Here is an 84,304-nt window from a genome sequence, read left to right on the forward strand (position 1 = left end):
CCATCAGCGTGCGGCGGCCCGCCAGGCGATCACCGTTGACGAAGGTGCCGTTCCGAGAGAGGCCGTCGTCGACGATGGTCCAATGCGCGCCCAGATATTCGACGGCGGCGTGCAGCCGGGACACCTCGGCGTCCCAGGGCATGGACAGATCGGCATGCACGGAACGGCCGATCGTGATGCGCTGCTGTTCGGGCGCGAGGATGAACTCCTGCCACTGGCCCGTGTCGTCCATGAATCGGAGCAATGAGCCTACGAAAGAACCAGTCACTGCGCAGGTACCTCTTCTCTCCATACGATCAGTGACCACCACACAGTACCCATGGTGCCGCCTCCGGGGTACCGGGAGCAAGATCGGGCCGGACGGTCCGTGATCGCCATGCCCTCGGCCTATGAATACAACACTGCCGCCCGGGCGTCGCACGATTTGCCCAGGCGGCAGATGAAGAAAAAACTTCAGCCCTTCGCGGCCTTGTTGTACGCGTCGGTGATGTCGGCCGAGATGCGGCCGCGCGCGGACACCTTGTGGCCATTCCGGCGCGCCCACTCGCGAATTGCGGCGCTTTGTTCACGATCGATGGAAACCCGGCTCTTCGGGCTCGCGGCAGCTCCGGCGGCGGCCTTGACCCGGCGGCGGCCACTCACCCGGCGAGCGCTCGAAACCCACTGCTCCAACTCGTCGCGGAGCTTGGACGCATTCGCCGTCGACAGATCGATCTCGTACGACACTCCGTCGATCGCGAACTCGATGGTCTCGTCCGCGATGGACTCACCGTCGACATCGTCGATCAGGCTAACGGTGACCTTCTTTGCCATGAGATGAACGTCCTCTCGAAATCGTGCGACCTGCATACTAGGCCGATTACCCGAGGCAAGAATACCTCGAATTCGGAAAATTCCAAGACGGGATCCAAAATCTGAAACGCAGTGCTCAGCGGGTGACCGGACGCACAATTGGGAACAGTATCGTTTCGCGGATTCCCAATCCCGTCAGTGCCATCAACAAGCGATCGATTCCCATACCGGTTCCCGTCGTCGGAGGCATACCGTACTCCATCGCGGCAAGGAAGTCTTCGTCGAGCGCCATGGCCTCGTCATCGCCCTGTGCGGCCAGCCTGGCCTGGTCCACGAACCGCTCGCGCTGGATCACCGGGTCCACCAACTCCGAATAGCCGGTTGCCAACTCGAAGCCGCGGACATAGAGATCCCATTTCTCGGTAACTCCAGGTTTGCTGCGGTGCTGTCGCGTCAGCGGTGACGTCTCGACGGGGAAGTCGCGAACGAAAGTCGGCGCATACAGTTTGTCACCGTAGACGTGTTCCCACAGTTCCTCGACAAGTTTGCCGTGACCGTAGCCTTTGCCTTCCGGAATTTCCAAACCGACCTGATCGGCCAGCTTCAGCAATTCCTCGACAGTTGTTTCCGGAGTGACCGAAACGCCGATCGAGTCGGACAGCGACGGGTACATCTCGACGGTTGCCCACTCGCCGCTGAGATCGTATTCGGTGCCGTCGGCCAGCGTCAGGACCTGGGTCCCGAACGCCTCCTGCGCGACTTCCTGGACCAATTCCCGGATCATCCGCGCGGAGGTGTCGTAGGTGCCGTACGCCTCGTAGGTTTCCAGCATGGCGAACTCCGGCGAATGCGTGGAGTCCGCGCCCTCGTTACGGAAGTTCCGGTTGATCTCGAAGACCTTCTCCAGGCCGCCGACCACACAGCGCTTGAGGAACAGCTCCGGCGCGATACGGAGGAACAGATCCATATCCAGAGCATTGGAATGGGTGACGAACGGCCGCGCCGCCGCGCCGCCGTGCAGGGTCTGCAGCATCGGCGTCTCGACCTCGAGGAAACCGCGGCGCTCCAGCGCGGCACGCAGCGCCCGCACCACCGCCACCCTGGTCCGGGCCATTTCCCGGGCCTCCGGACGCACGATCAGGTCGACATAGCGCTGCCGGACCCTGGTCTCCTCGCTCAACTCCTTGTGCGCGACCGGCAGCGGCCGCAGCGACTTGGCCGACATCGACCAGGAATCGGCCATGACGCTCAATTCACCGGTCCGCGAGGAGATGACCTCGCCGTGCACGAACACGAAGTCACCGAGATCCACGTCGGCTTTCCAGGCCGCCAGCGCCGCTTCGCCGACACCGTTCAGGCTGATCATCGCCTGCAGCTTGGTGCCGTCGCCCTCTTGCAGCGTCGCGAAACACAGCTTGCCGGTATTGCGCACGAAAATGACGCGGCCGACGACGCCGACCTGCTCTCCGGTTTCCGCGCCCGGCTCCAGTTCCGGGTACGCGGCCCGGATTTCGGCGAGGGTGTGCGTGCGCGCGACCACCACCGGATAAGCCTCGGTGCCCGCGGCCAGGAGCCGCTCGCGCTTCTCCCGCCGAATCCGCATCTGCTCCGGAACATCGACGTCCGCGACGGGACGACTGGATTGCTCCGCAGGTCCCTTACCTGCGGAGCGACCGGACGAAGGCGGGTTCTCGGCGCTCACGTCCGATAACACTAGCGGGAGCCGTAAAAACGTTTTACGGGTGCCCGGGCAGTTGTGCGAAACGCGCGTTTGCCGGTCCGGTTCCGGCCGGTCCGGGTGGCCGCAATTTACGTGCTGTCGACGAAAACCGTTGCGCTGCCGCCGGATTACAACGAGGCCAGGGACTGGACCTCACGGGCGAAGTGCGGGGCGCGCACGGCGATGCCGAGCAGGCCGGCCGCTTTGAGCGCTTGATAGCCCCCGATGAGATCGGTGGCGCGGTGCAACCCGAGTTCTTGCAGGGCCGCCGCGGCGAGGCTGGAGGTATAGCCCTCCGAGCACACGATGATCCATTCCACGTCGTGGTCGGCCGCCAGCGCCAGGCGGGCGGAACTGGTGGGGTCGAGCCGCCATTCCAGGACATTGCGTTCGATCACCAGGGCGCCGGGCAGCGTGCCCTCCCGATCGCGCTGGGCCTGCGGCCGGATGTCCACCAGAATCGCGCCGTCGGCCAGGGCGCGCGGCATTTCGAACGCATAGCGCCGCCGCAGCTTGGCACGGGCGTTGTCGAGCATCTGATCAATGGTCAAATGACTCATCGGATATCACCTTCGGGCTGGTCGGTGAGGACGGTGTGGGTGCGCCGCAGAGTGCCCTGGCCGGTCACCTCGTAATAGGACATGGCGGTCAGCGGCGGGGAATAGGCGTGCACGGAGAGCGTGGGATCGCCCAGTCCGGCGGGTTGGGGTGCGTGTTCGACGTCGTGCACCCAGCCGATCGGGAAAGCGGCCTGATCGCCCGCGGCCAGGGTGCGCCGGCGCAATTGCGATCCGTCCCAGCGGAATTCGGTGAGCGCGCCGCTCAAAACGGTGAGCGCGCCGAGCGAACCGGCGTGGTCGTGCAATTCGGTGGACTTACCGGGAGTCCAGCTGATCAGCCAGATATCGACCTCGTCGTCGGAGACCAGGCGGGCGGCCCAGCGCTCCTCGGCCGGCCAGACGCCATCGGCGGGTAGCAGATGGTCGTATCTGCCCGCGAGCACCTCGTTGGCGCCCTCGTCGGTCAGACGCAGCAGGTCGGCCGGGCGCAGGCGGGTGGCCAGCGCGGGCGCCGGAGACGTTCTACCGGAGGCAGATGTGGAAAGAACAGAAGAACGCATGAGCGAATCTCCAGGAGTTTGATCGGCCGAGGGACTGGAAGTCAGCCTCGATCGATCGAGGCTGGATCAGCCTCGACAACACTCCTGGGTGCGCACGCGGGAAGACATGGCAGCGACTATATCAGTGCGGCCCGGGCCGCGACAGCGGCCCGGAGAGTGATCCACGCCATCAAATCTTGCGCCGCTGCTGATTGCGCTCGTAGACCAGGCGCAGACCGGTACTGGTCAGGTGCGGCTCGTGATGCTCGATGGTCTCCGATTCCGGCACGATCAGCGGCGCGCTGATGCCGGTGGCGACCACCGCGGCGTCGTCGCCGGCGAACGCGTCGAATTCGTCGCGGATCCGGTCGATCAGACCGTCCACCAAGCCGGCGAATCCGTAGATCGCGCCCGACTGGATGGCCTCGACGGTGTTCTTGCCGACCACCGACCGCGGCCGGGCCAATTCCACCCGGCGCAGCGCGGCGCGCTCGATCAACGCCTCGCTGGAGATTTCCACGCCGGGCGCGATCACCCCGCCCAGGAATTCCCCCTTGGCCGAAACCAGGTCCACCGTCGTCGCGGTGCCGAAATCGACGACAATCGCGGCCGAACCGAATTGATGATGTGCCGCAAGAGTATTCACGATGCGATCGGCGCCGATTTCCTTCGGATTGTCGACCAGCAGCGGAATTCCGGTCCGCACGCCGGGCTCCACCACGATGTTGGGCACGTGGTGCCAGTACCGCTCCAGCATCAGCCGGATCTCGCGCAGCACCGGCGGCACCGTGGACAGCGCGGCCACGCCCAGCACCTGCTCCACCTGATCGCCGACCAGGCCGCGCACCTGCATCGCGAACTCGTCGGCCGTCAGCAGCGGATTGGTGTGCAGCCGCCAGTGCCGCACCAGCTTGGCGTGATTACCCGAGCCCGTGAACAGTCCCAGTTCGACATGGGTGTTGCGGACATCGATGGTCAGCAGCATTGCTCACCTGTCTCGGCAGTAGTCGGTCAGTTGAAACTCAGCGCGCGGGGCGAGACGAGATCCGAGCCCTCCGGAGCGTGCGCGGGATCCGAACCGAGCTCGACCTGGCGGTTGCGATCGTCGACGAACACGACCCGGGGGCTGTACTCGCGCACCTCCTGCTCGTTCATCTGCGCGTAGGCGATCAGGATGACCAGGTCGCCGGGGTGCACGAGATGTGCTGCGGCGCCGTTGATCCCGATGACGCCGGAACCGCGCTCGCCGGCGATCACGTAGGTCTCGAGCCGGGCGCCGTTGGTGATGTCGACGATGGCGACCTGCTCGCCCTCGAGCAGGTCGGCGGCGTCGAGCAGATCCTGATCGACGGTGACCGAGCCGACGTAGTGCAGGTCGGCGTGGGTGACGGTGGCCCGGTGGATCTTGGACTTCATCATGGTGCGCAGCATGGGAATGGCCTTTCAGGACGCCTGGGCAGGCTGGGAATTCGAGTTCGGGTGACCGGCGGCGTTCGAGAGCGCGGCGCCGGTGGGTGAGAGCACGATCGGGACGTTGTCGATCAGCCGGGTGTTGCCGACCTCGGCCGCGACCAGCAGGCGGGCGTTGCCGGTGACCGGGGCCGGGCCGAGGGTGGTGGAGCGCAGCTCCAGGTAGTCGAGTTCGACGCCGGCGGCGGCATCGAGCACCTGGCGCGCGGCCGTCAGCACCCCGTCGGCGCCGAGGCCGCCGGCCAGCTTGCCCGCGAGCAGCGCGGCCGACAGCGCCAGCGCCGATTCCCGTTGCGCCGCATCGAGATAACGGTTGCGCGAGGACATCGCCAGCCCGTCGAACTCGCGCACGGTCGGCACCGGCACGATCGTGGCGTCGAAGTTCAGGTCGCGGACCATCTGCCGGATCAGGGTGAGCTGCTGGTAGTCCTTCTCGCCGAAGAAGGCCTCGGTCGGGCGGACGATCTGCAGCAGCTTGGCGACCACGGTCAGCATGCCCGCGAAATGCGTGGGCCGGCTCGCGCCCTCCAGTTCGGCGCCGATCGGGCCCGGCTGCACCGTGGTGCGCGGGCCGTCGGGGTACATGTCCAGCGCGCTCGGCGCGAACACCACGTCCACGCCCTCGGCGCGCAGGAGTTCGACATCGGCGTCCAGGGTGCGCGGGTACTTGTCCAGATCCTCGTTCGCGCCGAACTGCAGCGGATTGACGAAGACCGACACGATCACCACGCGGTTGCGGCGCTTGGCCTCGCGCACGATCGAGAGGTGCCCCTCGTGCAGTGCACCCATGGTGGGCACCAGGCCCACGGTCCGGCCGACGCCGCGCAGGGCCTTGCTGATCGCGGACACCACGGCGGGATCGTGGTGCACGGTCAGCTCGCCGGGACGGTAGGCGTCACGCAGCTTCGGGTCCATCAGGGGCGTCCTTCCAGCAATTCGATCAGGGCGGGATTGGTCTGCGCGCGTTCGGCGGTGCGCAGCGACAGCGCGCGATAACCCGCCGCCAGCCGCTGGTCGACCGACTCCAGCGCCCGCAGATGCGCGGCGACCGCGTCGGCGTCGCCGCGGGCGACCGGACCGGTGAGCGCGGCCTGACCGCGGCGCAGCGCGTTGTCCAGCGCGGCCGAGGCCAGCGGTGCGAGCAGCCGCTCGGCCAGGCCGTTGGGCTGCTCGTCGACGAGCTGCTGCCCCAGCAGGCCGGGCCCGGCCAGCGCCTGGCGCAGCGCCGCGACCGCGTCCACGATCACGGTGACCAGGTGATTGCTGCCGTGCGCGAGCGCGGCGTGATAGAGGGTGCGGTTCTCCTCGGCGACCCGGACCGGTTCGCCGCCCATCTCGATCACCAGCGACTGGGCGATGGCGTAGCCGATCTCGTCGGCGGCGGTGATGCCGAAGCAGGCGTTGCCGAGCCGGGACACGTCCTCGTCGTGGCCGGTGAAGGTCATCGCGGGGTGGATGGCCAGCGGCAGCGCGCCGTTCGCGGTCAGCGGGGCGAGCACGCCGACGCCGTTGGCGCCGGAGGTGTGCGCGACGATCGTGCCGGGCCGGACCACCCCGGCCGCGGCCATGCCGCGCACCAGGCCCGGCAGCTCCACGTCGGGCACCGCGAGCAGCAGCAGTTCGCTGCGGGCGGCCACGTCCTCGGCGGGCAGGATCTCGCTGTCGGGCAGGCGGGTACGCGCCCGGTGCACGGACGCGTCGGAGATGGCGCAGACGCCGAACACCACGTGCCCGGCGCGTTCCAGGGCGACGCCGAGCGCCGAACCGACGCGTCCCGCCGAGACGATTCCCACCGTCAAACGTGCGGGCGCGGGGTCGAGGTGTTCGGCGGCGCCACCGTCAGAAGTCATGCTTCTAGAGGTCAACGTTGTCCTCTCGAGAAATCGTTCCAGTCCCGCGAGCGGGTACCAGACGTTACGTCACGAGAATAGCTCCCCCGCCTCGCGGCGTCTCCAGCCCGGACCCGAGCGCGCGCTGCCCCGGCGTCGGCGACCGGCGTCCTCGAAACGGCTGTTTCAGCCCGTCCCGGGCGCGTAACCCGGGTTCTGGGGAAAACGGCCACCCGGCTCCGCTGTGGCAGAACTCACGGCGCGCTAGGCGCGGCCGTTCTCCTCGGACTGCAGGTTGGCCATGATCTCGGCGACCGAGAGCTTGCGTGCGCCCGGGCCGGACTCGGCGTCGGCGTCCACGCGGCGGCGGCGGCGCGAAGTCGGCGTGCCGACCCGCGGGCTGGGCGCGGCCGTGGTGGTGGGCCGGGGTCGCGGCGCGGCGGCCGGCTGCGGCTCCGGCGGCGCCAGGCGCCGGGGCGCCGGCTTCGGCTCGGCGGCGGGCTTGGACTCGGTGAAGGCGTCCGCCCAGGTCGCGCTGGAGGGGCCGAGATCGGGATAGCGCCGTTCGTCGGTGATCTCGGCGTCTTCGATGTCGTCGTACTCGCGCGGGACGGCCTGGGTTTCGGCGGTCACCGGCTCGTCGAACGGGCTCGCGAACTGCGGCGCCTCCGGGTGATCCGGGGAGAAGACCGGGGTCACACTGCTGCGCATCTGCTCCCCGGCCGGACCCGGCAGGCCCATCATCCACGGGTCGGCATTCGCGGAGCTATTGTTCGCCGGATTCGCGGGGCCACCGGGCAATTCCTGGATTCTGGTGGCGTCGGCGCGCAGCGCGGGCCGCTCCACGGGTAGCTCCCCGTCGAACAGGCGCTGCAGACTGTGCCGCAGCACGCTGAGTTCGGCTCGGAGAGCGGCCATTTCGGCCGCGTCGGCGCCGATCTCCTCCCGGACCCTGGCCTCGACGCCGAGCTCGTACTCCCGGCGCGCCGTCACCTCGCGTTCCAGCTGTAATTCGTAGACCTTCTGCAGGTCACCCACCTTGGCCTTGTCCACGGCGGCTTCCTTGCGGTAGCGGGTGGCGGCCAAAGCGCCGATCACGGCCGCCCAGAGCGCCGCGACCAAGCCGATTCTGACAAATTGCAAGCTGTTGCTGAAGACCAGGAAAACGCTGGCAACCAGACCGAGCAGAATCAGCGAACCGATGAAAACTTTTCCCGCTTGGTCCCGTCGTTGCCGGGAAGTGCTGGTACGGGAGGGTGAAACCATGCCCGCCAGGGTAGCTCGGATGACGCGGCAGGCACAGGGACAATCGGAACTATTCCGACCGCCCAGCTTGCTATGTGGTTGCGGCGTCGTCCGAGGGGTCGTCGGGCGCGCGACAGCAATACTCGAGCCACAGCGCGGCGGCGACCAGCGCCACACCCGCGAGCAGGCCCACGATGGCGCCCGGCGAATCCGCGGCGGCCGCGCGCAGGGTGCCGCGCTGCGGAAAGACCCAGCACAGGAAGCCGAGCCAGACGCCCGCCGCGATCGAGCCGACGTGCACCGAGGCCTTCGCCAATGCCACAGCACGGGCGGCGGTGATCGGGTGCAGGCGGTCGCGCCCGGCGCCGATCTCGTCGTTGCTGACCTTCGCGCGGATCAGGAACGCCAGCACCGCCTCGATCGCCGCCACCGGCAGCAACGAGGCTCCGGCGAACACCGAGATCGACGGGAAGTTGGCGTAGGCCATCCGGGTGGCTGCCCAGGCGACCACGGCCGCGACCAGGAAGTTGGCGAGTAGATCCAGAATTCTGGTCGGCTTCAGTTGGTGTTGCACGGCTCGTCCCCGCCGGTCGTGGTCAATGGGAAGTCGGTCCGGCGGACGCCCGCGCGCTCGGCCGGGTCCAGGCCGAGCAGCAGTTCGCGCACCGGACGCGCGACGCCGTCGACCTCGAGTTCGGCGGCCGGGTCCACGTCCAGCCACGGCACCAGCACGAACGCCCGATGACGCGCCTGCGGATGCGGCAGCGTCAACTCCGGGTCGGCGCTGCGCACCGGCTGCTCGCCCTCGGCACACCACACCACGTCGACATCGAGAGTGCGAGCACCCCAGCGCACCTCGCGCACCCGATCCGCGGCCTGCTCGAGGCGCTGGCCCGCGCGCAGCCAGTCGAGACAGGCGAAAGCCGGATCGTCTACCAGGACAACGGCATTGAGATAGTCGTCCTGCTCCACGCCGCCCCAGGGCGCGGTCGTGTACACCGGGGACACCGCGCGCACCCGCTCCCCCAACCCGGCCACGACGCTGCGCAGATGCGTCATCCGGTCGCCGAGATTCGAGCCGATCGACAGCACCGCCCGCGTCACGAGGCCACCTCGGCGGCGTCCGGCTCCGCAGCGCCGGGCGTCGCCCCGGGCGCGCTCACCCGGCTGTGCTCGGCCGCCCGGCTCCTGGTGGTGACCACGCGGACATCGGCGAACGCGTGCGGGATCGGCGCGGACGGTTTGTGCAGCACCACTTCGCACCGGGTCACGCGCGGATCGGTCATCACGTCGTCGGCGAGTTCGGTGACCACCGTCTCGATCAGGTTGCGCGGCGTGCCCTGCACGATCCGCACCGCGCGCTCGGCCAGTTCGCCGTAGTGCACGGTGTCGGCGATGTCGTCGGATTTCGCGGCGGCCGCGAAATCCGTCCACAGCGTGAGGTCGACGACGAACTCCTGGCCGTCCCGGCGCTCGAAATCGAAGACCCCGTGGTGCGCGAAAACGCGCAGTCCACGCAGTTCGATGCGGTCGGTGCTCATAGCCTGCTATCCCTCCGGGGCCGTCGCCGTGCCCGATTCACCGCGCTCCGCGCCGTCATGCCGCGCCACCCCGTCCGGGGGGCGCGCGCAGGCCGCCGAGCGCGGATTCCCGCTCCCGCCGGTGCTTGTCCCGGATCCGGGCGGCGGCCCGGGTGCAGGCGTCGGTGACCGCGATGGCGTCCAGCGAAGCGCGCACATCGTGCACACGGACACCCCATGCGCCGTGCTCGGCGGCCAGCGCGGAGAGGGTGGCGGTCGCGATCTCGCGGCCGTGCGGCGGGCGCGGGCCGTCGGCGTCGGCCAGCAGTGCGCCCAGGAAACGTTTGCGGGAGGCCCCGATCAGGATCGGCAGGCCCATGCCGGTCAGCTCCGCGCCGGCCGCCAGCGCGCCCAGCAGCTCCCAGTTGTGCTCGGCGTTCTTGGCGAAGCCGATGCCGGGATCGAGGACCAGGTTCTCGTAGGCGACGCCGCCGGCGACCGCCAGCTCGACCTGCTGGCGCAGTTCCCGCGACACCTCGGCGACCACGTCGTCGTAGTGCTCGGCCGGGCCGGTGTGCTCGTAGTTCGCCTCGGCCCGCCAGTGCATCAGGATCCACGGCACGCCGGCCGCGGCGACCACGCGCACCATGTCGGCGTCGGCGCGGCCACCGGAGACGTCGTTGACCATCGTCACGCCCGCGGTCACGGCGGCCTCGGCAACACTCGCGCGCATGGTGTCCACGCTGGTCGGCACGCCCGCGGCCGCGAGGCCGCGGATCACGGGCACCACGCGCGCGGCCTCGGTCTCGGGGTCCACCCGCGCCGCGCCGGGCCGAGTGGATTCGCCGCCGACGTCGATGATGTCGGCGCCCAGCTCGTACAGCGACATGCCGTGCGCCACGGCGACACCCGGGTCCAGGTAGCGGCCGCCGTCGGAGAACGAATCGCTGGTGACGTTCACGACGCCCATCACCACGCAGGAGCGGCCACCGCGCGGAACCACCAATCCGGCTCCCCGCGTACCGCTTTCGGTCATGAGGAGGGCGCTCACTTCCGGAGAATCAGGTCCAGCGCCTCGGCACGCGAGGCGGCGTTGGACTGCAGCGAGCCGCGCACCGCCGAGGTGGTGGTGCTCGCGCCGGGCTTGCGGATGCCGCGCATGGCCATGCACAGGTGCTCGGCCTCCACCACCACGATGGCGCCGCGCGGATCCAGCTTGCGCATGACGGCGTCGGCGACCTGGCTGGTCAGACGCTCCTGCACCTGCGGGCGCTTGGAGTACAGGTCGACCAGGCGGGCCAGCTTGGACAGGCCCGTCACCCGGCCGTGCGGGCCGGGGATGTAGCCGACGTGCGCGACACCGTGGAAGGAGACCAGGTGGTGCTCGCAGGTGGAGTACATCGGGATGTCGCGGACCAGCACCAGTTCCTGGTGGCCCTCGTCGAAGGTGGTGTTGAGCACCGCGTCCGGCTCGGTGTAGAGCCCGGCGAACATCTCCCGGTAGGCACGCGCCACCCGGGCCGGGGTGTCGAGCAGGCCGGGCCGGTCCGGATTCTCGCCGACCGCGAGCAGCAACTCGCGGATCGCGGCCTCGGCGCGGGGTTGATCGAAGGTGCTCCCGGTTTCCAGGGCGACCAGGTCGCGCGGCGCGCTCACGCCGTTGGCCCCGCTCCCGGGCACCTGATCGGCAGCACCGTTCGCGACGCGTAGCGAGCGGCCGTCACCGTTCTGGTTTGCCGACAATCGAGACACCTCCAAGCTCCGGGCGCCGGCAATCTCTCGGCACCCCACCGTACGAGCGTAAATGGCGCCCGATCCCGCTGATCACAACGGGGCCGGGCACCGCTTTAATCCGCTCAGTGCCGGCTGTTCGGGCCATCCCAATCGCGGTTCTCGTTCTCGCCGCCGGACGGCTCGTCGTAGCCGCCCCGGTCGTAGCCGCGATCCGTGCCCTGACCAGGCTGCTGCGGGTTCCGCCAGGGCTGGAAGGGCTGCCCGGACTGCTGCGACTGCTGCGGCTCCTCGCGCGGCGGCCAGCCCGGGGCGGACCAGCCGGCCGGGGCACCGTAATCCGGACGGGAACCGTGCGTGCCGCTGGCGGGCCGCGGGAAGCCCTGGGTGGGCTGCGGGCGGTACCCCGGATCGGCGGCCGGCGGGTAGTTGTACTGCGGCTGACCCGTGTACCCCTCCGGCGGGTAGCCGTTGGCCGGGGCGGGCTCGCGCTGCGGGACCGCCGGGGCGGGCAGCGACTCGGCGGGCGGCCACGGCTCGCCGCGCTCGGTGGCCAGCTCCTTGGGCGTCTTCACCGGCGGCTTGTCCGACGGCATGCGGTCGCCGAAATCGTTGAAAGCGGTGATGCGCGGACGCTTTTCGACCGAGGCGAGCAAATCCTCCAGCTCGCGCCGGTGCAGCGTCTCCTTTTCCAGCAGCGCGGTGGCCAGCACGTCCAGCACGTCGCGGTACTCGTTGAGGATGGCCCACGCCTCGGTGTGCGCGGCCTCGATCAGGTTGCGCACCTCCTCGTCGATGGCGCCGGCGACCTCGTGCGAGTAATCCGAGGACTGGCCCATGGACCGGCCGAGGAACGGGTCGCCGGCCTCCTGGCCGTAGCGGACCGCGCCCAGGCGCGCGCTCATGCCGTACTCGGTGACCATCGCGCGGGCGATCTTGGTGGCCTGATCGATGTCGGACGAAGCGCCGGTGGTCGGCTCGTGGAACACCAGCTCCTCGGCCGCGCGGCCGCCCATCGCCATGACCAGGCGGGCGATCATCTCCGAGCGGGTCATCAGGCCCTTGTCGTCCTCGGGCACCGTCATGGCGTGGCCGCCGGTGCGGCCGCGGGCCAGGATGGTGACCTTGTAGACGGGCTCGATATCGGGCATCGCCCAGGCCGCCAGGGTGTGGCCGCCCTCGTGGTAGGCGGTGATCTTCTTCTCGTGCTCGCTGATGATGCGGCTCTTGCGGCGCGGGCCGCCGATGACGCGGTCGACCGACTCCTCGAGGTTGGCGCCGGTGATCACCGAGCCGTTCTCGCGGGCGGTGAGCAGGGCGGCCTCGTTGATGACGTTGGCCAGATCGGCGCCGGACATGCCGACGGTGCGCTTGGCCAGACCCTCGAGATCGGCGTCGGGCGAGATCGGCTTGCCCGAGGAGTGCACCCGCAGGATGGCGCGGCGGCCGGCCAGGTCGGGGTTGCTGACCGGGATCTGGCGGTCGAAGCGGCCCGGGCGCAGCAGCGCCGGATCCAGGATGTCGGGGCGGTTGGTCGCCGCGATCAGGATGATGCCGGTGCGGTCGCCGAAGCCGTCCATCTCGACCAGCAGCTGGTTCAGCGTCTGCTCGCGCTCGTCGTGACCGCCGCCGAGGCCGGCGCCGCGCTGGCGGCCGACCGCGTCGATCTCGTCGACGAAGATGATGCAGGGGCTGTTCTGCTTGGCCTGATCGAACAGGTCGCGCACGCGGGAGGCGCCGACGCCGACGAACATCTCGACGAAGTCGGAACCGGAGATGGTGAAGAACGGGACGCCGGCCTCGCCGGCCACGGCGCGCGCCAGCAGTGTCTTACCGGTGCCGGGGGGACCGTAGAGCAGCACGCCCTTCGGGATCTTCGCGCCCAGCGCCTGGTAGCGCACCGGATTCTGCAGGAAGTCCTTGATTTCGTAGAGCTCTTCGACGGCCTCGTCGGCGCCGGCGACGTCCGCGAAGGTCGTCTTGGGCATGTCTTTGGACAGCTGCTTGGCCTTGGACTTGCCGAAGCCCATCATGCCGCCGCGGCCGCCGCCCTGCATGCGCCCCATGACGAAGACGAACAGGCCGAGCAAGATGATCATCGGCAGCACGAACAGCAGGATCTGGGTGAGCCAGCTCTCCTGCTTGACCACGGTGTTGTACTCCGCGCCCGTGTTCTTGACCGCGTCGAAGATCTGATTGGAGGTCTCGCTGCCGCTCGGATACTTCGCGATGATCTTGTTCGAGCCTTTGGTGGCGTCGTTGCCGTTGTTCAGCTCGATCCGCAGCTGCTGCTCGCGGTCATCGATCTGAACGTTCTTGACGTTGCCCTTGTCGTTCAGCTGGGCCAGCGCCACGGAGGTGTCGACGTTCTTCCACCCGCGCGTGTCGTTGCCGAAATAGCTGAACGCATAGACCACGAGCAGGATGCCCGCGATTATGGCCAGGGTGCGAAACACTGTCTTGCGGTTCATAGAGCGTCGGCCGGGCGGCCAGTCCTTTCCGGTGTCTCCGGTTCTGCCTAGCGAAAACGTCGGGCCCGCCGGTGTTCCGGCATGCCCAGCGGCGTAATCCCGTCCTCGCCCGGCCCTCGGATGAGGTTCGGATGCGGACATGCCACGTTACCGCGTACGGTTCTACTCGATACATCGCGCAGTTCGGCAGTTGGTGCAGTTCGTGAGGTAAACGGCCGGAGGACCTCGTCGGTTCCCGATCTCACCGGTCCGGGTTAACTCAAGTGCTCACAATCATGGCATGTTCGGCCTATCGTGGGCGACGACACATCAAGAGCACGAACCTGAGAGGCCGGCCCGGAGAAGGCAGCAGGTGTAACCGTGGAGGGCCCCGATCATGCCGAAACGAACGCAGGGGGTATGGACATAGTCGAGCTACGGACACCCACAGCGATTGTGCGCCACGGTCGCGGACGATTGATCGTCCTGCGGCCCGGTACCGATGGCGAGCGCGTCCTCGACGTTCCGGTCACCGACCTGCTCAAGGTCCGGCTGAATCGCCGCGCGGACGACGCGGTCGTCATCGAGATCTACCTGCGGTACCCCACCCCGGTGCTGACCGGCGTGCCCGCGGACCGCACACCCTTACCCGTCCTGATCGCCGAGCACGACGTGCCGCAGGCCAGCGAGATCGTGGACAAGATCAACGCCCAGATCCTGGCGACCCAGCGCATCGATGTCGCCGCCCCCGATCTGCACCCGCCGGACCCGACCTGGGACAAGAACGGCCCCGTCCGGGCCGACGTGGACCGGGCGGTGCACCGGATGGCGACCAAGCGGGAGGCGAAGTCGGCCGTGGCCGCGCTGCACCGCTTCGTCACGCCCGAGGAATACGTGCTGGAAACAGCGGTGGCCGTGGCCCACCCGCCGGCCGGTTCCGGGCCGGGCCTGCTGGCCGCCACCACCGAGCGGCTGCTGTTCATCGCCATCGGCGGCGGCGCGCGCTACGCGCACGAGCTGCCGATCGCGGCCGTGCTGTGGGCGCACAGCACCGACGGCGCCAAGGCCTCCCCCGGCGAGATCGGCACCACCCGGCACGAGCCCGGCCTGGAGGTGAACGACGGCAAGATGACGCTGCGTTTCACCGGCACCGATCGCGCCGACACCGAGCGAGTCAGCCTGGCCCTGAACTTCGCCGTCCGCCGCGCCGCCACCGACGGCGCCATGGGTCCGGCGGATCCCAGTGTGTCGCAGCTGTATTCGGAATGGGAACTGCTGGTCGAGCGGCATTCGCTGGGCATGGTGGACGACACCCAGTTCCAGCGCTACGGCCGCGGCATCCTGCGCTCCCTGCCGGACGGGCTCTAACCGATCCCACGACGAGAGCGCCGCGCGGTCCACACCGCGCGGCGCTTTCGCTGTGCGGCTCCGGTCAGGCCGGGTCGTTGAGCTGGATGCGCCGCCACGGGCTGGTCGGCCTGGTCCACAGGCGCAGCAGCTCCATCCGGCGGTCGACGCCGCCGTTCTTGAGTTCGGCCAGATCCTCGCAGGCCTGCCAGTAGGTCCAGCCGGTGAGGTAGGCGTCGCCGAATTGGCGCCAGTTCTTGTATTTGCGCTGGGCGATCGGCAGGGCGCGCATCAGGTAGGCCCAGGCCACGTCGGCTTCCAGATATCCGGCGGTGAAGGCCATGCGGGCCACCGCGACCACGCGGGCCAGATCCCAGGCGTGGATGTCGGTGGGCAGCGGCTTGGACAGGTGGTCGGTGAAGCCGATCTTGATGGCCTGGGACCAGATGTCGTAATCGCGCACCAGCGCCTCGGGATTGTCCATTCCCCGGAACGAGCCGACCTGGCGCAGGAACGCACGGTGCCGGTCGGCGCGCTCGCCGAAGCGGTCCCGTTCACTGGCGTTGATCGAGGCCATCACCAGCGGATGCACCAGCGCGTAGAGCGGGCCGTGCATGCCGTCGAGCAACTGTTCCATCGAGGCCTGCGCCTCGGTGCCGTCGGTGATGCCCCAGGCTCCGGTCAGGGTGTCGATGGCCAGTTCGCGGCGGTCGCCGAGCGGATGCTCACGCTCCGGGCCGAGCAGCAGCGCGTCGTGGAAGGCGTCCCACCGCGCCGAGTAGAAGCCGCCGAGCGCGAGGGCGCGCAGTTCGTCGTCCGACACTGCGGCCCCGGACCAGTGGTCTTCTTCCCGCTTGTCGAGCTCCTCGTAGGGGAAGGTTGTCAAGGTAGGTATCCCGCGGGCAGGCATACCGTCGATTCTTCCTGAAGAATCCCGGCGTAGCTCGTGTTACGGCGAATGGGTTCCGCGTGTTTGCCGGGCAGTCCCTGCCGGGGGCCCGCACCGGCCCGAGGATTTACCCCTCCTTTAATTCTCACCCTGCCGTATTCGGGTGTAGCGGACTAATCTGCACGCATGAGCAACATCACCCTCCTGCGTGGCCTGGAACCTGCCGCTACCGAGCAGGAAATCTATGCCGCCGCACTGCAGTACGTGCGCAAGGTCGGTGGCGTGTCCGGCTTGAGCACCACCACCAAGGCGGCCGTCGACAAGGCCGTCGCCGCCATCGCCGCGGCGACCACGCAATTGCTGGCCGACCTACCCGATACCCGGGTGGCGCCGACCACCGAACCGCCGTTACGCCGGGTCGCCGGGGACGCCTCGGCCTGAGTTCAGGGCAGCGCGTCGGCGCCGTAGGCGGCCACACAGGCCAGCGCGGTCGCCAGCGCGAGACTGCGCTGCTCGATCGGTTGCCCCAGCAGCTCCTCGATCCGCTGGATTCGGTAGCGGACCGTATTCTTGTGCACACCAAGCAGTTTCGCCGTAGCCTCCGGGCTGCGGTGGGACCGCAGATAGGCGTGCAGTGTTTCGCGCAGCCGCGCGGCGTTACCGTCGCGGGCGGCCAGCGCGCGCAGTTCCCGGGCGATCATGGCCCGCATGGCCGCGTCGTCCACGCCGGCCAGGTAGGCGATCTCCACGTCCCGATAGGCATGCGCCCGCGGTGCGCCCGGCCCCGCGCGCTCGGCGACATTGCGCGCCGCGACCGCTTCCCGGTGACTGGCCCGAAAGCCCGCGACATGCGTGGCGGGCACCCCGAAGGCGACCCGGACGGGCGGCTCGACCAGCTCGATCAGGTGTGAGAGTTCCCCGGGCATACCGAATTTCGCGGCTCGGCCCGCGTCGTCCAGGCCCGCCCAGGCCCACATGCCGCTGGCGCCGGAGGGCACCGTGAGCACCCCCGTGGCGCCGAGCGCGTCGGCCACCCGGGCGGCGGCCCGCTCCAGCAGCCCGATCGCCTCGCCCTCGCCGGGCAGCTCGCCGCCGGGTTCGTCGGTCCAGAGCACGAAGGCGAGATGCTGTCCGGCCAGGCGGTAACCCAGCCGGATCGAGGTCTGCTCGGCGTCCACCGCGCCGCCGCTGCCATCGATATCGGCCAGCAGCGCGTGCACGGTCTCGGTGCGCCGGTTCAGGGCGGCGCGCAGCGCGCTCTCCCGCTCGGCCATATAGGTGTCGGTCAGCAATTCCACCGAGGTGCTGACCCATTTCGTGGACCGTTCGAATACCCGCAGCAGCACCGCGCGTTCGATGTCGTAGGGCGCCGCGCGCTGATCGATGGCGTCGGTGATGTATTCGAGCACGGCCTCGTGGCCGACGTGATAGATCCGCAGCAGTAGGCGCAGCTCGAAACCACGCCGGGCGATGGTGCGCGCGAAGGCGTGCGCCTCCTCCGGAATGGTGAATTCGACGGTGTCGCTGGTCAATCCGGGCAGGACTGCGCGAATGTGCGCGCGGGTGCTGGCGGTGAGGTCGCGGCGCATGTCGCGATCGGTGAGCTCGGGGACACGCGCGATGACCGCGGCGTTGAGCCGTTCGGCCACCTGCTCCAGCGATCCGGTGCGCATCGTCTCGTAGACGTACTCGGTCAGCCAGTTCCGGACTTCCTCGCCGTCGGGGCTGGGCATGGTCACCGCCGTCTCTTTGTGCTTCGGATACAAACCGAGGCGGATCCGTTGACAAATCGAGCCAAGAACGCCCGGATCAATTGTGTCACGATCATAGAACAGTGAGTTGAAGCACAGTGTTCAGCGGTACCAGCACGACGCAGTGGGAGAACAGGTGACCAATACCGAATCAGCGGCCTCCGCGAAAAAGGCCCCGGCCCGTCGAGCGGCCGGCCCGAAGGCCGAGGCCCCGGCTCGCATCGAGGTGCGCAATCCGGGCACCGGCGCGGTGGTCGGCTCGGTGCCGAACCAGTCCGCCGACGAGGTCGCGGCCACGATCCGCGAGCTGCGGCTGTACCAGCCCGAGTGGGAGGCCATCGGGCCGGAGGGCCGCAAGGAATGGCTGCTGAAACTGCAGGACTGGCTGATCGACAACACCGAGCAGCTGGCCGACGTGCTGCAATCGGAAACCTCCAAGCCGCGCGCCGACGCCCTGATCGATCCGGCCTTCGGCTGTGACCTGATCGGCTACTACGCGCGCCGCGCCGCCGGGTTCCTCACCGACGATCACCCCTCGCCGCACAGCCCGCTGGCCCGGGTCAAGAAGCTGACCGTCACCTACAAGCCGTACCCGGTGGTCGGCGTGATCACGCCGTGGAACTTCCCGCTGGCCATGCCGATCATGGACGTGATCCCGGCGCTGGCCGCCGGCGCCGCGGTCGTGCTCAAGCCGTCCGAGGTGACGCCGCTCTCGGCGCTCGAATTGGCCCGGGGCTGGGCCGAAATCGGCGCTCCGCCGGTGCTCGCCGTGGTCACCGGCGCGGGGGCGACCGGCGCCGCGGTGGTCGCGCACGCCGACTACATCCAGTTCACCGGTTCGACCGCGACCGGCAAGAAGATCGCCGCCGCCTGCGTCGAGCGGCTGGTCCCCTACTCGCTGGAGCTGGGTGGCAAGGATCCGGCGATCGTGCTGGCCGACGCCGATCTCGATCGGGCCGCGCACGGCATCGCCTTCGGCGGCATGTTCAACGCGGGCCAGGTCTGCATCTCGGTGGAGCGGGTCTACGTGGAGGCCGCGGTCTACGACGAGTTCGTCGCCAAGCTCACCGCGAACGTGCGCGCGCTGCGGCAGGGCATCGACGGCCGCGAGATCGCCCACGACATCGGCGCACTGGCCAACGAGAACCAGGTGAGCATCGTGCAGCGGCACGTCGACGAGGCCGTCGCCGCCGGCGCGAAGGTGCTGACCGGCGGCAAGCGCACCGGGCAGGGCACCTTCTTCGAGCCGACCGTGCTGGTGGACGTGGACCACACCATGTCCTGCATCAGCGAGGAGACCTTCGGCCCGACGCTGCCGGTGGTCAAGGTGGCCGACGAGGCGGAAGCGGTTCGGCTGGCCAACGATTCGATCTACGGCCTGTCCGCCTCGGTGTGGACCGGCGACAAGGAGCGCGGCGAGCGCGTCGCCCGCCAGCTGACCGCGGGCGCGGTCAATATCAACGACGTCTTCTCCAACCTGTTCAGTTACGCGCTGCCGATGGGCGGCTGGGGGCAGTCCGGCGTCGGGGCGCGCTGGGGCGGCGCGAACGGCGTCCGCAAGTACTGCCGCACCCAGGCCATCACCAAGCCGATCCTGCCGACCCAGCAGAAGGAACTGTTCTGGTACCCGGCCAAGCCGGCGAATCTGCTCTTCGCGCTCGGCGCGATGCGGGCCGCGGGTGCGCGCGGCCTGCGCCGGATCGACATTCCCGCACTGCTGAAACTCAAGGGGTAATTCATGGACGCCACGAAAATTCGCGGCAAGGTCGTCGTCATCACCGGCGGCGCGCGCGGCATCGGCCTGGCGACGGCCACCGCGCTGCAGGCGCTGGGCGCGAAGATCGCGATCGGCGATATCGATGAGACCACGGTGAAGGAGTCGGGCGCGGCCCGCGATTTCGACCTGTACGCCAAGCTCGACGTCACCGACGCCGCGTCGTTCGAGGCGTTCCTGGACGAGGTGGAGCGCACCGTCGGCCCGATCGACGTATTGATCAACAACGCGGGCATCATGCCGACGGGCAAGCTGGCCGACGAGCCGGATCAGGTCACCCGCCGGATTCTCGACATCAATGTCTACGGCGTGATCCTGGGGTCGAAGCTGGCGCTGGGCCGGATGCTGCCGCGCCGGTCGGGGCACGTCATCAATATCGCCTCCCTCGCCGGGGAGACCCACATCCCGGGTCTGGCTACATACAACGCGAGTAAGCACGCGGTGCTCGGTTTCACCGACACGCTGCGCGAGGAGTACCGGGAATCCGGCGTGCGCTTCTCCTCGGTGCTGCCGACGCTGACCAAGACCGAGCTCGGCGCCGGTGTGACCGCGCCGAAGCTGTTGCGGCCGGCCGAGCCGGAGGAAATCGCCGACGCCATCGCCGAATTGATCGCCGCCCCGAAGTCGAAGGTGCGGGTGACGGCGGTGGCCGGGATCATCTCGCAGGTGGTCGGCCTGCTGCCGGAGGCCGTCGGCGACGGCATCGCGCGGGCGCTCGGGGCGAGCCACGCGTTCCTCGACGATGTCGACGCCGAGCAGCGCAAGGCCTACGAGGACCGGGCGCGCAACGTCTGAGCTGTCCATTTTCGGATCGGGCGGTGGCTCAACTGAGCCACCGCCCAAACCATTTGTGACCAATCTCACAATGTACCAAGCATCATGATCACCGAGCGGTCAGCGCGGGTTTTCCGGGCGGTCACTGCCGGTTCGCGGACGATCACGGCCGGTCAGCCCGCTAGGCTATTGTCGCTGGTCAAACGTCCAGCAGGCGATTCACCCACCTCCGCGTTTCCGAATGCCAGGCATTCGCGGAGGCGAGGGTGCATGCGCTCAGGTAAGCGAATATGCTGTCCCTAACAAACCTGTCGTTTGTTTCGGTACCCGTATCCGAACTTTCTGGCCTGATAAGGCTGGAAATTCAGGACTGATTCTGATAGCAAGGGGCTATGGACCCGCATTTGCGCGACCTGCGGTATTTCGTCGCCGTCGCTGAGGAACTGCATTTCACCAACGCGGCACAACGCCTGCACATCGCACAGCCCACCCTTTCGCGTCAGATCCGTCAGCTGGAACGCCAGCTCGACGTGGTCCTGTTCGATCGCAACCAGCGCAGCGTCGCGCTGACCGTCGCGGGTAAGGAACTGCTCGAAGGCGCCCGCAAGATCCTCGAGCTCTGGGAAGTCACCAACGTCTCCCTGCAGGAAGCGGGTGAGGTGCTGCGCGTCGGCATCCAGTCCGCGCTCGGCCGCGGACTCCTCAACGACCTGGAAAGCGCCAGCGGCCACCGCCTGGCCCTGCACGCGGCGTCCTGGACCGACCCCTCCAGCGGACTGTCCGGCCGGCAAGCCGACCTCGCGCTGGTGTGGCTGCCGCTCCCCGACCCGAACCGCTACCGCTGGCAGGTGCTGCGCACCGAGCAGCGCTGGGTGCTGCTGCCGGAGAACCACGCGCTCGCCGAGCAGGAGAGCATCGCCTTCGCCGACCTGCTGGACGAGCCGTTCGTCGCGCTGCCGTCGGAAGCCGGTGCGGTGCGCGACTTCTGGCTCGGCAACGACGCCCGCAACGGCCGCCAGGCCAAGATCGGCGCCGAAGCCGCCACCACCGAGGACAAGCTGGAGGCGGTCGGCCTCGGACTCGGCGTCTGCCTGCTCGCCGAGAACAACGTGCCGATGTACCGCTGGCCCGGCCTGACGGCCCGGCCGGTCAGCGGCCTCGCGCCGTGCGAGCTCGCGGTCGCCTGGCGCGCCGACGACGCCCGCCCGACCATTCTGGAATTCGCCGGACGGGCTGTCGCGGGCGGGTTTTCCGCGCAGGCCGGCGAGTAATCCGGCCTGTCGCTCAGTGGATGGTCCTGGCCCAGGGGCGTAGTTCCTCCAGCTGGGCCGACAAGCGCAGCAGCGTGGCCTCGCTTCCGGGCGGGCCCGCCAGCTGCGCGGCCACCGGGGTGTTCGAGCGCGGGTGCGTGCCCATCGGAAGCGTGGCGGCCGGCCAGCCGACCAGATTCCAGATCGGCACGAAGGCCGCCGAGAAGTACATCCCGGTGAGCACATTGGTGAGCCAGCCGCGTGCGCTCCAGGCCCTGGCCTTCGGGGGCGCCGCGGTCAGCGTCGGCGTGATCACGACGTCGTAGCGCTCGAAGAATTCCAGCAGCCGCGCCTCGATTCGATCGATCTGCGCGGGCCGCACCAACCGCAGCCGCGCCACCAGCCCGCCCAGCGCCAGGTGCCGGCGCGTCCGCGCCTGCAGCCGTTCGGGATAGGTGAGCCGCGCGGCCGCGGGCAACGCCGCGATCAGCCAGCGCAGCAGCACCGCCGGCAGCGCGTTGCCGTAGGGCAGGGTGGTGAGCTCGACGCGGTGCCCCGCCGCGGCGGCCACCGCGGCGGCCGTGCGGGCCGCGGTGTCCCAGCGCCGATCCACCCGCAGCAGACTCCACGGCGGCGTCACGACCAGCGCGATGCGTAGTCGCTGCGGCGGCTCCACCTCGGCCAGGTTCGGACGGGCCGCCAGCGCAGCGAGCATGAGCGCCGCGTCCCCGACAGTCGTTGCCAGGACGCCGTTCTCGGCCATTCCGCACCAGTCGTCGGAAGTCGGGACGATGTGGCGGCCGGGCTTGAAACCGTAGACGCCGCAGCAGGCGGCGGCGACCCGCACCGAACCCAGCCCGTCGGCGCCGAGGGCCACCGGCACCAGCCCGGCGGCCACCGCGGCCGCCGCGCCACCGGAGGCGCCGCCCGCGGTGCGCTTGGCATTCCAGGGATTACGGGTGATGTGGCCGGCACCATCGGTGGTGGCCCACAACCCCAGTTCCGAGACGGAGGTGAGACCGACAACGACCGCGCCGGCCGCGCGTAGTCGTCGCACCACCTCGTCGTCGGCGCGCGCCGAACACGGCTCCACGGCGGCCGAACCCGCCAGCGTCGTCTCGCCCGCCACCGTGATCACGTGATCCACCGCGACCGGCACGCCCGCCATCGGCAATTCCTCCAGATCCGAACGCTGCTCCAGATCCGCGGCCTCGCTCTTGGCCTGCTCCGTGCGGATGACGCTGAAGGCGTTGGTCTTCCGGTTCTGCTCGCTGATCCGCCACAGTGCGGTGTCGACCACCTCGGTCGGGGCCACCCTGGCCTCGTGCACACCCGCGGCGATGGCCCCGGCGGGACCGCGGTTTTCGGCGATTACCTCTTCGGAACCGACGTTGTCGTCGACCGTGTCGTCCACAATCGTCGTACGCTCGTTGTACATGTGTTGAATCGCCCCCATCGCTCGTAGTCGAAATCGGGTGATTGCTATAGAGCCGCAAGTTATCATTCCGAATACTGCTCGGGGGATGATGGCGTCGGGTGTGGCGGAGATTTTTCTCCACCACACCCCTCCGACCGACAGAGCGGACACTGTCAGCATCCGCCGAGCCACTAGGTCATGGGAATGAGTGCCGAGTCCGACAGAAATTCCAGTCCCGACACCGGTTCCGAACAGTTCGGCGCCGCGGTCACCGCGCACAACGGCTCCGGCCGGAGCCCGGGCGGGCCGGACTTCGGTGCGGTGGAAGCGTTCTCCGCGGCGTGGGAAGCGACCGCCCGGGCCGTCGCGGCCGGCCAATCCAGCCCCGAATTGCCGCAGATCGCGGCCTTCCTGCCCGACGCGCGAACACTGCGCCGGGAAGCCTTGATCGAACTCATTCGCGTTGATCTCCGGCATCGCTGGCTGCGCCGCGCGGGTGTCACCGATCCCGCGCGCCGGCCTAAACGACTCACCGAATACTGCGGTGAATTCCCGGAACTCGAGCCGCGCGAGCTGCCCGCCGGTTTGGTGTACGAAGAATTCGTGGTGCGCCGCCACAGCGGCGAGCGGGTGGACCCGCGCGATTGTCTGCGCGAATATCCCGACCAGGCCGTGGAGTTGCGCGAACTGCTCAATTCCGATGACGTGGACCAGAGCACCCGGCGCTCTGCTCCGGAAGACGAGCCGAGTCAGGCGACCCGCGCCGCGCCGCTCGAGGAGACCGGCGCCTACGACGCCACCGCCACCGCGGCCGTGGACGGCACCGCCGCCGCGGCACCGGATTTCAGCGCCACCGCGTTCGACACCTCGACCGGGGTGCTGCGCTCGGAGATCGAACCCCTCGAACGCATCGAAATCGGCCAGCAGATCGACGATTTCGACCTGCTCACCGGACTCGGCAGCGGTGCCTTCGCCCGCGTGTTCCTGGCCCGGCAGCGTTCCATGCAGCGCCTGGTGGCGGTGAAGATCTCCGCCGACCACGGCACCGAACCGCAGACGCTGGCCCAGCTCGACCATGACTACATCGTGCGCGTCTTCGACCAGCGATTGCTGGATTCCGGAAGCGACGGCGCGGCGCGGCGACTGCGGTTGCTGTACATGCAATTCCTGCCGGGCGGCACCCTGCTGGGCGTGCTGCGCTGGGTGCGTGCCACCCCGCCCGCCGAGCGCAGCGGCCGGCTGCTGCTGGACGCGGTGGACGCCGCCATGGAGGAGAAAGGCGAGATCCGCCCGACGGATTCGAGCGTGCGCGCCGAGATCGCCGCGCTCACCTGGCCGGAAACCGTCGCCTGGCTCGGCCGCCGGCTGGCCGAGGCGCTGCACTACGCCTCCGAGCACGGCGTGCTGCACCGCGACGTGAAACCGGCCAACGTGCTGCTCACCGCCGAGGCGGTGCCGAAACTGGCCGACTTCAACATCAGTTTCAGCCGGAACGTGGAGGGCACCAGCCCCGTCGCGTATTTCGGCGGCTCGCTGGCGTACATGTCGCCCGAGCAACTCGAGGCCTGTCACCCCGGTAAGGGCCGCTCCGCCGCCGACCTGGACACCCGCGCCGACATCTACTCCCTGGGCGTCGTGCTGTGGGAACTGCTCACCGGCGCCAAACCGTTCGACGACATCACCGCCGGCGCCGACGCCCACGGTGACGACACCACCCTGGACGCCATGCTGGAGCGCCGCGGCGCGGGCGTGGAAGCCGCCGCCCTGCAACGCATCCCACCCGACAGCCCCGCCGCCCTCTGCCGCGTCCTGCTGACCTGCCTGGAGCCGGAACGGGACAAGCGGTGGTCCAGCGGAGAGGTGCTGGCCAAGCAGTTCGACCTGTGCCTGGATCCGCGGGCCCGGGAGTTGGTCGATCCGAAGCCGGGGAGTTGGAGGTTGCGATTACGGCCGTGGATCATGCCGGTGATGCTCATCTCCCTGGGGCTCCCCAATGTGCTCGCGTCGCTGTACAACATCCAGCACAACCAGACCTTGATCGTGGCGCGGATGACCGAGGAGGCCCAGCGCACGTTCCTGATCGTCACCGGCGCTGTGAATTCGATCTTCTTTCCGCTGGGTTTCCTGTTCGTGGTGTACCTGTCGCGGTTGCTCCTCACCGTGCCGCGCGGACTACGACACGGCAAGCAATACGACGCGAAAACCTTGCAGCAGGCACGAGCCGACGCCCTGCTACTCGGGGAACGGGCGGTGGCCATTCCCTTCTCGCTCTGGGTGATCTCCGGCATCACCTTCCCGGTCGCACTGCAACTGGCGACCGGCGAGATCACCGCGAAATCCGTGGTGCACTTCCTCGCATCGATCCTGGTCTGCGGCGCCATCGCCGCGTCGTATCCGTTCTTCCTGGCGACGTTCTACATCGTCCGCTGCGTGTACCCGGTGTTCCTGCGGCACGGGGAGATCAGCGCCGAAGACGCCGTCCGGCTGCGCGGGCTGGACCGGCGCTGCAGCCGCTACCTGGCGATCGCGGCCTCGGTGCCGCTGCTCGCGGTCGCCGGGGTGACTTTCCTGCCGCCGGCCGACATCCCGCTGGTGATCGTGGCGGTCCGGGTGCTGTGCGCGGGCGCCATCGTCGCGTTTGTCGGCTCCTACTTGCTTTTCCGGGCCTTGGAAGCGGATCTGCAGGCGCTGGAACGGGTGGTGGCGCCGAGTCTCGTCGAGGATGCCGCGCCGGTGAGAATCGTGGGCCCGGAACCGCTGCGGCCGCTGCCCGTCGAGCCGGCGGAAGCGGCGACCACGGTGGCGGAGCCGCCCCGGTGACCGTGCGTCTGGGCGAAAGCGTCGCACGGTTCACCACCGACTGGCGGCGCACGCTGTCCGAGGACCGGATCGACCCGCCACGGCTGGCCGCCTACGTGCCCGACGAATCGGCGGCACGCCTGGGTGTGCTCGCGGCGCTCGTGCGTATCGATCTCCGTCACCGCTGGGAGCGGCCCGGGCTCGGCAAGCGCATCGCCGAGTACAGCCGGGAGTTCCCCGAGGTCGGGCAGAGTCCCGAGGTCGTGGATCTGCTGCGCGAGGAGTTCGTGGCCCGGCGCCGCGTCGGGCCGCTGCTACTGGAGGACTTTCTCGCCGAATACCCGGACATGGCGGATCCGATTCGCGCGCATCTGGCCGCCACCGGAGCCGAGGGGCTCGAAGCGAATGCGCTCCGGACCGACCGGGCGCTGGCGCAGGTGTCGCCCGGCGAGCGGATCGATGACTTCGATCTGTTGACCGAACTCGGCTCCGGCGACCACGATCCCGCGGCGAACCGGGTCTTCCTGGCGCGCCAGCGCTCCATGCAACGCCAGGTCGCGGTGCGGCTGTCGCTGGGCGGGGTCGATGAGCCGCACGCGATGGCGCGCCTCGATCATCCCCACATCGTGCGCGTTTTCGATCAGCGGATGGTGCTGTTCGCGGACGGCGCCGAGTTCGGCCGCCTGGTGTACATGCAGTACCTTCCGGGCGGCAACGGCGCGGAACTACTGCGGCAACGCCGGGCGGCCGGCGCGTCCGCCGACGGCCGGACGCTCCTGCGGGCGGTGGACGCCGCGATGGACGCCAAAGGTGATATCCCGCCGACGGATTCGCGGGTGCGCGCCGAGATCGCGGGGATGACCTGGCCGGAAGCGGTGACGTGGATAGGGCGGGGCCTTGCCGACGCCCTCGATTACGCCGAACGCCGCGACGTGCGGCACCACGCACTCGAGCCTCGCAACGTCCTCTTCACAGCCGAGGGCATACCGAAACTGGCGGACTTCGCTCCGGCGAGCGCTGCAGCCGGCGAGCCGTATGCGACCGGCGCCGCGTACCTTTCGCCCGAGAGTCTCGCGTCGGCGCTCGATCCCGAGGCGCCCGCGCCGGATCGGCGCAGTGAGGTCTACTCCCTGGGCATTCTGCTGTGGGAAATGCTGACCGGGACAACGCCTTTCGAAGACTCCGACGAGGGTGATCGCCCCGGCGCCGCGCCGGCGAGCCGCAGGGCGGGCGTACCGCGTGTGGCGCTGGAGCGCCTGCCGCCGGAATGCCCCGGTGCGCTCCGGCGGGTACTGCTGACCTGTCTGGAACCGGACCCCGAACGGCGCTGGAGCAGTGCGGCGGTACTGGCCCAGCAACTGGAACTGTGTTTGGACCGGCACGCTCGCGAACTGGTCGACCCGCCGCCGCACAGCTGGCGGCGACGGCTGCGGCGCTGGCGCATTCTGGTGATCGCCCTGGCCATCGCGGTGCCGAACGCGCTCGCCTCGGTCTACAACATCGAGCACAATCGCAAGCTGATCACCGACCGGATGACCCAGGAAGCCCGTGATCACATCGATCTCGTGACCGCGGTCGCCAACATCGCCGACTTCACCCTCGGCACCCTGCTGCTGTTCTATTTCGGACGCTATCTGGTCCTGGTGCCGCACGGACTGCGCCGCGGGGTGCGTTACTCACCGGAGCGATTGCACCGTACGCGCGTCGATTCGATCCGGCTCGGTGATCGTGCGGTCGTGATCATCTTTTCGATGTGGCTGTTCTCCGGTCTCACCTTCCCGGTGGGAATGGCCGGGATCGACGTCGACATCTCCGGATACGACTACGTGCACTATTTCGTGTCGCACGCGATCTGCGGCGCGATCGCCCTGGTGTATCCGTTCCTGCTGATGAACTTCTACCTGATCCGGTGTATCTATCCGATCTTCCTGAGTCACGGGGAGACCAGCGCGCGGGACGCGGTGCTGCTGCGCCGGCTGCGGCGTCGATGCGGCGCCTGGCTGATCGGCGCCGCGGCCATCCCGTTGCTCTCGGTCGCCACGGCGACCCTGCTGGTCCCCGCAGATCTCGCCGAAATCATTGTGGTGCTGAGGTTCCTGGCGATTGGCAGCGTCGTCGCCTTCCTCGGCGTCTATGTTCTGTTCATGGCACTGGAGAAGGACCTGCGGGCACTGGAGCGGGTGCTGGCGCCGGAGGCTGTCGCGTGAACCCGCCGTTCGGGCGGCCGGTGAGTCTGTCGCATGTGCACGATCCGGCGACCACGCCGCTGTTTCCCGGCGATCCGGAATTCCGGATCGATATCGCGGCCACGATCGCGAACGACGGTTACTACCTGCGGCAGGTGCATCAGGGGGAACATACGGGGACGCACTGGGGTGCGCCGATTCATTTCCGGGCGGACGGGCTGGCGGCCGATCAGCTCGACCTGGCCGATCTGATGTTGCCCGCGGTCAAGATCGATGTGCGCGAGCGGTGCCGGGGGAATCGCGATTACGCGATCGGGGTGGACGATGTGAAGCAGTGGGAGTCGCGGCACGGCCGGATTCCGGGTGGCTCGGCGATCATCGCCTGGACCGGCTGGGACGCGCTGTGGGGCACGCCGGAGTTCATCGGCGAGGGCGAATCCGCTTATCATCAGCCGGGTTTCGCGGTGCAGACGGCGGAGTGGCTGTTGCGGACCGGGCGGTTGGGGCGGCGCGGCGCGCTCGGGATCGATACGTTCGGGCCGGATCTGGGCACCGACGACACCTACGCGGTGTCGAAACTGCTGTATCAGGACCATCGCATCAGCCTGGAATGCCTGGCCAACCTGGCCGAGCTGCCCGCCACCGGGGCTTGGGTCCTGGTGGGCGGCCCGCTCTATCGGGGTGGATCGGGCTCGCCCGCAACCATTTTCGCTTTTCTGCCCTGAGCTAGAGCGGCGCGGGCGGTTCCGGCGCGGGGCGCCGCGCCGGCGCGGCGTTGATCAGCAGCGCCACCATGACCAGCAGGATTCCGGCGATCTCGGCCGTCTCCGGGCGCTGGGTGAGCAGCACGGCACCGACGATCGCCGCCGTCGCGGGCAGCAGTGCGAGCAGCAGGGCGAAGCGGGCCCGGCCCACCCGCGCGAGCACCACCTGATCGAGCGCGTACGGTACGGCGCTGGACAGCACGCCCACGCCGAGACCGAACAGCCAGGTGCGCGGATCGGCGAAAACCGTTGCGTCGATGGTCAGTTGCGGAATCAGCACGAACGGGGCCAGGACGACCGCGGCCGCGGCCATGCCGACGGCCAGCGAATCCAGCCCCTCCCCCGCGTCCGCGACCCGCTTGCCGAGCAGGATGTAGCCCGCCCACGCGGCCGCGGCGGCCAGCGCGAACCCGACCCCGACCGGCGCCACATCGATGCGCACCCCCGCCAGCAGGAACACCCCGGCGGCCACCAGCAGCACCGCGAGCACGTCCCGCGTGCGGCGCGAGCCGAGCGTCGCCACCGCCACGGGGCCGAGGAATTCGATCGCCACCGCCGTCCCCAGCGGAATCCGCGCGATGGCCTCGTAGAACACCACATTCATCAACACGGTGACCACACCGAAGCCCGCCGCGATCAGCAACGTTCGCCGCGTCCACCGATTGCGCCACGGCCGCCGCCAAGCCAGCAGCACCGCCGCGGCCGCGGTCGCGCGCAACCACGCCACCGTCGCGGGCTCGGTGGTGTCGAACAGGAAGACCCCGAGCGCGGCGCCCACGTACTGCGACACAGCGCCCACCACGAAGATCAGCGGCACCGTCCAGCCGGGAATCCGGAGCTGGTCGGAACGCCGGACAGACATCGTGGAGGACATCCGCCCACTATCCCGCCCGGCGCGCAGGCTCGCACATCCGGCGACGACGAATTCCGGCACGACACGGGCCGGAATGTCGGATCCGCGCAATGGTCCGGCGGGCACGGGCGGCGGCGGCGGAGCGGACCGACGCTGACGGAAGCGCGGCCGCACCTACGCGGCCGCCACGACACCGGAGGTTCAGCCATGAAGCTCGGACTCGTTTCGACGATCTCGGTCGCCCTCGCCGCCGTCGTCCTCGGTAGCGGCACCGTACACGCGCAAGCACCCACCCTGTCGGGCACGTTCGGCGCGATCTCCGCGGTGGCCGGGCCGACCCCGGACGCGACCGGGGTCGCCACGGACTTGAACGGCGGCACCTTCGCCGCTGATCCGCGGGGCGGCTGGATCGACGTGCTGGATCAGCAAGGGGCGGTGGTCGATTCGTTCCCGCTGCGGTACCAGGTCGACGGTCGGGTCTTCGACCTGACGCCGGCCATCGAGCAGGACGGCAGCCGGCTCACTCTGACGCCGGTCGGCCTGCCCATCGACGAGCAGAAGCGCGGCGAACTGCCGGTGCACTTCGTGGACTACGCCCAGGATCTGTCCCGGCATCAGTACAACGCCGCGGTCGGCGCGCTCATCGGCGCGGCGGTCGGCGGGTTGATCGGCTTCTTCATCCTGCCGCTGTTCGGGGAGATCCCGGGTGCGCTGCTGGGTGCGCTGATCGGCGCGGGCATCGGGTGGGTCTCGCCCTGAGCGACGACGGAATGGCCGGGCGGACGCTCTGCGTTCGCCCGGCTCCGTCTGGCAGTCTTCGGCGCGCCGGCTTCGTATACTGCCCAGCGATGCCTTCCGACCGCTACGACGAGGTGGATCGCCAGCTGGCGCACGCGCTCCAGATCGACGGGCGTGTGCCGTTCAGCTTGGTAGCGGACGTGCTCGGCGTCTCGGACAAGACCATCGCACGGCGCTATTCACGCTTGCGGACCCTGGGGGCGATCCGCGTCATCGCCGACTGCTCGATCTTCACCACCGGGCAATCAGCCTGGATGCTACGGATTCGCTGTAGCCCGGCGTCCGCCGAATCGGTGGCCACGGCGCTGGCTCGGCGCGCGGACAGCTCCTATATCGCCCTCACCTCGGGCGGCGCCGATCTGGTCGGCGTGGCACAAAATTTCGAGGACGCCGACACCGCGGATCTGCTCGGCCGGATCCGCGCCACCGCCGGCGTCGAAGCCGTGACCGCACAGCGGCTCCTGCACGGATTCGCCTCGGAGCCGATCACCTTCATGGCCAAGCACGGGCCGCTGACCGCCGCGCAGGTCGCGGCCCTGCGCGCCGAACCGGACACCACAGCCGACGGAACGACACTCGGTACCGAAGGCGTCGCGCCGGTCGTCCTGACCGCCGACGACCAGTGCCTACTCGATGCGCTGGCCGTCGACGCGCGACGCGACGCCGACTCGCTGGCCGCGGACACCGGCTGGTCGGCCAGCACGGTGCGCCGCCGTATCGCACGCTTGCGCGCCGACCGCGTGCTCCGGTTCGGGCTCGAACTGGATTGGCGCATGTTCGGCTTGAACACCCGTGCGGCCCTGTGGCTTTCGGTCTCACCGACGCGGCTCGAGGCGGCCGGCGCCGAGCTGGCCGCGCACCCCGAGATCACCGGGGCCTCCGCCACCACCGGGCCCACCAACCTCTACGCCTCGGCCCTGGTCGCCGATGAGCAGGCGCTCTATCGCTATCTGACCGGGGCGCTCGCGGCCGTCTCCGGCCTCACCCAGATCGAGAGCGCGCCGCTGCTCCGCGTCGTGAAGCTGAGCCGAGGCGCGCCGGGCTACTCGCCGCCGTAGACGCGCGGGTGCAGGGTGCCGATGTAGGGCAGGTCGCGGTAGCGCTCGGCGTAATCGAGGCCGTAGCCGACGACGAATTCGTTGGGGATGTCGAAACCGACGTTGGCGACCTCGACCGGGGTCTTGAGGGCGTCGGGCTTGCGCAGCAGGGTGACCACTTCGAGTGAGGCCGGGTTGCGGGTCTTCAGGTTGCGCATCAGCCAGGACAGGGTGAGGCCGGAATCGATGATGTCCTCGACGATCAGGACGTTGCGGCCGGCGATGTCCTTGTCCAGGTCTTTCATGATGCGGACCACGCCCGAGGAGGAGGTGGAGGAACCGTAGGAGGACACCGCCATGAATTCCAGCTGCGTCGGGATCGGTAGCGCCTTGGCCAGATCGGTCATGAAGAAGATCGCGCCCTTGAGCACGCCGACCAGCAGCAGATCGCCCTCGGCGGCATCCGGCGGATAGCGCTTGGCGATGATCTCCGCCAGCTCCTGGGTCTTCTCGGCGATTTGCTCCTCGGTGATCAGCACCGACGCGATGTCATCCCCGTACACGTAAGTGGTTCCCTTCCGTGAATGTTCGATACCCAGTCACTGCTCAGACATCGGTGATCGCCTGCGCATGGTCAGCCTGCCATGTTCCCGCCCGGCAACCAACCTCGTGTCCGGGCTACCGCCGCCCACGGCCACCCCGCCCTGCCCGCGCCAGTCCGTGACCAGCGCGTCCACCGCGCGTAAATGCTTGTCGGTCAGGGCTTTCGCACCGCCGTCCAGCAGCCACGCGCGGATCGCGCGGCGGCGCAGCGCGGCGGGCGCAGTGGCGAGGATCTCGGTGGCGAGGCTGTCCTCATCGGTCGAGGTCACAGGCTCGGAGCCGGGGCCGCGCGCGGCGCTCAGCAACTCCGCGGCTAGCGCGTCGAGCACGGCGCCGTCCTCGCGCAACTGCTCGGCCGTGCGGGCCAGCGCGGCCGCGACGCCGCCGCCGAGCACGTCCTCGAGCAAGGGCAGCGCCTCCGCGCGCAGCCGCACCCGGGTGAACTCGGGTGCGGCATTGTGCGGATCCTCGTGCGGGGTGAGATTGGCGTCGGCACAGCACTGCCGCGTCGTCGCGCGGCGCAGGCCGAGCAGCGGGCGGCCCCAGGGGTCGGCGAACGGCGCCATGCCCTGGATCGAGCGCCCACCCGAGCCGCGCGCCAGGCCGAGCAGCACCGTCTCGGCCTGATCGTCGAGGGTGTGGCCGAGCAGCACCGGCAGCCCGCCGCGAGCCGCGTCCAGCGCCGCGTAGCGCGCCTGCCGGGCGGCCGCCTCCAGCCCGCCCCGGGCGCCGACCTCGACCTCGAGCACGCGCGCCGAGCGGCAGCCCAGGCGCAGCGCGGTGGCCGCCGCGTCGGCGGCGACCCGCGCGGAACCCGCTTGCAGCCGGTGATCGACGACGAGCGCGTGCACCGCGTCCGCCTCGAGCACCGCGGCGGCGGTCAGCGCGAGCGAATCCGCGCCGCCGGACAGCGCCACCGCGACCGCCCGCCCCGGCGCGTAAGCCCGCAGCCAGGAGCGCACGGCCCGCCGGAGCTCCAGTACCGCGGCGGTTTCCGGCAATCGGCGGATAGCCGCTAACCCAGGACCCGGGTGATCCACAGATCCGGATCCTCGATTTCGGCTGGGCGGGGCAAGGTCTCGGCGTCGGTCCAGACGGTGTTGAACCGCTCCACTCCGACCCGGCCGACGACGTGGTCGACGAACGCCTTGCCGCGCACGTACTGCGCCACCTTGGCGTCGACGCCGAGCAACGCGCGCAGCAGCCGCTGCACCGGATTGCTGGGCCGGGTGCGGCGCCGGTCGAAGGCGGCCCGGATCTGGCCGACCGTCGGCACCACCGCGGGGCCGACGGCGTCCATCACGTGATCGGCGTGGCCCTCGAGCAGCGTGCCGAGCATGAGCAGCCGGTCCAGCGCCTCGCGCTGCTCCGGCGGCTGGGTGGCGCGCAGCAGCCCGACCACGCCGCGGGTGGCCGGATCGTCGGTGCCGGAGCGGCGGCGCTCGCGCAGCTCCTCGACCAGCCGGCCGAGCATCTCGGCCATCGGCTCGTCGCCGACCTGGCCGAGGATCTCGACGTTGTGGCGCATGTAATCGGCCAGCCAGGGGGCCGAGGAGAACTGCACGCGGTGCGTCACCTCGTGCAGGCACACCCAGAGCCGGAAGTCGGCGGGCGAAACACCCAGCGCGCGTTCGACTCCCATGATGTTGGGGGCGACCAGCAGCAGCGTGCCGTCGGGGCCGGTGAACGGATCGTATTGGCCGAGAATCGCGGTCGAGAGGAAGGCGAGCATGGCGCCGGCCTGCACGCCCGCGGGCTTGCCGCCGAGCAGGCCGCGATCCTGGTCGGCGCCCTCCGGGCCGGTGAGGGCGGACATCGATTCGGCGGCGGCGGCGATCCAGCCGGGCCGGTCCACGACGCGGGCGGCGGGCACCGGGCGGTCGTCGAGCAGGCGACTGACCTCGCGCACCGGGCCCTCGGCGCGCACCGACGCGGCGGCGAGCTCACGCACCACCTGCTCGGCCGAACCGCGCGAGGTGCGCGGGCCCGCGGGCACCAGCGCGGCGCCGGTGCGGGCGGCCAGCTTCCAATCGATCGCACCGGACAACGGGGAGCGTCGCCGCTTGTCCTCCGACGAACTCGGGCCGGCAGTATCGATCGCTTTATCGGCGCCTTCGGCCGAGCCTGTCTCGAACATGGTCAACCACCCGTCACGAGCATCCACAGTTGCGCAGTGTGCCGGCGATCGCGTCCAGGGCGGGCCTGCTCACCTCGGGCGGGCGATCGTTCGACATCAATGCGAAGGTCAGCACCCGGCCGTCACGGTCGAGCACATAACCGACCAACGTGCTCGCCACCGACAGAGTTCCGGTCTTGGCCCGCACCCACCCCGCGGCCGCGTGATTCTGGCTGACGTAGCGCGGGGCCAGCGACCCCGTCGCGCCGGCGATCGGCAGGTCGTCCAGCATCGGGGCCAAAGTGGCGGCGAGCTGGCTGTTTTCGGGCACGGCCTTGGTGCCCGTCGGCTTGACCAGCTGGTCGCCGGTGGGGCGGGCCGCGGTGGCCAGGATCTTGTCCAGCAGGCGCGGGGACACCCGGTCGTCGGTGGACAGCCCGCTCGCGTCGTGCAGGACCGTGCCGGTCAGGTCGAAGCCCGCCTTGGTCAGGGTGGCGCTCAGCCCGGCGACCGCGCCGGCGAAGGAGGCTTCCCGGCCGGTGGCCTTGGCGATCTCGCGCCCGACGGTCTCGGCGAGCACGTTGTCCGAGTGCAGCATCAGCTGGTGCAGCCGCTCCTTGAGCGGCGCGGACTTCACGCTCGCCACCTCGGGCGCGGTCGGTGCGGCGACGCCGAGACGGACCTTCGCCGGGTCCAGCCCGAGGCCGGCGGCCAGCGCCTGCCCGGCGGCCAGCGCCGGCGTCGGGGTGCGCGGCGAGTACTCGACCAGCGGATCCAGCCGGCCGCCGTCGATCATCACCGATTCGATCGGCGCGATGGAACCGCCCGGGATATCGCTGTTCTCCCAGCCCTGCGCCATGGTCGGCCCGGCGTAGGCGGACACGTCCACGACGATCGTGTCGGCCTTGCGGCCGGATTTGCGGATCTGTTCGACCAGGTCGGACAGGCGCGGCGCGTCCGGGTAGTAGCCCTTGCCGTCGGGTTGCGCGGTCAGCGTCGGATCGCCGCCGCCGACCAGGACCAGCTCGTTGGGAGCCGTCCCCGTGACCACCTTGGTGGTCACCCGGGAATCGGCGGGCAGCGCCAGCAGCGCGGCCGCCGAGAGCAGGATCTTCGCGGTGGAGGACGGGATCATCGCCTGGTCCGCGCCCTGGCTCCACAGCGTGTTTCCGCTGTCCGCGTCGCTGACGACGCCGGAGAAGGCGCCCAGGTCGGGATTGCCGACGACCGGCGCGAGCGCCGCCGCCAGCCCGGCCGGGGTGGGCGCGGGCGCGTTCGGCGGCGCGGGCAGCACCTGGGGCGCGGGCTTCACCGGCGCCGGCGGTTCCGCGATGGTCAGGCCACCGTGCCGGAACTCCGGCGTCCACGGCCGCAGAACGTAGAGGCCCGACCCGACCGCCGCGAGTAGCACGCCGAGCACGAGCACGATCGGGATCCACGTTTTGCGCCGTCGAGTGGGCGCGATCGGGCCATTGCTGTAGTTGCCACTTACCACGTGCCGCCGTCTCCCTGGCTTCGCCGAAGCGCACTCCCCGTGCACCTGTCCTGCAACCCCACCGCCCACACTATCCTCGTACCGCTGGCGTTCCCCCGAACACCTGGCGAGTCGGCAGTCGTGCCGCTCGAGACAACCACGTGCATGCGAGGTCAGGCCCGGAGGCGGCAGCATCGTGTAACCATGTAGGGCCCCCGAGCATGCACAATCAGACACCGCAGCAAGAAGGAGATGGCGTGGAATTCGACGTCACCATCGAGATCCCCAAGGGTTCCCGCAACAAGTACGAGGTCGATCACGAGACCGGACGCGTCCGGCTCGACCGCTACCTCTACACCTCGATGGTCTACCCGGCCGACTACGGCTTCATCGAGAACACCCTCGGTGAGGACGGCGATCCGCTGGACGCGCTGGTCCTGCTGCCCGCCTCGGTGTTCCCGGGCGTGATCGTCGAGGCCCGCCCCGTCGCCATGTACAAGATGGAGGACGAGGCCGGCGGCGACGCCAAGGTGCTGTGCGTGCCCGCGGGCGACCACCGCTGGGATCACATCCAGGATCTGGCCGATGTCCCCGCCGACGCGCTGGCCGACATCAAGCATTTCTTCGAGCGTTACAAGGATCTGGAGCCCGGCAAGTTCGTCAAGGGCTCGGAGTGGGTCGGTCGCGCCGAGGCCGAGGCCGAGGTGGAGGCTTCCTTCAAGCGCCTGCAGGAGAACGGCGGGCACTGAGGAACGAGAAGCGGGAAGTCCTTGGGACTTCCCGCTTTTCTGGTTCCGGGGCCCGCCTACCCCGCAACCGACTGCGGCACACCGTGTTCCACGGCCAGGAACGACAGCCAGCTCGGGTGCCGCGGATCGAGCACGATCGACTGATCCTTGATCTTGCGCGACACCGCCGGGGTCAGGAAGTGCCGCGGCCAGCTGGTCCGGGTGATCGCCACCCGCAGCCGGTGCCCGGCGCGCAGCACCGCCTCGGTCGCGTTGATGTCGATGTCGAGTTCGTGCGGCACACCGGGTTCCACCGCCAGCACCGACGCCGCCGTCAGCGGATGCTCGGCCGCGATCAGCTCGCCGTCGACGTGCAGGCTGATCTCCTCGTCCAGCGCCCGCCGGCTCGACAGCAGCGCACCCCGGGTGAGGACGGCCGCCGCGCCGCTCGGCGCGACGTCGCAGACGGTGACCGCCCAGAACGCGTCGGCGCCGGTCGCGACGACCCGCAGGTGCAGGTTCAGCGCGCCGGAGAGCAGCGTGTCGGCGCCCAGCGGAGCGCTGGTGAACACCACGGCGGGCACCTGCGCGGCCCGGTCGTCGGAGGTCCAGCTGGCGCCGAGCAGGGTGGTCAGGCCCATCAGCATCAGCGAGCCGCTCTGCGAGGGCAGCGGCAGCCGGTGCCTGGGCAGCGCCAAAGCCGTTGTCGCCGTGTCGATCACGTCGCCGAGCGTGCCGTCGGCGGCGGCGTGCGCGGCGGTGCCGGTGGCTTCGGCCGACAGATACCAGCGGTGCACCCGGGCCCCGGGATGCGGGAACTCACGCCGCGACACCCAGCCGCCGGTGCCGAGCTGACGCACGGTCACCGGGCCGTACTCGTCGATCCCGTTGTCGATGCCTCTGATCCAGCGATCGAAGAACGCGCACTGCAGCTGATCCAGGCGCTGCGGGTTGCCCGGCGCGCCGAAACCGGAGCCCGGGTTGAGGTGGAAGCCGTCGTCCACCAGCACCTGTTTGCGCCCGCCGTCGAGCGCGAGCCGGCCGAACAGGCGGGTGGGCGAGCGATCGAAGACGTCGTGCCAGCCGCCGTGGATCCAGGTGGCGGCGGTGATGTCCTCGATGCGGGCGCGCCGGGATTCGGCGTCGGGCTGGATGAAGTGCTCCGGGTGCTGGTCGTCGAGCAGCACGCCGAGCACCGAGCCGAGTTTGGTGACGGGGCTGGTGATCCGGTCGTAGAGGTAGCGCGGCGCGGCCCCGGTCTTGATCAGCCCCGGCGCGGACGGCAGCCATTTCAGGCCGTTGACCGCGAGCAGCCAGAATGGCGTGAACACCGACTGCACGCCGCCGGTCAGCGTCAGGTCCTTGTTCGGGTCCTCCGAACCCACCAGGGCGAACACGGCTTTCAGGCCCGGCGGGCGCTTCCCAGCCGCCTGCAGCGCCGAGATGGCCAGGTAGGAGATGCCGGTCATGCCGAGATCGCCGTCGCACCAGGGTTGTTCGCGCACCCAGGCCAGCACCTCGAGCGCGTCGCGCTGCTCGCGGTCGGACATGATCTGCATCCGGCCGGTGGAGGTGCCGGTGCCGCGCACGTCCACGTTGACGTGCACATAGCCGCGCGAGATCAGGGTCCGGCTGGCGCGCACCGTGTCCAGGGTGCCGCCGCTGAGCGCGCGCACCAGTTCCCGGCCGCCGGCCCGCCCGCCGACCGACGGCGGCACCAGCCGATCGACCAGCGGCGCGGCCATGCCCACCAGATCGATCAGCGGGTCGGCCCTGGTCAGCAAGGTCTTGTTGTAGGGGGTCAGGGTGATGATCGCGGGCAGCGGTTCGATGACCGGCGCACCGCGCCGGTGCGCGGGGCGGGTGATGTCCGCGGACAGGATCGTCCCGTCCGACATCCGGATGGCCACACCACGATCGACGTGGACGCGGCGGTAGCGCCGCGGCCCGATCGGGAACCGCGCGTTCGGCGGCAGGCCGGTCCGCTCGTGCGGCAGCGGTGACGGAGATCTTCCAGACGGCGCCATTGCCCACTCCCTACCCGGTCGAGCCCCACTGCCCGAAGCCGTCCCAGACAGAATACCGAGCCGGGGGCGACCTGGGAATCCTCGACACGGTAGTGCCGGCGCTACCGTGACCACTCCCCCGCCCGCGACCCGGAATCCGGTCGCGCACGCCATGGGCGCGGCGGGCCCGGATTCCTAGGCTCGAGCTGGACCGAGGCGAGTTCTCGCCCGGCCCGGAACGGGAGGAACGCATGACCGGCAATCGGTGGAGCACACACAAGCAACGCACGGCCGCGGTCCTGGTCGCCGTCGCCGGCGTCCTGGCCGGGTGCGCCACGACCACCGCCGCCCCGGCGAACCCGATGGCGCGCTTCGAACAGCAAGAGCTGCACTGGAAATCGTGCGACGATCCGCGCCTGGATCCGGCGGGCGCGCGCTGCGCGGACGTCACGGTGCCGCTGAACTACGCGGATCCCGCGGGCCGCACCCTCACCGTCGCGATCTCCCGGATTCCGGCGGCCGATCCCGGCCAGCGGCGCGGAATCATGATGTCGAACTCCGGCGGACCGGGCGGACCGGGACTCGACTACATGATCGACATCGGCAAAGCGCTGACGCCGCAGGGCCGGGCCGCCTACGACCTGATCGGCATGGACCCGCGCGGCGTCGGCCGGTCCACGCCACTGAACTGCGGGTGGCAGCGCGGCTTCGGCCTGGAGTCGGCGGGCGTCGACGCCGGCTCGTTCGCGGAATCCGTTGCCAGACAATCCGAATTGGCCGCGCGGTGCGCCGCCGTCTACGGGGCGGACCTGCCGCAGTACAGCACCCGCAACACCGCGCGCGACATGGACCTGATCCGCGGTCTGCTCGGCGCCGACCGGATCAGCTACTACGGCGCCTCCTACGGCACCTACCTGGGCGCGGTTTTCCTGCAGATGTTCCCGGAACGGGCGGACCGGTTCGTGCTGGACAGCGCGGTCGACCCGCTCCGCTACGGACCGGCCGAAATGCTGCGGCCGATGGGCCCGGCCAACGAGGCGGCGCTGGATCTGTGGGCCGACTGGACGGCGGCCCGCGACGGCGAATTCCGCCTGGGCGCAACGCGGGAGCAGGTCCGGGCCACGCTGCTGGGCCTGATCGAGCGAGCGGGCCGGGACCCGATCCCGGTCGGCAAGTACCGGGTCGACGACCACACGCTGCCGCTGGTCCCCTATGTCGCGCTCGACGATCCCCGCAACTACGCGCTGCTCGCCACCCAGATCCGGCAACTCGCCGACGCCGCCGACGGCAAGCCGGTGGAACCCGGCCCCGAGCTCGACGTGATCTTCGCCCTGACGCTCGACGCCCGGCCACACGACAACTCGGCGCAGATGACGATCATGTGCGCGGACGTCGACGTGCCCCGGGATCCGAACTGGTACTGGCGCAATATCGAAGCCGCGCGCCCGAGCCAGCCGGTGTTCGGCGCGTTCGCCAACAACATCTCGCCGTGCGCCTTCTGGGCCCCGCCGGCCGAGCCGGCCACGGTCGTCGGCAACGCGGCGCCCGCACTGATCGTGCAGTCCACCGGCGACACCCGCACCACCTACGGCGCCGCGCAGGCGATGCGCGAGGCGCTCACCGGCTCCCGGATGGTCACCTTGCAGGACGTGCCGATCCACGCCATCTTCGAGCGCTATCCGAGCGTCTGCGTCGCCGGCGCGATCAACGACTACTTCGACGACGGCGCACTGCCCGCGGCGGACTACACCTGCCGCGCCGACTGAAGTCCCCGGACGCCGGAACCCTCAGCGGGTTCCGGCGTTCAGGTAGGCCAGCACCGCCAGCACCCGCCGATGGCCGACCTCGTCGGCGGCCAGGCCCAGCTTGGCGAAGATGCTCCGAATGTGTTTGAGCACGGCGCCTTCGGTCACCACGAGCCGGCCGGCGATCGTGGCGTTGTCGAGGCCCTCGGCCATCAACCCCAGCACCTCACGTTCCCGGCCGGTCAGCTCGGCCAGCGGATCGTCGGCCCGGCGCCGCACCAGCAGCTGCGCGATCACCTCCGGGTCCATGGCCGTCCCACCGGCCGCCACCCGGCGCAGCGAATCCAGGAACCGATCGACCTTGCCGACGCGTTCCTTGAGCAGATAGCCGACGCCGCCCGCCCCGTCACCCAGTAACTCGGCGGCGTAACTGTCCTCCACGTAGGAGGAGAGCACCAGCACCGGCAGCCCGGGATGAATACCGCGGGCGCGCACGGCGGCGCGCAGCCCGTCGTCGGTGAAGGTGGGCGGGAGCCGGACATCGACCACGACGGCGTCGGGCCGGTCGGCGGTCACCGCGGCCAGGAAATCCGCGGCGTTGTCCACAGCCGCGACCACCTCGATGCCGGCCGTGCTCAGCAACAGGACCAGCCCCTCGCGCAGCAGGGCGTCGTCCTCGGCGATCATGACCCGCACGGCAACTCCACCCGCAACACAGTAGGCCCACCCGCGGGACTGGTGAGCGTCATCCGGCCGTCCAGCGCCTCGGCCCGGCGGCGGATGCCCGCCAGCCCGCCGTCCGCGGTCTCGTGCGCGCCGCCCACGCCGTCGTCGGTGATCTCGACGCGCAGCAGTTCCGGCGCGCCGCCCAGGGTGATCGAAATGCCCTGTGCGGCACTGTGCTTGGTCGCGTTGGTGAGCGCCTCGGTGATGACGAAGTAGGCGGCGGCCTCCACGGCGGCGGGCCGGCGGCCGACACCGGTCAGATCCAGCACGCACGGTATCGGGCTGCGCGCCGCGAGCGCCGAGATCGCGCTGACCAGACCGCGATCGGCGAGCACCGGCGGGTAGACGCTGCGCACCACGTCGCGCAGTTCGGCCAGGGCCGCGGTAGCGGTGTCCTGCGCTGTGCGGACCAGCGCGTCGGCGGCGGCCGGATCCTGGGCGCGCAGCTGGTCGGCCAGGCCCAGCTGCATGATCACCGCCGCGATCCGGGCCTGCGCGCCGTCGTGCAGATCCCGTTCGATGCGGCGCAGTTCGGCGCCGTGCGCGTCCAGCGCGGCGGCACGGGTCGCGGTCAGCTCGGCGACCCGGTCGGCCAGCACCGCGCCTTCGGCGGGGCCGAGCAGGGCCCGGGTGAGCAACGCCTGGCCGCGGGCGAACACCGGGATCTGCAGCACCACCGCGGCCAGCGGCAGCGCCACCAGCGCGGACAGCAGCGCCGTCGGCCAGGAGACGACGTCGATGCCGTAGTTGCTGGCGGGCTCGCCCTCGGGCAGCAGTCGCCAATACGCGGGCAGCAGCGCCTGATTGAGCATGCTCAGCGGCAGGAAGACCGCCAGGATGCCCAGCACCGAGCCGGTCAGCGCGTGCAGCAGCAGCCAGCCGAGGTCACGCCGGTTGGCCGGATCGGCGAACACGGTCCGCAACTGCTGCCCGAGGTCGCCGGTGAGCGGGCGGTAGGCCGGCTCGATCGAAACACCGAGTAGCCGCCCGGCCCGGCGGCGTTCGAAGGCGACGAACGGGCGCAGCAACCGGACCGTCTCCGGTATCGCGGGCACACCGACTCCGATCAGGCTCAGCCCGGCCACGAACAGCAGCCCGACGACGGCGAACATCGCGAGCAGGCCGGTGGCAGCGCCCACCACGAGGAAACCGACCGCGGCGGGTAGCTGCCGCAGCCGGTCTCGGAGGTAGTCGCGCATTCCTACGGTGTAGCACCATTCCGGTCGGCGGTCCCGGTCGGCGGTTGCGCCACCTCGCCGCCCGCGAGCAGCAGCCCGGTCCGATCGACCACCGCCGCTTCGGTCTCCAGCACCGAGGGCGACTCGTCCGGCTTGCTCGCGCCCGCGGCCTGGATGCCGCCCGCGGTCCGCAGCGGCACCTCCTTCCAGAACAGCACCAGCACCAGCGCGACCAGCGCCAGACCGGTCGCCGCGAGGAACACCGAGGACATCGAGTCGGCGAAGCCGACCTGGAACGGCCGGGCCAGCTCCGGGCTCAGCCGCTGGATGATCGAGCTGTCCTTCAGCACGTCGGCCGCCGCCGAGGTGTCCTGCGCGGCCAGCCCTCGGGCCAGCGCGACGTCGGCCGGGTTGTCGCTGCTCAATCCGGCCACGACGGCCTGCTGGAACGCCGGATCCGCGGCCGCGGCGCGCATCTGGTCGCTGATGTTCGGGGTCAGCTGCGCGAACAGGATGGACAGGAACACCGCGACGCCGAGCGTGCCGCCGATCTGCCGGAAGAAGGTCGCCGACGCGGTGGACACGCCCATGTCCTTGGGCGGCAGCGCGTTCTGCAGCGCCAGGGTCAGCGGCTGCATCAGGTTGCCGAGGCCGAAACCGGTGCAGGCCATGAAGATCATGGCGAGCCACAGCGGGCTGTCGGCGTCCAGGAAGTGCAGTAGAAACAGGCCCAGCGTCAGCATGCCGGCGCCGATGATCGGGAAGACGCGGTAGCGCCCGGTGCGCGAGATCAGCTGACCCGACACCACCGAACCGGTCATCAGGCCCAGCACCATCGGCAGCATCTGCATACCGGCCAGCGTCGGGCTCGCGCCCTTGACCACCTGCAGGTACTGCGGCAGCAGCGAGATGCCGCCGAACATGGCCGAGCCGACCACGAACGAGATGACCACGCCGAGCGCGAACGTCCGGTTGGCGAAGATCCGCAGCGGGATCAGCGCCGTGTCCTTCAGCCCCTTCTCCACCACGATGAAGCCGAGGATGCCGAGCACGCCGATGACGTAGCAGGCGAGGGCGGCCGGGCTGCGCCAACCCCATTCGCGCCCTTGCTCGGCCACGATCAGCAGCGGCACCAGGCCGACGGCCAGCACCACCACGCCCCACCAGTCGACCCGGTCGGTCGAGTGCGGCTTGCGGGGCAGCTTCAGCACGCGCGAGACCACGGCCAGCGCGACCAGGCCCAGCGGCACGTTCACCAGGAACACCCAGCGCCAGCCGGCCACGCCCAGCAGCGTCTCCTGCCCGGCGAGCACGCCGCCCAGCACGGGGCCGATCACGCTGGAGGTGCCGAAAACGGCGAGGAAGTAGCCCTGGTAGCGGGCGCGTTCGCGCGGGCTGACGATGTCGCCGAGGATGGCCAGCGCCAGCGACATCAGGCCGCCCGCGCCCAGGCCCTGGAAGGCGCGGAACGCTGCCAGCTGATACATCGATTGGGCCAGCGTGCACAGCAGCGAGCCGAGCACGAACAGCACGATCGCGGCCATGAAGAACGGCTTGCGGCCGAACATGTCCGACAACTTGCCGTAGAGCGGCGTCGCCAGGGTGGCGGTGATCAGGTAGGCGGTGGTGGCCCACGCCTGCATCGAATAGCCGTCGAGATCGTCGGCGATGGTGCGGATGGCGGTGGAGACGATGGTCTGGTCGAGCGCGGCCAGCAGCATCCCGAGCATCAGGCCGCTCATGATCGTCAGGATCTGTCTGTGGCTGAAGCCCGACTGCGTCGCCGCGGGCGCTGTGGTGGTGCTCAAGAAACCTGCTCCGTTTCCCTGTCTTTCGCGTGCGCGGCGATCGCGGCGGTGACCATGCTGGGCCGGACCCGATCGAAGTCGTCGACGAACTGCCGTAGCAGCTCGGCGAACAGCTGCCGGTTCTCCGGCGTCCACTCGGCCATCACCCGGGTCAGGTTGGCGCGGCGGCGCTGCCGGATCTCCTCGGCGACCTCGCGGCCGTGGTCGGTGACCTCGAGTACCGAGGCTCGTCCGTCGGCCGGGTCGGCGGTGCGCCGCACCAGCCGGCGTTCCACCAGGTGCGCGACCTGGCGGCTGATCGTCGAGGCGTCGGAATACAGCACCTCGGCCAGAGCGCCCGAGCGCATCGGCCCGTCGCACAGCAACCGGAACAGAATCGCGAACGCGGCGGGATCGACGCCGCCCGTGGTGCGGATCTGGACCGCCGCGCGTTCGCGGAGACGCTGCAGCCGGGTGAGCTGCAGCGCGATCGCGTCGACTACGTGCTCGTCAGCGTCCACCGAATCACCTTTACTTGCATCAATCAATTAGTTGTTCGATACAAGTAGTACGCAGCACGAAAAGAAAGGGCAAACAGATACTCGGGCTTTACCGCCCCTTGAACTGGGGATCCCGCTTCTGGAACACGGCCTGGATGGCCTCGGTCAGATCCTCCGACGGCAGGAAGGCCGCGTTCCAGGCCGACACGTAGCGCAGGCCCTCGGCCACCGCGGACTTGTCGCGCTGATCCAGCACGTCCTTCACACCCTGCACCACCAGCGGCGGATTCGCCGCGATCTCGCGGGCGGTCGCGCGCGCGGCCTCCAGCGCGGCCTGCTGGTCCGCGAAGACGTCGTTGACCAGACCGATCTTCTCGGCGCGGGCGGCATCGATGTCCTTGCCGGTGTAGGCGAGCTCACGCAGGTGCCCTTCGCCGATGATGCCGGGCAGGCGCTGCAGCGAGCCGACGTCGGCGACGATGGCGACCTTCGCCTCGCGCAGGCTGAACTTGGCCTCGGCGCTCGCGTAGCGGATGTCCACGGCGGCAATGAGATCCAGGCCGCCGCCGATGCACCAGCCCGAGACCGCCGCGATCACCGGCTTGCCGCACTCGGCGACCGCGGTCACCGAGGCCTGCAAGCGGCGGATTTCCTTGAGGAAATCGGTACGCGGGGCCGCCAGGGCCTGCTCCCCCAGCAGCGGGCCGAAGGTGCCGGACATGGCCGGCAGGTCCAGGCCGTAGGAGAAATGCTTGCCCGAGCCGGTGAGCACGATGGCGCGCACCTCGGGATCGGCGTCGAGTTCGGCGAAGATGAGCGGGAGTTCGCGCCAGAAATCCGGGCCCATGGCGTTGCCCTTGCCGGGACCGGTCAGCGTCACCTGCGCGACGTGGTCCTCGGTCTCGACGGTGAATGCCTTCCAGTCAGTCATTTGTACAGCGTAACGTGCAGCCCTTGCGCTGATCGAGCGGTGTAAAACCTACGCAAAATCGCTGCCGAACGGCTGGCCGGAGCCGACGCGCACGGGGATCATTCGAGGAATCAGCAAACCTGCAGATCGGGTTCGGAGGTCGTCATGCTGATGCATCAGGGAATCGGGCTGGATCGCTTCAACACCCTGACCCGCGGTCGCGCCGTGCACGCGCTGTACGAGTGCTGCGCCAACGTCACCTGGGCCGCGCGCCTGGCCGAGGCCCGCCCGTTCGAGGACCGGGACACGCTGCTGGCCATGGCCGACAAAGAGGTGCTCGCGCTGTCCGCCTCCGACCTGGACCGTGCACTCGATGCCGTCGTGCACGAGACGCCGGCCGCCCGGACAGTGGACGAGCTGGCCCGGATCACCCGGGACCGGCTCGACGAGATGCTCGGGCCCGCCGAGGGCTACCCGGAGTACCGCACCTAGTTCTGTTCGGCGTGCACCGAATCACTCCCGCGGCGGAAAACACTGGTCAGCACCGCACGCGAGGCGACGCGACCGGATACGCCCCGGAGCAACCGGACAACCTGGGCGTAGGTTCGACGTGTGACCGAAGCACCACCGCCCGAAACCGGCATCGCTGTCCCGGATGACCTGAGCGGGATCACCGCCGAGCTGTACCGCGCGTCCATGCGCCACTATCCGGCCGGCGTCACCGTGGTCACGCTCGCCTCCCCCACCGGCCCGGTCGGGTTCACCGCCACCTCGTTCGCGTCGTTGTCGCTGGAACCGCCGCTGATCTCGTTCAACATCGCGCACACCTCCTCCAGCATCGAGGCATTGCGCGCCGCCGATTCGGTGGTCGTACATTTCCTGGGCGAGCACCAGCAGCACCTGGCGCAGCGCTTCTCCCGCAGCGCCGACCAGCGCTTCGCCGATCACTCGCTGTGGACCACCTTGCAGAGCGGCGAGCCGGTGCTGCACGGGACGCCGATCTGGCTGCGCGCCACGGTGCACCAGCTGATCGAGATCGGCGATCACACCTTCGTGGTCGGCCTGGTCACCCGCGTGCACGACGAGACCGGCGAAAAGCCCGCCGCCGCACCGCTTCTCTACTACAACGGCCGCTATCACCGGCCGACCGAACTGGATCACTGACCCCTCCGATCGTTCCGTTCGCACCCGAGCTTCAGCCCGGGCTCGCGCACCCTGCCCGGCGGCAACCCGAACATCTACGACGTGCGGAAAGGCGACGGCGCGTGGGGGCCCTACATCGAATTCGCCGGCGCCCGGTGCGAGGTCGGTTTCCACGGCAGCTTCGGCTGCAAGTCCAAGGGCCGCTCCTGGAACGAGTACAGCGGCATCGTCTCGGCCTGACCCCAGCAAGGAAAGCCCCGCACCTCCACGAGGGAGCTACGGGGCTTTCCTGTGGCGTTACCTCTGGGCCGGGCGCCGTTGACCGCCCCAGGAGAAACGTTTTCAGACCGCCGCGGCGGCCTGCTGGTTCGCGGCGTCCAGCACGGACTGGAGTTCGGCGTTGAAGCGCTCGGCGGCCTCGATATTGCCGAGATGCCCGGTGGGCCAGACGTGGTAGCCGACCAGGCTGCCCGTCTCGCGCAGCGCGGCGACGATGCGCCGGTTCATCCGCTCGGGCAGCAGGCGATCCGCCGAGCCCGCGATGACCGTGGTCGGCACGGTCAGGTACTTCGCGGAGTCGCCCAGATCGATCTCGGCGAGCGCGGCGGCGTAGAGACCGCGGATTAGCGGCCGGCAGGCGCGCACGATGGCGAGCCCGAAATCGACCTCGTCGGCGGTGGCCCGGCTGGTCAGCACGCGAGCCTTGAAGATCGCGCGCACCAGCGGCATTCCGGTGAGCGGGACCGGCGCGGAGAGCACCGTCTTGCCGACGATGATCGGCATGCGCACCCCCGCGCCGAGCACGCTGATCGCGCGGCCGCCGACCACGAGCGGCTTGTTCAGCAGCGGCAGCAGATCCATCTCCTCGCGCAGATCCGCGGCGGCGGTGTTCAGCAGCACGACGGCGGCGGCCCGGCGGGTGACCTGCTCCGGGTAACGCGCGGCCCAGGCCTGCAGGGTGAACCCGCCCATGCTGTGCCCGACCAGGACGGCGCGGCGGCCGCGCGGCAGCGTCGCGTCCAGGACGGTGGCCAAGTCGTCGGCGAGGGTGTCGGCGCCGGGCGTGCGGCGGCCGAACTGGCTCTCGCCGTGCCCGCGCTGGTCGTAGCAGATCACGCGGTAGCGGTCGGCGAAGGCGTTGATCTGCGGATTCCAGTACTCGATGCTGCAACTCCAGCCGTGCACCAGCACCAGCACCTCGCCGTCGGCGGGGCCGTAGGCGTGCACGCGCAACCGGACGCCGTCGACGGTGGTGACCGGGATGACCTCGGCGGGGACCGCGGGCTTGTTGAAGGCGGCGGTTTCGAAGGTGCGGTTCCGCAGTGCGGCGCGGTAAGCGGCATTCAGCGGTTCGGCGGCACGCACCCCCGCCAGCGTCTTCATCGACGTGACCAGCATTCGAGCACTCCTTTGTGTCTGCCGCCACAGTACAGTGCAAGCTGCGTGCTAGCTAGTGCAAGCACCCGATGACGGAAATCCTGGCTCAACCGGTGGAGTACCCGGAAATCGGTCCGGTCAACACTGTCCTCCGCCTGCGAAATCGCCGGTGGGCCAACATTGTCGGCGGGTGGTGGCAGGATCGCGGCATGGCAACCCAGCAGATCGGCCTGGCTGCTCCGATTCCCGTGCTGCGCATCTTCGACGTGCCCAAGGCCTACGAGTTCTACCGCGACTACCTCGGCTTCACCGTGGATTGGGAGCACCGCTTCGGCACGAACTTCCCGCTCTACGCCCAGGTCTCACGCTCGGCCGCCGAGCTGCACCTGAGCGAGCACCACGGCGACGGCACCCCCGGCTCGGTGGTTTGGATCGCCGTCGACGATATCCACGCCTTCCATGCCGAACTCGCGCCCAAGGACTATCGCTACGCCAAACCCGGCGCCCCGGCGGACGGCCCAGGCGGCCCCGGCTTCGACCTGGGCGATCCGTTCGGCAACGTGCTGCGCTTCGCGCAACCCGGCTAGCCGGATCGCGTGGCGGGCCCGGCCGGCACGCGGCTACCGTGGTTGATTGTGGACAGCACGCACCTCCCCTCCGGACCAACCGCTTTCCGGGCGAAGCATTCGGGCTGGCGCGCCCTGGGCGCGCCGCTGCTCACCGCGGCCGCGGGCATCGGAGCCGTTGCGCTGCTGCACTTCCGGGATCCGCACGTCGAGGGGTCCTACGGTTTCTGCCCCCTCTACGCGCTGTCCGGGATCTACTGCCCCGGCTGCGGCGGAATGCGCGCGGTCCACAATCTCACCGACGGCCGGATCATCGATTCGCTGCACAGCAACCTGATCGCGATCCCGCTGCTGGCCACCTTCGCGTTCTTCGTCGGCCTGTGGACGGTGCGCGCCTGGCAGGGCCGGCGGATGACGGTGCCGCAGGTCAACCGGCCGCTGCTGGTCGTTCTGCTGATCGTGATCGTCATCTACTCGGTGCTGCGCAACACGCCCTGGGGTACCTGGCTCGCGCCGGTCTGATTCCCGGCTCCGCGATGGGGCACGCTGTAGTCATGAGCGAATCATTGAAGCAACGCGTCCGCGCCAAACTGGTCCGCCAACTCGACGAGGACGGCACGCCCGCGCCCGACACCGCCGACACCCGCCAGGTCTCGGTGTCCACCGATCTCGAGGCGCTCGACCGCGTCGCCGACGACGATCCGCTGGTCGAAGAGCTCGCCGCCCGCTACCTCGTGTCCTGACGCCGCGGCGGCGGCAGCGCGGGCAACTGTTCCCGCCGCAGCCAGCCGTCCCACAGCGCCCGTAGCGGCGCCGGGGTGTAGTGGGCGGCCAGATCGGTGAATTCCTCGGTGCCGACCGAGGCGTGCCGGTACCGGGTCGTCCAATCCCGCAGCAGGTCGAAGAACGCGGCGTCGCCCAGTTCCAGCCGCAGGGCGTGCAGGGTCAGCGCACCGCGCTTGTAGACCCGGTCGTCGAACATCCACCGCGGCCCCGGATCGCCGACGACGATGTCCTGGGGCTGCCGCGCCAGATTGTGCCGGGCCGCGCGGGCCTGCTGATCCGCGGTCGGCCCGCCGGCGGCCTCCGACCAGATCCACTCGGCGTAGCAGGCGAAGCCCTCGTGCAGCCAGATGTCGCGCCACTGCCGGATGGTGAGGCTGTTGCCGAACCACTGATGCGCCAGCTCGTGCGCCACCAGGCGCTCCGCGCCGCGGCGGCCGTCGCAGTGGTTCGCGCCGAAGATCGACAGCCCCTGCGCCTCGATCGGAATCTCCAGTTCGTCACCGGTGACGACCACGGTGTAGGACTCGAAGGGATACGGGCCGAACCGCTCGGTGAACAGCGCCATCATCTCGGGCTGGCGCGCGAAATCGTGCTCGAAGTCGGCGCGCAGGCGCGCGGGCAGCACGGCGTGCATGGGCACGGCGCTGCTCACCGAGCCGACCCGGTACTTCTGATAGGGCCCGATCTGGATGGTGGCCAGGTAGCTGGCCATCGGTTCGGTCTGCTCGTAGACCCAGGTGGTCTGGCTGGCCTTGGTCTGCTTGCGCAGCAGTTTGCCGTTGGCCAGGGCATAGAACGGACTGTCGGTGGTGATCGAGATCCGGTAGCTGGCTTTGGAACTCGGGTGATCGTCGCAGGGGAACCAAGAGGCCGCGCCGTTGGGCTGACTGGCCACCAGCGCACCCTCGGTCAGCTCCTCCCAGCCGACCTCGCCCCACAGCCCGCGCACCGGCTTCGGCACGCCCGCGTACTGCACCACCAGCACCAGCGCACCGCCCGCCGGAATCCGCTGGGCCGGGGTGATCACCAGCTTGCCGTTGCGGTGTGTGTACCGCGCGGCCTTGCTCCCGTTCACGAAAACCTTGGCAACCGTGAGGGATTGGGACAGATCCAGGGCGAACAGGTCGCGGGCCTCGGTGCTGACGGCGGTGATCTCGGCGCGCCCTGCCAGCCGGTTGCTGGCGACCTTGTAGACCAGGTCCAGCTCGTAGCGCGAGACGCGATAACCCCGATTGCCGTTCTGCGGCAGGTACTCGTCGATGGGCGGCTCGTAGAACTTGCCCCGCATCAACGCCCCGTACTCGCGTCGCCGGACCACGGCGCGATCGGATTGCCCCACCATCGGGTCGAGGGCGGGACCGCGTCACCGCGCATGACCAGCGACGCGGGGCCGATGGTGGCGCCCGCGCCGATGACCGAGGCGGGCAGCGCGACACAGTGCGGGCCGAGCGTGGCGCCGGGCGCCAGGGTGACGGTGTCCATGGCCATGATGCGGTCGTGGAACAGATGGGTCTGCACCACACAGCCGCGTTCCACGGTCGCGCCGTCGCCGAGTGTCACCAGGTCTGCCTCCGGTAGCCAGTAGGACTCGCACCATACCCCGCGGCCGATCCGGGCGCCGAGTCCGCGCAACCACAGGTTGAGTACGGGTGTACCCGTTGCCGCGCGGGCGAACCAGGGCGCGGCCACGGTCTCCACGAAGGTGTCGGCGACCTCGTTGCGCCATACGAACGAGCTCCACAGCGGATGCTCCTCGGCCCGGATCCGGCCCACCAGCAACCATTTCGCGAGCACCGCGGCCGCGCCCGCGACCGCGCCGGCGACCAGCAGCACCACGCCGCTGAGCAGGGCCGCCAGCTCGTGGCCGAAGGTCTGGGCCAGCCAGGCCAGCGCGAAGATCACTCCGAGCCCGATCGCGAAGGTCACGAAAACCGGTATCAGCCTGCATGTTTCGACGATGCCGCGGGCCACGCGCAGGCGCGCGGGCGGATCGAAGGTGCGCTCGGTGTCGCCCGATTCCGAGGCGCGGCGCAACCGCACCGGCGGGCTGCCCAGCCACGAGGAACCGGCCTTGGCCTTGCTCGGCGCGGCCGAAAGCACCGCCACCAGGCCGTTCTTCGGCACCCGGCGGCCGGGCGCGGTCATCCCGGAGTTGCCGAGGAAGGCCCGCTTGCCCACCTTGGCCTCGCCGATGCGCAGCCACCCGCCGCCGAGTTCGTAGCTGGCGATCATGGTGTCGTCGGCCAGGAACGCGCCGTCGGCGACGGTAGTGAACTTCGGCAGCAACAGCACCGTCGAGGCTTCGACGTGCTTGCCGACCTTGGCGCCGAGCAGCCGCAGCCAGATCGGCGTCAGCAGGCTGGCGTAGAGCGGGAACAGGAAGGTGCGCGCCGCGTCCAGCAGGCGCTCGGTGGACCACGCCTGCCAGCCGATCCGGCTGCGCACCGGGTGGTAGCCCTCGCGTAGCCCGATGCTGAACAGCCGCACCGCGACGATGGTGACCGCCGCGTAGAGCCCGAGGCTGAGCAGCATCGCGACCGGCAGGATCGCGAACGCGCGCACCAGACCCGCGCCGAGGGTGCGCGTATCGCGGATCCACCACGCGATGAACGCCCCGCCCGCGCCGATGCCCAGGATCGGGACCGCCGCCAGCACCATCGAGGTGAGGCCGAAGATCGGCACCCAGTGCGTGGCGCGCGCCGGGGTCTCCTCCGGCCAGCGATGCTGTGCCTTGCCGACCTTCGCCGCGGGCGACCCGCCCCACTCCTGCTCGGCCTTGACCTTCCCGGCCACCGCCGACCCCGGCGCGATCTCCGCGTTCTTCCCGATCCTGGTGCCCGGCAGCAGGATCGAGCGCGCGCCCACGACCGCGCCCGGGCCGATGGTGATCGGGCCCAGGTGGACCAGATCGCCGTCGATCCAGTAGCCGGACAGGTCGACCTCGGGTTCGATGCTGCACCCGTCGCCGAGTTCGAGCATGCCGGTGACCGGCGGCAGGGTGTGCAGGTCGACGCCCTGGCCGATCTTCGCGCCCAGCGCCCGGGCGAACGGCACCATCCACGGTGCGCCCGAGAGGTTTTCCGCGCCGCTGGCCTCGGACAGCCGGACCGCCGTCCACAGCCGCAGATGCACCCGGCCGCCGCGCGGGTAGCTACCCGGCTCGACGCCGCGCAGCAGCAGCCGGGATCCGGCGACGCACAGCGCCATGCGGCCGGGCGGGGAGATGAACAGCAGGAACGCCACCAGCGCCCACCACCAGGACAGGTGCGGCAGCCACGGCAGCGCGCCGTAGCGGGCCGCGATATTGCCCACGATCGCCAGCCAGGTAAGCCATTGCAGGCCGGTCAGCGTCGTCAGTGGCACGGTGGCCAGGACCTGGAACAGTTGCGCGCGCAGCGGGGTGGGGCGCACGACCCGTTCGTCCACCGCCTCGGCGGGCGCGCTGCCGTCCAGGAACTCGGCCAGCGCCCCGAGCCGCGGGTGGTCGTAGAGGTCTGCGACCGCGACCCGCGGATACCGTTCCCGCAGCGCGGCCACCAGCTGCGCGGCCGCTAGCGAGCCGCCGCCGAGGTCGAAGAAGTCGGTGTCCGGGCCGGTGGCCTCCGCGCCGAGAATCGCGTCCCACAGTCCGGCGACCCACTGCGCGGTCGGCGACAGACCGGCCTCGGCGTCGCTGTCGGGCTGCTTGGGCAGCGGCCAGGGCAGGGCGTCGCGATCCACCTTGCCCGAGGTGCGGGTGGGCAGTTCGGCGACCACCGCCAGCCGGGGCACCAGCGGCGCCGGCAGCTGCTCGGCCAGGATCGCCCGGGCCGCGGCCGCGTCGAAACCGGCGTCGGGGCCGGTCAGATAGCCGACCAGGATCTTGTTGCCCGCCTTGGTACTCCGGATGGCGGCGGCCGCGCCGGTGACCCCGGGTAGGTGCTGCAGCGCGTTGTCGATCTCGCCGAGTTCGATCCGGCGGCCGCCGAGTTTGATCTGATCGTCGGCCCGGCCGAGGAACACCAGGCCCGCGCGGTCGTTGCGCACCAGATCACCGCTGCGGTAGGCCCGGTCCCAGCCGAGGGCGGGCAGCGGCGCGTACTTCTCCGCGTCCTTGGCCGGGTCCAGGTAGCGGGCCAGGCCGACGCCGCCGATGACGAGCTCGCCGGATTCGCCCTCCGGCACCGGATTTCCGTCCGCGTCGACGACGGTGAGATCCCAGCCGTCCAGCGGGAGCCCGATCCGCACCGGCCACTGCCCGTTCAGCAGGGCCGCGCAGGCCACGACGGTGGCCTCGGTCGGGCCGTAGGTGTTCCACACCTCGCGCACGATCTCGGAATCGGTGTTGCCCGCGAGCTTTTCGGCCAGTTCCGGCGGCACCGCCTCGCCGCCGAAGATGAGCAGCCGGACCGAATCCAGTGCCTCGGCGGGCCAGGTGGCCGCGAGCGTCGGCACGGTGGAAACGATGCTGATCTCCCGGCGCACCAGCCACGGCCCCAGATCCGCGCCGGTCCGCACCAGGGCGCGCGGCGCCGGCACCAGGCAGGCGCCGTGCCGCCAGGCCAGCCACATCTCCTCGCAGGACGCGTCGAAGGCGACCGACAGCCCGGCCAGCACCCGGTCACCGGGCCCGATCGGCGCGTCCTGCAAGAACAGCCGCGCCTCGGCGTCGACGAACGCGGCGGCATTGCGATGGGTGACCGCGACGCCCTTCGGCGTGCCGGTGGAACCCGAGGTGAAGATGATCCAGGCGTCGTCCTGCGGACTCGGCGGTGCGACGGATTCGGCTGCCGCCGTGCCGGTTCCGGCCTGGGTGCGCTCGATACCGGACGCGGTGACGATCGCGCTGACCCGCGCCTCCCCGAACACCAGCCGGGCCCGTTCGTCCGGATCGTCGGCGTCGACCGGCACGTAGGCCGCGCCCGCGTGCAACACCGCGAGGATGGTCACGTAGAGCGCACTGCTCCCGGAGGGCATGCGCACGCCGACCCGATCCCCGGCCCGCACGCCCGCCGCGGCGAGCCGGCCGACCACCATGTCGACCTCGTTGAGCAGTTCCAGGTAGCCGAGCACCGTCTCGCCGTCGTCGAGGGCCGGGGCGTCCGGATAGGTGTCGGCGGTGGCGGCCAGCACGTCCACCAGCGTGCGGGCCGGCGGGGCAAGAGTGCCGCGCAGCAACGGATTCGGTAGCACGTCCTCGCCCGCTACCTCATCGACCTCCGGCTGGAGCATGCGTCCTGCCCACCTCTCATAGACCTACCTAGCGCAGACGGCATCTTGCACGACCAGGGTTACCAGTGGGCAAACACATCGGGTGCCCAACGGTCCACCGTACCTCCGGATACGGTCGGCGGCCGTTGACCGAACCGCGCGGTCGGTGCCGGTCGGCGTACGTTTTTCGAGAGGTGAGCGACGCGGCAGCTACCCGCGGCCGATCAGACCGCCGAGGCGGCGGTGCCGATCCCGAGCGCCGCCAGGACGCCCGCCGAAACCTGCTCCAGCCGCTCACGCACCGCGGGCCGCCGCAGCATCGCCACGGCCCGGGAGGCGAGCAGTGCGACCAGCACCATTTCCACCGCGGCGATGGCGGATTCGATGGCGCCGAGCGCGAGGGTGTTGACGAAGGTGACCTCGGACAGGAACTGCGGCAGCACGGCCAGATAGAACAGCCCGACCTTCGGGTTGAACAGGCACGAGATCACCCCGGCGGCAAATGCCGAGCGAACCGAGGCCGGTGCGGCCGGCCTCCCCTGCGCCGCGGTCGGCTCCGCGTCCGCCGCCGCGGCTTCCCGCCGCTGCTTGCGCAGGTCGATCAGGGCCCGAATACCCAAGTACAGCAGGTACATTCCGCCGATCACCTTGAGGGCGCGGTAGGCCGTGGCGGACTGTTCCAGCAGCGCGGCCACGCCCGCCGCGACCACCAGCGCCCAGACGATCCCGCCCAGCGCCGAACCCAGGGCGGCGGCGATACCCGGGCGGGCATCGGCGAGCGAGTAACGCAGGACCAGGAAGGTGTCCGGGCCCGGGGTGAGCGACAGCAGGATGCACAGGCCCACGAAGCTGAGCAGCAGGGAGATCGTCACCCCTCCATGGGACCGCATCCCGCCATCAATTGCAACCTTATTCTTTTTTCTGCATATCCATGCAGCGACGCGGTGGCGAAACAGGGTGGTTGACAGCGCGCCGCCGCGTCTGCCACTCTCGGTTCAGGTCATGAGTACCAGCGCTAAGCCCCGGCTAGCTGGTCGGCAACCCTCCTCCGCGGCGGGGTGCTCCGGGTGACGACCCGGCCGTTCGCCAAACCTGGCGCGGCAAGCGCGGACTCGACAGATCTCTCGATTGCGGGTCCCCGAACCGACGGGATTTACGTGACGACTGCTGTGGCCACCCAGACCTGCGCCCCGCTCGCCCGGGTCTCCGGCGACGATCTGCAGGTACCGCTCGTCCAAGGCGGCACCACCACCTACGCCAACTTCGACTACGCGGCCAGCGCCCCGGCATTGGCCCAGGTCACCGACCGGGTGCAGGCGCTGCTGCCGTTCTACGCCAGCGTGCACCGCGGCGCGGGGTACGCCTCGCGCATCTCCACCGAGTGCTACGAGGCCGCACGCGGTTCGGTGTCCCGGTTCCTCGACGCGGCCGACGACCAAGTCGTGGTGTTCACCCGCAACACCACCGACTCGCTGAACCTGCTCGCCTCCTGCGTCCCCGGCGACACCGTGGTGCTCGACATCGAGCACCACGCCAACTTCCTGCCCTGGACCAGGCACGGCCGTCGCGTCGTGCGCGCCGCCGGCACCCTCGAGGAGACCATCCGGCTGCTGGTCGCCGAGCTGTGCAGCAAGCCCGCCGCGCTGCTCGCCGTCACCGGCGCCTCCAACGTCACCGGCGAGGTGCTCCCGCTGGAGCGGCTCGCCCAGATCGCGCACCAGTGCGGCGCCCGCATCCTCGTCGACGCCGCCCAGCTCGCGCCGCACCGCCGAATCAGCCTGCGCGACACCGGCATCGACTACCTGGCGTTCTCCGGCCACAAGCTCTACGCGCCGTTCGGCGCGGGCGTGCTGGTCGGCCGCCGGGATTGGCTCGATCAGGCGGAGCCCTACCTGGCCGGCGGCGGCGCGGTCCGCGAAGTCGGCACCACCGGCGCGCAGTGGGCGGCCGCGCCGCAGCGGCACGAGGCCGGCTCCCCCAATGTCCTCGGCGCGGCGGCGCTCGCCGCGGCGTGTGACGCCCTGTGTCAGATCGACCCCGGCACCTTGATCGACCACGAACGCACCCTCGCCACCCGGCTGTGTGACGGGCTCGACGCGATCCCCGGCGTCACCCGGCTGCGGCTGTGGACCGACAGCCCCGACATCGTCGGCATCGTCGCCTTCACCCTGGACGGCTTCGCCCCCGGCGAGGTTGCCGCCTACCTCTCCGCCGAACACGGCATCGGCGTGCGCGACGGCCGCTTCTGCGCGCACCCGCTGCTCGCCCGCCTCGGTCTCGACGGCGCGCTGCGCGCCAGCGTCGGCCTCGGCACCTCGGCCGCCGACGTCGATCGGCTCGTCCGGGCCCTCGCCGACCTCGTCACGAACGGCCCGGCCTGGCAGTACGCGAAGACCGACGGCCTGTGGAATCCGGCTCCCGAGACCCGCCCCTTCGCCGCCGACGCGAACGTCGGCGCGGCGCCCTGCACGATCTGAAACGCGAACCCGTCGCCGCCCGGCGCCGCGCGAACGGCCCGGGTCTACGCTGTGCGGCGATGGGTACGCCGCAGACGAGACACAGCTATGCGGGGCAGTCGGTCCCGGAGCGCCGGGCCGAGCGCCGGGCGCTGTTCATCGAGGCGGCCCTGACCGTGTTCGCGACCAAGTCGTACGCGAAAAGCTCGGTGACCGAGATCTGTTCGACGGCCGGGCTGTCGCGCCGGCAGTTCTACGAGGAGTACTCGAGTCGGGAAGAACTGCTCGTCGCCGCCTACGACGCCGCCCAGCGCGCCGCGCGGGACGCCGTCACCGCGGCGCTGGCCGAGACCACCGGGGGCACGGCCCGGGAACTGGTCACCGTGGGTTTGACCGCCTACCTCCAGGCGATGGTCAGCGACCTGCGCCGGGCCAAGGTCGCCTACGTGGAGATCGTCGGCGTCAGCGACCAGGTGGAACAGCACCGCCTCGAGGTCCGCGACGAATGGGCGCGCACCATCGAGGCCATCGCCGCCACCGTGCCCGATGTCCGCGCCCCGGAGTGCGGCTGGCCCACGGCGATGGCGGGCTTCATCGGCGCGCTCAACGGCGCGGCCCACCACTGGTGCATGGACGAGCGGCGGCCGCCGGTGCGCGCGCTCGTCGACATGCTCGCGACTCTGCTGTTCGCCCTGCTGATACCCGTTACCGACGGGTAATTGCGATCCCGGTCACGTCTGTGCCATAGTGACGCACACCATTGAGACGCTAGTGTCTCAATGCGGAACGAGAATGTGGGTCGACGATGACCAGGTGGAAATCACACACGCTGCGACGCACCGCGGCGTTGGTCGTGGGTGTGTTCGCGGTACTCGCCGGAACCAGCACGGCCGTGGCCGAACCCGAACCGGCCGCACCCGCGCAGCCCGCCATCCAGGGCGCGCCGACCATCCCGCTGCCGCCGGAGTTCGACACCGGCTTCTACAACCCGCCCGCCGACGTGGTCGCGAACACCGCCCCCGGCGGACTGATCGCGATCCGGCAGATCAACGTGGCCAACCTCGGGATCATCCCGCTCAACGTGGACGCCTGGCTGGTCTCCTACCGCTCGAACAACACCGCCGATCAGCCCATCGCGGCCGTCGCCACCCTGCTCAAGCCGCGCGGCGTCGCCCCGGAACCGCGCAAACTGCTGTCGGTGCAGATCGCCGAGGACTCCCTGGCCAACTACTGCGCGCCGTCCTACGCCGTGCAGCTGGGCTCCGTCGCCACCTTCGCCGGGCAGGTCGTCGCGCCCGCGGAGTTCGTCTTCGCGCAGGCGGCGCTGCAACAGGGCTGGGCCGTGGTGCTGCCCGACCACCAGGGCCCGAACTCCGCCTACGCCGCCGGGCCACTGGCCGGGCGGATCACCCTCGACGGCATTCGCGCCGCCACCACCTTCGAACCGCTGGGCGTCGGCCCGACCGCGCCGGTCGGCCTGTACGGCTACTCCGGCGGCGCCCTGGCCACCCAGCACGCCGCCGAACTGAAGCAGAGTTACGCCCCGGAACTGAACGTCGTCGCCTCGGCCACCGGCGGCAACGGTCCCGACCTGGGCGCCGCGCTGGAGATGGCGAGCAACCAGGCCACCGCCGCGCTGGTCCTGGCCGCGGTGATCGGATTGACCCGCGAATACCCGTATTTCGCCGAGTACATCGATCGCAATATCGACCCGCTCGGCCGCGCGCTGATGATCGCCAAGGGCCCGCTGTGTGTGCAGTACCAGTCCATGCTGCTGCCCTTCGTGAATCTGAAAGGGCTGCTGTGGAGTTCGGCCGGTGATCCGATGCAGGCGCCGGCGGTCCAGCGCGTCATCGAGGAGACCCGGCTCGGCAAGACGGTGCCGGACATGCCGATGTTCGTCTGGCATTCGCGCTGGGACGAGATCCTGCCGCTCGGCGCGGCCAACACCATGGTCGACGCCTACTGCGCCGACCCCCGCGCCCAGGTGCAGTACACCCGCGACTGGGCCAGCGAGCACATCGTCGCCGAGGTCAGCGGCGGACCCGCCGCCCTGCTCTGGCTGCGCGACCGGCTCAACGGCGTTCCGGCGCAACCGGGTTGCAGCACCAGCGATGTCACCTCGATGGCCGCGGCGCCCGGCGTCCTGCCCTACGCCGGCTCGGTGCTCGGCGAAACCGTGATGTCGTTCTTCGGCAAGCCGATCGGCGCCTGATCGGACCGACGAAGGCGGGGCAGGCAAGCGCCTGCCCCGCCTTCGTCGTTTCCGCCTGGCTGGTCGGCCCCGGAACGCGAGCCGACGGCTGGGACCCCCTTCTTCCCAGCCGTCCGCGATGGCGACCGCATGACCCACGACGCTGTAGGTCGATGCGACGCAAATCCATGAAACAAGGGGTGCGGGCCGCCCAGCAAGATCAACCACTACCCCAGCCGTGGGGTACCTCCGGGGCAACTACCCTGGCTCGGGGACACGAACCTAGGAAGTGATCGGGTGTACGGCGAGATCTACGGAGACGGTGAACCACTCGCCCCGCCGACGCTGGGTGAATACGTGCGAATGCGGCGCAGGGCAGCGGGTTTGACGCAGGAGGGCCTGGCGAAGCTCGCCCACACGCACAAGGGCTACATCGCGAAGATCGAACAGGGCGACCGCGCCGCCGCCGGTGAAACGGTGGTGACCGGCCTCGGCAGCGCGCTCGACCTGGGCGTGCACGAAATGCTGCACCTGCGACTCCTGGCGGGCCACCCGCAGCCCGGACGCCCGATGACCACCGATGACGTGGCCGTGCTGCTGTCGGCCCTGGACCCGCACCCGGCCGCGATCGTGCGGGCCTGGCGGGTCACGGCGTCCAACGCGGCCTTTCGCGACGCCTGGCCCGGCTTGGCGACAGCGCCGAGCATGCTGAACTGGATGTACGAGGACGCCCGCGCCGATCTCGTCACCCCGGATTGGGAAACCGAGGCGGTGATTCTGACCGGCCTGTTCCGCCACTCCGCCGCCCTGCCCGAGCACAAGGACGCGGTCGAAGCGATCCTGGAATCGTTGCGCGCCAACGCCCTTTTCCATCGGCACTGGACCGGCGAGCAGGTCTACGCGTGGCGACCGGACCCTCGCCAGCGCGTCTTCGATCCGCGCACCGAGACCACGCGAACGCTGGTCATGCAGTTCTATCCGCTGCTGGTGCCGCCGGACGTGCTGGCGGCACTCGTCGTCGGTTTGCCGGATCGCGCGCCGGACGACGGCGTCCGGTTCCACGACCCCGCCGGATCAGGCGGGTAGTTCGTCCAGGAACTTGCGGATCAGCGGATCGGTCAGCTCGGGATGGGTGTAGGTGCACATGTGCGTGACACCGTCGGCGACGATCGTCTCCAACTGGGTCGGCCCGCCCAACTGCTGTTGCAGCGTGGACATCACGTCGTTGGTCAGCACCTGATCGCCGATGCCGCGCATGAGCAGCGCCGGCACGGTGATCCCGGGGACCAGGTCCTCGATGCTCTTGCGATCGATCAGGCACCGCACCGCCAGCCGCCACCGCGTCCGGTCACCGGCGACCCACTCGCGCAGCCACGGCTCCCGGTGCCGCTCCCGGTCGCCGCCGATCTGCGCCGCCGCGATCGGCGGGCACAGCGACTCCAGCGGAACCGTCCCCTCCACCCACTGCCCCATCAGGATGTTCTCGAATCCGGCCCGCTGCGCCGGACCATAGGCGGCGGCCGTCGTCCCGATCAGAATCAGGCCGCGCACCCGCGATTTCCGTTGCAGCGCCATATTCATCGCCACCCAGCCACCCTGCAGAATTCCCCCGGCGACCACCGTCTGCACGCCCAGGTGATCGAGCACCGCCCAGTGATCCTGCGCCAGCCGCGCGCTGTTGAACGGAATGCCCGGGTCCCTCGTCTGCCCGTGCCCGCGCGCGTCGACGGTGACGACGCGATAGTCCGGCGCCAGCGACTCCACCTGCGGCGCCCACATCCCGGAGTGCGTGAACACCCCGTGCATCAGCAACACCGCCGGCCGGTCCCCACCGGTGTCCTCGTAGTAGATCTCCGCGCCATCATCGGTGGTCACAAACGGCATTACGCCCCTCCGCGGTCCAGTCTGGGCAGCGATCGCGACCCCCGCCGACCATAACAGGAACGCGTTACAGTTTCCGTTCTAGCAAGGCCGGTCCGATCGGCGCAGCCAGTCGCGCGCGAGTTCACGGTCCGCGAGAGTGAGCGGGTGCCCGCCGGGCAGGACCCGATGCGTCACATTCGCCCCGGCCAGCCGGAGCCGTTCGGCCAGCCGCGCCCCGTGACCAGGCGCTCGGCGGTCATCGTCCACGGCGTCGGCGATCAGGACCGGTATGCCGTCCACGCGGCCCGGCGGATCCGTGGCGAACGGCGACAGCGGCCGGAACAGGATCGCGCCGGCCAATAGACCGGGACGACTCAGCAGCAACGCCGCCGCCATGATCGCGCCATTGGAGAAGCCGATCGCGAGCGGGCGTTCGAGACCGTATCCGGCACAGGCGTTTTCGATGAAATCGGCCAGCACGGGCACCCGGGCCGAAAGATCCGCCTCGTCCACCCGGCGATCCGGCAACCGGCGGAAGAACCCGTAACCGCCCGGCATGGCGACCGCACCGCGCAGGCCGAGCAGCGGGGAACCCGGCGCCACGTCCTCGGCCAGCGGCAGCAGATCGGATTCCGAACCGTCGGAGCCATGCAGCAGAACCAGCGGCGCTCGGTCGGCGGCGGTGCCGCCGCGGAAAAGGTGAGCGTGGGCCGGCTGCCGCATGGCATCCCTCCGTCATGAATCGCGGGTTCAGGCGTCGAGGGCGGCGCTGATCTTCCCGGCCATGGCCACGACCGCCGGACCGGCCGCCTTCTTCCCCTGCGTCGCGGCCTCGACCGCCACCAGCACGGTGCCGCGGAAATTCTCGGCCTCACCCGGGTACTGCGCCAGCACACCCATCGCGGCGCTCAGCGCCGGAAGCACCTGATCGGCCAGCTCGGCCACAGTCTTCCCCGGCAGCCGAATATCCCTCGACTTCGCCGACAGCACATGCCCGACCAGACCGGTCGCCGAGGTCAGCGCGATCGACCCCTGGGTCATTCCCTTGTGCGGTGCACCGGCCGCGGCCAGCAGCGACACCGCACCGTAAGCGGCGGTCCGCACAACGCTCTTGTCCTGGTCGGTGAGGGTAACGGTGATCGACATGATGTTCTCCTTGGTGGTGTCCAGGGCCTCGTGGCCCCGGTCGTTTTCTTCGATGCACCTACTTTCACCGCACCGGCTGACGCCGAGCTGACACCCGGCTGACACCACCCCTGACAACCCCACACAAAGCAAAAAAGGTGAGGATCGCGAACGATCCTCACCTTTTCTTGGGAGCCGCCTGGGGGAATCGAACCCCCGACCTTTTCATTACGAGTGATCCACGAACCGTCCGGTCCGTCCGGCTGGTATCTGTACGTCCAGTTCAGAGGCATTTTCCGTATCGTCGCGTATCCAGGCGTCCAGCTCGTATCGTCCTGTCTTGGCAAGTTCTCGGCAAGATGGCAACCGACGAAATCCATATCGCTACCTGCGGATTCGGTCAGCACGATCACACCCCTTCACGCCGGACACCGACCACCGTATCGACATCCACCAGCCGGGGATTTCGATCTGCTCGGCCCCCAGGTGGGCCAGAGGTTTGGCGAACCCTCGACATTCGCATCCGAACTGTGTTCCATATGAGGACTAAGGCCATCGTGCGCTGCGGGAGAGCCGAGGCGCTTGTCTGTTCCGGTCCTGAGCCCCTGGGAGGAAGCTCGACATGGAGATCGACATCAGCTGCCCGAACTGCGGGCGATCCGACTGGGTCCAAAGCGTTCCCGCGGTCCGGGCTTCGGGCGTTCAGACGGTGACCGGTGTGGACTACTTCACCGGCGTCGCCGTCGCGCCGTCGGGGCTCGTTCCCGCGTTCGGCACCGCCACCGTGGAGCGCACCGCCGTGTCGAATCTCGCGCGTTCCCTTCCCTTAGCACCGTATATTCCGGCCTCGGGGAAGCTCATCGCATTGGGGACGTTTCTGGCGATCCCTGGTGTGGTGGCGGTTGTTACGGCCACCGCGATGCTGGTGAACCCACCCGACTCCAATGTTCTATCGACCCTGCTCGCTGGATTGCTCATGATCGCGCTTATGTCTTGGCCGGCAGCCCTAGCGTTCACCCCGGTCGTCATTCGGGTGCGACGCAAGCGGCGTGTTGCGCGCGGGCGCCGTGCGGCCTCTGCGGTGTGGCAGGCAGGGCAGTACTGCCACGGCTGCGGTCAGTGCTTCTGGCCGTTCTCGCCAGCACCGCATATTCCTGTGCGCCAATCCATGCCGCCCCGACAGTTCACGTGGCTGGTGTGGAGTGTCGGCGGCTACGCCAACCTGATGACCTGGTGACCGTGACCGGATGGGTTCAGCGCGTCTGATCCGATCCGTCGTCCGCTAGCCGCGCGACGGGCGGCTCGTTGCCGGTGCTCGACGCTTCGGGTTGCGCTTCCGTGTTGGTCTCACTCGATCCCTGGCTGGTCCTATTCAGCTTGTCTCTGGTCCTTGCGGGCCGGGTGGATTCAGCATCGACTGCGGCGATGAGCTGGCGTGTCTGCTTGACCGTGATTTCCAGTAGCTCCGCGGTCTCTTCGTCGCTGTGTCCGTGCGCCCGGATAGCCGCCGCCGCTGCCGCTTGCTGCTGGTGGTGCTCGGCGATAGCAGTCTGCGCCCGGGCTTTGGCGTCCAGAATCTGCTGTTGCAGGTCGGCGATTTCGCTGTCACAACTCTGCTCGATCCGGATGATCGCCTGCCAGGCCACGATGAATTCCTTCACTGCCGCCCCTACGAGGCGTTCGCGATCGCGTTGTGCCGCACGCCGATCGCGAAGCCGATCCCGTGATCGTTGCAGCCTCTCGACCACCTCGGGCGGACGAGAACCGCCGCCACGCCTCGGTTTATCTGTGCTGTCCATGCCGCTTCCTTACCGGCAGACCCGCACGTCGATCCCACGCCCGAGGATACCGGGCCTCTCCATGTCCACTCGAATCCGGAGCCGCACCATGTCCTACGAGCCCATCAACGACCGCCCCTTCGCGATCCGCGGAGTTCGCGCCGCCACCGGCGATCCGCGATTCGGGCCACCTATAGACCTCAGCGATCTGACTGCCTTCCACCTGACCGATCCGCCGCCACGGTGTCCGGTCTCTCGGTCGCGTCTCGACCAAGGACGCGCAGGATCCTCGCTCCTCATTGCCGCGCCAAGCGGTGCTCGCCGCGGAAAGGCTGGAGTTGGACGAGGAATACGCCGTCTATTTCTGGGACGTCGAGTCGAGAAAGCATCAACGCCGGGCCTGCCTCTGCCGAACCGGATTCCGTGGAGGTCACCATCGTCGTGGTGTCGGCCAGAGCTGGAGGATCTGCGGACCGCCGAGAACGTCCAGCGGGCCGCCTTGCGTGCGGCGGTGGCGGCCCTGGCCCGGAGCCCGGCGAGAGCAGGCGATATCGCTGAGGCGACGGGGCGTCGGTCAACAGATAAAGGCGCTGCTCACAGAGATTTCAGCGCCGTGAACCGCCACAAATTGGTGGACGCCCCGTCGACGCGGCGTGAGCCGCCTGGAGCTTGTGCCCTGGCTGAAGCCGGTCCTCCGCTCGCAGCCACCGTCGATGGCCCAGCGTCCACGCCTCTCAGATATCCATCCCTAACCAGGCAGGAGCTCCCATGATGCCCGACGAGCCCATGCAGGACCGGCCGTTCACGCCACAGCCAGGCGATGTCCTGATGGTGTTCCGCCTCGAACCCGGTAGTACCGCCTCGCCTCTCGCCGCCCAGGACGCGATCCTGGCTGCGTTGCGCCAGACCGGTGTGCTGTCGAGCTCCGCCACAGACAACAACTCCGACACCAGAGAGATCGCCGAATTCACCGATCGGGCGCGACTGCGTGTCCCTGTCGTGGCTCGGCTTGGCCGAAGCGGGTGGGCCTGATGGCTTCCTCGACCAGCGACAACCCGGCCGAAGGTGTTGAGCAGCACGTTCTGTGTGGATGTGGTTGCAAGCGCCTCACCCGCGGCGAGTTCTGTCGAGGCCACGACCTGCGAGCGCTGCGAAACCTCGTCAGCGCCATGTTCGCAGGCTCGCCGCTGCGGCTGATCGCCTACGTCCACGCCATGGCCGCCGAGCACGGAATCCCCCATCCCGTCACCGGCGAACTCCAGCCCTGGCCGCGCCGGCTGATCGACACCCTCCCCGACCTCGACCTCTGAGCCACCGCGCCCACTCACCGTTCACCGTAGAAAGGCGACTCATGCCTGTCAGAACGTCCGTACCGGTACCGGAATCGGTGCGAAAGATCCTGGCCGGAGCACAAATCCGAGGCAACCACCTTGTGCTTCCCGACCAGCTCACCCCCGGCGACTACCGCCAGGTCAACAAGGTCCTCGAGACCATGGGCGGAAAATGGAACCGCCGCGAGCGAGCCCACATCTTCCCCGATGACCCTGCCGCGACCATCGCCGCGGCGGTGGCAGACGGTCAGATCCCCAACGCGAACAGCAAGATCGTGGACGCGTACTTCGCAACGCCGGCCCCACTGGCCACCCAACTGGTCACCGACGAACACTCCGGCATCGCCACACTCCACGCTGGTGCTCATGTCCTCGAACCTTCGGCAGGTGATGGCGTGTTCGTGCGCGCGATCCTGGAAGCGAATCCTGACGTGCATGTGACTGCGGTCGAACCCGATCCCGAACGTGCCGCCGCGATCGGCACCGATCCGCGGGTGACGGTCGTGGTCTCCACCTTCGAACAGTTCGCCTCGACCGCACCCCGCCAGTTCGCGGCTGTGGTGATGAACCCGCCGTTCGCGTTGCCCGGCCAGCCGACCGTGTGGATCGATCACCTGCACATCGCATGGCGCCTGTTAGGCGAGGGCGGGCGACTGCTGGCGATCGCACCGGGCGGCTACACCTTCCGCAGCGATCGCCGCCACCAAGCGGTACGTGCTCTCATCACCGGCCACGGCGGCCACACCGACCTGCCCTCCGGCACGTTCAGCTCGGCCGGAACACAGGTCAACACCGTGATCCTGCACGCCCGTCGCCCACTGGACAGCGAAGGCAAGTCCGCCGAGGCGTGATGTCTGTTTCCGCCTGGAAGGGTCGTTTCGATGGACGAACATGCGGATGGATTATTCGCTCTCCCAGCGCTTTTCGACGATGAATCGGTGCCGGTGTGCTGGTCTTTCGGATTCGGGGTCGAGAGCACCGCGGCGATCGTGCGCACTGTGTTCGACCCCAGTTTCCGGCCTCCGGAACTGCGCCCGGATCTGTCGAATTTGATCGTCATGTCCGCCCAGACCGGCGACGAATGGGTCAGTACCTGTGACCTCGTCACCGCACACATTTTGCCGCTGTTCGCCGAGCACAGGGTGCGATTTGTCGAGGTCGCCCGCGCCGGCCGGGCGCAGGCCGACGGGATCGTCGTCTTGCAGGATACCCGTGAGCCGGTGCGACTGCACCCGGATCCGGAGGAATACGGCTTCTACGCCCTGAGCGCCGAACACCGCGTCAACGGGATCCTTCCCACGCTGGGCGGAAATCGTGTCTGCTCCGCCAAAGCTAAAGGGATCCCCCTCGATAGCTGGCGCGCACAGCATTTGGGTCCGCGACCATATTTGCACGCGGTCGGGTTCAACGCCGAGGAGACCTCCCGGGTAGTCCGGGATTCCTCGATCACCATGGGCGGTCAACGCACAGCGATCTATCCCCTGGTCACGGCCGGCTGGTCGCGAGCGCACTGTCAGGGCTACCTGTACGGGTTGTTCGGTTTGTGGTGGCCAAAATCGTTGTGCCGTCAGTGTTGTTTCGTGTCGGTGCCGAGCTGGCCCGAGCAGCTCGCCCGCTTCCACGCCAACCCTGCCGAGGCGTTCAAGCATGTGGTCGACGAGTACGTCACCCTCGCGCTCAACCCAAAATCGGGTCTGTTCGGGCCCGGGAAATCGTTGACCGATCGACTACGCCGTGGTGGCGCCGATCAGGTACTGGCCTTGGTCGACGCCGAGCTGGAGCGCTGTGAGTGGGCGGTGTATCGGGTGCGGCGCTGCTACAGCCGACCCGCCACCGCTTGGCGCGCGGTGGAGACCGTGCACCGCGGCCACCGCGCGGAGACGGCGCTCTACCTCCAGCTGCTCGCCGAGCACCTTCGCCTGCCCCTGCACCACGACGGCACACATACCCGCGTGTGGCTGACCGAGGCGTCCACGACCTACCCGCGCCTGGAGGCGTTCTTCACCGCCGCGCCCGCGGTGGTGAGCGACAAACGCAGGCCCGGGTTCGACACCCGCTGGCACGGCCACGCCGATCACCGCCTGCACGCCCTCGAGGACTCCGCCTGCGAGTTCCAGTTCTGCGCCCAACGCGCCGCCTGACCGCCCGGCCTCACCTGTGAAGGCGTCGCCTCTGCGGAAGGTCGCGATGACGCACACCTCCTCTGACCCGACCTTGAAAGGCAGCGATGTCCACCGAAAATCGTATCGACGAGGCGACGGTCACCGTGCTGTCCGCCCGCTCCTACAACAAGATCGCCCAAGTCTTGGCTGCCGGCCCCAACGGTATTCTCTTGCCTCCGCCGGGCTCGAGCGGGACAGTCACCGCGATGCTCGCCGCCCGCGCCGAGCTGCACCGTGGCCCGATGACAACGGTGAGCAGGACGTTGCGGCAAGCGATGCTGGCCTGGCTGGGCGGGACGGCGTTGGTCACCATCTCCCGTGATCCCGGCGGCGGGGACGACTACCTGCTCGAAGCCGCAGTGGCGCAGCTGTACTCGGCCCTGTCGGGCGCGGTCACCGCACACGACATGCAGACCCGTTACTGAGCGGTGATCAGCGTGACGAGCACGACCCGGGTGGCCGTGCGGGCGGTGACCTCCGGGGTCGTCGGGCTCAACAGCGCCCACACCGAGGCATGGAAGATCGTGCCGATTCCCACCGACTGTCTCGGCGACTTCGATGCCGAGGCGCACGAGATCATCGGAATCCAGGGGATCGGATTCGTGGGGGCGGTCATCGTCGTCGACGATGGTGTGGCGGGTTTCGCGGCCGGTTGCTCGACCTGGTCGGGCTATTGGGACGACGACCTCGACCTGCCCAGCGAGCGCGATCACGCCGCCCTCGAGCATCGGGACTGCGAGCACACGCTCTTCGGCACGACCCCGACCGAAGGCTGGACCCGCGAGACCGATCCCGGAGTCTTGAGAGGTCTCGGCGCGGTCGCGGCCTGGTCCTTGCGGACTGGGCCGTGCGCTCCCGGCGAGTACTGCGGGCTGGTCGCCCAGAATGCGGGAGTACCCACTGGTTTCGTCTTCAGTGTCTACGCCGACGAGCTGGGGCCGCTGTGCGAGCGGCTACCCGCCGCTTCGCGGTCCGCGGCGATGACCGCAGCCGTCGTGCTGCTCGTCGGCGCCATCTCCCAGAGGTAGCCCTCGGGTCGTCGCGGCCGTGCCCTTACACCTCTCCGCGCTGCGGATCGAACCTGCTCGACACCCGCAGCGCCTGGCCTATCAGGAGATTATTTGTGCCTCACCCACCTGAATGCGATGGCGACATCTACTACTGCCGCTGTGGGTTCGGTCCCACCGGGATCGAGGATCTCGCACCCCACACCCGTAAAGCCCACCACGCATGTTACGACCCGCCACGCCCGTTCGTGATCATCAACATCCTCGCGGTCACCATGGCCCGCGAGGTCTACAAGGAGTTCGCGGGCCTGACGGCTTCCGGATGCCTGGTCATCGACCGTGACGACGAACTGACCGCGCTCACGCCCTGCTGCGCGGCGTTCGTGACCTACTGCGACACAAGCCTGTGCTGCAAAAGCTGTTACGGCGAAGCCGATAACGAGCATCTGCTGCCCGCCCAGGTCGCGGTGCCGGCCCCGCTGATCAACACCGTTATCCCTGGACGCCCTCGACGACGCAAGAAGAATAAGAAGAAGGGTTCGTGAGCGTGGACAACTTGACCACCAGATACCGTGCCGAGATCGCGCTGCTGTCGCGCTACGCCATCAACACCGCCGAGATCGGCTCCACCGGCGGCGCCTGCAAGGCGATCTGGGCCCAGTTGCCCAACGGCCTCAGAGTCGCGGCCTCCAACGGCGAGATGGAACGCGAGGACTACCAGTACTGGAACCTCGGAATCTTCCACGACCACGGCGGCCAACTCGCCTACATCACCGCCGACACCCTCGACGAGCAAATCGCCATCGCCGCCGCCCTCACACCGGCGCAAGTCGAAGCCCTGCTCAACGGCACCACTGCCATCGAAGCTCTACCCAGCAATCTCATCGTGCTCTGAGCCTCGATCCAGCCACTCAGGCGGCCACAATCCACCGCGGCAACCCGCCCAGCAATTTCTTCGACCCCTCACGGTCGACTACCCCACCCCAGCTCGACGCCGCTCCCTGGATCAGACCCCGGGTGCGGCGTCGCCGTCGTTTCTCGGAAGGTGTTCAGCGATGGCTCGTGCTCTGCGCATCGCCAGCCGCGGTGAGTTGATCACTGCGATCCCCCCGTTGCTCGGATTCGTCCCGCATCGCTCACTAGTGGCCGTCGTGCTGCGCAAAGCCGAACCTCCTGGCCCCAGCCCGATCATCGCCTCGGTCGCGCGTTTCGATCTGGACCCACCAGCCGGCGGCCCCGCGACGGCCGAACCGATCGCGGCTGTCCTGGCACGGATGTGCGCCGCTGAACAGGCCGCAGCCGTCTTGGCCGTCGCCGTCGATGACCGCGCGGTCGAGCCGCCCTCGACTCCAAACGAATTCAACGCACGAGCAGCCGAGCTGATCGGCGAACTCGACAAACGTTTGGCTCCCCATGAAGTGCTACTCGCCGGTGCCTGGGCGGTCTCGACGATCGAAGCCGGCGTGCACTGGTGGCCCCTGCTGGATCGACCCGGCGAGGGTGTCCTCCCCGATCCGGGCGAGTCGGTCATCGCGTTCGCCCATGTGCTCGACGGCCGCCCGATCCACGCCTCGCGCACCAACCTGTCTGCCATCTTGGCACCCGACCCGAGTTTGGCCGCCCAGGTGGCAGCCTGTCTGGCCGAGACCACCGAGCGCGCCCGGCAGCGGTGCGAGCGGGCTGTGCGCCACGGCGAACTCGACGCCTACCACCGCACGTTGCTCGAACAGGTGCTGTGGCAAGTCGCCCACACCGCGGCCGGTGAGGTGGCGCCACCGGCGGCGATCGCGGAACTGGTTGCGGCGCTGCGGGTGCCGATAGTGCGTGGTGCGCTCTTCGCGCTGGCCTACACCGAGCACGCCGCAGCCGCGGAACAACTGTGGGTCCGCACAGTGCAGGGGCTGCCCGGCCCGGAACGTGCTGATGCGGCGACGCTGCTGGGTTTCGGGGCGTATGTGCGCGGCGCCGGCACCTTCGCCGGGATGGCCTTGGACGCCGCGCTGGCCGCCGATCCACGGCAGAACATGGCCTCGATGCTGGAATTCGCGCTGCGATCGGGAATGCGGACCGGCGCACTACGCCGGATAGGCAGCGCCGGGCACGCGATGGCCGCCGACCTCGGTATCGATCTCGGCCTACTGCGGTCGTGAGCGACCCAGGATTCACCTCCACGCCGACCATCGCCTCGCCCAGGTCGGCTTCCTGAGTTCATCCCCAACGGTCCACAGCGCCCCTGTCGAGGGCGCAACCCAGCCCAATCCCACCTGACCACAACCTCATCCGCATCGACGCCGCATTCCGACTTCTGTCCCAGGTGCGGCGTCTTCGCATTCCCGGAAGGTGTTCTGTCATGCCGTATCTGGCGGTCATTCCCCCGTGCACGCGGTGTCGTCGTCGGCACAACGCGGGCTGGGATCGACATCGGGTCGACGACACGCCAGAGGCCACGGTGTGTACCGGATGTCTGGCGATGCTCGCCCTGTGCGGCCGATGCGACAGCAGGTTGCTCGACCCGCCTGAGCTGGCCGACGACTACTTGTTGTGCCGCAGGTGTAGCGCGGATTGGACACCGTGCGTGTCGTGCTCTCGGTTGACCGGAACCTCTGTGCGTACCGCGGCCGGGGACCGGGTGTGTAATGGTTGCGCCGCAGCGTTTTTCGACAGCTGCGCGCGCTGCCGCCGCTTCAGTGCCACCACCCGCTATGTCTCCGGCGGATACCGTGTCTGCCCGGCCTGCGAATCCCACTACAGCCCGTGCCGCGTGTGTGCGACGCTCGTCCCCGTCGGTGAGGACTGTGATCCGTGCGAGAACCCCGGCCGGGTCTGGTCCTACTCCTACAAGCCCGATCCCCGGTTCCACGGCGAGGGACCGCTGCATTTGGGCCTGGAACTCGAGGTCATCGTCCCGGATTGGCGCTACTCCGCGTGCGTGACCGAAGCCACCGAGGCCCTCGGCAGCCTCGGCTATCTCAAGCAGGACTCTTCGATCCAGCCGTGCGGTTTCGAGATCGTCACCCACCCGATGAGCTGGCAGCACGCGATCGACCATTTCCCGTGGCCGCTGCTCGACCAGCTCGCTGGACTGGGCTGCCGCACCGATGAGAGCGTGGGCCTGCACGTGCACGCCAGCCGCGCGGGATTCGACAACCCGGCGCATGTGTATCGGTGGTTGAAGCTGCTGTACCGCAACGAATCCCAGCTCACCACCCTGGCCCGGCGGCGCACCCATTACGCGGCGTTCGACCCCTTCGCCCGCGCCCGCGCCCGTCACACCGCCAAAGGCCCTCAGCACGCGCTCGGGCTGGACCGCTATCAGGCGATCAACCCCTACCCGCGCGCCACCTTGGAGCTGCGGGTGTTCGCGTCCTCGCTGTCGGCCCAAAGCGTGCAGGCCGCGCTGGCGTTCACCGCGGCCTCGATCGACTACACCCGTTCGCTGCGTTCGGCCGACATCCGCGAAGGCGCGTGGGAGTGGCACCGATTCACCGCCTGGGTCACCCGGCACCCGGACTACCAGCCCTTGACCGCCGAGCTCGAGGACCTGCGATGTGCTTGCTGACCTACCTGCCTGCCGGGATCGCCCCCGACCTCACCGCCCTGGTCCGCGGGGCGGTGAGCAATCCGCACGGGCACGGCTACGCCGTCGTCGCCGGCGACCGGGTCCTGGTCGGCCACGGCCTGGACGCGGAGCGGGTGATCGCCGAGTTCGAAGCAGTGCGCGCCCGTTTCCCCGACGGGCCCGCGCTGTTCCATTCTCGCTACGCCACCAAAGGCGCGATCGACCTCGGCAACTGTCACCCCTTCCACCTCGGCGGTGACGGACGAACCGTGCTGGCGCACAACGGAACACTGCCCAAACGAGTCCACCCACGCGCCTACGACCAGCGCTCGGACACCCGCATCGCCGCCGAGGACTACCTCCCGAGTAGGCCGTTCGGGTCCATCGACACCCGCCGCGGTGCTCGCGGGCTGACCTCCTGGCTGGGGTCGAGCAAGCTGGTGATCCTTACCGTCGAGCCCGCCTACCGCCACCGCGGCTACATCTTCAACGAGCAGGCCGGAATCTGGCACGAGGGGATCTGGTACTCCAACACCGGCTACCGCCCGCAGGCGCAACCCGCCCGCTGGGAGCGCCTGATCTGCGGGGGTTGTTTCCACTTCGCCCGTGACCGTATCGGCCGCTACTGCCCGCTCTGCGGCTGGTGCTTCCACTGCGAAATCCGTTTTCTCGAATGCAGCTGCTGGACAGCGCGATTCAGCGACACCGACCGCAGCGCCCACCCGCTCACGCTGGGCAAAGCCTCACCAGCACAGCCTTGGCCGCGCTCAAGCGCGACCAGCCGCTGACTGCAGTCCTCCCCGCGAACCCCGCACAGGTCTCACCCGACCGGTGCGGGGTTCTTCGTCTTTCACGAAAGGCCGTGACCCCATGCCCTTGCTCACAGTGGTCGACGAGCAATGCGAGAACTGCTCCGATCCCACACCCGAGGCCGAACTCACCGCCACCGCCGAGGGCCAGCAGGTATGCGAGCAATGCCTGTCGCGCTTGTCGGAATGCTCGGACTGTCACCTGCACACCCGCGAGATCACCGCCATCCTCGACGGTCCCGACGTGTGCGAAGACTGCGCCTTCAACTACGACACCTGCGATGACTGCCAGACCCGCACCAGCGAAAGCTTCCCCGTCGATGACGAGGAACGGGTTTGCGAAACCTGCCTCGACCAGGACTATCGCGACTGCCTGGAATGCTCGACCATGATCCGCTGGGACCGGCGCTATTGCTTGACCTGCGAATCGATCTACTGCCACGACGCGGTCCGCGACTCCCACTACACCCCCACCCCGATCTTCCACGGCACCGGACCGCTCTACCTCGGCCTCGAGCTCGAATTACGCACGCCGAGCGACGCTTTCGGCGCCGCGGCCGAGTCCTCGGTCAGTCACCTGGGTGGCCTCGGCTACCTCAAGGAAGACGGGTCGATCACCAGCGGATGCGGCTTCGAGCTGGTCACCCACCCGATGTCGTATGAGTACGCACGCGCCCATTTCCCGTGGCGGCTGCTGCCGCGATTGCAGCAACTCGGTGCCTACACCGACGACGAGGTCGGGATCCACGTCCACGTCTCCCGCGACGGCTTCACCTCTCCAGCGCACGTATACCGGTGGTTGAAATTCATCTACCGCAACGAAAACGGCGTCACGACCCTAGCGCGCCGCATTTCCACCCGCTGGGCCCAGTTCTCCCCGACCACCCGCAAACAGATCGGCGGCATCGCCAAAGGCGAGGACTACTACAGCCACCGGTACCAGGCCGTCAACACCAACCCGACGCACACCTTCGAACTGCGGGTCTTCGCCAGCTCGCTGGAACCCCAGCAAGTGCAGGCCGCCCTGGCTTTCGCCGACGCCTCGGTCGAATACACCCGCACTCTGACCGCCGCCCGGATCACCCGCCAGGGCGGCTGGCAATGGGACGCCTTCGTCACGTGGCTGGCCACCCGCCCCGACTACGCGCCGCTGCTGCCCGAACTCACCGATCTGGAGGCCCTCGAATGTGCTTGCTGAGTTTCCTCAAACCGGGCATCACCCCCGACCTCGACGCGTTGGCCATCGGGGCCGAGGCCAACCCGCACGGGCACGGCTACGCCATCCTGACCGACGAGACCATCCTGGTCGGGCGCGGCATGGACGCCGCCACGGTGCTCAAGGAGTTCGCGCAGGTGCGTCGCGCCCACCCGGGCGGGCCAGCGCTGTTCCACTCCCGCTTCGCCACCCACGGGATCCGCGATATCGACAACTGCCACCCCTTCGCCCTGGGCGGTGACCCGCGAACAGTGCTGGCCCACAACGGGATGCTGCCGGCCAACGTCACTCCGGCCGCGGGTGACTGGCGTTCGGACACCCGTGTCGCCGCCGAGGACTTCCTGCCCACGCTGCCGTTCGGGTCGCTGGATTCCTGGCAGGGGCGCGAACAGCTCGAAAAGTGGCTCGGCGGGGACAAACTCATCATCTTGACCCGCGACCCCGCCTACAAGCATCCCGCCTACATCTTCAACGAACGCCACGGACACTGGGACGCCGAGGGCCGCTGGTACTCCAACCACAGCTACCTGACCCCGCGCTACTACAGCTACCCACCCAGGCACGGTGACGACGACGAAGGCGGCTACTGCGGCGAATGCGGCTACCCGATCGATCACGAGGGCACCCACTGCTCCTGGTGTGCCTTCTGCTGGGCCTGCGAACTCGACGCCCCCAGCTGCGAATGCCCGGCTCCAGAGGGTGAAAGCCGCTACGCCGACCTACTCGACCTCGAAACCACCTGAACCCCGCCATGCCGCCCACGGCCACCAAGGCGTCTGTGCTGGCGCCTACTTCCCTGCGATCGGAGCACCTGCCGATGACCGTGTTCTCCCGACTCGATTTTCGCCGAGCGCTGGCCAGCGATCCGGTCGACACCGCCCTGCCCACCCGGCTGCACCAACTGCGCACGACCGGGCACCCGGTCACCCTCACCGCACGCGGCGGCCACACTCTCACCGGCGTGCGCATCGACGCGGTACGCCGACACCACGCCGTCCTCGCCGCCGGCGGTGGGACCGTGCTGATGCCGCTGGCGTTCATCGAAACCGCCACTCCCCAACCGGGTCGGCGTCTGGGGTGGTGGTGAACCCGATGCGCGCCGAAGTGGTCCGCTACCTCACCGCCGTGGGACTCGACCCGGCCTACCAGGGGTATCTGCCCGAGCACGAGCGGCCGCGCGGCCCGATCCTGATCGTCGGTCACCACGCCGCCTTCGCCCGCAACCCGCGACCCGGCACCGCCCTCGCCGGTTTTCCGGGCACCACCGAGCTGACCGAAACCCGTTATCCGGCCATGGGTTTGGTGCGTGTCGAGCAAGCCATCGAGCGCCGGGTCGTGGCGCCCGACGGCACGAGCAGCGTGCGGTGGGAAGAGGCCGTGTTCCCTGGCCTGCCCACCGGGATCCTGTGGCAGCTGCTCCCCGCCGAACGCGACCCCGCCACCGGACGCTGGGTGATCGCGGCCGGGACGTGGGCCGCGGGAGCGCGCCGCGGCCTGCTGCCGGCGGCTGTGCGCGCACTGGTACCCGGGGCACCCGAGGTGGTGGCCCTCTACGACCACAACCCCCACACCGGACGCGGGTGGCCGAGCTGATCACCAGCAGTGCCGATCTCGCCCGATGGATCGCCGCGCAACTGCCCGGCCCCGATGATCCCGACACCCCGTGGTGCACCGACCCCGATCCCGCGCCGGACGCTCCCACCGCGCTCGTCCGGATCAGCGTCGCCGTCACCGACGCCCACCGGCCCACACCCGGTTCACCCTCACCCGAGGACAGGGGTGAAGCCGATCGCAGTGCCGAACAACGACAGTGAGGTATCCATGACCGATCCCGCCAACAACCCCGCGCCCAAAGCCGGGATTCCGGCACGGCTGCACGCCAGCCCGCTCTCGGCGGGCATGGTCGTGCCGTTCGTGACCCTCGCCCACACCGACCGCACCCGCCCGATCTGGGGCAAGCTCGATCCCGACCGCGTGCAGAAAGCCTTCAAAGACAGGCTGTGCCAGATCTGCGGGGACCCGCTCGGCGATCCGTTCGTGGTGTACATCCGCCCCTATGATTTCCGCACCGGTGTGGCTGTCGAGGCGGGGCTGCATCCCGAATGCGGGCAGTATTCGACGGCGGTCTGCCCCATGCTGGCCGGTGCCATGGACCGCCACAACCCCAACCCGCTCACCGAATTTCGCCGCTGTGACGATCCGGCGTGCACCTGCGCGCTGTGGCGAGCGGCAGAGCGCGACGCGGGCGACCCCGTGCGAGAGGGCACACCCGCCGAAGCCTGGTACGAAGCCTCGATCAGCCTGGCCGACTACAAGATCGTCACCAATCCCAGCGACCAGCACGACGCCCCCGCGGTCGGGATCAGCTTGCGCCCACCGACCAGGATCGGGCGACTCCGCAAGATCCGCGACGCCGCCCCTGCCCCCGATAGCGAACGCCACATCGACCCGCTCGCCATGACGATGGCCGTACGCGAGTTCTTCGGGCTCGGCGAGCACCACTGAGCTTCCTCTGACCGACAACCCCACCGTGGGAGACCACCACGCAACACCTGATGTCGTTCGTGATTGCCTTCACCTTCGCCCTTGGGATCGGGGTGCTGGTAGAGCGATTCGTGCGGATAGTGCGGCCACGTCTGGCGAATCGTTCCCGGCAGCGATTCGAATTGCTGGTCGCGATGATCACGGCGGGCACCGCAACGATGGTGTTGTACCTCGCTACCGCGCTGCCCGACTGCCAACACCGCTCGCTCGAGCCGGTGGCGGCAGCACGCCGCTAGATGCCTCTGACACTTCCTCTTCAGAAGGAGATACCTACGTGGACAACGAATTCGATCGCCAACCCGCCGCGGGTGACGAGGCGTGCCTGTTCTGTCGCCCGGACGACCCCACCCAGAATCGGGTGCTCGCCCGGCGCGGTTCGATGTATGCCCGCTGGGACAACTTCCCCGCCGCGCGTGGGCATGTCGAGATCGTGTCGCTGCGCCACGTCGAGTCCTATTTCGAGCTCACCGCCGACGAAGCCGCCGATGTGCACTACCTGGCCTGCCAGGTCAAAGCGCGACTCGACGCCGAGTTGCGGCCCGAGGGTTACACGATCGGGATCAACGACGGGCCCGCGGCCGGACAGAGCATCGCGCACGTGCACCTGCATCTGATTCCGCACTGGCACGGCGACGTCGCCGACCCGCGCGGCGGCATCCGCCAGATCCAGCCCGGCTGCGACCCCGACGCCTGGGCCGAACCCCAGTCAGCGCCGTGAGGACGCGGTGCCTGCGGACTAACACCGGTTTCCTTTCGAACTGACCGCCCGTCGTCGCTACGTCCTGGATGTCGAGGCGTGACCGCGCCGGCATCGATGTCGTATTCGCGCCGTCGACGACGGGAAACGCTGCGGCGCAGTTAAACTCGCGTCGGGGTCATCACGCACCGCCTCGGATTTTTCATCCGCAGTGTGCCGGGGCGTGATCGATGCCGCCCGCGCCGCTCCCAACCCCCTCCCCGGGATCGGCGTCGCGGCGCGGGGCGGGTACTCGCAACCCCTGCTCGGGTCCCGCCCTCCCCGAGGGCTGCCTGCCGGGTGAGGTACGTGGACCGCCCCCACTCGGCTGCCTTCTCAGAACAACTGATCCGGTGGCGGCCTCTGACGGCCTCTTCGCGCCTTGCGGTCGAGCACTGCCGCGATCTCGTCTTCGACCTGCTGGAGTTGGCGCTCCAGCATCACCCGATCTCGCCCGCGAGCACCGGCGAGGTCGGCGAGCAGCTCGTCACGGTCTTCCCGTAGTTCGGCGAGCTTGCTGTCGGTGATCTCGGCCCGTAACCGGTCGAGGTCCTCATCGGCCATCACCCGAACCTACCGCCGCGCTCGTGGCTGTCCACGCCGCGGCCCTGGCGCTGTGCTCGCACCGCTTCAGAACAGGAGTTCCCCTATGCCCGCTGCTGTGCCCAGCCCGGATCCGGTGGCCGTGATCACCGCCTTGCCAGAGACCCTCGGCTTCATCCCGCACCGGTCACTGGTGTTCGCCGTCATCGCCGCCGACGCGGCCAGTGGTGCACCGGGATTGGCCGGTGCGGCGCGCTTCGATATCGATATCGCCATCCACGGCCGTCTGGCCGGGCGCGAGATCGCGGTGACTCTCGAGCGGCTGTCCACGCGAGCACACGTGGCCGGGGTCGTCGCGGTGATTGTCGATGACCGGGTCTCGGCCACCTACGGCCGCGCCCGCGACCAACGTCGCCAGCGCCGCATGCTCGATCGGCTCCGCCGCGAGATGGCCGCAACCCCGGTCGCCGTGCTGGGCTGGTGGGCGGTCACCGAGATCACCGAAGGCGCACCGTACCGCGACCTCGACGACCCGCGTCGCCACGGACGGCTGCCCGCTCGCACTGCCGCCCGGCCGTCCTCGTCTGAAAACTCTCTCGAACCGGACCCCGCGCTGCACCGGCGAGTGCTGGCGGCGATGCCCGGCGCGATCGCCGCTGATCGTAGGCTGCGCGCCGGGACGGTCGAACCGAGTGGACGGATGCTCACCGCGCTGGTGCTGCGGGTGTTCGAACTGCTGCGCCGCTCCGCAGAGCACGAGCTCTCGCCGGATCAGCTGGCCGAACTCGCGGTCGGGCTGAGCTATCGGCAGGTGTCGGCGGTGATGCTGGCGCTGCCGCTGTATCCGTGCGCGCGGACCGCCGAGCGGATGTGGATGCTGCTGACCCGCACCCTGCCCGATCCGTATCGGACCGAACCCGCGGTCCTGCTGGGGTTTTCGCTCTACGCCCGCTCCGGATCCACTGCACTTGCCCGCCGGGCACTCGGCATCGCGATGACTACCGAGCCCGCCCATCGCCTGGCCCGCTCGATCTCCCGTGCTCTCGAGTCCCCGACACCGCAGCCACTCGTGCGCGGTGTCCTCTCCGACGGCATCGCCGCCGCGATCCGGCTCGGCATCGATCTCACCGCTCAAGCCAGCTTCCCGGAGGTGGAACCGTGACCAGCATCGACCGAACGCGCGCCCTGTGGGCGCTGCTGTCTCGCCGGGCCTCGAGTGACCCGGCCTCCTTTCTGTCGCTGATCCGGCGGCTGGGCGCTACCGACACCACCACGATCGTGCACAACTTCGTCGACGAACACGTCGGACAGCACCGGGCAGCTGCGTGGGAATGCGCTGTCCGTGATCTCGAACAAATCGAGCGTTTGGGTGGCCGGTTCGTGATTCCCGGCGACCCCGAATGGCCGGCCGACTTGCTGGCCGCCATGTCCGGGGTCGACGCCACTCCGGAGTCGATGAGGCCGGCGGGGCTGTGGGTGCGCGGGCGGGCGTTGAACGAGGTACTGCGACCGGCACTGGCCGTGGTCGGTGCCCGCGCGAGCAGCCCTTACGGCGAACAGGTCACCGCCGAGGTCGTGGCCGCCGCGACCAGCCGCGGGTGGACGATCCTGTCCGGTGGCGCCTACGGCGTCGACGTCGCCGCCCACCGCGCCGCCCTGGCCGCCGACGCGCCGACGGTGATCGTCGCCGCGCACGGGTTGGATCGCGCCTACCCGAATGAGCATCGTCAGATTTTCGAACAGGTGGCACAGACCGGGGCGCTGATCTCGGAGTATCCGCCGGGCGTCAGGCCCGTCAAGGCGAACTTCCTCGCCCGAAACAGGTTGATCGCCGCGCTCTCTGATGCGCTGGTGGTGGTCGAGGCCGGGTTGAGATCGGGCAGCACTGCCGCCGCCGCCCGCGCGTACCGCTTCGGGCGGCCGGTGTTCGCGGTGCCGGGACCGATCACCTCGACTACCTCACGCGGCTGTCACGAACTCATCGCGACCGGCCGCGCCCGATGCGTGGTCGGCACCGAGCAGCTCCTCGCAGAGCTGTCCTCCTCGGTCTCCGAACCCGCCTAGCAGTCAGACGAACTCCACGACAGCGCGACTACGCGCCAGCAGCTCCGACGCGCTCGACCACAGCCACATCACCTCGGCTGCGGTCGATTCCATCGCAGCCCCTTCGCAGAGAGGAACTTTCGCATGCCCCAAACCCGCCCGGTCCACACCATCGACCGCACCGAGTACGAGCGGCTCCAGCACAGCGGTCACGCCGGTTCGGTCGAGGTCGTTCAAGTCCCCGCGGTGCTCGAGCACTGGCGCGAGGCCAACCCGGATTGGTCCGGTGAGCACTGGGCCTTCACCGCCGACGAGCACGGCGTCTTGTTCCTTCACCCGCTCAACGTGACCCGTCGCCGCTCTTCCTGATACTCCGATCACCGTCACCGCGAGGCCGATGATCGCGTCGACACCCAAGACCGCCAGCTGCGGTCGCTCACCGCAATCGAGTTCGAGCTCAAACGTATGCCGGTGCTCATCAACCCCGCAGTACCGCTAACCCGGCGGGCACCCATCGTGCGTTTCCAACCGTCCACATCAATCAAGTCCAGTCAAGGGAGCCTGACATCTGATGAGTACCCGCGGATTTGTCGGTTTCGTGGTCGAAGACCGCGAAACGATCACCTTCAATCGTTGCGACAGCTACCCGGAGCGCCTCGGAGTCGAGGTCCTCGAATACCTCACCCAGATCACCGACTGGGACGAAATGCGCAGCGACGCAGCCTCGCTGGTCCATGTCGCCGACGACGATCCTCGCAACGAGGAAAAGTTCGACGCCTTCTGCGCACGCCACGGTTGGTGCCGCGGCGATTACACCGAGGTACCCAGCTGGTGTGACCTCCTGGGAGAAAACCTCCACGACCCCGCCGCCATCCTGACAGCCGGGTTTGCGGTGCATCACCCCGATTGGCCTGGATCGACCTGGTGTGACTGGGGGTATCTGATCAATCTCGATGTGGGCAAGCTGGAGGTCTACTCCGGGTCCAATCGCGATGCGTCCGGCGCTGGACGTTTCGATGGCCGAAATCGTGATGGGCATTTCCATTGGCCCGTTCAGCTGAGAACGAGTTGGAGCCTGCGCGAGCTTCCGGACGCGCAGACCTTCGTCGCGACCTTCCAGACGCGCAAGCCTTCGTAAGGCCCTCCAGCGAGCGGCACAACGCGGCGACGGTTGCCATCGCACCTGGCTGCCCTCCTCTTCCTGACACCCCGACCCGTTCTCTTCGATCAAGGAGTCTTCATGCCCGCCACCGCCACCGTCGCTGAAACCGACACCGACCGTGCCACCACCACATTGACCGTCGTTCCCGACGCCGTCGACACCGCCGACAACCTCGAGGACTCCCCGACCACCGGTGAGTCCACGAGCCTTCCGGCGGATCTGCCCGAGATCGGCGTCCAGTGGGTGCGTGTCACCGATGTCGTTCTGGCCGACAACGTCCGCAAGACCTTCGATTTGGCCGAGCACCCCGACCAGGTCGCCTCGATCAGGGAATTCGGGGTCCGCGACCCGATCAACGCCATCCGCGAGGCCGATGGTCGTATCGTCGCCTACGACGGCCAGCTGCGTCTGCTGATCGCGGCCGAGGTCGGCCTCGAGTACGTGCCGGTGTACTTCACCGCCGCCCCTGAGGGCGTCAGTGCCAACGAACGCGCGATCATCCGCACCCGCGATCAGATCATGTTCAACGACCGCCGGATCGGGCTCACCAAGGGTGACCGGGCCCGCGGCATCGCCGACATGCTCGACCTCGGCGCGACACCGACCCGGATCGCGCGCGAGCTGCAGATGAAACGCGACGAGGTCAAGACCGCCGCCAAGATCGGAGCCTCCCCGACCGCGCGCGCTCTGGCCGACGGCCACCAGTTCAGCTTCGATGAACTCGCGATCATCGGCCACTACGAAGCCCTCGGCGACACCGACGCCGTGCGGCGGTTGACCGCCAGCGGCGGCTACGGCTTCCGCTACGAGACTCAACGCATCGTCGACGAGCACGACGCGGCGCGCGCGACCCTGCGCGCGTCGCTGCCCTACGGGGCGCGTGGGTTCGGTGTCTTGACCGCCGAACCCGACACCAGCGGTGAAGACGCGCAGTTCCTGCCCGCCGAGCTGCTGGTCGACGCCGAAGGCGATCCGCTGACCGTCGAGGCGATCGATGCCGATCCGTCGCGGTATGTGGTGTATCTCGAACGTGAGGACGCCACCGATCTGGTGAACAAGGCGACCGGGGAGATCGTCGACCGCGACGCCGTGGACTGGAGCACCGAGGACGACGCCGAAGCCACCGCCGGGTCGGGGTTGCTGCACGTCGGCCAGGTCGAGGAACGCGAACGCTGGACCCCGCTGATCTACCTGCCCGCCCGGGCGCTGGCCGAGAGCGGCCTGCACCTGCAAGCACCCGCGCTCGACGAGGCCACCCAGATCGCCGCCGCGCTCGAGGCCCAGCGCGCCGCCGAAGAACGCGAACACGCTCGCCAGGCGCGGCGACGGGTGATCGAACTCAACAAGCGCGGCGATGCCGCCAACAAACGCCGCGAGGAGATCACCAAGGAATTCCTGGAGCGGCGCACCCCGCCGACCCAGGCCGCCAAGTTCGTCGCCGGCTCCATGGCTCGCGCCCTGGAGCCCAGGGAACTGCAAATCGTGTTGCGCTGGCTCGGGGTCGGCGGCAGCCGCGACAGCCTGCTTCAAGCGATCGAATCGGCGAGCGTGCAGCGGGCGTGGGTGATCGTGCTGGCGATGGCCATGGCCCCGCACGCGCTGGTGATCGGCAAGTCGCTGTGGCGTGACGCCGGCCCGGGCACCGCCCGATATCTGCGGTTCCTCGCCGAGGTCGCCGCCAGCAACGACTTCGCGCTGCTCGATGTCGAACAGGCCGCCGTCGGCGAGATCGACTACAACACCATCGACATCGCCGCCTGAGTGTCGTCTCCCCCACCCGCACAACAGTTTTCAGGAAGGACCGCCCGTGTCCGGCGATACCGTCATCACCGTCATCGGGAATCTCACCGCCGCGCCCGAACTCCGCTTCACCCCCGCGGGCGCGGCGGTGGCCAGCTTCACCGTCGCCTCCACCCCACGGGTATTCGACCGGGACGCCCGCGCCTGGAAAGACGGTCCCGCGCTGTACATGCGCTGCAACCTCTGGCGAGAGGCCGCCGAGAACCTCGCCGACACCGACCTGCCCAAAGGGGCGCGGGTGATCGTGTCCGGGCGGCTCAAGCAACGCTCCTACGAAACTCGTGAGGGCGAGAAGCGCACCGTGGTCGAGCTCGACGTCGACGAGGTCGGGCCGTCGCTGCGCTGGGCCACCGCGAAGGTGAACCGCACAACCGGGCGACCCAACACCGGCAACGGCGGTAACGGTTTCGGGCGTGTACCGGTCTCGGCGGCGGTCGCCGCGGTCGAGACCGAGACCGAGACGAGCGAGGGCCGCGAGCCGTGGGAAGTGCCGGTCTTCGCCGGACCCAACCCCTTCACCGACCGGCTCGCCAGCTGAGCGACCCGCTACCCCGCGTTCGGGGGGCTCGCCGTGCCCGTCGTGCCGAGCCCCCATTTCTGTCGAGCAGAGAACAGGTTGTGATGAACAGACTCCAGCTGTGGTTTCCGGTGCGCGAGATCGCACCTCTATCCGAGCACGCGATGAACGCCGCCGAGCATGCCAACCCTTTCACCGAACCGGGTCAGCATTGCCCGCCCGCACTGGTGCTCGCCCGCGACGACGGGATCTATCTGTTCAGCAACGGCTACCCACGCCAAGTCGCCCCGGATCTCGCCGTGCCGTACCGGGGTATCCGGCACGTGCGCGCGGCCTCGGTGGACTACCACCCCGACGAGAGCGGGTACGGCGACGACTTCGCCGACTATCTCGACCTCACCCAGGAGACCGAACGCGACCGTGTGCCGCTGCATCGACTCATCCGCACCTACGCCCGCATCGATGCCTGGATGACCCTGTCGGTATCGCCCCGCGGAATCGTCGTCGGCTTCCAGCAATCCGGGCCCGACACCGAATCGGCCCGAAACCCGAAGGGATCCTTGTGAGCAACGTCGTCGACCTGTGGTTCTCCCTGCCCGAGGTCCTTCCCTTGTCACGCCATGCGATGGACGCCGAGGAGAACAGAATCTTCATCGATGACCCCGACGCGATGACCGTCCCGGTCGAGCCGACGTTGCTGCTGGTCGTCGCCGACGGGGCGTATCTGATTTCGACTGGCTGGCCGCGCCTTCCCGCCGACCCCGATCAGCCGGCGGCGGGCAGTCTCCGCGTCTACGCCCACAGCTTCGGGCCAGGCAGCCAAGCCGCACTGGCCTCAACACCGCTCTGCGGCCAGCCCTTCGTGGAGCACCTGGTCCTCACCGACACCTCCGACGGGCACGACGGCACCGACGACATCGCGCTCCATCACGAGATCAGCAAGTACGCCGAACTCGATGGCTGGATGGTGCTCACCTTCCGCCGCGACGGGTTCGAGATCTCCTATCGGCGCGACAACCCGAACCAGGTTCTCCAACAACGGGGTTAGGTGCGGGGGCGGGGTGCTGGGCTGGGGTGGGCCCAGCCGCTCGAGGGCTGCCAGGCCATCACCCGCCACGCCACGGGCCCG

89 protein-coding genes, 1 tRNA gene and 1 riboswitch (1 of these 91 cut by a window edge) are annotated in these 84,304 nt (G+C 69.3%); of the genes, 50 read left to right on the forward strand and 40 right to left on the reverse strand.

Annotated features, from left to right (window positions below):
* From AB0I43_RS27790 to ftsH, 16 genes are all read right to left on the reverse strand, one after another.
* Positions 1–232 carry the 5' portion of an FHA domain-containing protein gene (locus tag AB0I43_RS27790; protein WP_356974705.1) on the reverse strand. It extends 359 nt beyond the left edge of the window, so 232 of the gene's 591 nt are visible here — the first part of the coding sequence; the start codon lies at positions 230–232; its stop codon lies off the left edge, out of view.
* A 221-nt stretch (positions 233–453) separates the two neighbouring features.
* Entirely contained in the window at positions 454–813 is a 360-nt protein-coding gene (locus AB0I43_RS27795; RefSeq protein ID WP_054816720.1) for an Lsr2 family protein, read from the reverse strand.
* A 115-nt stretch (positions 814–928) separates the two neighbouring features.
* Positions 929–2,395 (reverse strand): lysine--tRNA ligase, encoded by a 1,467-nt coding sequence (lysS, locus tag AB0I43_RS27800; RefSeq protein ID WP_356974703.1) that lies wholly within the window; start codon positions 2,393–2,395, stop codon positions 929–931.
* A 245-nt stretch (positions 2,396–2,640) separates the two neighbouring features.
* Positions 2,641–3,072 carry a rhodanese-like domain-containing protein gene (locus AB0I43_RS27805; protein ID WP_356974701.1) on the reverse strand — a complete coding sequence of 144 codons (432 nt, stop codon included), beginning with the start codon at positions 3,070–3,072 and terminating at the stop codon, positions 2,641–2,643.
* Positions 3,069–3,632 carry a cysteine dioxygenase family protein gene (locus AB0I43_RS27810; protein WP_356974699.1) on the reverse strand — a complete coding sequence of 188 codons (564 nt, stop codon included), beginning with the start codon at positions 3,630–3,632 and terminating at the stop codon, positions 3,069–3,071. The genes AB0I43_RS27805 and AB0I43_RS27810 overlap by 4 nt, the downstream gene beginning before the upstream one ends.
* A 169-nt stretch (positions 3,633–3,801) precedes the next feature.
* Entirely contained in the window at positions 3,802–4,596 is a 795-nt protein-coding gene (locus AB0I43_RS27815; RefSeq protein ID WP_356974698.1) for a type III pantothenate kinase, read from the reverse strand.
* Positions 4,597–4,622: 26 nt separating this feature from the next.
* Positions 4,623–5,042, reverse strand: a complete 420-nt coding sequence (panD, locus tag AB0I43_RS27820) for an aspartate 1-decarboxylase (protein WP_356974696.1) — start codon at positions 5,040–5,042, stop codon at positions 4,623–4,625.
* 12 nt (positions 5,043–5,054) lie between these two features.
* Positions 5,055–5,996, reverse strand: a complete 942-nt coding sequence (gene panC, locus AB0I43_RS27825) for a pantoate--beta-alanine ligase (protein ID WP_356974694.1) — start codon at positions 5,994–5,996, stop codon at positions 5,055–5,057.
* On the reverse strand, positions 5,996–6,931 hold the full coding sequence (locus tag AB0I43_RS27830; RefSeq protein WP_356974693.1) for a DUF2520 domain-containing protein: 936 nt from the start codon (positions 6,929–6,931) through the stop codon (positions 5,996–5,998). The genes panC and AB0I43_RS27830 overlap by 1 nt, the downstream gene beginning before the upstream one ends.
* 243 nt (positions 6,932–7,174) lie before the next feature.
* Positions 7,175–8,176 (reverse strand): DUF6779 domain-containing protein, encoded by a 1,002-nt coding sequence (locus AB0I43_RS27835; RefSeq protein WP_357432845.1) that lies wholly within the window; start codon positions 8,174–8,176, stop codon positions 7,175–7,177.
* A 70-nt stretch (positions 8,177–8,246) separates the two neighbouring features.
* Positions 8,247–8,717, reverse strand: coding sequence for a DUF3180 domain-containing protein (locus tag AB0I43_RS27840; RefSeq protein WP_356975261.1), 471 nt, complete (start codon positions 8,715–8,717; stop codon positions 8,247–8,249).
* Entirely contained in the window at positions 8,714–9,259 is a 546-nt protein-coding gene (folK, locus tag AB0I43_RS27845; protein ID WP_356974691.1) for a 2-amino-4-hydroxy-6-hydroxymethyldihydropteridine diphosphokinase, read from the reverse strand. Before folK ends, AB0I43_RS27840 begins: the two co-directional genes overlap by 4 nt.
* On the reverse strand, positions 9,256–9,696 hold the full coding sequence (folB, locus tag AB0I43_RS27850) for a dihydroneopterin aldolase (protein ID WP_356974690.1): 441 nt from the start codon (positions 9,694–9,696) through the stop codon (positions 9,256–9,258). The genes folK and folB overlap by 4 nt, the downstream gene beginning before the upstream one ends.
* A 55-nt stretch (positions 9,697–9,751) precedes the next feature.
* A complete protein-coding gene (gene folP / locus AB0I43_RS27855; protein WP_356975259.1) occupies positions 9,752–10,645 on the reverse strand; it encodes a dihydropteroate synthase in 894 nt (297 codons plus the stop codon).
* 77 nt (positions 10,646–10,722) lie between these two features.
* Positions 10,723–11,331 (reverse strand): GTP cyclohydrolase I FolE, encoded by a 609-nt coding sequence (gene folE, locus AB0I43_RS27860; protein ID WP_356975257.1) that lies wholly within the window; start codon positions 11,329–11,331, stop codon positions 10,723–10,725.
* Between the two features lie 200 nt (positions 11,332–11,531).
* Positions 11,532–13,877 (reverse strand): ATP-dependent zinc metalloprotease FtsH, encoded by a 2,346-nt coding sequence (gene ftsH / locus AB0I43_RS27865; RefSeq protein ID WP_356974689.1) that lies wholly within the window; start codon positions 13,875–13,877, stop codon positions 11,532–11,534.
* A gap of 456 nt (positions 13,878–14,333) precedes the next feature.
* On the opposite strand from ftsH, the gene AB0I43_RS27870 reads away from it, so the two are divergent.
* Positions 14,334–15,224 carry a hypothetical protein gene (locus tag AB0I43_RS27870; RefSeq protein ID WP_356974688.1) on the forward strand — a complete coding sequence of 297 codons (891 nt, stop codon included), beginning with the start codon at positions 14,334–14,336 and terminating at the stop codon, positions 15,222–15,224.
* Positions 15,225–15,288: 64 nt separating this feature from the next.
* Here AB0I43_RS27870 and AB0I43_RS27875 read toward each other — a convergent pair whose 3' ends face one another.
* Entirely contained in the window at positions 15,289–16,089 is an 801-nt protein-coding gene (locus AB0I43_RS27875; protein WP_356974686.1) for a DUF1266 domain-containing protein, read from the reverse strand.
* A gap of 189 nt (positions 16,090–16,278) precedes the next feature.
* Here AB0I43_RS27875 and AB0I43_RS27880 point away from each other — a divergent pair, with 189 nt between their 5' ends.
* Positions 16,279–16,533: a DUF2277 domain-containing protein gene (locus AB0I43_RS27880; protein ID WP_356974684.1), complete on the forward strand. Its 255-nt coding sequence runs from the start codon at positions 16,279–16,281 to the stop codon at positions 16,531–16,533.
* A 2-nt stretch (positions 16,534–16,535) separates the two neighbouring features.
* On the opposite strand, the gene AB0I43_RS27885 is transcribed toward AB0I43_RS27880, so the two are convergent.
* A complete protein-coding gene (locus AB0I43_RS27885) occupies positions 16,536–17,825 on the reverse strand; it encodes a helix-turn-helix domain-containing protein (RefSeq protein ID WP_356975256.1) in 1,290 nt (429 codons plus the stop codon).
* Positions 17,826–17,979: 154 nt separating this feature from the next.
* On the opposite strand from AB0I43_RS27885, the gene AB0I43_RS27890 reads away from it, so the two are divergent.
* The 3 genes from AB0I43_RS27890 (at position 17,980) to AB0I43_RS27900 (ending at position 21,662) form a co-directional block, all read left to right on the forward strand.
* A complete protein-coding gene (locus tag AB0I43_RS27890) occupies positions 17,980–19,578 on the forward strand; it encodes an aldehyde dehydrogenase family protein (protein WP_356974682.1) in 1,599 nt (532 codons plus the stop codon).
* Positions 19,579–19,581: 3 nt separating this feature from the next.
* Entirely contained in the window at positions 19,582–20,412 is an 831-nt protein-coding gene (locus tag AB0I43_RS27895; RefSeq protein WP_356974680.1) for an SDR family oxidoreductase, read from the forward strand.
* A gap of 371 nt (positions 20,413–20,783) precedes the next feature.
* A complete protein-coding gene (locus AB0I43_RS27900) occupies positions 20,784–21,662 on the forward strand; it encodes a LysR substrate-binding domain-containing protein (RefSeq protein WP_356974678.1) in 879 nt (292 codons plus the stop codon).
* A gap of 13 nt (positions 21,663–21,675) precedes the next feature.
* Here the strand turns inward: AB0I43_RS27900 and AB0I43_RS27905 are convergent, their stop codons facing one another.
* A complete protein-coding gene (locus AB0I43_RS27905; RefSeq protein ID WP_356974676.1) occupies positions 21,676–23,097 on the reverse strand; it encodes an amidase family protein in 1,422 nt (473 codons plus the stop codon).
* Between the two features lie 165 nt (positions 23,098–23,262).
* On the opposite strand from AB0I43_RS27905, the gene AB0I43_RS27910 reads away from it, so the two are divergent.
* The 3 genes from AB0I43_RS27910 to AB0I43_RS27920 are packed head-to-tail and all read left to right on the forward strand — an operon-like array spanning position 23,263 to position 28,768.
* Positions 23,263–25,878: a serine/threonine-protein kinase gene (locus AB0I43_RS27910; RefSeq protein ID WP_356974675.1), complete on the forward strand. Its 2,616-nt coding sequence runs from the start codon at positions 23,263–23,265 to the stop codon at positions 25,876–25,878.
* The gene (locus AB0I43_RS27915; RefSeq protein ID WP_356974673.1) at positions 25,875–28,064 is read left to right on the forward strand and encodes a protein kinase; all 2,190 of its coding nucleotides are present in this window, start codon (positions 25,875–25,877) and stop codon (positions 28,062–28,064) included. The genes AB0I43_RS27910 and AB0I43_RS27915 overlap by 4 nt, the downstream gene beginning before the upstream one ends.
* Positions 28,061–28,768, forward strand: coding sequence for a cyclase family protein (locus AB0I43_RS27920; protein WP_356974672.1), 708 nt, complete (start codon positions 28,061–28,063; stop codon positions 28,766–28,768). The genes AB0I43_RS27915 and AB0I43_RS27920 overlap by 4 nt, the downstream gene beginning before the upstream one ends.
* Position 28,769: 1 nt before the next feature.
* Here AB0I43_RS27920 and AB0I43_RS27925 read toward each other — a convergent pair whose 3' ends face one another.
* Positions 28,770–29,681, reverse strand: coding sequence for an EamA family transporter (locus AB0I43_RS27925; RefSeq protein WP_356974671.1), 912 nt, complete (start codon positions 29,679–29,681; stop codon positions 28,770–28,772).
* Positions 29,682–29,867: 186 nt separating this feature from the next.
* On the opposite strand from AB0I43_RS27925, the gene AB0I43_RS27930 reads away from it, so the two are divergent.
* Together AB0I43_RS27930 and AB0I43_RS27935 are read left to right on the forward strand one after the other, a co-directional pair.
* Positions 29,868–30,419 (forward strand): DUF456 domain-containing protein, encoded by a 552-nt coding sequence (locus AB0I43_RS27930; RefSeq protein ID WP_356974670.1) that lies wholly within the window; start codon positions 29,868–29,870, stop codon positions 30,417–30,419.
* An 89-nt stretch (positions 30,420–30,508) separates the two neighbouring features.
* Complete coding sequence (locus AB0I43_RS27935) at positions 30,509–31,516, forward strand: AsnC family transcriptional regulator (protein ID WP_356974668.1); 1,008 nt, start codon at positions 30,509–30,511, stop codon at positions 31,514–31,516.
* Here the strand turns inward: AB0I43_RS27935 and hpt are convergent.
* From hpt to dacB, 4 genes are read right to left on the reverse strand one after another with little or no spacing between them, the layout of a single operon-like run.
* Positions 31,501–32,058, reverse strand: coding sequence for a hypoxanthine phosphoribosyltransferase (gene hpt / locus AB0I43_RS27940; RefSeq protein ID WP_356974667.1), 558 nt, complete (start codon positions 32,056–32,058; stop codon positions 31,501–31,503). The two genes, AB0I43_RS27935 and hpt, sit on opposite strands and share 16 nt — an antisense overlap.
* Positions 32,059–32,094: 36 nt before the next feature.
* Positions 32,095–33,108 carry a tRNA lysidine(34) synthetase TilS gene (gene tilS, locus AB0I43_RS27945; RefSeq protein WP_356975254.1) on the reverse strand — a complete coding sequence of 338 codons (1,014 nt, stop codon included), beginning with the start codon at positions 33,106–33,108 and terminating at the stop codon, positions 32,095–32,097.
* Positions 33,109–33,113: 5 nt separating this feature from the next.
* Positions 33,114–34,235: a zinc-dependent metalloprotease gene (locus tag AB0I43_RS27950; RefSeq protein WP_356974665.1), complete on the reverse strand. Its 1,122-nt coding sequence runs from the start codon at positions 34,233–34,235 to the stop codon at positions 33,114–33,116.
* Between the two features lie 13 nt (positions 34,236–34,248).
* On the reverse strand, positions 34,249–35,589 hold the full coding sequence (gene dacB / locus AB0I43_RS27955; protein ID WP_356975252.1) for a D-alanyl-D-alanine carboxypeptidase/D-alanyl-D-alanine-endopeptidase: 1,341 nt from the start codon (positions 35,587–35,589) through the stop codon (positions 34,249–34,251).
* A 356-nt stretch (positions 35,590–35,945) separates the two neighbouring features.
* On the opposite strand from dacB, the gene AB0I43_RS27960 reads away from it, so the two are divergent.
* Positions 35,946–36,437 (forward strand): inorganic diphosphatase, encoded by a 492-nt coding sequence (locus AB0I43_RS27960; RefSeq protein WP_356974664.1) that lies wholly within the window; start codon positions 35,946–35,948, stop codon positions 36,435–36,437.
* 56 nt (positions 36,438–36,493) lie between these two features.
* On the opposite strand, the gene AB0I43_RS27965 is transcribed toward AB0I43_RS27960, so the two are convergent.
* Entirely contained in the window at positions 36,494–38,443 is a 1,950-nt protein-coding gene (locus AB0I43_RS27965) for a CocE/NonD family hydrolase (RefSeq protein WP_357432846.1), read from the reverse strand.
* Between the two features lie 230 nt (positions 38,444–38,673).
* On the opposite strand from AB0I43_RS27965, the gene AB0I43_RS27970 reads away from it, so the two are divergent.
* The gene (locus AB0I43_RS27970) at positions 38,674–40,188 is read left to right on the forward strand and encodes an alpha/beta fold hydrolase (protein WP_356974662.1); all 1,515 of its coding nucleotides are present in this window, start codon (positions 38,674–38,676) and stop codon (positions 40,186–40,188) included.
* Between the two features lie 21 nt (positions 40,189–40,209).
* On the opposite strand, the gene AB0I43_RS27975 is transcribed toward AB0I43_RS27970, so the two are convergent.
* The 5 genes from AB0I43_RS27975 to AB0I43_RS27995 form a co-directional block, all read right to left on the reverse strand.
* Positions 40,210–40,863 (reverse strand): response regulator transcription factor, encoded by a 654-nt coding sequence (locus tag AB0I43_RS27975; protein WP_356974660.1) that lies wholly within the window; start codon positions 40,861–40,863, stop codon positions 40,210–40,212.
* Positions 40,851–42,092 carry a sensor domain-containing protein gene (locus tag AB0I43_RS27980; RefSeq protein ID WP_356974658.1) on the reverse strand — a complete coding sequence of 414 codons (1,242 nt, stop codon included), beginning with the start codon at positions 42,090–42,092 and terminating at the stop codon, positions 40,851–40,853. Before AB0I43_RS27980 ends, AB0I43_RS27975 begins: the two co-directional genes overlap by 13 nt.
* A 2-nt stretch (positions 42,093–42,094) precedes the next feature.
* Positions 42,095–43,879, reverse strand: coding sequence for an MDR family MFS transporter (locus AB0I43_RS27985; RefSeq protein ID WP_356974656.1), 1,785 nt, complete (start codon positions 43,877–43,879; stop codon positions 42,095–42,097).
* A complete protein-coding gene (locus tag AB0I43_RS27990; protein WP_356974654.1) occupies positions 43,876–44,379 on the reverse strand; it encodes a MarR family transcriptional regulator in 504 nt (167 codons plus the stop codon). The genes AB0I43_RS27985 and AB0I43_RS27990 overlap by 4 nt, the downstream gene beginning before the upstream one ends.
* Positions 44,380–44,467: 88 nt before the next feature.
* On the reverse strand, positions 44,468–45,289 hold the full coding sequence (locus tag AB0I43_RS27995) for a crotonase/enoyl-CoA hydratase family protein (protein ID WP_356974652.1): 822 nt from the start codon (positions 45,287–45,289) through the stop codon (positions 44,468–44,470).
* Between the two features lie 144 nt (positions 45,290–45,433).
* Here AB0I43_RS27995 and AB0I43_RS28000 point away from each other — a divergent pair, with 144 nt between their 5' ends.
* From AB0I43_RS28000 to AB0I43_RS28010, 3 genes are all read left to right on the forward strand, one after another.
* Positions 45,434–45,760 (forward strand): 2-oxo-4-hydroxy-4-carboxy-5-ureidoimidazoline decarboxylase, encoded by a 327-nt coding sequence (locus AB0I43_RS28000; RefSeq protein WP_356974650.1) that lies wholly within the window; start codon positions 45,434–45,436, stop codon positions 45,758–45,760.
* Between the two features lie 204 nt (positions 45,761–45,964).
* Positions 45,965–46,432 (forward strand): flavin reductase family protein, encoded by a 468-nt coding sequence (locus AB0I43_RS28005; protein WP_356975250.1) that lies wholly within the window; start codon positions 45,965–45,967, stop codon positions 46,430–46,432.
* A gap of 81 nt (positions 46,433–46,513) precedes the next feature.
* Positions 46,514–46,651 (forward strand): hypothetical protein, encoded by a 138-nt coding sequence (locus AB0I43_RS28010; RefSeq protein WP_356974648.1) that lies wholly within the window; start codon positions 46,514–46,516, stop codon positions 46,649–46,651.
* 102 nt (positions 46,652–46,753) lie between these two features.
* On the opposite strand, the gene AB0I43_RS28015 is transcribed toward AB0I43_RS28010, so the two are convergent.
* Positions 46,754–47,809 carry an alpha/beta hydrolase gene (locus AB0I43_RS28015; RefSeq protein WP_356974646.1) on the reverse strand — a complete coding sequence of 352 codons (1,056 nt, stop codon included), beginning with the start codon at positions 47,807–47,809 and terminating at the stop codon, positions 46,754–46,756.
* A 188-nt stretch (positions 47,810–47,997) separates the two neighbouring features.
* Between AB0I43_RS28015 and AB0I43_RS28020 the strand changes: the two genes are divergently transcribed.
* From AB0I43_RS28020 to AB0I43_RS28030, 3 genes are read left to right on the forward strand one after another with little or no spacing between them, the layout of a single operon-like run.
* The gene (locus AB0I43_RS28020) at positions 47,998–48,375 is read left to right on the forward strand and encodes a glyoxalase superfamily protein (protein WP_356974644.1); all 378 of its coding nucleotides are present in this window, start codon (positions 47,998–48,000) and stop codon (positions 48,373–48,375) included.
* A 48-nt stretch (positions 48,376–48,423) separates the two neighbouring features.
* Positions 48,424–48,876, forward strand: a complete 453-nt coding sequence (locus tag AB0I43_RS28025; protein ID WP_356974642.1) for a DUF2752 domain-containing protein — start codon at positions 48,424–48,426, stop codon at positions 48,874–48,876.
* Between the two features lie 32 nt (positions 48,877–48,908).
* The gene (locus AB0I43_RS28030) at positions 48,909–49,097 is read left to right on the forward strand and encodes a hypothetical protein (protein WP_356974641.1); all 189 of its coding nucleotides are present in this window, start codon (positions 48,909–48,911) and stop codon (positions 49,095–49,097) included.
* Here AB0I43_RS28030 and AB0I43_RS28035 read toward each other — a convergent pair.
* The 3 genes from AB0I43_RS28035 to AB0I43_RS28045 form a co-directional block, all read right to left on the reverse strand.
* Positions 49,082–50,428, reverse strand: a complete 1,347-nt coding sequence (locus tag AB0I43_RS28035) for a M1 family metallopeptidase (protein ID WP_356975248.1) — start codon at positions 50,426–50,428, stop codon at positions 49,082–49,084. The genes AB0I43_RS28030 and AB0I43_RS28035 overlap by 16 nt on opposite strands.
* Entirely contained in the window at positions 50,428–54,351 is a 3,924-nt protein-coding gene (locus AB0I43_RS28040; RefSeq protein ID WP_356974639.1) for a Pls/PosA family non-ribosomal peptide synthetase, read from the reverse strand. The genes AB0I43_RS28035 and AB0I43_RS28040 overlap by 1 nt, the downstream gene beginning before the upstream one ends.
* 203 nt (positions 54,352–54,554) lie before the next feature.
* Entirely contained in the window at positions 54,555–55,202 is a 648-nt protein-coding gene (locus tag AB0I43_RS28045; protein WP_356974637.1) for a LysE family translocator, read from the reverse strand.
* A gap of 126 nt (positions 55,203–55,328) precedes the next feature.
* A riboswitch (SAM riboswitch) is annotated at positions 55,329–55,443 on the forward strand.
* 44 nt (positions 55,444–55,487) lie between these two features.
* On the opposite strand from AB0I43_RS28045, the gene AB0I43_RS28050 reads away from it, so the two are divergent.
* The 4 genes from AB0I43_RS28050 (at position 55,488) to AB0I43_RS28065 (ending at position 60,066) form a co-directional block, all read left to right on the forward strand.
* Positions 55,488–56,807: an aminotransferase class V-fold PLP-dependent enzyme gene (locus AB0I43_RS28050; protein WP_356974635.1), complete on the forward strand. Its 1,320-nt coding sequence runs from the start codon at positions 55,488–55,490 to the stop codon at positions 56,805–56,807.
* 59 nt (positions 56,808–56,866) lie between these two features.
* The gene (locus AB0I43_RS28055) at positions 56,867–57,505 is read left to right on the forward strand and encodes a TetR/AcrR family transcriptional regulator (protein WP_356974633.1); all 639 of its coding nucleotides are present in this window, start codon (positions 56,867–56,869) and stop codon (positions 57,503–57,505) included.
* 86 nt (positions 57,506–57,591) lie between these two features.
* Positions 57,592–59,001 carry a lipase family protein gene (locus AB0I43_RS28060; protein WP_356974631.1) on the forward strand — a complete coding sequence of 470 codons (1,410 nt, stop codon included), beginning with the start codon at positions 57,592–57,594 and terminating at the stop codon, positions 58,999–59,001.
* A gap of 276 nt (positions 59,002–59,277) precedes the next feature.
* Positions 59,278–60,066, forward strand: coding sequence for a helix-turn-helix domain-containing protein (locus AB0I43_RS28065; protein ID WP_356974629.1), 789 nt, complete (start codon positions 59,278–59,280; stop codon positions 60,064–60,066).
* On the opposite strand, the gene AB0I43_RS28070 is transcribed toward AB0I43_RS28065, so the two are convergent.
* From AB0I43_RS28070 to AB0I43_RS28085, 4 genes are all read right to left on the reverse strand, one after another.
* Positions 60,055–60,864 carry an alpha/beta hydrolase gene (locus tag AB0I43_RS28070; RefSeq protein WP_356974627.1) on the reverse strand — a complete coding sequence of 270 codons (810 nt, stop codon included), beginning with the start codon at positions 60,862–60,864 and terminating at the stop codon, positions 60,055–60,057. The genes AB0I43_RS28065 and AB0I43_RS28070 overlap by 12 nt on opposite strands.
* A gap of 78 nt (positions 60,865–60,942) precedes the next feature.
* Entirely contained in the window at positions 60,943–61,566 is a 624-nt protein-coding gene (locus tag AB0I43_RS28075; protein WP_356974625.1) for an alpha/beta hydrolase, read from the reverse strand.
* A gap of 27 nt (positions 61,567–61,593) precedes the next feature.
* Positions 61,594–61,989, reverse strand: coding sequence for a hypothetical protein (locus AB0I43_RS28080; protein ID WP_356974623.1), 396 nt, complete (start codon positions 61,987–61,989; stop codon positions 61,594–61,596).
* Between the two features lie 172 nt (positions 61,990–62,161).
* Positions 62,162–62,232: transfer RNA gene (locus tag AB0I43_RS28085), tRNA-Thr, on the reverse strand.
* A gap of 358 nt (positions 62,233–62,590) precedes the next feature.
* On the opposite strand from AB0I43_RS28085, the gene AB0I43_RS28090 reads away from it, so the two are divergent.
* Positions 62,591–63,205: a hypothetical protein gene (locus AB0I43_RS28090; RefSeq protein ID WP_357432847.1), complete on the forward strand. Its 615-nt coding sequence runs from the start codon at positions 62,591–62,593 to the stop codon at positions 63,203–63,205.
* Positions 63,206–63,221: 16 nt separating this feature from the next.
* Here the strand turns inward: AB0I43_RS28090 and AB0I43_RS28095 are convergent, their stop codons facing one another.
* Positions 63,222–63,767 carry a hypothetical protein gene (locus AB0I43_RS28095; RefSeq protein ID WP_357432848.1) on the reverse strand — a complete coding sequence of 182 codons (546 nt, stop codon included), beginning with the start codon at positions 63,765–63,767 and terminating at the stop codon, positions 63,222–63,224.
* A 747-nt stretch (positions 63,768–64,514) separates the two neighbouring features.
* Here AB0I43_RS28095 and AB0I43_RS28100 point away from each other — a divergent pair.
* The 19 genes from AB0I43_RS28100 to AB0I43_RS28190 all read left to right on the forward strand — a co-directional run bounded on the left by AB0I43_RS28100 (position 64,515) and on the right by AB0I43_RS28190 (position 77,092).
* Positions 64,515–64,778, forward strand: a complete 264-nt coding sequence (locus AB0I43_RS28100; RefSeq protein WP_357432849.1) for a hypothetical protein — start codon at positions 64,515–64,517, stop codon at positions 64,776–64,778.
* 137 nt (positions 64,779–64,915) lie between these two features.
* On the forward strand, positions 64,916–65,056 hold the full coding sequence (locus AB0I43_RS28105) for a hypothetical protein (RefSeq protein WP_357432850.1): 141 nt from the start codon (positions 64,916–64,918) through the stop codon (positions 65,054–65,056).
* A 77-nt stretch (positions 65,057–65,133) separates the two neighbouring features.
* Positions 65,134–65,928, forward strand: coding sequence for a class I SAM-dependent methyltransferase (locus AB0I43_RS28110; protein WP_357432851.1), 795 nt, complete (start codon positions 65,134–65,136; stop codon positions 65,926–65,928).
* Between the two features lie 147 nt (positions 65,929–66,075).
* Positions 66,076–67,218, forward strand: a complete 1,143-nt coding sequence (locus AB0I43_RS28115; protein ID WP_357432852.1) for a hypothetical protein — start codon at positions 66,076–66,078, stop codon at positions 67,216–67,218.
* An 86-nt stretch (positions 67,219–67,304) separates the two neighbouring features.
* Positions 67,305–67,664: a hypothetical protein gene (locus AB0I43_RS28120; protein ID WP_357432853.1), complete on the forward strand. Its 360-nt coding sequence runs from the start codon at positions 67,305–67,307 to the stop codon at positions 67,662–67,664.
* Positions 67,665–67,676: 12 nt separating this feature from the next.
* Complete coding sequence (locus AB0I43_RS28125) at positions 67,677–68,267, forward strand: hypothetical protein (protein ID WP_357432854.1); 591 nt, start codon at positions 67,677–67,679, stop codon at positions 68,265–68,267.
* A 227-nt stretch (positions 68,268–68,494) separates the two neighbouring features.
* Positions 68,495–68,791 carry a hypothetical protein gene (locus AB0I43_RS28130; RefSeq protein WP_357432855.1) on the forward strand — a complete coding sequence of 99 codons (297 nt, stop codon included), beginning with the start codon at positions 68,495–68,497 and terminating at the stop codon, positions 68,789–68,791.
* Entirely contained in the window at positions 68,788–69,141 is a 354-nt protein-coding gene (locus AB0I43_RS28135; protein ID WP_357432856.1) for a hypothetical protein, read from the forward strand. The genes AB0I43_RS28130 and AB0I43_RS28135 overlap by 4 nt, the downstream gene beginning before the upstream one ends.
* A 160-nt stretch (positions 69,142–69,301) precedes the next feature.
* Positions 69,302–70,396 carry a DUF4192 domain-containing protein gene (locus tag AB0I43_RS28140; protein ID WP_357432857.1) on the forward strand — a complete coding sequence of 365 codons (1,095 nt, stop codon included), beginning with the start codon at positions 69,302–69,304 and terminating at the stop codon, positions 70,394–70,396.
* A gap of 611 nt (positions 70,397–71,007) precedes the next feature.
* The gene (locus AB0I43_RS28145; protein WP_357432858.1) at positions 71,008–71,805 is read left to right on the forward strand and encodes a hypothetical protein; all 798 of its coding nucleotides are present in this window, start codon (positions 71,008–71,010) and stop codon (positions 71,803–71,805) included.
* The gene (locus AB0I43_RS28150) at positions 71,793–72,593 is read left to right on the forward strand and encodes a class II glutamine amidotransferase (RefSeq protein WP_357432859.1); all 801 of its coding nucleotides are present in this window, start codon (positions 71,793–71,795) and stop codon (positions 72,591–72,593) included. The genes AB0I43_RS28145 and AB0I43_RS28150 overlap by 13 nt, the downstream gene beginning before the upstream one ends.
* Positions 72,594–72,675: 82 nt before the next feature.
* Entirely contained in the window at positions 72,676–73,812 is a 1,137-nt protein-coding gene (locus tag AB0I43_RS28155; protein ID WP_357432860.1) for a hypothetical protein, read from the forward strand.
* Entirely contained in the window at positions 73,800–74,573 is a 774-nt protein-coding gene (locus AB0I43_RS28160; protein ID WP_357432861.1) for a hypothetical protein, read from the forward strand. Before AB0I43_RS28155 ends, AB0I43_RS28160 begins: the two co-directional genes overlap by 13 nt.
* Positions 74,574–74,647: 74 nt before the next feature.
* Positions 74,648–74,917, forward strand: coding sequence for a hypothetical protein (locus tag AB0I43_RS28165; protein WP_357432862.1), 270 nt, complete (start codon positions 74,648–74,650; stop codon positions 74,915–74,917).
* A 5-nt stretch (positions 74,918–74,922) separates the two neighbouring features.
* Entirely contained in the window at positions 74,923–75,423 is a 501-nt protein-coding gene (locus AB0I43_RS28170) for a hypothetical protein (protein WP_357432863.1), read from the forward strand.
* Entirely contained in the window at positions 75,411–75,644 is a 234-nt protein-coding gene (locus tag AB0I43_RS28175) for a hypothetical protein (RefSeq protein ID WP_357432864.1), read from the forward strand. Before AB0I43_RS28170 ends, AB0I43_RS28175 begins: the two co-directional genes overlap by 13 nt.
* A gap of 7 nt (positions 75,645–75,651) precedes the next feature.
* Complete coding sequence (locus AB0I43_RS28180) at positions 75,652–76,335, forward strand: hypothetical protein (protein ID WP_357432865.1); 684 nt, start codon at positions 75,652–75,654, stop codon at positions 76,333–76,335.
* A gap of 59 nt (positions 76,336–76,394) precedes the next feature.
* Positions 76,395–76,610, forward strand: coding sequence for a hypothetical protein (locus AB0I43_RS28185; protein WP_357432866.1), 216 nt, complete (start codon positions 76,395–76,397; stop codon positions 76,608–76,610).
* 38 nt (positions 76,611–76,648) lie between these two features.
* Positions 76,649–77,092, forward strand: a complete 444-nt coding sequence (locus tag AB0I43_RS28190; RefSeq protein ID WP_357432867.1) for an HIT domain-containing protein — start codon at positions 76,649–76,651, stop codon at positions 77,090–77,092.
* Between the two features lie 354 nt (positions 77,093–77,446).
* Here the strand turns inward: AB0I43_RS28190 and AB0I43_RS28195 are convergent, their stop codons facing one another.
* A complete protein-coding gene (locus AB0I43_RS28195; RefSeq protein ID WP_357432868.1) occupies positions 77,447–77,674 on the reverse strand; it encodes a hypothetical protein in 228 nt (75 codons plus the stop codon).
* Positions 77,675–77,759: 85 nt separating this feature from the next.
* Between AB0I43_RS28195 and AB0I43_RS28200 the strand changes: the two genes are divergently transcribed.
* From AB0I43_RS28200 to AB0I43_RS28235, 8 genes are all read left to right on the forward strand, one after another.
* Positions 77,760–78,815 carry a DUF4192 domain-containing protein gene (locus AB0I43_RS28200; RefSeq protein ID WP_357432869.1) on the forward strand — a complete coding sequence of 352 codons (1,056 nt, stop codon included), beginning with the start codon at positions 77,760–77,762 and terminating at the stop codon, positions 78,813–78,815.
* Positions 78,812–79,717 (forward strand): DNA-processing protein DprA, encoded by a 906-nt coding sequence (dprA, locus tag AB0I43_RS28205; RefSeq protein ID WP_357432870.1) that lies wholly within the window; start codon positions 78,812–78,814, stop codon positions 79,715–79,717. Before AB0I43_RS28200 ends, dprA begins: the two co-directional genes overlap by 4 nt.
* A gap of 123 nt (positions 79,718–79,840) precedes the next feature.
* The gene (locus AB0I43_RS28210) at positions 79,841–80,065 is read left to right on the forward strand and encodes a hypothetical protein (protein ID WP_357432871.1); all 225 of its coding nucleotides are present in this window, start codon (positions 79,841–79,843) and stop codon (positions 80,063–80,065) included.
* A gap of 202 nt (positions 80,066–80,267) precedes the next feature.
* The gene (locus AB0I43_RS28215) at positions 80,268–80,834 is read left to right on the forward strand and encodes a hypothetical protein (RefSeq protein WP_357432872.1); all 567 of its coding nucleotides are present in this window, start codon (positions 80,268–80,270) and stop codon (positions 80,832–80,834) included.
* Between the two features lie 102 nt (positions 80,835–80,936).
* Positions 80,937–82,619, forward strand: coding sequence for a ParB N-terminal domain-containing protein (locus tag AB0I43_RS28220; RefSeq protein WP_357432873.1), 1,683 nt, complete (start codon positions 80,937–80,939; stop codon positions 82,617–82,619).
* Between the two features lie 46 nt (positions 82,620–82,665).
* Complete coding sequence (locus AB0I43_RS28225) at positions 82,666–83,196, forward strand: single-stranded DNA-binding protein (protein WP_357432874.1); 531 nt, start codon at positions 82,666–82,668, stop codon at positions 83,194–83,196.
* Between the two features lie 83 nt (positions 83,197–83,279).
* Complete coding sequence (locus tag AB0I43_RS28230; RefSeq protein ID WP_357432875.1) at positions 83,280–83,741, forward strand: hypothetical protein; 462 nt, start codon at positions 83,280–83,282, stop codon at positions 83,739–83,741.
* Positions 83,738–84,223, forward strand: coding sequence for a hypothetical protein (locus tag AB0I43_RS28235; protein ID WP_357432876.1), 486 nt, complete (start codon positions 83,738–83,740; stop codon positions 84,221–84,223). Before AB0I43_RS28230 ends, AB0I43_RS28235 begins: the two co-directional genes overlap by 4 nt.
* Positions 84,224–84,304: the final 81 nt, after the last annotated feature.

The sequence above is a fragment of the Nocardia sp. NPDC050435 genome, from assembly GCF_040655395.1.
Taxonomy (GTDB): Bacteria; Actinomycetota; Actinomycetes; order Mycobacteriales; family Mycobacteriaceae; genus Nocardia.

Coding starts and splice junctions, on each gene's coding strand:
- AB0I43_RS27795 (WP_054816720.1), bottom strand. CDS start 813: ATGGCAAAGAAGGTCACCGTTAGCCTGATCGACGATGTCGACGGTGAG.
- lysS (WP_356974703.1), bottom strand. CDS start 2,395: ATGCGGATTCGGCGGGAGAAGCGCGAGCGGCTCCTGGCCGCGGGCACC.
- AB0I43_RS27805 (WP_356974701.1), bottom strand. CDS start 3,072: ATGAGTCATTTGACCATTGATCAGATGCTCGACAACGCCCGTGCCAAG.
- AB0I43_RS27810 (WP_356974699.1), bottom strand. CDS start 3,632: ATGCGTTCTTCTGTTCTTTCCACATCTGCCTCCGGTAGAACGTCTCCG.
- AB0I43_RS27815 (WP_356974698.1), bottom strand. CDS start 4,596: ATGCTGCTGACCATCGATGTCCGCAACACCCATGTCGAACTGGGACTG.
- panD (WP_356974696.1), bottom strand. CDS start 5,042: ATGCTGCGCACCATGATGAAGTCCAAGATCCACCGGGCCACCGTCACC.
- panC (WP_356974694.1), bottom strand. CDS start 5,996: ATGGACCCGAAGCTGCGTGACGCCTACCGTCCCGGCGAGCTGACCGTG.
- AB0I43_RS27830 (WP_356974693.1), bottom strand. CDS start 6,931: ATGACTTCTGACGGTGGCGCCGCCGAACACCTCGACCCCGCGCCCGCA.
- AB0I43_RS27835 (WP_357432845.1), bottom strand. CDS start 8,176: ATGGTTTCACCCTCCCGTACCAGCACTTCCCGGCAACGACGGGACCAA.
- folB (WP_356974690.1), bottom strand. CDS start 9,696: ATGAGCACCGACCGCATCGAACTGCGTGGACTGCGCGTTTTCGCGCAC.
- folP (WP_356975259.1), bottom strand. CDS start 10,645: ATGGGCGTCGTGAACGTCACCAGCGATTCGTTCTCCGACGGCGGCCGC.
- ftsH (WP_356974689.1), bottom strand. CDS start 13,877: ATGAACCGCAAGACAGTGTTTCGCACCCTGGCCATAATCGCGGGCATC.
- AB0I43_RS27880 (WP_356974684.1), top strand. CDS start 16,279: ATGAGCAACATCACCCTCCTGCGTGGCCTGGAACCTGCCGCTACCGAG.
- AB0I43_RS27885 (WP_356975256.1), bottom strand. CDS start 17,825: ATGCCCAGCCCCGACGGCGAGGAAGTCCGGAACTGGCTGACCGAGTAC.
- AB0I43_RS27895 (WP_356974680.1), top strand. CDS start 19,582: ATGGACGCCACGAAAATTCGCGGCAAGGTCGTCGTCATCACCGGCGGC.
- AB0I43_RS27900 (WP_356974678.1), top strand. CDS start 20,784: ATGGACCCGCATTTGCGCGACCTGCGGTATTTCGTCGCCGTCGCTGAG.
- AB0I43_RS27905 (WP_356974676.1), bottom strand. CDS start 23,097: ATGGGGGCGATTCAACACATGTACAACGAGCGTACGACGATTGTGGAC.
- AB0I43_RS27910 (WP_356974675.1), top strand. CDS start 23,263: ATGAGTGCCGAGTCCGACAGAAATTCCAGTCCCGACACCGGTTCCGAA.
- AB0I43_RS27925 (WP_356974671.1), bottom strand. CDS start 29,681: ATGTCCTCCACGATGTCTGTCCGGCGTTCCGACCAGCTCCGGATTCCC.
- AB0I43_RS27930 (WP_356974670.1), top strand. CDS start 29,868: ATGAAGCTCGGACTCGTTTCGACGATCTCGGTCGCCCTCGCCGCCGTC.
- AB0I43_RS27935 (WP_356974668.1), top strand. CDS start 30,509: ATGCCTTCCGACCGCTACGACGAGGTGGATCGCCAGCTGGCGCACGCG.
- AB0I43_RS27950 (WP_356974665.1), bottom strand. CDS start 34,235: ATGTTCGAGACAGGCTCGGCCGAAGGCGCCGATAAAGCGATCGATACT.
- AB0I43_RS27965 (WP_357432846.1), bottom strand. CDS start 38,443: ATGGCGCCGTCTGGAAGATCTCCGTCACCGCTGCCGCACGAGCGGACC.
- AB0I43_RS27970 (WP_356974662.1), top strand. CDS start 38,674: ATGACCGGCAATCGGTGGAGCACACACAAGCAACGCACGGCCGCGGTC.
- AB0I43_RS27980 (WP_356974658.1), bottom strand. CDS start 42,092: ATGCGCGACTACCTCCGAGACCGGCTGCGGCAGCTACCCGCCGCGGTC.
- AB0I43_RS27995 (WP_356974652.1), bottom strand. CDS start 45,289: ATGACTGACTGGAAGGCATTCACCGTCGAGACCGAGGACCACGTCGCG.
- AB0I43_RS28000 (WP_356974650.1), top strand. CDS start 45,434: ATGCTGATGCATCAGGGAATCGGGCTGGATCGCTTCAACACCCTGACC.
- AB0I43_RS28005 (WP_356975250.1), top strand. CDS start 45,965: ATGCGCCACTATCCGGCCGGCGTCACCGTGGTCACGCTCGCCTCCCCC.
- AB0I43_RS28015 (WP_356974646.1), bottom strand. CDS start 47,809: ATGCTGGTCACGTCGATGAAGACGCTGGCGGGGGTGCGTGCCGCCGAA.
- AB0I43_RS28020 (WP_356974644.1), top strand. CDS start 47,998: ATGGCAACCCAGCAGATCGGCCTGGCTGCTCCGATTCCCGTGCTGCGC.
- AB0I43_RS28030 (WP_356974641.1), top strand. CDS start 48,909: ATGAGCGAATCATTGAAGCAACGCGTCCGCGCCAAACTGGTCCGCCAA.
- AB0I43_RS28035 (WP_356975248.1), bottom strand. CDS start 50,428: ATGCGGGGCAAGTTCTACGAGCCGCCCATCGACGAGTACCTGCCGCAG.
- AB0I43_RS28040 (WP_356974639.1), bottom strand. CDS start 54,351: ATGCTCCAGCCGGAGGTCGATGAGGTAGCGGGCGAGGACGTGCTACCG.
- AB0I43_RS28055 (WP_356974633.1), top strand. CDS start 56,867: ATGGGTACGCCGCAGACGAGACACAGCTATGCGGGGCAGTCGGTCCCG.
- AB0I43_RS28060 (WP_356974631.1), top strand. CDS start 57,592: ATGACCAGGTGGAAATCACACACGCTGCGACGCACCGCGGCGTTGGTC.
- AB0I43_RS28070 (WP_356974627.1), bottom strand. CDS start 60,864: ATGCCGTTTGTGACCACCGATGATGGCGCGGAGATCTACTACGAGGAC.
- AB0I43_RS28075 (WP_356974625.1), bottom strand. CDS start 61,566: ATGCGGCAGCCGGCCCACGCTCACCTTTTCCGCGGCGGCACCGCCGCC.
- AB0I43_RS28080 (WP_356974623.1), bottom strand. CDS start 61,989: ATGTCGATCACCGTTACCCTCACCGACCAGGACAAGAGCGTTGTGCGG.
- AB0I43_RS28090 (WP_357432847.1), top strand. CDS start 62,591: ATGGAGATCGACATCAGCTGCCCGAACTGCGGGCGATCCGACTGGGTC.
- AB0I43_RS28095 (WP_357432848.1), bottom strand. CDS start 63,767: ATGGACAGCACAGATAAACCGAGGCGTGGCGGCGGTTCTCGTCCGCCC.
- AB0I43_RS28100 (WP_357432849.1), top strand. CDS start 64,515: ATGATGCCCGACGAGCCCATGCAGGACCGGCCGTTCACGCCACAGCCA.
- AB0I43_RS28105 (WP_357432850.1), top strand. CDS start 64,916: ATGTTCGCAGGCTCGCCGCTGCGGCTGATCGCCTACGTCCACGCCATG.
- AB0I43_RS28120 (WP_357432853.1), top strand. CDS start 67,305: ATGTCCACCGAAAATCGTATCGACGAGGCGACGGTCACCGTGCTGTCC.
- AB0I43_RS28140 (WP_357432857.1), top strand. CDS start 69,302: ATGGCTCGTGCTCTGCGCATCGCCAGCCGCGGTGAGTTGATCACTGCG.
- AB0I43_RS28150 (WP_357432859.1), top strand. CDS start 71,793: ATGTGCTTGCTGACCTACCTGCCTGCCGGGATCGCCCCCGACCTCACC.
- AB0I43_RS28155 (WP_357432860.1), top strand. CDS start 72,676: ATGCCCTTGCTCACAGTGGTCGACGAGCAATGCGAGAACTGCTCCGAT.
- AB0I43_RS28160 (WP_357432861.1), top strand. CDS start 73,800: ATGTGCTTGCTGAGTTTCCTCAAACCGGGCATCACCCCCGACCTCGAC.
- AB0I43_RS28165 (WP_357432862.1), top strand. CDS start 74,648: ATGACCGTGTTCTCCCGACTCGATTTTCGCCGAGCGCTGGCCAGCGAT.
- AB0I43_RS28170 (WP_357432863.1), top strand. CDS start 74,923: ATGCGCGCCGAAGTGGTCCGCTACCTCACCGCCGTGGGACTCGACCCG.
- AB0I43_RS28180 (WP_357432865.1), top strand. CDS start 75,652: ATGACCGATCCCGCCAACAACCCCGCGCCCAAAGCCGGGATTCCGGCA.
- AB0I43_RS28195 (WP_357432868.1), bottom strand. CDS start 77,674: ATGGCCGATGAGGACCTCGACCGGTTACGGGCCGAGATCACCGACAGC.
- AB0I43_RS28200 (WP_357432869.1), top strand. CDS start 77,760: ATGCCCGCTGCTGTGCCCAGCCCGGATCCGGTGGCCGTGATCACCGCC.
- AB0I43_RS28210 (WP_357432871.1), top strand. CDS start 79,841: ATGCCCCAAACCCGCCCGGTCCACACCATCGACCGCACCGAGTACGAG.
- AB0I43_RS28215 (WP_357432872.1), top strand. CDS start 80,268: ATGAGTACCCGCGGATTTGTCGGTTTCGTGGTCGAAGACCGCGAAACG.
- AB0I43_RS28220 (WP_357432873.1), top strand. CDS start 80,937: ATGCCCGCCACCGCCACCGTCGCTGAAACCGACACCGACCGTGCCACC.
- AB0I43_RS28230 (WP_357432875.1), top strand. CDS start 83,280: ATGAACAGACTCCAGCTGTGGTTTCCGGTGCGCGAGATCGCACCTCTA.